The sequence below is a fragment of the Streptomyces sp. NPDC047079 genome (assembly GCF_040643755.1).
Lineage (GTDB): Bacteria > Actinomycetota > Actinomycetes > Streptomycetales > Streptomycetaceae > Streptomyces.
In genome coordinates this window covers 1-115,343 of the sequence record NZ_JBEYUZ010000010.1, presented here as the reverse complement: position 1 = coordinate 115,343, position 115,343 = coordinate 1, and the positions used below count along the sequence as shown (strand labels likewise).

81 protein-coding genes, 4 pseudogenes and 1 riboswitch (1 of these 86 running past the window's edge) are annotated in these 115,343 nt (G+C 69.1%); of the genes and pseudogenes, 50 read left to right on the top strand and 35 right to left on the bottom strand.

Annotated elements, in window-relative coordinates; genetic code table 11:
* On the bottom strand, positions 1 to 867 hold the 5' portion of the coding sequence (locus ABZ823_RS16015) for a hypothetical protein (RefSeq protein ID WP_361659569.1). It extends 726 nt beyond the left edge of the window; the window shows 867 of its 1,593 coding nt (coding positions 1-867); the start codon lies at positions 865 to 867; its stop codon lies off the left edge, out of view.
* Between the two features lie 124 nt (positions 868 to 991).
* On the bottom strand, positions 992 to 1,243 hold the full coding sequence (locus tag ABZ823_RS16010; protein WP_361659566.1) for a helix-turn-helix transcriptional regulator: 252 nt from the start codon (positions 1,241 to 1,243) through the stop codon (positions 992 to 994).
* A gap of 485 nt (positions 1,244 to 1,728) precedes the next feature.
* On the opposite strand from ABZ823_RS16010, the gene ABZ823_RS16005 reads away from it, so the two are divergent.
* Positions 1,729 to 4,431, top strand: coding sequence for an ATP-dependent Clp protease ATP-binding subunit (locus ABZ823_RS16005; protein ID WP_361659850.1), 2,703 nt, complete (start codon positions 1,729 to 1,731; stop codon positions 4,429 to 4,431).
* Between the two features lie 11 nt (positions 4,432 to 4,442).
* Here the strand turns inward: ABZ823_RS16005 and ggt are convergent, their stop codons facing one another.
* Positions 4,443 to 6,239: a gamma-glutamyltransferase gene (gene ggt / locus ABZ823_RS16000; RefSeq protein WP_361659563.1), complete on the bottom strand. Its 1,797-nt coding sequence runs from the start codon at positions 6,237 to 6,239 to the stop codon at positions 4,443 to 4,445.
* A 104-nt stretch (positions 6,240 to 6,343) separates the two neighbouring features.
* Between ggt and ABZ823_RS15995 the strand changes: the two genes are divergently transcribed.
* Both ABZ823_RS15995 and ABZ823_RS15990 read left to right on the top strand, forming a co-directional pair.
* Positions 6,344 to 7,099 (top strand): hypothetical protein, encoded by a 756-nt coding sequence (locus ABZ823_RS15995; protein ID WP_361659561.1) that lies wholly within the window; start codon positions 6,344 to 6,346, stop codon positions 7,097 to 7,099.
* Positions 7,100 to 7,213: 114 nt separating this feature from the next.
* Positions 7,214 to 8,782, top strand: coding sequence for an alpha/beta fold hydrolase (locus ABZ823_RS15990; protein WP_361659558.1), 1,569 nt, complete (start codon positions 7,214 to 7,216; stop codon positions 8,780 to 8,782).
* Between the two features lie 233 nt (positions 8,783 to 9,015).
* On the opposite strand, the gene ABZ823_RS15985 is transcribed toward ABZ823_RS15990, so the two are convergent.
* The 10 genes from ABZ823_RS15985 to ABZ823_RS15940 all read right to left on the bottom strand — a co-directional run bounded on the left by ABZ823_RS15985 (position 9,016) and on the right by ABZ823_RS15940 (position 22,224).
* A complete protein-coding gene (locus ABZ823_RS15985; RefSeq protein ID WP_361659555.1) occupies positions 9,016 to 9,456 on the bottom strand; it encodes a DUF6278 family protein in 441 nt (146 codons plus the stop codon).
* A 79-nt stretch (positions 9,457 to 9,535) separates the two neighbouring features.
* Positions 9,536 to 10,315: an exodeoxyribonuclease III gene (locus tag ABZ823_RS15980; RefSeq protein ID WP_361659553.1), complete on the bottom strand. Its 780-nt coding sequence runs from the start codon at positions 10,313 to 10,315 to the stop codon at positions 9,536 to 9,538.
* A gap of 115 nt (positions 10,316 to 10,430) precedes the next feature.
* Positions 10,431 to 11,066 carry an MBL fold metallo-hydrolase gene (locus ABZ823_RS15975; protein WP_361659550.1) on the bottom strand — a complete coding sequence of 212 codons (636 nt, stop codon included), beginning with the start codon at positions 11,064 to 11,066 and terminating at the stop codon, positions 10,431 to 10,433.
* 72 nt (positions 11,067 to 11,138) lie between these two features.
* Positions 11,139 to 12,437 (bottom strand): 4-carboxymuconolactone decarboxylase, encoded by a 1,299-nt coding sequence (pcaC, locus tag ABZ823_RS15970; RefSeq protein WP_361659547.1) that lies wholly within the window; start codon positions 12,435 to 12,437, stop codon positions 11,139 to 11,141.
* A gap of 32 nt (positions 12,438 to 12,469) precedes the next feature.
* Complete coding sequence (locus ABZ823_RS15965; RefSeq protein WP_361659544.1) at positions 12,470 to 13,567, bottom strand: IS110 family transposase; 1,098 nt, start codon at positions 13,565 to 13,567, stop codon at positions 12,470 to 12,472.
* Between the two features lie 475 nt (positions 13,568 to 14,042).
* Positions 14,043 to 16,484 (bottom strand): SpoIIE family protein phosphatase, encoded by a 2,442-nt coding sequence (locus ABZ823_RS15960; protein WP_361659541.1) that lies wholly within the window; start codon positions 16,482 to 16,484, stop codon positions 14,043 to 14,045.
* Between the two features lie 86 nt (positions 16,485 to 16,570).
* Positions 16,571 to 19,033 carry a SpoIIE family protein phosphatase gene (locus tag ABZ823_RS15955; RefSeq protein ID WP_361659538.1) on the bottom strand — a complete coding sequence of 821 codons (2,463 nt, stop codon included), beginning with the start codon at positions 19,031 to 19,033 and terminating at the stop codon, positions 16,571 to 16,573.
* Positions 19,034 to 19,456: 423 nt separating this feature from the next.
* Complete coding sequence (locus ABZ823_RS15950; protein ID WP_361659535.1) at positions 19,457 to 20,641, bottom strand: cytochrome P450; 1,185 nt, start codon at positions 20,639 to 20,641, stop codon at positions 19,457 to 19,459.
* A 28-nt stretch (positions 20,642 to 20,669) separates the two neighbouring features.
* Positions 20,670 to 22,025, bottom strand: coding sequence for an FAD-dependent oxidoreductase (locus ABZ823_RS15945; protein WP_361659532.1), 1,356 nt, complete (start codon positions 22,023 to 22,025; stop codon positions 20,670 to 20,672).
* Complete coding sequence (locus ABZ823_RS15940; RefSeq protein ID WP_361659848.1) at positions 22,015 to 22,224, bottom strand: ferredoxin; 210 nt, start codon at positions 22,222 to 22,224, stop codon at positions 22,015 to 22,017. The genes ABZ823_RS15945 and ABZ823_RS15940 overlap by 11 nt, the downstream gene beginning before the upstream one ends.
* Before the next feature lie 371 nt (positions 22,225 to 22,595).
* On the opposite strand from ABZ823_RS15940, the gene ABZ823_RS15935 reads away from it, so the two are divergent.
* The 5 genes from ABZ823_RS15935 (at position 22,596) to ABZ823_RS15915 (ending at position 27,767) form a co-directional block, all read left to right on the top strand.
* Entirely contained in the window at positions 22,596 to 23,063 is a 468-nt protein-coding gene (locus ABZ823_RS15935) for a hypothetical protein (protein ID WP_361659529.1), read from the top strand.
* Positions 23,064 to 23,406: 343 nt separating this feature from the next.
* Complete coding sequence (locus ABZ823_RS15930) at positions 23,407 to 23,826, top strand: SsgA family sporulation/cell division regulator (RefSeq protein WP_361659526.1); 420 nt, start codon at positions 23,407 to 23,409, stop codon at positions 23,824 to 23,826.
* 40 nt (positions 23,827 to 23,866) lie between these two features.
* Complete coding sequence (locus tag ABZ823_RS15925; RefSeq protein WP_361659523.1) at positions 23,867 to 24,196, top strand: NIPSNAP family protein; 330 nt, start codon at positions 23,867 to 23,869, stop codon at positions 24,194 to 24,196.
* A 572-nt stretch (positions 24,197 to 24,768) separates the two neighbouring features.
* A complete protein-coding gene (locus ABZ823_RS15920) occupies positions 24,769 to 25,158 on the top strand; it encodes an SsgA family sporulation/cell division regulator (protein ID WP_361659520.1) in 390 nt (129 codons plus the stop codon).
* A 452-nt stretch (positions 25,159 to 25,610) separates the two neighbouring features.
* Positions 25,611 to 27,767: a SpoIIE family protein phosphatase gene (locus tag ABZ823_RS15915; protein WP_361659517.1), complete on the top strand. Its 2,157-nt coding sequence runs from the start codon at positions 25,611 to 25,613 to the stop codon at positions 27,765 to 27,767.
* Between the two features lie 101 nt (positions 27,768 to 27,868).
* On the opposite strand, the gene ABZ823_RS15910 is transcribed toward ABZ823_RS15915, so the two are convergent.
* Complete coding sequence (locus ABZ823_RS15910; RefSeq protein ID WP_361659514.1) at positions 27,869 to 29,377, bottom strand: MFS transporter; 1,509 nt, start codon at positions 29,375 to 29,377, stop codon at positions 27,869 to 27,871.
* A 377-nt stretch (positions 29,378 to 29,754) separates the two neighbouring features.
* On the bottom strand, positions 29,755 to 30,408 hold the full coding sequence (locus tag ABZ823_RS15905) for a TetR/AcrR family transcriptional regulator (protein WP_361659511.1): 654 nt from the start codon (positions 30,406 to 30,408) through the stop codon (positions 29,755 to 29,757).
* A 239-nt stretch (positions 30,409 to 30,647) separates the two neighbouring features.
* On the opposite strand from ABZ823_RS15905, the gene ABZ823_RS15900 reads away from it, so the two are divergent.
* The 4 genes from ABZ823_RS15900 (at position 30,648) to ABZ823_RS15885 (ending at position 37,304) form a co-directional block, all read left to right on the top strand.
* Positions 30,648 to 33,869 carry a cytochrome P450 gene (locus tag ABZ823_RS15900; protein ID WP_361659508.1) on the top strand — a complete coding sequence of 1,074 codons (3,222 nt, stop codon included), beginning with the start codon at positions 30,648 to 30,650 and terminating at the stop codon, positions 33,867 to 33,869.
* Positions 33,870 to 34,031: 162 nt separating this feature from the next.
* The gene (locus ABZ823_RS15895) at positions 34,032 to 35,078 is read left to right on the top strand and encodes a zinc-binding dehydrogenase (RefSeq protein WP_361659844.1); all 1,047 of its coding nucleotides are present in this window, start codon (positions 34,032 to 34,034) and stop codon (positions 35,076 to 35,078) included.
* A gap of 108 nt (positions 35,079 to 35,186) precedes the next feature.
* Positions 35,187 to 35,816, top strand: a complete 630-nt coding sequence (locus ABZ823_RS15890) for a TetR/AcrR family transcriptional regulator (RefSeq protein WP_361659505.1) — start codon at positions 35,187 to 35,189, stop codon at positions 35,814 to 35,816.
* A 414-nt stretch (positions 35,817 to 36,230) separates the two neighbouring features.
* On the top strand, positions 36,231 to 37,304 hold the full coding sequence (locus tag ABZ823_RS15885; RefSeq protein WP_361659502.1) for a PP2C family protein-serine/threonine phosphatase: 1,074 nt from the start codon (positions 36,231 to 36,233) through the stop codon (positions 37,302 to 37,304).
* A 430-nt stretch (positions 37,305 to 37,734) separates the two neighbouring features.
* Here ABZ823_RS15885 and ABZ823_RS15880 read toward each other — a convergent pair whose 3' ends face one another.
* Positions 37,735 to 38,370 (bottom strand): TetR/AcrR family transcriptional regulator, encoded by a 636-nt coding sequence (locus ABZ823_RS15880; RefSeq protein WP_361659499.1) that lies wholly within the window; start codon positions 38,368 to 38,370, stop codon positions 37,735 to 37,737.
* Positions 38,371 to 38,508: 138 nt separating this feature from the next.
* Between ABZ823_RS15880 and ABZ823_RS15875 the strand changes: the two genes are divergently transcribed.
* From ABZ823_RS15875 to ABZ823_RS15850, 6 genes are all read left to right on the top strand, one after another.
* Positions 38,509 to 39,654 (top strand): VOC family protein, encoded by a 1,146-nt coding sequence (locus tag ABZ823_RS15875; RefSeq protein WP_361659496.1) that lies wholly within the window; start codon positions 38,509 to 38,511, stop codon positions 39,652 to 39,654.
* The gene (locus tag ABZ823_RS15870; protein ID WP_361659493.1) at positions 39,651 to 40,589 is read left to right on the top strand and encodes a fumarylacetoacetate hydrolase family protein; all 939 of its coding nucleotides are present in this window, start codon (positions 39,651 to 39,653) and stop codon (positions 40,587 to 40,589) included. The genes ABZ823_RS15875 and ABZ823_RS15870 overlap by 4 nt, the downstream gene beginning before the upstream one ends.
* A complete protein-coding gene (locus ABZ823_RS15865; RefSeq protein WP_361659491.1) occupies positions 40,586 to 42,202 on the top strand; it encodes a bifunctional 3-(3-hydroxy-phenyl)propionate/3-hydroxycinnamic acid hydroxylase in 1,617 nt (538 codons plus the stop codon). The genes ABZ823_RS15870 and ABZ823_RS15865 overlap by 4 nt, the downstream gene beginning before the upstream one ends.
* A 16-nt stretch (positions 42,203 to 42,218) precedes the next feature.
* Entirely contained in the window at positions 42,219 to 44,252 is a 2,034-nt protein-coding gene (locus tag ABZ823_RS15860; RefSeq protein ID WP_361659489.1) for an acetoacetate--CoA ligase, read from the top strand.
* Positions 44,249 to 44,596 (top strand): DoxX family protein, encoded by a 348-nt coding sequence (locus tag ABZ823_RS15855; RefSeq protein ID WP_361659486.1) that lies wholly within the window; start codon positions 44,249 to 44,251, stop codon positions 44,594 to 44,596. The genes ABZ823_RS15860 and ABZ823_RS15855 overlap by 4 nt, the downstream gene beginning before the upstream one ends.
* 72 nt (positions 44,597 to 44,668) lie before the next feature.
* A complete protein-coding gene (locus tag ABZ823_RS15850) occupies positions 44,669 to 45,373 on the top strand; it encodes a hypothetical protein (RefSeq protein WP_361659483.1) in 705 nt (234 codons plus the stop codon).
* A 94-nt stretch (positions 45,374 to 45,467) separates the two neighbouring features.
* Here ABZ823_RS15850 and ABZ823_RS15845 read toward each other — a convergent pair.
* Positions 45,468 to 45,734, bottom strand: a pseudogene (locus tag ABZ823_RS15845) (4-hydroxy-2-oxovalerate aldolase); the annotation flags it as partial.
* Between the two features lie 499 nt (positions 45,735 to 46,233).
* Positions 46,234 to 46,746: a transposase gene (locus tag ABZ823_RS15840; protein WP_361659480.1), complete on the bottom strand. Its 513-nt coding sequence runs from the start codon at positions 46,744 to 46,746 to the stop codon at positions 46,234 to 46,236.
* Between the two features lie 38 nt (positions 46,747 to 46,784).
* Here ABZ823_RS15840 and ABZ823_RS15835 point away from each other — a divergent pair, with 38 nt between their 5' ends.
* On the top strand, positions 46,785 to 47,819 hold the full coding sequence (locus ABZ823_RS15835) for a KUP/HAK/KT family potassium transporter (RefSeq protein WP_361659841.1): 1,035 nt from the start codon (positions 46,785 to 46,787) through the stop codon (positions 47,817 to 47,819).
* A gap of 829 nt (positions 47,820 to 48,648) precedes the next feature.
* Positions 48,649 to 49,215, top strand: a complete 567-nt coding sequence (locus tag ABZ823_RS15830) for a universal stress protein (protein WP_361659477.1) — start codon at positions 48,649 to 48,651, stop codon at positions 49,213 to 49,215.
* Positions 49,216 to 49,219: 4 nt separating this feature from the next.
* Here ABZ823_RS15830 and ABZ823_RS15825 read toward each other — a convergent pair.
* Positions 49,220 to 49,663 (bottom strand): annotated as a pseudogene (locus tag ABZ823_RS15825) (ATP-binding protein); the annotation flags it as partial.
* A 356-nt stretch (positions 49,664 to 50,019) separates the two neighbouring features.
* Between ABZ823_RS15825 and ABZ823_RS15820 the strand changes: the two are divergent.
* The 3 genes and pseudogenes from ABZ823_RS15820 to ABZ823_RS15810 all read left to right on the top strand — a co-directional run.
* The gene (locus ABZ823_RS15820; RefSeq protein WP_361659474.1) at positions 50,020 to 51,684 is read left to right on the top strand and encodes an alkaline phosphatase family protein; all 1,665 of its coding nucleotides are present in this window, start codon (positions 50,020 to 50,022) and stop codon (positions 51,682 to 51,684) included.
* Between the two features lie 894 nt (positions 51,685 to 52,578).
* Positions 52,579 to 53,131, top strand: a pseudogene (locus ABZ823_RS15815) (transposase); the annotation flags it as partial.
* A gap of 107 nt (positions 53,132 to 53,238) precedes the next feature.
* Positions 53,239 to 53,535 (top strand): annotated as a pseudogene (locus tag ABZ823_RS15810) (transposase); the annotation flags it as partial.
* Positions 53,536 to 53,610: 75 nt separating this feature from the next.
* Here the strand turns inward: ABZ823_RS15810 and ABZ823_RS15805 are convergent.
* Positions 53,611 to 54,633 (bottom strand): LacI family DNA-binding transcriptional regulator, encoded by a 1,023-nt coding sequence (locus ABZ823_RS15805; protein WP_361659471.1) that lies wholly within the window; start codon positions 54,631 to 54,633, stop codon positions 53,611 to 53,613.
* A gap of 191 nt (positions 54,634 to 54,824) precedes the next feature.
* Here ABZ823_RS15805 and ABZ823_RS15800 point away from each other — a divergent pair, with 191 nt between their 5' ends.
* The 12 genes from ABZ823_RS15800 (at position 54,825) to ABZ823_RS15745 (ending at position 66,441) form a co-directional block, all read left to right on the top strand.
* Positions 54,825 to 55,487, top strand: a complete 663-nt coding sequence (locus ABZ823_RS15800; RefSeq protein ID WP_361659468.1) for a PfkB family carbohydrate kinase — start codon at positions 54,825 to 54,827, stop codon at positions 55,485 to 55,487.
* Positions 55,488 to 55,688: 201 nt separating this feature from the next.
* Positions 55,689 to 57,155: a nicotinate phosphoribosyltransferase gene (locus tag ABZ823_RS15795; RefSeq protein ID WP_361659465.1), complete on the top strand. Its 1,467-nt coding sequence runs from the start codon at positions 55,689 to 55,691 to the stop codon at positions 57,153 to 57,155.
* A gap of 136 nt (positions 57,156 to 57,291) precedes the next feature.
* The gene (locus tag ABZ823_RS15790) at positions 57,292 to 58,386 is read left to right on the top strand and encodes an LLM class flavin-dependent oxidoreductase (RefSeq protein WP_361659462.1); all 1,095 of its coding nucleotides are present in this window, start codon (positions 57,292 to 57,294) and stop codon (positions 58,384 to 58,386) included.
* Between the two features lie 109 nt (positions 58,387 to 58,495).
* Entirely contained in the window at positions 58,496 to 58,837 is a 342-nt protein-coding gene (locus tag ABZ823_RS15785) for an NIPSNAP family protein (protein WP_361659459.1), read from the top strand.
* A gap of 157 nt (positions 58,838 to 58,994) precedes the next feature.
* The gene (locus tag ABZ823_RS15780) at positions 58,995 to 60,500 is read left to right on the top strand and encodes an aldehyde dehydrogenase (protein WP_361659456.1); all 1,506 of its coding nucleotides are present in this window, start codon (positions 58,995 to 58,997) and stop codon (positions 60,498 to 60,500) included.
* Entirely contained in the window at positions 60,497 to 61,186 is a 690-nt protein-coding gene (locus ABZ823_RS15775) for an HAD-IB family phosphatase (RefSeq protein ID WP_361659453.1), read from the top strand. The genes ABZ823_RS15780 and ABZ823_RS15775 overlap by 4 nt, the downstream gene beginning before the upstream one ends.
* Complete coding sequence (locus tag ABZ823_RS15770; RefSeq protein WP_361659450.1) at positions 61,186 to 61,950, top strand: glutamine amidotransferase; 765 nt, start codon at positions 61,186 to 61,188, stop codon at positions 61,948 to 61,950. Before ABZ823_RS15775 ends, ABZ823_RS15770 begins: the two co-directional genes overlap by 1 nt.
* On the top strand, positions 61,914 to 62,207 hold the full coding sequence (locus tag ABZ823_RS15765; RefSeq protein WP_361659446.1) for a PfkB family carbohydrate kinase: 294 nt from the start codon (positions 61,914 to 61,916) through the stop codon (positions 62,205 to 62,207). The genes ABZ823_RS15770 and ABZ823_RS15765 overlap by 37 nt, the downstream gene beginning before the upstream one ends.
* A 263-nt stretch (positions 62,208 to 62,470) precedes the next feature.
* A complete protein-coding gene (locus ABZ823_RS15760) occupies positions 62,471 to 63,463 on the top strand; it encodes a ribose-phosphate pyrophosphokinase (protein WP_361659443.1) in 993 nt (330 codons plus the stop codon).
* Positions 63,464 to 63,506: 43 nt separating this feature from the next.
* Positions 63,507 to 64,811: an amidohydrolase family protein gene (locus ABZ823_RS15755; RefSeq protein WP_361659440.1), complete on the top strand. Its 1,305-nt coding sequence runs from the start codon at positions 63,507 to 63,509 to the stop codon at positions 64,809 to 64,811.
* 84 nt (positions 64,812 to 64,895) lie between these two features.
* Positions 64,896 to 65,084: a tautomerase family protein gene (locus ABZ823_RS15750; RefSeq protein WP_361659437.1), complete on the top strand. Its 189-nt coding sequence runs from the start codon at positions 64,896 to 64,898 to the stop codon at positions 65,082 to 65,084.
* Positions 65,085 to 65,490: 406 nt separating this feature from the next.
* Complete coding sequence (locus ABZ823_RS15745) at positions 65,491 to 66,441, top strand: flavin reductase (protein WP_361659434.1); 951 nt, start codon at positions 65,491 to 65,493, stop codon at positions 66,439 to 66,441.
* 174 nt (positions 66,442 to 66,615) lie between these two features.
* Here ABZ823_RS15745 and ABZ823_RS15740 read toward each other — a convergent pair whose 3' ends face one another.
* The 8 genes from ABZ823_RS15740 to ABZ823_RS15705 form a co-directional block, all read right to left on the bottom strand.
* On the bottom strand, positions 66,616 to 68,112 hold the full coding sequence (locus ABZ823_RS15740) for a carboxylesterase family protein (protein WP_361659432.1): 1,497 nt from the start codon (positions 68,110 to 68,112) through the stop codon (positions 66,616 to 66,618).
* A 190-nt stretch (positions 68,113 to 68,302) separates the two neighbouring features.
* Positions 68,303 to 68,833, bottom strand: a complete 531-nt coding sequence (locus ABZ823_RS15735; protein ID WP_361659430.1) for a hypothetical protein — start codon at positions 68,831 to 68,833, stop codon at positions 68,303 to 68,305.
* A 214-nt stretch (positions 68,834 to 69,047) separates the two neighbouring features.
* Entirely contained in the window at positions 69,048 to 69,719 is a 672-nt protein-coding gene (locus ABZ823_RS15730; protein WP_361659427.1) for a pyridoxamine 5'-phosphate oxidase family protein, read from the bottom strand.
* Between the two features lie 2 nt (positions 69,720 to 69,721).
* Positions 69,722 to 70,867, bottom strand: a complete 1,146-nt coding sequence (locus tag ABZ823_RS15725; protein ID WP_361659424.1) for a globin domain-containing protein — start codon at positions 70,865 to 70,867, stop codon at positions 69,722 to 69,724.
* Positions 70,868 to 71,870: 1,003 nt separating this feature from the next.
* Entirely contained in the window at positions 71,871 to 72,956 is a 1,086-nt protein-coding gene (locus ABZ823_RS15720; protein WP_361659421.1) for a DNA helicase, read from the bottom strand.
* Positions 72,953 to 74,824 (bottom strand): DUF1998 domain-containing protein, encoded by a 1,872-nt coding sequence (locus ABZ823_RS15715; RefSeq protein WP_361659418.1) that lies wholly within the window; start codon positions 74,822 to 74,824, stop codon positions 72,953 to 72,955. The genes ABZ823_RS15720 and ABZ823_RS15715 overlap by 4 nt, the downstream gene beginning before the upstream one ends.
* On the bottom strand, positions 74,821 to 77,955 hold the full coding sequence (locus ABZ823_RS15710; protein ID WP_361659415.1) for a helicase-related protein: 3,135 nt from the start codon (positions 77,953 to 77,955) through the stop codon (positions 74,821 to 74,823). The genes ABZ823_RS15715 and ABZ823_RS15710 overlap by 4 nt, the downstream gene beginning before the upstream one ends.
* Before the next feature lie 56 nt (positions 77,956 to 78,011).
* Positions 78,012 to 81,686, bottom strand: coding sequence for a sigma-70 family RNA polymerase sigma factor (locus tag ABZ823_RS15705; RefSeq protein WP_361659412.1), 3,675 nt, complete (start codon positions 81,684 to 81,686; stop codon positions 78,012 to 78,014).
* Between the two features lie 205 nt (positions 81,687 to 81,891).
* Between ABZ823_RS15705 and ABZ823_RS15700 the strand changes: the two genes are divergently transcribed.
* Genes ABZ823_RS15700 through ABZ823_RS15685 form a run of 4 tightly spaced genes read left to right on the top strand, consistent with a single transcriptional unit; the run spans position 81,892 to position 96,463 of the window.
* On the top strand, positions 81,892 to 88,185 hold the full coding sequence (locus tag ABZ823_RS15700) for a protein kinase (RefSeq protein ID WP_361659409.1): 6,294 nt from the start codon (positions 81,892 to 81,894) through the stop codon (positions 88,183 to 88,185).
* A gap of 32 nt (positions 88,186 to 88,217) precedes the next feature.
* Positions 88,218 to 91,184 (top strand): helicase-related protein, encoded by a 2,967-nt coding sequence (locus tag ABZ823_RS15695; RefSeq protein WP_361659406.1) that lies wholly within the window; start codon positions 88,218 to 88,220, stop codon positions 91,182 to 91,184.
* Positions 91,184 to 95,296, top strand: coding sequence for a DNA methyltransferase (locus ABZ823_RS15690; protein ID WP_361659403.1), 4,113 nt, complete (start codon positions 91,184 to 91,186; stop codon positions 95,294 to 95,296). The genes ABZ823_RS15695 and ABZ823_RS15690 overlap by 1 nt, the downstream gene beginning before the upstream one ends.
* Positions 95,297 to 95,329: 33 nt before the next feature.
* A complete protein-coding gene (locus ABZ823_RS15685; protein ID WP_361659400.1) occupies positions 95,330 to 96,463 on the top strand; it encodes an EcsC family protein in 1,134 nt (377 codons plus the stop codon).
* 51 nt (positions 96,464 to 96,514) lie between these two features.
* On the opposite strand, the gene ABZ823_RS15680 is transcribed toward ABZ823_RS15685, so the two are convergent.
* The 4 genes from ABZ823_RS15680 to ABZ823_RS15665 all read right to left on the bottom strand — a co-directional run bounded on the left by ABZ823_RS15680 (position 96,515) and on the right by ABZ823_RS15665 (position 98,464).
* Positions 96,515 to 96,700 carry a DUF397 domain-containing protein gene (locus ABZ823_RS15680; RefSeq protein WP_361659397.1) on the bottom strand — a complete coding sequence of 62 codons (186 nt, stop codon included), beginning with the start codon at positions 96,698 to 96,700 and terminating at the stop codon, positions 96,515 to 96,517.
* Entirely contained in the window at positions 96,697 to 97,554 is an 858-nt protein-coding gene (locus ABZ823_RS15675; RefSeq protein WP_361659394.1) for a helix-turn-helix transcriptional regulator, read from the bottom strand. Before ABZ823_RS15675 ends, ABZ823_RS15680 begins: the two co-directional genes overlap by 4 nt.
* A 125-nt stretch (positions 97,555 to 97,679) precedes the next feature.
* Entirely contained in the window at positions 97,680 to 97,889 is a 210-nt protein-coding gene (locus ABZ823_RS15670; protein WP_361659391.1) for a hypothetical protein, read from the bottom strand.
* 20 nt (positions 97,890 to 97,909) lie between these two features.
* A complete protein-coding gene (locus ABZ823_RS15665) occupies positions 97,910 to 98,464 on the bottom strand; it encodes a DUF3293 domain-containing protein (RefSeq protein WP_361659388.1) in 555 nt (184 codons plus the stop codon).
* Positions 98,465 to 98,717: 253 nt separating this feature from the next.
* Positions 98,718 to 98,827, top strand: a riboswitch (SAM riboswitch).
* Positions 98,828 to 98,882: 55 nt separating this feature from the next.
* On the opposite strand from ABZ823_RS15665, the gene ABZ823_RS15660 reads away from it, so the two are divergent.
* The 3 genes from ABZ823_RS15660 to ABZ823_RS15650 all read left to right on the top strand — a co-directional run bounded on the left by ABZ823_RS15660 (position 98,883) and on the right by ABZ823_RS15650 (position 101,892).
* A complete protein-coding gene (locus ABZ823_RS15660) occupies positions 98,883 to 99,914 on the top strand; it encodes a hypothetical protein (RefSeq protein WP_361659385.1) in 1,032 nt (343 codons plus the stop codon).
* Positions 99,915 to 100,049: 135 nt separating this feature from the next.
* Positions 100,050 to 100,523: an ATP-binding protein gene (locus tag ABZ823_RS15655; RefSeq protein WP_361659382.1), complete on the top strand. Its 474-nt coding sequence runs from the start codon at positions 100,050 to 100,052 to the stop codon at positions 100,521 to 100,523.
* A gap of 454 nt (positions 100,524 to 100,977) precedes the next feature.
* Positions 100,978 to 101,892: a YceI family protein gene (locus ABZ823_RS15650; RefSeq protein ID WP_361659380.1), complete on the top strand. Its 915-nt coding sequence runs from the start codon at positions 100,978 to 100,980 to the stop codon at positions 101,890 to 101,892.
* 60 nt (positions 101,893 to 101,952) lie between these two features.
* On the opposite strand, the gene ABZ823_RS15645 is transcribed toward ABZ823_RS15650, so the two are convergent.
* Positions 101,953 to 102,507 (bottom strand): hypothetical protein, encoded by a 555-nt coding sequence (locus ABZ823_RS15645; RefSeq protein ID WP_361659377.1) that lies wholly within the window; start codon positions 102,505 to 102,507, stop codon positions 101,953 to 101,955.
* Between the two features lie 25 nt (positions 102,508 to 102,532).
* Positions 102,533 to 104,200 carry a DUF262 domain-containing protein gene (locus ABZ823_RS15640; protein WP_361659374.1) on the bottom strand — a complete coding sequence of 556 codons (1,668 nt, stop codon included), beginning with the start codon at positions 104,198 to 104,200 and terminating at the stop codon, positions 102,533 to 102,535.
* On the opposite strand from ABZ823_RS15640, the gene ABZ823_RS15635 reads away from it, so the two are divergent.
* From ABZ823_RS15635 to ABZ823_RS15620, 4 genes are all read left to right on the top strand, one after another.
* Positions 104,199 to 104,456, top strand: coding sequence for a hypothetical protein (locus ABZ823_RS15635; protein WP_361659371.1), 258 nt, complete (start codon positions 104,199 to 104,201; stop codon positions 104,454 to 104,456). The genes ABZ823_RS15640 and ABZ823_RS15635 overlap by 2 nt on opposite strands.
* A 70-nt stretch (positions 104,457 to 104,526) precedes the next feature.
* Complete coding sequence (locus tag ABZ823_RS15630) at positions 104,527 to 106,341, top strand: DUF4357 domain-containing protein (RefSeq protein ID WP_361659369.1); 1,815 nt, start codon at positions 104,527 to 104,529, stop codon at positions 106,339 to 106,341.
* Complete coding sequence (locus tag ABZ823_RS15625; RefSeq protein ID WP_361659366.1) at positions 106,338 to 107,549, top strand: restriction endonuclease; 1,212 nt, start codon at positions 106,338 to 106,340, stop codon at positions 107,547 to 107,549. Before ABZ823_RS15630 ends, ABZ823_RS15625 begins: the two co-directional genes overlap by 4 nt.
* Before the next feature lie 40 nt (positions 107,550 to 107,589).
* A complete protein-coding gene (locus ABZ823_RS15620) occupies positions 107,590 to 109,725 on the top strand; it encodes a UvrD-helicase domain-containing protein (RefSeq protein WP_361659363.1) in 2,136 nt (711 codons plus the stop codon).
* 28 nt (positions 109,726 to 109,753) lie between these two features.
* Here ABZ823_RS15620 and ABZ823_RS15615 read toward each other — a convergent pair whose 3' ends face one another.
* Positions 109,754 to 111,412 (bottom strand): N-6 DNA methylase, encoded by a 1,659-nt coding sequence (locus tag ABZ823_RS15615; RefSeq protein WP_361659360.1) that lies wholly within the window; start codon positions 111,410 to 111,412, stop codon positions 109,754 to 109,756.
* A 1,092-nt stretch (positions 111,413 to 112,504) separates the two neighbouring features.
* Here ABZ823_RS15615 and ABZ823_RS15610 point away from each other — a divergent pair.
* From ABZ823_RS15610 to ABZ823_RS15595, 4 genes are all read left to right on the top strand, one after another.
* Positions 112,505 to 112,645: a hypothetical protein gene (locus ABZ823_RS15610; protein WP_361659357.1), complete on the top strand. Its 141-nt coding sequence runs from the start codon at positions 112,505 to 112,507 to the stop codon at positions 112,643 to 112,645.
* A gap of 85 nt (positions 112,646 to 112,730) precedes the next feature.
* A complete protein-coding gene (locus tag ABZ823_RS15605; RefSeq protein WP_361659838.1) occupies positions 112,731 to 113,225 on the top strand; it encodes a serine hydrolase in 495 nt (164 codons plus the stop codon).
* Positions 113,222 to 113,998 carry a MerR family transcriptional regulator gene (locus ABZ823_RS15600; protein WP_361659354.1) on the top strand — a complete coding sequence of 259 codons (777 nt, stop codon included), beginning with the start codon at positions 113,222 to 113,224 and terminating at the stop codon, positions 113,996 to 113,998. Before ABZ823_RS15605 ends, ABZ823_RS15600 begins: the two co-directional genes overlap by 4 nt.
* A 192-nt stretch (positions 113,999 to 114,190) precedes the next feature.
* A complete protein-coding gene (locus ABZ823_RS15595; protein WP_361659352.1) occupies positions 114,191 to 114,964 on the top strand; it encodes a maleylpyruvate isomerase N-terminal domain-containing protein in 774 nt (257 codons plus the stop codon).
* Positions 114,965 to 115,343 lie beyond the last annotated feature (379 nt).

The following is a 115,343-nucleotide window of genomic DNA, read 5'->3' as shown; positions in this document are numbered from 1 at the left end:
CTCGGCGGAGCGCGTGGGGGCGGGGTCCTGCGGGGCGGTCCGGGGCTGGGGGGCGGCCAGGGGATTCGGTGCGGCTGTGGCCTGCGGCGCGGCTGGGTCGTGCAGCGCGTCAGGGGTGTGCCGGTCGAGTGAGGCGTGGGGCTGGTCTGGGCCGTGCAGCGCGTCGGGGGCGTGCGGCGCGTCGGGGGCGTGCCGGTCGAGTGAGGCGTGGGGCGTGGCGGGCCCGGCGGAGGTACGGGCTCCCGGCGGTGCCACCCTGCCCGGGTCGGCCGTGCCGCCGGGACGATCCTCACGTCCCGGGCGACGTGCAGCCGCAGGGGTGGCGAAAGCCCGCGCACCCCGCATGGGAGGTCGCCGTGCACGGTGGTCGAGGGCCGCCATGCGGCGGCGGAGCTCCGCGCAGCGGGCGGTGGCGCGTGCATGGTCGTCCTGGGCCCAGTCCAGGTCGAGACGGAGCGACTCGGCCTCCTCCCGGGTCGCGGCCGACTCCAGCCGGCGGCCCAGCTCGACCTGGCGGTCGGCCGCGTAGCGCTGTTCGCGGAGCATCACATCGAGCCGGTCGCCGAGGGCGTCCCGGCCGCCCGGCCGGGCGTCGTACGCGGCGACCGAGGCACCGTGCAGAGCCCGCGCCCGCTCGGCCTCCCGTGCGGCGCTCGTGGGCCCGTGGGCCGCGGCGAGGTCCTGGAGCAGCGCCTCCACGACATCCCAGGGAGGCACCTCCCGGCCGTCGAGGCAGGCCAGCATGCCGTCGGGATCGCGCTGCCAGAACACCCCGCACCAGCCGCCGTCCCGCTCGAGCCGCGCCAGCAGCCCGTTCAGGTAGCCCGCGAACTCCCTGACCTGCTCCGGGAGTTGATCAACAGCCATCGCCCAGCTCCCGCCCGACGGAAGTACTCCGGCCGGTAGAAAACACCAGGCGTGTTACGGGGCGGCTACGGTGAGTTTTCAGACCGGACGCAGGTCGCTCTCCTGGCCCGGGAGGACGTCCGGCTCATACCGAGACCGGCGCGCACCGTCCCAGTAGTTCGTCCAGGGACAGTCCGAGCGCCCGCGCCAGCGCCGCGACCGTGAAGAACGCAGGAGTCGGCGCACGTCCGGTCTCGATCTTGCGGAGGGTCTCGGCGGAGATTCCGGCGCCCGCGGCCACGTCCGCCATACTGCGATCGCCGCGGGCCTCACGCAGCAACCGCCCGAGCCGTTCGCCTCGTTCGCGCTCTTCGGGCGTCAGCGGGGTGCGCACCATGGCCCCGACTCTAATACCGGAACGCCCGCGCACCACCGGTATGGCAATGGCTCGACCACCGGTATAGTAATTGGGCCGCCGACGACTCCCGCGCCGCCCCCGCGGAACACACGGTGGCGATCACCGACTCGGGCCCCCGGGTACTGACAGCGCTCTGCGCGGCCCCCAGACCGGGGCGCGGACCAGGGCGCGTGCGCCGGAGCGCGCGGCTGAGGCGCGTACGCCGGAAGGAGCGAGGACCCCAGGCGCGTACGCCGACACGGCCGCATTACCGAGGCGCGGACGGGGTGAGGTGCGCGGAGCTGCGGCGCGGACGAGGTGAGCGCACGTTTCTGGACATGCCTCCGGAGGGCGTTCGTGCCATCGTGGGTCTACGAGCGCCACGCGCTCCACAGGTGTAACCGGGCCCCGCCCGGGCACCCGGCACCGGCACGTCGATCAACGAGCGTGTCCCGGGCCCCGCCGGGACGCCGGAACGGATGGCCATGACCAGCGGCTTCGATGGTCCGCAGGGCTACGGCTCGGACCCCTTCCAAGAGTTCTTCCGACGCATCTTCGGCGGCGGGCAGCGCCCCGGTCCGCGCCAGATCGACCTGGGCCGGCTGCTGAGCGAGCCCGCCCGGCAACTGGTCGCCGGCGCCGCGCGGTACGCCGTCGAGCACGGTGCCCGCGACCTCGACACCCAGCATCTGCTGCGCGCCGCGCTCGCCGCGGAACCGACCAGAAGTCTGCTCAGCCGGGCCGGCGCGGACCCGGACTCGCTCGCGACGGAGATCGACCAGCGCTCAGGACCGGTCCAGCACGCCGGCGAGGACGCCCCGCCGCCCACCTCGCTCTCGCTGACCCCCGCCGTCAAGCGAGCCCTGCTGGATGCTCACGAACTGGCGCGGGCGAGCGGCGCCGGCTACATCGGGCCCGAGCACGTGCTCACCGCCCTGGCGGCGAACCCCGACTCCGCCGCCGGGCACATCCTGCACTCGGCGCACTTCGCACCGCCCTCCGTGCCTCCCGAGACGGCCGACGCCGCTCCCCCGCGACCGGAACGACCGCGCCCCCCCTCGACCCCGACCCTGGACAAGTACGGCCGCGATCTGACCGACCTCGCGCGGCAGGGCCGTATCGACCCGGTGATCGGTCGGGAGGAGGAGATCGAGCAGACCATCGAGGTGCTCTCCCGCCGCGGCAAGAACAACCCGGTGCTCATCGGCGACGCGGGCGTCGGCAAGACCGCCATCGTCGAGGGCCTCGCCCAGCGCATCACCGACGGGGACGTGCCCGACGTCCTGCTCGGCCGCCGGGTCTTCGCCCTGGACCTGGCCGGCGTCGTCGCAGGCACCCGCTACCGCGGCGACTTCGAGGAGCGGCTCACCACCATCGTGGGGGAGATCCGCGCGCACTCCGGGGAACTGATCGTCTTCATCGACGAGCTGCACACCGTCGTCGGAGCGGGCGGCGGCGGCACGGAGGGCGGGTCCATGGACGCGGGCAACATCCTCAAGCCCGCCCTGGCCCGCGGCGAGCTGCACATCGTGGGCGCCACCACGCTGGAGGAGTACCGCCGGATCGAGAAGGACGCGGCGCTGGCCCGCCGCTTCCAGCCGATCCTGGTGCCCGAGCCGAGCGTCCCGGACGCGATCGAGATACTGCGCGGGCTGCGCGACCGCTACGAGGCCCACCACCAGGTCCGCTACACGGACGAGGCGCTGGTGGCCGCCGTGGAGCTGTCCGACCGCTATCTCACCGACCGTCATCTCCCCGACAAGGCGATCGACCTGATCGACCAGGCCGGCGCCCGGGTGCGGCTGCGTGCCCGGACCAAGGGCACGGACGTACGGGCCCTGGAGCGCGAGGTGGAGCAGCTCACCCGGGACAAGGACCAGGCGGTGTCCGACGAGCAGTACGAGCAGGCCACCCGGTTGCGCGACCGCATCACCGAGCTGAAGGAACGGATCGGCGAGACCTCCGGGGAGACCCAGGCGGACGAGGGGCAGCTGGAGGTCACCGCCGAGGCCATCGCGGAGGTCGTCTCCCGGCAGACCGGCATCCCCGTCAGCCGGCTCACCGAGGAGGAGAAGCAACGGCTGCTCGCCCTGGAGGAGCATCTGCACAAGCGGGTCATCGGGCAGGACGAGGCGGTCACCGCCGTCGCCGACGCGGTGCTGCGCTCACGCGCCGGGCTGTCCAGTCCCGACCGGCCGATCGGCAGCTTCCTCTTCCTCGGACCGACCGGCGTCGGCAAGACCGAGCTGGCCCGCGCGCTCGCGAAGTCCCTGTTCGGCAGCGAGGAGCGCATGGTCCGCCTCGACATGAGCGAGTACCAGGAGCGCCATACCGTCAGCCGCCTGGTGGGCGCCCCGCCCGGATACGTGGGCCACGAGGAAGCCGGCCAGCTCACCGAGGTCGTACGGCGGCATCCGTACTCGCTGCTGCTGCTCGACGAGGTGGAGAAGGCGCACCCGGACGTCTTCAACATCCTGCTCCAGGTCCTCGACGACGGCCGGCTCACCGACGCCCAGGGCCGGACCGTGGACTTCACCAACACGGTCATCGTGATGACGAGCAACCTCGGCTCCGAGGCGATCACCCGGCGCGGCGCCGGCATCGGGTTCGGGCCGGGAGGCGCCGAGGCTGACGAGGAGGCGCGCAGGGAGCAGATCCTGCGCCCGCTGCGGGAACACTTCCGGCCGGAGTTCCTCAACCGCATCGACGAGATCGTCGTGTTCCGGCAGCTGACGTCGGATCAACTGCGGCGCATCACCGACCTGATGCTCGACAAGACACGGCGCCGGCTCCACGCACAGGACATCGACGTCACATTCACCGACGCGGCCGTCGACTGGCTGGCGCAGCGCGGCTTCCAGCCGGAGTACGGTGCCCGCCCGCTGCGCCGTACCATCCAGCGGGAGGTCGACAACCAGCTGTCCCGGCTGCTGCTGGACGGCCGGATCGAGCGGGGCGCCCGGGTCGTGGTGGAGGTCGAGGACGGGCAGTTGGCCTTCCGGGCCGAGCCGCCCGCCGCGAGGCGGGCGGAGGCGGGCGCCGCTCCCCCGGAGGGGGGCGGGGACGCCCCCGCCACGTCGCCCTCAGGGGCCGCTCCCCCCGTCTCGCGCGAGGACGCCGCAGGCCCCACCGTGCAGGGTGGGGAGACGGCCCGCCCGGAAGGGAACGGGACCGCCCGCCCCGAGTGACCGTGTGGGCGTTACGGCTCCGGGTTCACCACCATCGCGGATCCGCCGCCGCGCCGCACCTTCTCCGCTGCGGCCAGCCACCTGCCGTCGGGCAGCCGCTGCACGCCCGTGGCCGCGCCGATCTCCGGGTTCTGCTTGAAGGAGTGCCCGATCGCCTCCAGCCGGGCCTTCAGGGCGCTGTCGTAGAGGGCTGGTTCGAGTTCGGTCTGGGCCGCGTTGCGCTGGCTGGCGCGCGGTGCGGCGATCGCGTCCACGAGCGGCCGGTGGCGGTCGAGGAACTCGGTCAGGGTCTGGAGCACGGTGGTGATGATGGTCGCGCCGCCGGGTGAACCGAGGGCGACGACCGGTCGGCCCTGCCGGTCGAGCACGATCGTCGGCGAGATGGAGGAGCGCGGCCGCTTGCCCGGGCCGGGCAGGTTCGGGTCGTGGACGGCCGGGTTGGCGGGGGCGAAGGAGAAGTCCGTCAGCTCGTTGTTGAGGAGGAAGCCGCGGCCCGGGACGGTGATGCCGCTGCCGCCGGTCTGCTCGATGGTGAGCGTGTAGGAGACGACGTTGCCCCACTTGTCGGCGACGGTGAGATGCGTGGTGTTCTCGCCCTCGTACGTCGTCGGGGCCGCGGTTCCCCCGGTGGCGCAGGCCGCCGGGTGGCGCGGGTCGCCCGGGGCGAGTGGACTGGTCAGCACCGCGTCGTCCTTGATCAGGCAGGCGCGGGAGTCGGCGTACCCCTGGGAGAGCAGGTCCTTCGTCGGCACGTTCTCGAAGGCGGGGTCGCCGACCCAGCGTCCGCGGTCGGCGAAGGCGATACGGCTCGCCTCGATGAAGTGGTGCAGATACTGGACTTCGCTCGCCTTGGAGAGGTCGCTCCTCTCCAGGATGTTGAGCGCCTCGCCGACCGTGGTGCCGCCGGAGGAGGACGGCGCGATCGAGTAGACGTCGAGCCCGCGGTAGGAGGTCTTGGTGGGCGCCTGGAGTTTGGCCCGGTAGGCCGCGAGGTCCTTGTCGGACAGCTTGCCGGGGCGGGCGTTCCAGCCCGAGGCCGGGTCCACCGGGGGCTTCTCGGCGGTGGCGACGATGTCGTCGCCCAGGTCACCGCGGTAGATCGCGCCGATGCCCTTCCTGCCCAGTTCGGCGTAAGTGCGGGCGAGGTCTGGGTTCTTGAACGTGGAGCCGACGACGGGGAGCGCGCCGCCCGGCAGGAACAGCTTGGCGGTGTCCGGGAAGTAACGAAAACGGGTCTCGTTGGACGCGGTCTGCGAGCGGAACGTGTCGTCGACGGTGAAGCCGTCGCGCGCTATTCGTTCGGCCGGCTTCAGGACGGTGCCGAGCCGCCTGGTGCCCCACTCGTCCAGCGCCTTCTGCCAGGTGGCGGGGGTGCCCGGGGTGCCCACGCTCAGGCCGCTGCTGACCGCGTCGGCGAAGGGCAGCGTCTTGCCGTTCTCCATGAAGAGGCCCTCGTCCGCGGCGAGCGGGGCGGTCTCGCGGCCGTCGATGGTGTGCACCGTGCGGGACTTGGCGTTGTAGTAGACGAAGTAGCCGCCTCCGCCGATGCCCGCGGAATAGGGCTCGGTGACGCCCAGCGCGGCGGCCGTGGCGACGGCCGCGTCCACCGCGTTGCCGCCCTTTCTCAGGACCTCGATCCCGGCGGCGGAGGCGTCCGCGTCGACGCTCGCCACGGCCCCGCCGTATCCCACGGCCACGGGGACCTTCCCGGGTGCCGGGGTGGACGACGGCGGTGCCGCCGCTCCCACCGACACCACGGCCGCCGAGACCGCCAGCACCGCCAGTTTCCGTCGGACAGGACGTTGCATCCGTACCTCCAGTCGACTTCCTTCCACGCAGCGTAACCGCATTGCCATGATCCCGTCAGTCCCATCGAACACCGGTCCGCAGCGGCCCGCTACCATGCCCGGCCATGAACGACGACGTGCGCAACATCGTCCTCGGGGTGATCGCGGCGGGTGTCAGCGCCGCGCTTGGCTGGCTCGCCCGGACGTATCTGTGGAAGCGCAAACTGCGCCGCAAGCAGGCCTTCTTCGGGCTGCCCGACAACTCCGAGTCGCTGCTGGTGGTCAATCGGGAGGCGGGCGGCGCCGAGTTGACGGTGACGCGCCATGATGTGTTCGCGTTGCTGGAGCTGTCCGCGCTCGTCAAGGACTGCGGCGCGCACGCCCAGGTCGTCGCGCACGACGCCGCCCGGCAGGGTTTCGGCGAGCGCACGGAGTTCTGCGTCGGCGGCCCGGCGTCCAATCGCCGGATGGCCGCCCATCTCCAGTCGCTCCTGCCGGGCATCCAGGTGAACACGGACGCGGAACCCGGCCCGGAGCGCGGCGCGTTCGACATCGGGGGCGAGCGCTACCTGCTGGAGTCCGGCCGGTCCGAGTATGTGATCCTCGCCCGCCTCACGGCGGACCTGGGGCGCGGCGCACGGCCCGTGTTTCTCTTCTGCGGTCAGCGTGCGATCACCAACCAGGCGGCGACCCGCTATCTCGCGCGCCACCACGAGCGCCTGGCCCGCAAGTACGGCACCGGCTCGTTCGTCCTGCTGCTGAAGGTCGTCAACTCTCAGGCGTACGGGCCGGACGTGGTGGAGCTGGTGCGAGACGTCAGCCGGGCGGTGCAGGCTCCCGCGCCGGAGGGGTCCTCGCGCAACTCCGCGCGTGTTCCATAGGTTTACTTAAGCGTCAACAATCGTTACTGGCACGTAACTTACCGACGGGTTACCTCTGGTATGGACGCGAGGTTACCGTCTGGTCACTTTGCACTGACACGTGAGGAGTGACCCGTGGGAAACCACCGCAAGGCTCTGCGTACGACCGCCGTGGGTGCCGTCTCGGCGACGCTGATCGCCGGCAGCGCCTTCGGACTCGCCCCGAACGCCCAGGCGGCATCGAACGGCATCCGCTTCGTCGACATCACGGGGGACGGCGGGACGGTGCTCAAGGGAAACGTCGTCACACCCGCGAACGCCGACGGCTCGCGCCGCTATCCGCTCGTGGTGCTCCCGACGAGCTGGGGCCTGCCGCAGGTCGAGTACCTCGCCCAGGCCCAACGGCTCGCCGACTCCGGCTATGTCGTGGTCACTTACAACGTACGGGGTTTCTGGCAGTCCGGCGGCGAGATAGAAGTGGCGGGGCCGCCCGACATAGCCGACGCCTCCAAGGTCATCGACTGGGCTCTCGCCAACACCCCGTCCGACGCCCGGCACATCGGCATGGCGGGCGTCTCCTACGGTGCCGGCATCAGCCTGCTCGCGGCGGCGCACGACAAGCGCATCAAGGCGGTGGCCTCACTGAGCGGCTGGGCGGATCTGATCGACTCGATCTACTCGGGACGCACCCAGCACGTCCAGGCGGCCGCCCTGCTGGACGGCGCGGCGACGCTCACCGGCCGCGAAGCCCCCGAGACCCGGCAGGTGTTCGACGACTTCTACGCCGGCAACCTGGCCAAGGAGCAGGACCTCATCGCCTGGGGGAGGAAGCGGTCCGCCGAGACCTACCTCGACCAGCTCAACAGGAACGGCGCGGCGATCATGATGGCCAACGCCTGGGGCGACACGGTCTTCCCGGCCAACTCCTACGCCGACTTCTACGAAAGTCTCACGGGCCCGAAGAGACTGGAGCTGCGCCCGGGCGACCACGCCACGCCCGAGATCACCGGGCTGTTCGGGCTGCCGAACGACGTGTGGACCGACACCGTGCGATGGTTGGACCACTACCTCAAGGGCGAGGACAACGGGATCGACCGGGAGCAGCCGGTGCAGCTCAAGTCCCGTTCGGGGGGCGGCTACGAGGGCTATCCGGACTGGAAGTCGATGGCCGCGACCAGCAGGAAGATCAGCCTCGCCGGGACCACCACGATCCACGCGAACGTCGATTCGGGGGCGGACGGCGGGATCGTCCTTCTCTCCAGCGTCCTCGACCAGTTGGTGCGGGTGCCGCCGCTCGCCTCCATCCCGCTGCTGCCGCGCCGATGGGCCGCCGTGTGGCAGTCGGAGAAGTACGGGGCCGCCCAGCACATCCGCGGCACGGTCAAGCTGCACACCACCGTCACCGGCACCAAGGAGAGCGGCACCCTCGTCGCGTATCTCTACGACGTGGGCCCGCTCGGCCTCGGCAGACTGGTCAGCAACGCGCCGTACACCTGGTACGGGCTGACGCCCGGCAGACCGTTCGGCGTCGACCTGGAGCTGTTCTCCACGGCCTACGACGTCCCGGCCGGGCACCGGCTCGCGCTGGTCGTCGACACGGTCGACCCGCTCTACGTGGAGCACAACCCGTCCGGCGCGCAGCTGACCTTCTCCTCCCCCGCGGAGGACCCGTCCTACGTGTCCATTCCGCTGCGCGAGCAGTGATCTTCGACTGCCACCGGCCGGGCACACCCCGGTGAGCTGGTGCTTCCCTCCCCCTACGGTCCCCGGGGCCGTGGGGGGTGCCCCACGGCCCCGGGGACCGCGGGGACGAACGGCCCATCGTAGTCGAGGTTCCGGGCGCCCGGACCTCCGGGCGCCCAAGGGGTTTCGTTCGGATCAGCCCGGGTCCGCGGCGACGCCCGGCGCCTGATCCCAACTGATCCGAACAAATCCCCCTAGACCTCCGCCGCCTCGGCGTAGACCTGCGTCAGCTCGGGGGCGCCCGTGGACGCCCAGGTGTGGCCTGCGTCGACCACGTCGATCTCGCGCCCGGAGGCCAGCCGTACCACGGGGTGGCCGCTCGGCCAGACCGCCCAGCTCGCGCCCGGAACCGTGCGCACTATCACCGTGCCCAGGTACAGGCCCGCGTCGTTGCCGAGCCAGGGCAGGATCTCGTCGTCGTCCCGCCAGCGCGGCACGACCTGGTCGAGCGCCTCCAACGACGCCGCCGAGTCGTCCAGTTCGACGCCCGCCTGCTCGGCCTGGGAACGCAGCAGCTCGCACTCGGAAAGGAGTTCGGCGACGCTGCTCGGGTCGGCGTCACCGTCGGAGAACACCGCGACACCGCGGGCGGGGCCACGTTTCTTGCGCCAGTTGCCCAGGAAAGGGATGTTCATACGCCCAGCGTGTCACCAGCGCCACGGCGCGCACTACAGGGCACGCGGACTCCGGCCGCCCTGCCCCCGCGTGGGCCCGCTACAGCGCCAGGTCGACCACGACCGGCGCGTGGTCCGACGCACCCTTGCCCTTGCGCTCCTCCCGATCGACGTACGCGTCCTTGACCGCCTTCGTGAACGGCTCGTTTCCGTACACCAGGTCGATGCGCATGCCGCGGTTCTTGGGGAAGCAGAGCTGGCGGTAGTCCCAGTACGTGAAGGGGTGGTCGTACTTCAGCGGGCGCGGGACCACGTCCGTGAGACCGGTCTCGCGCAGGGAGGCCAGGGCGGCGCGCTCGGCGGGGGTGACATGGGTCGCGCCCTCGAAGGCGGCGATGTCGAAGACGTCGTCGTCCGTCGGCGCCACGTTGTAGTCGCCCAGCACCGCGAACGGGCGGCTGCCCCCTGCGTCGCCCGCCACGGCCGCCTTCAGGGCCTCGAACCACTGGAGCTTGTACGCGTAGTGCGGGTGGTCCGGTTCACGGCCGTTCGGCACGTACACCGACCAGACGCGGACCGGGCCGCAGGTCGCGGCGATGGCGCGGGGCTCCTGGAGGCCGTCGTAGCCCGGATCGCCCGGCATGCCCTTGACCACGTCGTCGAGGCCGACGCGGGAGAGCACCGCCACGCCGTTCCACCGGCCGGTGGCGTGGACCGCCGCCTCGTAGCCCAGGTCGCGCAGCTGGTCGTACGGGAACTGCTCCTCGGCGACCTTGGCCTCCTGGAGGCACAGCACGTCCGTGCCGCTGCTCTCCAGCCAGGCCAGAAGCCTCGGGAGACGGGCGGTGATCGAGTTCACGTTCCAGGTCGCGATGCGCATGCCTCACAACGTACCGCGCGGCTCCGACAACCGGGTGAGCGGTGGCGGGCCGCTCGCGGGGAGGCGATCGGCGGCGGTGGCGCGGCCGCCGCCTCGCCTCCCGGGCCCGCGGCCGTCAGACGTCCGCCGAAGCGCCCGGTGTCAGCCGCAGGTGCTCGGCACCGCCCAGCGCACCGATCTGGTTGTCGTAGATCGGACGTGCGAGGTCCGTCAGCAGGGCGTCGTGGATGTCGTACGCGCGCCGCGGCTTGACCTCGCGGACGTAGTCGATCACCTCGGAGATCTTGTTCCAGGGCGCCATCACCGGAAGCATCAGCGTCTCCACCGGGTGGTCGGGCACCGTGAGCGCGTCGCCCGGGTGGAAGACCTTGCCGCCGTCGATCAGATAGCCGACGTTCGTGATGCGCGGGATGTCCGGGTGGATCACCGCGTGCAGTTCGCCGTGCACCTGCACGTCGAAGCCCGCGGCGGTGAAGGTGTCGCCGTGGCCGACGGTGTGCACGCGGCTCGGAAACGCCGCCGAGATCTTCTCCGCCACGGAGGCGAGGGTCCAGATCTCGGCGCCCGGGTTGGCCTCCATACCGGCCCGCAGCCGGTCCTCGTTGAAGTGGTCGAGGTGCTCGTGCGTGACCAGGATGGCGTCGGCGCCGACCGCGGCGTCCTCCTCACTGAAGGTGCCGGGGTCGATGACGAGCGTCCGACCGCCCTTCTCGAGCCGGATGCAGGCGTGCGACTTCTTCGTGAGCTTCATGAGCTCCATCCTGCCCCCCGCCCTGGCGTCCGCGGCGCCCTCGGCGTGGTGCTCCCACCACCTGGCTGACGATCACTCCTGCGGGGTCGTCTCCTCCCGGATGACCTGCTGCGCCACCTTGAACGCGCTGTTCGCGGCCGGTACACCGCAGTAGACGGCCGCCTGGAGCAGCACTTCCTTGATCTCGTCCGGGGTCAGTCCGTTGCGCAGCGCCGCCCGGGTGTGGAAGGCGACTTCCTCCAGATGGCCGCCCGCTACCAGCGCGGTGAGCGTGATACAGCTGCGGATGCGCCGGTCCAGGCCCGGCCGGCCCCAGATCTCGCCCCACGCGTACCGGGTGATGAACTCCTGGAAGTCCCCGGAGAAGTCGTCCGCAGAGGCCAGTGCCCGGTCGACGTGCGCGTCACCGAGGACCTCACGGCGGACCTTGAGCCCCGCGTCGTACGGGTCGGGCCTGCCCGTGGCCTCGGGCGCCACGACGGGCGGGGCGATCTCGGCCACGGGCACCACCGGCGCGGGCGCGGAGAGCACCGGCTTGACGGGGGGCGCCGCGATCGCCGCCATCTGTCCGGTCGTCGCGTCGAACGCGGGCTGCCAGGCGGTCGAGAAGTGGTGGACTAGCAGATCGGTGACCGCCGCCGGCTGCTCGACGGGCACCAGGTGGGAGGCGCCGGGGACGACCGCGAGCCGGGCGTCCGGGATCCCGGCGACCAGGGTGCGGGCCTCGGCGGGCCCGGTGACCTGGTCCTCCGAGCCGACGAGGACCAGCGTCGGCACACCGATGCGCCCCAGTTCGGCCCGGACGTCGAAGGCGGCGAGCGCCTCGCAGGCCGCGATGTAGCAGCCGGGGTCGGTGGTGCGCACCATCTGCACGGCCCATTCGGTGATCGCGGGCTGGGCGGCCGCGAACCCCCCGGTGAACCAGCGCTCGGGGGAGGTCCGGGCGATGGGGTCGAGCCCGTTCGTCCGGACGATCACTCCGCGCTGGCGGAACTCGTCGGCCGTGCCGAAGCGGGGCGAGGCCGCGATCAGGGCGAGCGAGGAGAGGCGCTCGGGGTGACGCAGGGCCAGTTCGATCCCCACGGCGCCGCCCAGCGCACAGCCCGTGTAGCCGAAGCGCTGCACACCGAGTCCGTCGAGCGTGGCCAGCAGCCGTGCGGTGAGGTCGGCGACGGAGGCCGCCGGGTGCGCGGGGGCGCCACCGTGGCCCGGAAGGTCGTAGCGGAAGACCCGCCATTGCCGGGTGAGCTCGGGAACCTGCCGGTCCCACATGTGCCATGTGGTACCCAGTGAGGGACCCAAGATCAGGACCGGAGCGTCTTCTGGCCCGTCAAAGCGGTATTGCAGGGTGTTCGGGGGTGTCTCACTCACGCCCCAGACCCTCTCACGTCTCACGGACGCCCCTATAACAGGGGGACGCTGGATACCGTCCTGACCAGGTTGAAGACCTCTCGGGCGGCATATCGCTTGAGGCATCGGATGATCTCGCGTCGGGTCTTGCCCTCCTGGGTGCGGCGTTCGTAGTACGCCTGGGTGCGCGGGTCGTGGCGCAGGCGGGTGAACACGATGCGGTGCAAGGCCGCGTTGGCCTGCCGGTCGCCGCCGTAGTTGAGCCGGCGCGTGCTCCGACGGCCCGACGAATACTCGACGGGGCTGACTCCGCAAAGGGCAGCAAAGGATGCCTCAGTGTTCAGCCGCTCAGGGTTGTCTCCCATGGTGATCAGTAGCGTGACGGCGCTGTCCGGACCGATGCCCACCGGTTCGAGCAGCTGTGGGGAGTGACGTTCGACGAGCTGGGTCAGGCGTTGGTTCAGCTCATTGATCTGCCTGGTGAGCTGTTCGATGCGCTCCGCGAGCATTCTCAGGGTCATGTGGGTGGCCTGGGCCACCGCGTTCTCGCCGTCCTCACCGTCGCCTGGCCCGAGGCGTGCGCAGGTGCGGAACAGCTCGCGGTTGCCCAGTCTGGACAGTCGTTCCCGCAGTGCGGGATCGGCGATGACCAGGACGGCTTTGAGCTGGTTGATCGCCTGGGTGCGGGCCTTGACCGCGGAGTCCTTGGCGAGCTTGAAGATCCGGGCGCTGTGCACCGGGCCGTCGCCGGACTTGGCCCGGGCCCGGGCACGACTGCTGAGCACGGCTCGGGCGGCGGCCTGAGCGTCGAGCGGGTCCGACTTCCCGAGCAGCCGGCGGGCCGTACGGTCGGGCCGGTTCACTTCGAAGACCTGAATCTGCTGGGCCAGCAGGTAGCGGGACAGGCCCGCGCCGAAGGTGCCGGTGCCCTCCACACCGGCCCGGCGCACCGCACCCCGCTTGCGAGCCCACACGAGCAACTGTCGGTAGCCGGCCGCCGTGGCTGGAAAGGACTCCGTTCCCAGGATCTTCCCGAGCGTGGAGATCACAGCGGCGACATGCACCTCGCCGTGCGTGTCCACGCCCAGGACGACCTCGCGCCGAACGGGCGGATCCGTGCTCGAGGAGGTGCTGCGCTGTCGGGTCGTCATGATGGTTCGCCTCCCACGTGGTGACGTGCTGGCTGGGGTGGATGGCACCGGCCTGCTCGGGCGGTCTGAACCGTGATGGCGCCTGAAGATCGGCAAGGCCCCTATTGGGACACGCCCTGTGGCTCGGTACCTGCAGGCGCCATCCCGCAACGGCAGTCGACAAGCCAGTGACTGGACACTCCGGTCATAGATCTCATGAGTCAGACCCCCGTCCGGGACGGCACTGCGCAACCGTCCCATCGATCCCGGCACAACGGCGTGGCTCGATCACTGCCTGATGGCTTCGCCCGAACCGGTGCTCAACCTGGCCGGGACAGGCTGAGAATAAGTCGACTCTTCGTCCACTCATGACCGGCAGTGACGGACAGCCGTGTGGCCCCGAAAGCCCTTTCCTCCTGATGGGGTGCAACCCAGCCACACGGACTCGCTGGCAGGCTGCAGCCGGCTCACTCAAGACGCCAAGCTCGGGGCGTGATCAATGAGCGCACGATATGGGCTGTTCGGACCAGATCGTCTTGTTGTTCTGGCCATGGCGGCAGCCCCAGCGCTCGGCGAGTCGGGCGACGAGGAACAGGCCGCGTCCGCCCTCGTCGGTGATGCGGGCGCGGCGCAAGCGCGGCTGGGTGCTGCTGGAGTCGGTGACCTCGCAGATCAGGACGTCGTGGCGGATCAGTCGCAGCTCCGCCGGTGGGCGACCGTGGCGGATCGCGTTGGTGACCAGCTCGCTGACGATGAGTTCGGTGGTGAAGAGCAGGTCGTCCAGTCCCCACAGGGAGAGTTGCCGGGTCGTCCATTCCCGGGCCCGGGAGACGGCTGCCGGATCGGCCGGGATCTGCCAGTGAGTGGTGTGCTCCGCGGGCACGGCGCGGGTGCGAGCCAGTAGCAGGGTCGCGTCGTCGCGCGCTTCTTCGTCCACCAGGTCGGCGACGATCGCCTGACCGGTCTCGTCCAGAGTGCGGTTCGAGCGGTGGGAGGTGGTGAGTGCACGGGTCAGCCGTCGGAGCCCGCCATCGGTGTCGTCGTCCGCCCCTCGATCGACCAGGCCATCGGTGTAGAGGGCGAGAACGCTGCCTGGCTCGAGGCCGATCGTGGTGGTCTCGTACGGCATGCCGCTGACGGCGAGTGGTGGTCCGGGGACGATGTCGACTGTTTCGGCGGTCCCGTCGGGCCGGACCAGGACGGGTGGCGGGTGTCCGGCACTGGCCATGGCGCAGCGTCGGGTGACCGGGTCGTAGACCGTGTACAGGCAGGTGGCGCCGACGGCGTCGTGTTCGTCGGCCGGTGCTTCGGCCGCAAGGCGCTGGACCAGGTCCGCGATACGGGTGAGCACCTCGTCCGGTTCCAGTTCGAGGTCTGCGAGGGTCTGGATGGCGGCGCGCAGGCGGCCCATGGTGGCGCTTGCGCGTATGCCGTGGCCGACCACGTCTCCGGCGACGAGGGCCAGCCGGAGGGAGGGCAGGGCGATGGCGTCGTACCAGTCGCCGCTGGTGCCCCCTCCCCCGCTTGCGGGCCGGTAGATGCCGGCGGTCTCGGCTGCCGGTGTGTCGGTCGTGGCCGGGGGAAGCAGGCTCTGCTGCAGGGCGATGGCCGCCCGGTGCTCGCGCGTGTAGCGGCGGGCGTTGTCGATGGCGAGTGCTCCCCGTGAGGCGATCTGCCGCATCAGATCCGTCTCGTCCTCGGTGAAGGGTTCGGACAGGCCGGTGCGCCAGACCACGATCGCGCCGAGGGTGAGGCCGCGGGCGTACAGGGGGGCCGCCATCACCGCATGGGCGTCGTGCGGGATGAGGTGTTCGGCCAGGTGCGGGCCGCCGATCAGGTCGGCGAGGTCGTCCCGACCGTAGACGACTGTCTCGCCGTGCTGGAAGCTGCGCAGGAGGGGGTGGTCGGACAGCGGGGGGACGGGGTTGCCGCGCTCGATACCGGCCGGCCACGCCGCGGTGGCAGGCGCCAGGGCCGCGTTGCGCAGATGCAGATCTCCGCCGCCCAGCCGCTCGGCGGGCTCGTCACCGTCGAAGACGGACTGCGCGAGGTCGACTGCGGCGAGTTCACCGAAAGCGGGTACGAGTACGTCTGCAAGATCCTGCGCGGTGCGCACGACGTCCAGGGAGCCCCCCACCCGCTCGGCGACCTCGCGGGCGAGATCCAGCTGTCGGCGGGCGCGCAGCTCAGTGTCGTCGATGTACAGGGCTGCGACCCCGGTGGGACGTCCGCGCGCGTCCTCCAGGCGGAAGGCGGACAGTGACAGCGCGTGCCGCCGCGCCGGACGGTGCCGCAGGCTCACTTGCCGGCTCCTGTGGACCACCGGAACCCCCGTCTCGAGTACCTGGCGCAGTACCGCCTCGAGGTTCGAGGCGTCCTCGGCGCACAGCACGTCGCACAGCCGGGTGCCGGGCTGTACCGGACGGCCGTCGAGGGTGTCCGGCCTTGCGTTCGTCTGCACGGTGGTGAGGTCCGTGTCGTGCAGAGCGATGGTGATCCGGTGCTGTGCGGACAGGGCCCGCAGGAGCGCCGCGCCGTGCTGATGGTCGGCGACGTGATGGGTGGCCGCCGCCAGCACGAGGCACTCCGCCGAGGTGCCCAGCCTTGTAGTTCGGAAAGTGACGTCGACAGTGTGGCCGCACCGGTGCCACAGCCGTACCTGGCCGAACGCCGGCACGTGCGTGGCCCCGCTCAGGTCGTCCGGGAGGTCGGCCACCAGTTCCCGCACGGGGCGGCCGTGGACATCGTCGGCGGGAAACCCCGTCAGATCCTCTGCTGTCCCGGTCCACCCCACCACCACGCCTCGATCGTCGAGCACCGCGGCTGCCAGACCGTCCAAGGCGGACACCCTGCCGCCGGGACGGGCACCGGAGGCGCTCATCGCTGCTGGGGAGGCGCCGGCCGAGGCGGCGTTTTCACCGTTCACTGCGTGGTCCATGTCTCTGGCTTCCTGGTGAGAGCCTGCTGCTACGGGATACCGGCATGCGCGGACGTTCGCCGTCGGCCGCCCGGCTCGCCGACGGGTCACCGGGCACCGGCCGTGGAGGGCAGGTCCTGCTCGGCCCAGACGACCTTGCCGTCCGTTGCGGAGCGGGAGCCCCACCGGCGCGAGAGCTGCGCGACCAGTTGGAGGCCGCGGCCGTGCTCGTCGAGCGTGTGGGGATGGCGGGGGCGTGGCTGGCCGGTGTTGCTGTCGGAGACTTCGCATGTCAGCACCCGGTGCTGGATGAGCCGTAGGCGGCTCGGGCCGTCGCCGTGGCGGATGGCATTGGTGACCAGCTCGCTGACGATCGACTCCACGGGCGTCACGAGTGGCTCCAGACCCCATTCCCTGAGCTGACGGGAGGCCAGGCGCCGGGCTGTCGTGACGGTGACCGGTTCGTTCGGCAGGTCCCAGGAGGCGACCTGAGCGGGCTCGATCGCGCGGGTCCGGGCAAGGAGCAAGGTGACATCGTCGGCCGGTGTGTCACTGCGCAAGGTCTCCATCACTCGCGAGCACATGTCCTCCAGGGACGCGCCCGGCTGTGCCAGGGCGGCGTCCAGGCGGTCCAGGCCGACGTCGATGTCCTCGTCCCGGGACTCCACCAGCCCGTCGGAGTAGAGAGCGATCACACTTCCCTCGGGCAGTTCCAGTTCAGCGGACTGGAAGGGAACCAGGCCGAGACCAAGGCCGAGCGGGGCTCCGGCGGGCAGGTCGGGGACGGTGACCTGGCCCTGTTCGCCGACGATCAGGGGCGGCGGATGTCCAGCCCGCGCCATCGTGCACCGCCGGGTGACCGGGTCGTAGACGGCGTACAGACAGGTGGCGCCCACCACCGCGGGGGCCTGGCCGGAGTCATCGGAGTCCTCGTCGTTCAACCGTCGGACCGTGTCGTCGAGGTGTGCCAGCAGGTCGTCGGGAGGCAGGTCCAGGTCGGCCAAGGTGCGCACGGCGGTGCGCAGCCTGCCCATGGTCGCCGCGGCGTTGATGCCGTGGCCGACCACGTCGCCGACGACGAGGGCCACCCGGGCGCCGGACAGCTCGATCACGTCGAACCAGTCACCCCCCACGCCGTGGTCCATGTCGGCCGGCACATAGCGCGATGCGACCTCGACGGCCGCACCGCCCTGCACCCGATGGGGCAGCAGGTCGCGTTGCAGCGTGAGGGCGGCGGTGCGTTCACGGGCGTACTGGAGCGCGTTGTCCAGGCAGAGCGCCGCGCGGGTGACCAGCTCCTCGGCGAGGAGCAGGTCGTCCTCCTGGAAGGGCGTCTGCTCCACGGAACGGCCGAACAGCGCCAGTCCCAGCACGCAGCGCCGCGCACGGATGGGTACCACCATCAAGGAGTGGACGCCGCTGTCACGCACCTTCTGAGCTCGCACCGGATCGTGGTCGACCCAGGGACCTGAACAGGTGTCCAGCACCGGCTCCAGGTAGGACCGGCCCGTGCGCACGGCGGCGGCGAACGGCGAGTCCGGGTGGGTGTGGACCACCTCTTCACGCACCCATGGCAGCTCCAGGACACCCAGGTCGACGGAGGCCACACCGGCACGGCGCATCGACTGCGGACGGCCACTCGCTGTGCCGATCCGAGCCGACGGCTCGACGCCGAACGGAACAGACTCCACCAGATCGACGATGGCGTGGTCGGCCAGCAGCGGTACGGCCAGCTCGGCCAGTTCCTGACCGGTCCGCATCACGTCGAGGGTGCTCCCGATGTGCGTGCTGGCCTCACTGAGGATGGCGAGGCGCTCACGCGCACGCCTGTTCCCGGTCACGTCCACGGTCATGGAACACACGCCCAGGGGCGCGCCGTCCGCGCCCTGGAGGCAGAAGAACGAGGCCGAGAACGCATGCTCACGGCGCCGATCCGCGGGCGGCCACGCCCGGTACTCGTGCACCGTCGTGGTCCCGCTCTGCAGCACCTGCCGCATCACGACCTCGAGGGCTTCGGCCTCGATGGCGGGCAGCGAGTCCTTCAGGCCGCGCCCGAAGCGTCGGTGACGAGGCACGCCGTCGTGACGCTCCATGGCGTCGTTCACCCAGACACAGCGCAGCCGCGTGTCATAGACGACGATGCCGATCGGTGCTCGGGCAAGGAGTGATTCCCGCACCGGCCCTTCGGTCGCCCCCGAGGACAGGGACCCTATCTCGGTCACGGACACCAGCCACCGGTTGCCCGCATCCTGCCCCCACAACAACGAGATGTGCAGCGTCACCGTGAGCGTGCGGCCGCCGCGGTGGCGGATCGCTGCCGTCCCCGACCAGCCACCCCACGCACGGCACTGTTCGACGAACGCCGAGGCCCTGTGGGCCTCCTCGGGGGGCGGCAGCACGTGTACGGCGGACCGGCCCACCACCTCCCCGGCCGCATACCCCACAAGCTGCTGCGCTGCCTGCGTCCACCCCACCACCGTGCCCTCGGCGTCGACGACCGCTATCGCGGCGTCGGGTATCTCACGGGGCCACGCCGGCTCGGCGAGGGCGGTCTGGTCGGTGTACGTCATCGCGGTTCATCCCATCGGTGCGGAGGTGAAGAGAGCGTCGGCACGAGGCGCGGCGGCTCTGTGTGCAGCGGTGGTGAACGGCGTTGTCCGGTTGAGCGGCACACGGGGGGCATGTGTCTGTATGCGACATTCTGCCCACTTATGATGAAATGGTCAGATGTAATGCTTTCATCGTCAAGCCCATCGTCGACATTGATTGAACGATCAGGAATGTGGGACGAACGTCTGCAAGCCCGGATGATCGGGCTCAGCTCCTCGCCGCCGCGCCTTCTACTCAGCGCCTGGCTGCAGCGCAGGCAAGTCTGGGACGGCACGGACGGGAAGCTCCCGCACATGCTCGGCATCTCCGCGGGCGAAGCCCGCGGCAGCGTACGGCGCCCCCTTCCCGCCGTGGCCTGGCGAGGACGCCATGCCCTCTCGGCTTCACAGGTGGATGGGCAGGTGGCGGGGTCCGCGGAGCATCGCGTTCTGCCGGTACGGGGGCGGGTCTTCGACCAGGCGGGCGCTGCCGAGATGGGGAAGCAGGGCGCCGAGCGCGGCGTACGCCTCGACGCGGGCCAGGGGTCCGCCATAGCAGGCGTGGATGCCGCTGCCGAAGCCGAGGTGCTGGTTGTCCGGGCGGGCGGGGTCGAATCGGTCGGGATCGCGGAACCGCATCGGGTCGCGGTTGCCCGAGGCCAGCACCAGAATGACGGACGCGCCTGCGGGGACGAGGGTGCCGGCGATGTCGATGTCGGCGTGCGGGATGCGCTCGCGCATGTGGACTGGGGGCTCGTAGCGCAGCAGCTCCTCCACCGCTCGCGGGAGCAACTCCGGTTCCCGGCGCAGCCGGTCCAGTTGCTCGGGTTGGCGCAGGAGGGTGAGGGCGCCGTTGGTGATGAGGTTGACCGTGGTCTCGTGTCCGGCGATGAGGAGCAGTACGGCGGTTTCCGCGAGTTCCTCGTCGGTGAGGCGCAGGGACGGGTCCGGCTCGTTGGCGAAGGCGGAGAGCATGTCGTCGCCCGGCTTGCCGCGGCGCTGTTCCGCCAGGTTCAACAGGTAGCCGCCCATCTCCATCCGTGCCTGGTCGCCGGCCTTGTCCGGCTCGGCGGTGTCCTCGCCGGGCCTGACGTCGGCGGCTGCGACGATCGCGTCGGACCAGGCCCGGAAGAGGGGTTCGTCCTCGTGCGGCACGCCGAGCAGGCGGCAGATCACGGTGACGGGCAGCGGGTAGGCGAAGTCGTCGACGATGTCGATCTGCCGGCCTGCCTCGAACGGCTCCAGCAGGTCTCTGGTGATCCGGTCGATCTCGCCGCGCATGCCGTCGACCCGGCCAGGGCTGTGCGGGGGCCCGAAGGGCCGCATGGCGAGGGTGCGCAGCCTGTGGTGTTCGGGGTCGTCGAGCCGCAGGAACGGCGGCTTGTGGGTTGCCTCGCCGCGGGTGCGGGGGTCGGCACTCATCCGGGGGTCGTGCAACAGAGCGGCGATCCGGTGGTAGGTGCCGATCAGGTAGCTGCCGTCGGCCTGCGGCACCACGGGACCGGCCTCGCGGAGTTCCGCGTACAGCGGGTAGGGGTTGGGACGGCTGGCGTAGTCGGTGATCCGTGCCAGCAGGGTCGCGGAGTCCATGGCGGCTCCTCGTGGGGCGGGATGGGGGCTACACCACCGTCAGTCGACGGTCGGGAAGGTGACCGGTGAGTGCGACGGTCGGGCCGTGGGACAGCACGGAGGGGTCCGGTACGTCGGAGGGGATCGTGATGTCGGCCGCGATCGCGCGGTCCTGCGCGCCGGGCGGGGGCGGGAAGGGAGCGGCGGTCTCGATCAGGTGCCGGTAGTAGTCGAGCGCCTTGGCCATGTCGACGGTGACCGCTGCGGTGACCCGGCCCTGGTAGCCGTAGACCATGGCCAGACGGCGTGCCTCCAAAGAGCCCTGGGCGATGACGATGTGGTCGGAGTAGGTGGGCACGCCGACCGACTTGATGTTGAGGCCGAACTGGGTCGACCAGAAGACCGGGATGGCCAGGTGGGGGCGCTGCAGCGGTCCGGGGTTGACCATGTTGTGGGCCGCGACCTCGGCCTGCTCGACCGCGTTGCCCCAGTGCTCCAGCGACAGCATCTGGTAGCCGAACAGCGGGTGGGGGAAGCGGGAGACGTCACCGGCCACGAAGACGTCGTCGGTGACGATCCCGTACATGTTGAAGGCCCGGCAGCCGGCGTCGCAGGCGATGCCGCGCGGGCCCGCCGCCAGCCCGGACTCCGCCAGCCACTCCACGTTGCGGATCGCGCCCAGGGCCACGACGCACACGTCCGCCTCGACGCGGCTGCCGTCGGACAGCTCCGCGCCGGTGAAGGCGCCGTTGGCGTTCAGGGCGGTGACCGTGACCCCGGTGCGCAGGTCCACGCCGTGGTTGCGCTGCATGACGGCGGCGAGCTTGGACAGGGTGCCGCCGAGCGCACCTACCAGGGGGGCGGGGCCGCGTTCGGCGACGGTCACCTCAAGACCCAGTTCCCGGCAGGCCGAGGCGATCTCCGAGCCGGTGAAGCCGCCGCCGATCACCAGCACCCGCTCCGGCCTCGCGGCCAGCCGCTCGGCCAGTCCCGCGCCGTCCTCGCGCGTGCGCAGGGTGAACACCCCGTCCAGGGCGCCTTCCTCCGGGTTGGGCCAGGGCCGCGCGCGGGTCCCGGTGGCGATCAGCAGCCGGTCGTACGGCAGGGACTCACCGTCTTCGAGCAACACCCGTTTCGCCAGCAGGTCCACACCGGTGGCGCGCACGCCGAGGCGCCACTCGGCGTCCGGGTCCCGCCGCATCGGCAGCTCGAGGGTGTCCGCCGTCGCCCGTCCCAGCAGCACCTGCTTGGACAGCGGCGGCCGGTCGTAGGGCGCATGGGACTCGTCCCCCACCACCGTCAGTGAACCTGTGAATCCTTCCTCGCGCAGCGCCTCGGCTGCTCTCAGCCCGGCCAGCGACGCGCCGACGATGACGATGCGGCCGTCTTTCAGGTCACCGGGCACCGGTTCTCACCTCTTCCCCCAGGAGGATCGCCTGCACTGGGCAGGCAGCCGCGGCCTGGCGCACACGCTCCACCTGGTCTTCGGGCACGGCCGTGGCGTACAGCAGCCCCTCCTCGCCGTGCAGCTCGAACACCTCCGGCGCGAGGAACACGCACTGCGCATAGCCCTGGCAGCGTGTGAGGTCGACAACGGTCCGCATCTCCACCACTTCTTCCTCCGTTGTCACACCCCCCTCCTCTCCAGCATGGGGCCAGATCTGAGTGCCTGCATGCCTTGTGATCGAGAGCTGGTATTCGGGCCGGCAGGGTGAGGGGGAGGAGATGAACTCTCGGCAGGGACAACCCAGTTGCTGAGAAGCGTTCAGGTGCGTCTCCTTCGACCAGGTGGTCCGGGTGACCCGAGTCACTGTCACCGCCTCCCCATTTCCATACGTCGTATGGTTATCCTGGCAGGGCGATTCCATACACCGTATGGAACTGCTTGACGGACAACGCCACACAACGCCAGGCGCCTCACATCGCCTGCAAAAGCAGCCGTTGGTGCAGATCGCACCGACCGGAAGGAAAGATCATGAAGAAGCTCACGAAGCGGATTGCTGTCGCCGTTTCCTCCGTGGCGGTCGCGGGTGTCGCCGTTGTCGGTGCCGGGGGCACCGCTTCGGCCGCGACTCCCGCCTCTGTGCACGTCCAGCGGTCGGCCGAGGTCAACCTCACCGACTACCGCTGGGACCACGGCGTGGGTTACCTGATCGAGCAGGGCTACTGCTGGGACGGAAAGCGTGGCTGGCACCACGACGACCATGTCGCCGGCTCCCTCTGGCACAGCCGCGACGGTCGCTGCTACCGCTGGGACGATGAGCGGCGCGAGTGGAAGTCCGACAGGTCCTACCGGCTCGACTGGAACCGCTACGAGAGCGACGGCCGGGGCTGGGACCACCATGACTGGAACCGCGGTGACCGGGACTACTTCGGCTGGGACCACGGTGGCTGGGACTACTACGGATGGGACCACTACGACCGGAACCACGGTGACCGGTAGGACGGGTCCTGCCTGTGCCCCTGAGCGGAGGCTGTACCCCTCGCCTTGATGCCTGTCGGCGGCAGGGATGCGACCGCTGGTCACGGATCAGTGGTCCCCTGCCCGCCGCCCGGGCGGGTGATCGAGCGAGGGCCTGCTCCCTACTCCACCTCTGAACCTGCCTGCGGCACCACCTCGTGCCACAGGCGCGCGTCGCCCAACTGCCGCGACGCCACGACCCGCGCGGTCCGCCGATGCTGTCCGGCACCCGGGCCCTGCTGAACACCTCCTGATTCGATGCGTGCTTGGCGCCACGAGCGCCGGGCCACAGCCGAGGCAAGGGGGTGCCTTGGAGTGAATGCCCATGGAGTCTTCGAGGACCGTGGTTCGGGCGGTGACCGCGCAGCTCGTCGTCTCGCGCACCTACTCACAGCCCTTGTGCATGCGGCTGCGGTACGAGCCTGCAGATCCCTACGTCGTCCGTGCCGCCTTTTTCGTCCACGGCGACGAGCCGGTCGAATGGGTCCTGGGGCGGGATCTTCTGGCTGACGGTCTGGAGGGTTCCGCAGGTTACGCGGACGTCCGGATCTGGTCGGCCGCAGGGCGGGGTGACGAGTCGATCTACATCGCCCTCGGTTCTTCCGGAGGCACCGCCTTGCTCGAGGTCCCCGTGCAGGACATCTCGTCCTTCCTTCAGGACACCCAGGCTCTGGTGCCACGGGGTACCGAGTCCGGACTCATCGACTGGGATGCCGAACTGGCACACCTCCTCCCCCGAGGCTGACCGCCGACCATCCATGCTCAGAAGTAAAGGAACCAGTGTCATGCCCCAGTACCAGCTTCGCGTCTACACCCTGCACAGCTCCGACGCGCTCACCGCCTACGAGAAGATCTGGGCCCAGCACATTCCCAGTATGGCCAAGCACCGGATCACCACCCACGGCGTCTGGACAGCGCCCGCGGCACCCGGAAGCGACACCCCCCGGCTGTACGCCCTCGTGTCCTACCGGGACGCCGACGACGTGCGGGAACGACTGGAGGCGTACCTGTCGAGTCCTGAATTCCGCGCGGACATGGAGGGTTTCGACATCGGCGCGATCGTCGGCCTCGAGGAGATCCTGCTGACGCCCACCGTGGACTCTCCCTTGCGCTGACGGTCGGCCTGCGACGAGTGACGCCGCCGGAAGGGCCGGTATCCGGCGGCCCTGCAATGGTGGCTCTGGTGTCGTCGATGGCGACCCACCAGTGGTGGCCCTTGCTGGCATCGATTCCGAGCAGGGCACCTGTGTGGTCATGTGCGTCTCCTCGGACTCGGACAGCGTGCCGTTCCGGTCCAAGGACGGCTCTGTCCTGCGTGACCGGGCCCCGGCAACCGCGGCCGGCGTCGAGGTAGGGACCGTGAAGAGTCGGTTCACTACCACCACGACCGGTGCAGCGTCGATCGCTGAGGCCAAGGGCGCCCTCTGTCCGGCAACCACCGTTGGCCACATCTCCGAGATCGCCCCGGCCGGCAGTGGTGACCTCGGCTGCTCCCGTCGCCCGGGCACCCTGGCGACGGCACGAAGAACTGCTCCTGCGGGTGTCCTCGTGCCGATCGCCACCGGTCCTCGCAGTAACCCCGTCTGTGCAGCCCCTTTGAATCCGACGACAGCACTTCCCGGATGACTCGAAGCACCAGGAGTAAGACCCAATGAAGTCATTGAGAACTGTGATCCAGGGGCTGCCTGTGAAGCTTGTCGGCGTGCATGCGACGTCCTTGCCCGTGATCATGAATCTGCGGTACGAGCGGAGTGATCCCTATGTGGTCCATGCCGCTTTCACCACCGATGTCGACAGCGACGAGCCGGTGGAATGGATCATCGGGCGCGATGTGCTGATCGAGGGCCTGGAGGGCCCCGCCAGCGAGGGGGACGTTCGCATATGGCCCGCCGGCGAGGAGGGCTGCCGCGACTTGTACATCCTTCTCAACCCGCCGGCCGGTACGGCCCTGCTCAAGGCCCCAGCGCAGGAATTCAAGGCGTTCCTGCAGGAAACGGAGGCAGTGGTGCCCCGGGGGGCCGAGCTCGGCCACAGCGACTTCGACCGCTTGCTGGCGCACTTCCTCGCCGAAGGGTGAGTCCTGGCATGGTGCGACCTGAGGCAGGCACACGGACGTCTGCGCCTCGGTGTTCACCGCCATGGTGAGTGGATGTCCGCAGTCGTGGCGTCGAGGGCGGCCAGGCCGAAGCCGGCCTCGGTCAGGATGTTCGCCGCGACTCCGCGGCCGACCCGCCCCGGTGAGACCAGCCGCCACGCGGCAACCCGCTACCTGCGTCGCATCGCCCACCTTCCCGCGCTCCGTAGCTCGCCGCTCATCGGCAGGCTCTGCCGCAGGGACGGAGCGGTCAGCCGTAGTGCTGGCCGAGCCTGCTGAACTGCTCGACTCATGGACTCCTACTGGGACGAGCAGCTGTTCCGATGAAGAGATCTCGCTTGAGTGAGCGGCATCAACGCCGACCGTGCGCACACTGGGCCCCGCTCCCCGAACGCTGACGGGCTGTACAGGCCGGTGCAGCGTAACGTCGTCTTGTGGACTTCCCTGCGGACAATCTCGTGTCCCGTGCCGCGCGTGAGGTCAGCCTGCGGGCAGACCAGTTGATCCATGACGTCGAGCGGTGCCTGCAACGTGGAGTCCCCGAGGTCTGGGAAGACCCCGACGTAGCCCGCATGACGGCAGAGAACGTCACCGAACATGTTCTCGCGGCGTTGGCCGGCCTGGTACACGGCATCGAGCCGGACCAGATCGAAACGCCGGCCGCAGACCCGGACCGCGCGCGCCGACTTGCTCGGCACGGGACACCCGTCAGCGTGATACTGCGGTCCTTCCGGCTGGGGCAAGGTGTCATGCTCGACCGGCTACTCGAAGAGATGCCCCGGCTGACCGACGACGCCGAATTGATCAGTGCAGCGACGCGAAAGCTGATCGCGACGATGGCCGGGTACGTCGATCGCATGTCGGAGCAGGGCGTGGCGGTCTACCAGCGGGAACGGGACCGGCGGCTGCAGTGGCGGCTGTCGATGGTGAACGAGGCGAGCATGCGCATCGGCACCACGCTGGACATCGCCCGCACCGCCCAAGAGCTGGCCGACCTCGCCACCGAGAATTTCGCCGACCTCGTCACCGTCGACCTGCTCGACTCCGTGCTGCGCGAAAATGACAGCCCTGTGAGCCGCCTTCCGACGCTCCGGCGGGTCACTCAACGATCAGTGATGGAGGGCGACCCGGAATCGACGATCCGACCTGAGCAGCTTCACGTCAGCCCGCGCGGTTCACCGTCGGCTCGCGCCCTGGACACCGGTCAGCCCTCCCGGCACACCGGCCCGCCAACGCCCCGTGACGCCGGCGACGCCGACGACCACCGGACCCACTCGACGCTGGTGGTGCCGCTGCGGGCCCGAGACTCCACCCTGGGCGTCGCGCACTTCATCCGGTACCGCAACCCCGACCCCTTCGACGACGAGGACCTGCTCCTCGCGCAGGAGATCGCCGCCAGGGCGGCGGTGGCTGTCGACAATGCCCGCCGCTACACACACGCGCGCGCGACTGCCCTCACCCTGCAGCGCAGCCTGCTCCCGCAGCACACCGCACAGCAGTCGGCCGTGGAGATCGCTTATCGCTACCTGCCCGCAGGGGCCCAGGCCGGCGTCGGCGGCGACTGGTACGACGTCATCCCCCTGTCCGGAGCCCGCGTCGCCCTGGTGGTGGGCGATGTGGTCGGACACGGCATCCACGCCGCCGCCACCATGGGGCGGCTGCGGACAGCGGTCCGCACCCTGGCCGACATCGACCTGCCGCCCGACGAACTCCTCACTCACCTGGACGACGTCGTCATCCGCCTGTCCGCCGAATCCTCCAATGACCCGACCATCGAAGAGGCCGGGGACATCGGCGCCACCTGCCTGTACGCCGTCTACGACCCCGTCTCCGGCCAGTGCGTCCTTGCCCGCGCGGGGCATGTGCTGCCCGCCGTGGTGGGCCTTGACGGAACCGCCGACCTCCTCGAACTGCCACCCGGACCACCGCTGGGCCTGGGCGGCCTTCCGTTCGAAGCGGCGGAGTACGACCTCCCCGAAGGCAGCGTCCTTGCCCTCTACACCGATGGCCTGATCGAAGGCCGCGACCACGACGTCGAAGCGGGTATCGCCCTGCTCCGCCAAGCCCTCGCACAGCCCGCTTCCTCCCTGCAAGCAACCTGCGACACCGTGCTCGAAGCCCTGCTGCCGACTGATCGACCACACGACGATGTCGCGCTGCTCCTGGCACGCACCCATGTCCTGGGCGCTCGCCAAGTCGCCAGCTGGGACTTGGCCGCTGACCCCGTCTGCGTGTCCCGGGCCCGGTCGAACGTCGCTCAACAGCTGAGCAGCTGGGGCCTGGAGGGGGTCGAGTTCTCCACCGGGCTCATCGTCAGCGAACTGGTCACCAACGCCATCCGCTACGGTCGTCCTCCCATACGGCTGCGCCTGATCCATGACCGTGCCCTCGTGTGCGAGGTCTCCGACACGAGTAGCACCACCCCTCACCTGCGCCGGGCCCGCACCTACGACGAGGGGGGACGGGGTCTGCTCCTGGTCGCTCAGTTCACCGAGCGCTGGGGAACGCGGCACGCCCGACACGGCAAGACGGTCTGGGCCGAGCTGAGCGAGAAGGAGTCCGCTGGATTCCCGGCATGGGATTCCCTGTAGGCGCGACGACGGACGGAGCTATGCGGTGAGCGGATGCGTCGACCACGAGCTCGGGGGCTACGCCCCTCGAAGGTGGGCCCTCAGGGGCACTGCCTGTTCCGCTACATGTGCACGACAGGTGCAGCGTTCTCATCCTGCTGGGGTACACCCCGGCGGTAGAGCAGGGCGGTGACGACCAGGCCGGTGACGAAGACAGCCGCCGACCACCAGTAGGCCGTGGAATAGCCCTCCAGGCCGGCCTGAGCTAGCACGCCGGGGTTCTTGGGATTGCGGCCGGCGAGGTAGCCGGTGGCTGCGTCGGAGGCCATCGTGCTGAGCAAGGCGATGCCAATGGAACCGCCTACCTGCTGAAGCGTGTTGACAGCAGCCGCCGCGACGCCGGCATCGGTGGCCTCCACGCCGGAGGTGGCCAGGCTCATGGCGGGTGCGATGACCGTGCCCAGCCCGATGCCGACGAGCACCAGCTGGGGCAGTACCTGCGTCACGTATCCGCTGCCCAGGTCCAGCGTGGTCATCCAGACCAGGCCGGCGGCCGCGATGGCCATGCCCAGCGGGACCACCGGCTTCGGTCCTATGCGCGCCACCAGGACGTTGTTGGCCACCGCGGAGGCGGACGACGAGGCCACGATCAGGGGCAGGAAGGCGAAGCCGGTGTTCAGGGCGCTGTAGCCGAGGCTCTGCTGCAGGTAGTAGGTCAGGAACAGGAACACGCCGAACATGCCCGCGCCGGTGACGAAGAGGGCGGCGAAGGAGGCGCCGCGGTTGCGGTCCAGCAGGACTCGCAGGGGCAGCAGCGGATTCTCCGCCCTGGTCTGCCACCACACGAAGACGGCCACGAGCACGGCTCCGGCCGCCAGCATGCCCCAGGTCGCCAGCGAGCCCCAGCGGTGCGTCTCGGCGTTCGAGAACCCGTAGACCAGGCAGAACAGGCCGATGGAAACCAGCAGAGTGCCGAGGACATCGAGTTTGGAGGACGTGTCGCGCGGCGTGCGGTGCAGCAAGGCCGCGCCACCGACGAACGCCACGCCCGCGAAGACCACGTTGACGTACATGGTCCAGCGCCAGTCCAGGTACTGGGTCAGCACCCCGCCGAGGATCAGGCCGACGGCTCCGCCGGCACCGGCGATCGAGCCCGCGACGGTGAAGGCTTTCGCCCGCTCGCGCGGATCGGTGAAGGTGGTCATCAAAAGCGACAGCGCGGACGGGGCCAGCAGGGCGGCGAACAGGCCCTGGACGGCGCGCGCGATGACGAGCATGACGAAGCCGTTCGCCGCGCCTGCCACCATGGAAGCGGCCGCGAAGCCGGCCAGCCCCACCAGGAAGGTCACCTTCTGACCGACCAGGTCCGCGACCCTGCCGCCGAGCAGCAGCAGGCTGCCGAAGGCCAGCGCGTAGGCGGTGACCACCCACTGCCGGTCGGCGTCCGAGAAGCCGAGGACGTGCTGGGCGGACGGCAGGGCGATGTTCACGATGGTGCCGTCGAGGACACCCATCAGCATCGACAGGGAAATGACCAACAGAATCCACCAGCGACGCCGGTGCGACAGATCGGGCACCTTCTCAGCTGTGGTCTCGGCGCCGCAAGCAGCGACGGTGGCGTTCTGGGACATGGGGGCAGCCCTCCGGACAGCGAATGGGGGATGGAGGAAGAGAGAAAAGAACGAATCGAGAGATCGGGGAGGTCTCATCCGGTACGGGGCGCCACTTCGCGCTCACGGGCGGGAGCACTCGGCGGCGTAGCCGCCTCGGTGAACGGATGACGCGGGTGATTCAGCTCGACGAGGCCGACGGTCTCCCCCCTCAGAGGGAGACCAGGAACAAGCCAAGGACCATGGTCATTTCACGGTTCAGCGTCGGCATACGGCTGCCGTGTAGGGGCTGGATGTGGAACCACCCCGCCGGGCGGTCTCACCTGATGTGACGGGGTGACTCCGGCGTGTCGCAGCCTGATAGCGCCCGACTGCCAGCGCGCCTCAGGCGGACTGGCTCAATGGCCAGCATGCCGGCCGTCACGACCGGCAGTGAGGCGGCCTTCCAGGCCCGTGATCAGCGTGTCCATCACGAGACGGAACATGTGGTCCTGGTCAGGGCCTTCAGGGCCCGCACTCGTAGAGCCAGGGTCCGCGTCCGCGGCCCCGTCTTCGTCGGCTTCAGGGCCGTGGGACTTGAGGGTCGACCACTGGTGGAGTGCGCCGTTGAGTTCTGCGGTGAGGACACCGATGACGACGGCGGCCATCAGCGCGGCGATCTCCGAGACCTCTGACTGCGGCACGCCGGCAGCGGCCACGATGGCGGTGAGGGCGGTCCAGAACGGGTCGTCGGGCTGGATGAAGTCGGGCTGGTGGCTGAACGAGTAGGCCATCAGTTCGGGGTGACGGTGCGCCAGGGTGCGGAAGTCCGTGGCGAGCAGGCGGATCCGCTCCTGCCAGGGCGCGTCCTCCAGCGTCACGGTGCGGAACTGGGCGCCGACCATTCTCGTGACGCCGCGCAGCACCGCTTCCTTGTTCGGCACGTGGTGGTACAGCGACATCGGGTTCGCGTCGAGCGCGGTGGCGAGTTTGCGCATGGTGAGCGCCTCGACCCCGTCCTCGTCGATGAGCCGCAGGGCGGCGGCGTAGATCCCGGCCTCCGTCAGAGGCACGTCTCTCTTCCTTGTGCCCCGCGGGGGACGCCTCGATTTTTCCATACCACGTACGGTACCAGTTCCATACGTCGTACGGAAATGAGCTTCCTCACACCGGCCACCTGCCCGTTCGGGTTGCACTCCGCTTTCCGTACTGCGTACGGTTTCAATTCCATACGACGTATGGTTCTCGTCGTGCATCACGGCATCGACCGGCGCCCTTGCCCTTCCCCCTTCTCCACACAAAGGAGCAAGACATGACTACGCACTCCGCGAACGATCTTCGCCCCATCCGGTCCCCGCGCGGGATCCCCCTCCTCGGCAATACGCCGCAGATCCCCGACACCAATCCGGTGGAGTACTTCGGTGAGCTGTCCAAGCAGTTCCCCGAGGGCATCTACGGCATGGACATCGCCGGCATCGAGCAGGTCTTCGTCTACGACCCGGACCTGGTGGCCGAGGTCTGCGACGAGACGCGGTTCTTCAAGCAGATCGACAAGACGCCGCTGCATCACGTCCGGGACTTCGCGGGGGCGGGCCTGTTCACGGCCCACCAGCACGAAGAGGAATGGGGCATGGCACACCGTGTCCTGCTGCCGGCGTTCAGCCAGCGGGCCATGAAGGCGTACTTCGGGCAGATGCTGGAGATCGCCCAGAACCTGGCGGGCAAGTGGGAGTGCAGGGAGGGTCAGCCGGTCAACATCACCGACGACTACACCCGCCTGACGCTGGACACCATCGCCCTGTCGGGGTTCGGCTACCGGTTCAAGTCCTTCGACAAGGAGGAACTGCACCCCTTCCTCAACGCGCTGCTGGAGGCACTGATCGAGTCGCTGCGGCGCTCCCAGGAGCTGCCGATGATGACCAAGCTGCGCAAGGCGGACGACCGGAAATACCGCGACAACATCCGGCTGATGCAGGACCTGGTCGAGAGCGTGATCAAGGAGCGCCGCGAGGGCAAGGGCACCGGTGAGGAGGACCTGCTGGGCCTGATGCTGGAGGCCACGGACCCGGACACCGGCAAGCTGCTGGCCGACGACAACGTCCGCGACCAGGTGCTGACGTTCCTGATCGCCGGTCACGAGACCACCAGTGGTCTGCTGTCGTTCGCCACGTACTCGCTGATGCGCAACCCGCACGTCCTGGCCCAGGCGTATGCCGAGGTGGACCGCTTGATGCCCGGCGACACCGTCCCGGACTACGACACGATCATGCAGCTGGACGTCATCCCGCGGATCCTGGACGAGACCCTGCGCCTGTGGGCTCCCATCCCGGCGTTCGGCAAGGCCCCGCTCGAGGACACCGTCATCGGCGGCCGCTACCTTCTCAAGAAGGGCACGCGGGTCAACATCCTCGAAGGTCCCCTGCACACCCACCCCAAGGCATGGGACCGTCCCGACGAGTTCGACATCGACCGGTGGCTGCCGGAGAACCGCGCCCAGCAGCACCCGCACGCCTACAAGCCGTTCGGCAACGGCGTTCGTGCCTGCATCGGGCGTCAGTTCGCACTCACCGAGGCCCGCCTGGCCCTGGCGCTGGTACTGCAGAAGTTCAAGCTCTCGGACACCAGCGACTACAAGATGGACGTGCGGGAGGCGCTGACGCGCAAGCCCGGCAACTTCGAGCTGATCGTCCGTCGCCGTCAGGAGCACGAGCGGACCGTCTTCGGCGCCGCGGACCAGCAGACCGGCGACACGCAGGCGCAGGCAGCGGTCAGCGGTGTCGGTGTGAACCTGACCGTCGCCTACGGCTCCAGCCTGGGTTCGTGCGAGGACCTGGCGCGCACCATCGCCGACCGGGGTGAGCGCTCCGGGTTCGGCACCACGCTGGTGAGCCTGGACGAGCTGGGCGACAATCTGCCCACCGAGGGCCTGCTCGCCGTGGTGGCGGCCAGCTACAACGGCAAGGCTCCCGACAACGCTCAGCACTTCGACGACCTGCTCGCCGCCGGGCTGCCCGAGGGCTCGCTGTCGAACGTGCGGTACGCGCTGCTGGGCGCCGGCAACACCCAATGGGTGGCCACCTACCAGGCATTCCCCAAGCGGATCGAGGAAGGGCTGCTGGCCGCCGGCGCCACCCCCATCGTCGAGCGCGGCATCGCGGACGCCGCCGGTGACTTCGACGGCATGGCCACGCGGTGGATGAACACCCTGTGGGCCACTCTGGCCGAGGAATACGCCGCCGACACCTCCCAGGCGAGCGGCCCCCGTTACCAGGTCCAGCTGCTCACCGAGTCCGACGTGCGTCCCGCCATCGTCTCCGAGCAGGCGTACCCGCTCACCGTGGTGACCAACGACGAACTCGTGGCCGACGCGACCGGCCTGTGGGACTTCAGCATCGAGCCGCCGCGCCCGTCGGCGAAGTCCATCACTTTCGAGCTGCCCGAGGGCGTCACCTACGACACCGGCAACCACCTGGCCGTCTTCGCCAAGAACGAACTCGCCCTGGTGGAGCGCGCACTGAGGCGACTCGGCGTCGACTACGACCAGGTGCTCCGGCTCGACCAGCCGGCCGGTGGCCGCACCCACCTGCCGGTCGGCACCCCGGTCACCGCCGGCATCCTGCTCACCGAGTTCCTGGAGTTGCAGGACGTGGCCACCCGCTCCCAGATCCAGACGCTCGCCGAGTACACCGAGTGCCCGTGGACCCGGCCGCAGCTCCAGGCGTACACCGCCGACACCCAGGAGGCCGAGGAGCGCTACCAGAAGGAGATCCTCGGCAAGCGCATCTCGGTGCTGGGCCTGCTGGAGCGCTTCCCGGCCGTCGAGCTGCCGCTGGCGGTCTTCCTGGAGATGATGGGCCCCATCCGCCCGCGCTTCTACTCCATCTCCTCCGCCCCGTCGGCCAACCCGCGCCATGTGCGCCTGACCGTCGGCCTGCTGGAAGGCCCGGCCCTGTCCGGCGACGGCCAGTACCGCGGCACCTGCTCCGCCTACATCGCGGGCCTCGAGCCCGGGGACGTCGTCTACGGCTACGTCCGCGTGCCCTCCCCGACGTTCGCCCCGCCCGCCGACCCCGCCACGCCGCTGATCCTCATCGGCCCCGGCACCGGCATCGCGCCGCTGCGCGGCTTCCTGGAGGAGCGGGCGACACAGCACGCAAACGGCACCCAGGTGGGCCTGTCCCAGGTCTTCGTCGGCTGCCGCCACCCGGAACACGACTACTTCTACAAGCAGGAGATGCAGGACTGGGAGCAGACCGGGATCGCCCAGGTGCACACCGCCTACTCGGCGGTCACCGGCCACCCGGCCCGGTTCGTGCAGAACGCCATCGCCGAGGCCGCCGACACGGTGTGGCAGGCCATCGAGGACGGCGCGTACATCTACGTCTGCGGTGACGGCCGCCGCATGGCCCCCGCCGTCCGCGAGGCACTCGCCGCCATCCACCGCCAGAAGACCGGCAGCGACGACGAGACCGCCCAGCAGTGGCTCGCCCAGCTCGAAGCGGACGAGCGCTACCAGCAGGACGTCTTCGCCTGACCGGCGCACGCCGTCAAGGCGCGCTGACCCCCAGCCGCCGGGAGGCGTGCGGCCTCGTCCTGCCACTCCGCACGCCTCCCGGCCCCACCAGCCACTCAGACACCCCATGGCACCCATGGCCCGAACCACCGGGCCGTGCCCGCTCACAGAAAGCAGATCACCATGGACACCATGCTCGCCGGCCGCTTCCACCTGGACAGCAAGAAGTTCGCCGTGGAAGAGGTCCCGATCCCCGTGCCGGGCCCGGGCGAGGTCCTCATCGAGGTCAAGGCCGCCGGCGTCTGCCTCTCCGACGTCCACCTGCTCGACGGCTCCCTCGTCCCGCTGTTCGCCACCTCCGACACCATCACCGTCGGCCACGAGGTCTCCGGTGTCATCCACACGCTCGGCCCCGACCTCAAGCGCGGCCTGCCCGTCGGCACCCGCGTCACCCTGGAGGCCGGCAAGACCTGCGGCACGTGCGCCGGGTGCGTGCGCCGCCGCCCCTGCAGCCAGATGCTCACCGCCGGCATCGACTACGACGGAGGCTGGGCCGAGTACGTCATCGCCCGCGAGGACACCCTCATCCCCATCCCCGACAGCCTCCCCTTCGACCAGGCCGCGATCATCCCCGACGCCGTCTCCACCCCCTACGCCGCCGTCGTCGCCACCGCGGGCGTCCGTGCCGCCCAGTCCGTCGGCGTCTGGGGAGTCGGCGGAGTCGGCGCCCACAACGTCCGCCTCGCCCGCCTGGTCGGCGCCGCCCCGATCATCGCCGTCGACCCGCTGCCCAGCGCCCGCGAGCGCGCCCTGGCCTTCGGCGCGGACCTCGCGCTCGACCCGGCAGCCCCCGACTTCGCCGACCAGGTCCGCGCCGCCACCGGCGGACGCGGCCTCGACTTCGCCTTCGACTGCGCCGGCGTCCCCGCCGTCCGCGACCAGGCCGCCTCCGTCCTCGGCCTGGGCGGCTCCCTGATCCTGGTGGGTATCACGCCTCGGCCACTGACCATCACCGAGGGCCTGACCTTCAACTACCTGCAGAAGCAGGTCCGCGGCCACTACGGCGGCTTCCCCGAGTCCGTCTCCGAGCTGGTGCAGCTGACCGCGGCCGGCCGCCTCGACCTGGCCCCCTCCATCACCGACCACATCCCGCTCATCGAGGCCGCCGACGCCGTCCACCGACTGGAGAACAAGATCGGCGACCCGATCCGCCTCATCCTCGTCCCCTGACGCCCGTCAGCAGGACACCAAGCCACCCTGGGCAGGGGTGAGTGGGCGCCGGTGCGTGAGGGAGCACCGGCGCCCACGGCTTTCCGGCAACCGTGGAGAGATAGAACCATGCAGACGACCGACGCCCCGGGCCGCGCGCCGCAGCGCAGCGACGCTCGTGCGAACCGTCAGCGCATCCTCGCCACCGCTCGGCGGAAACTGCGGGATGACCCGGACGCGAGTCTCGACAGCATCGCCGTGGCGGCCGGCCTCGCGCGGCGCACCTTCTACGGACACTTCTCCAACCGACATGCGCTCATCACCGAGTTGACGCAGGAAGCAGCCCAGGCGCTTCAACAAGCGTTCGCCCTGACCCGCATCCCGGGTGCTGATCCGCTGGAGGCGATGGCGCGGATGGCCCTGGCGGCATGGGCGGTGGGCGACCAGTACCGCATGCTCATCTCCCTCGGTCGCCGCCACCTCGGAGAGGAGGCCATCCGCGCCACCCTGGCACCTGCCCGCGAAGAGGCCATCGCGGCCATACGACGTGGCCAGCACGAAGGCGTGTTCGCTAACCACGTCCCCGCACCTGTCCTCGCACAAGCGCTGGAAGCACTGATGCTGGCCCTCGCCGAGGAGAACACCGCGTCCACCTGGGCGGACCCCACGGGTGAGGCCGCCGCGACCGCGTTCCTCGTCGCCGCCGGCGTAGCACCCCAGGTCGCTGCGCTCCGGATCCGAGATATTTTGCGTGTGTAGCCATCTTCAATGCGGGTCTGTCGTGTTCAGTCCCGTGCGTGATGGCCCGCAAGACAGTCCACCGACAAACCCGCGCCCCTGGCCGCGTTCTGCCGATGAGGCACTGCCGCGGCCTTCTGCCGCGCTTCTGGGACCGTCCGCATCGACGCCATCCCATACCCCCACGACATCTCGGGTGGCAAGGAGCCAAGACTTCCGCGACAAGGGCGGTCTTATGTCTGGCCAGCGAAAGACGCCTGTGGGGTTCGGAAGAGAGCGGCCTATGAGCGCTTCACTTGGCGGAGTCTGGTCCCGTGGGAGGCCGCCAGAGCGTCGCGATGCAGGCTGGTGGTGTCGCTCTTCCGTTCACCCTGCCGACCGGGAGCGGGCGGTCAAAGCAGGGCCCTGCTCGCGCTGGCACAGTGCGTGCCGTTTGTGATCGCGCTGGCCGTGCTGATCATCGAGCTCACCCCAGCTCACTTCCTCTATACCGGCCCCTTTCTCGCCGCGGTACCGGCGCTGGCGGCCGTAACGCTGGGCCCCAGGCGAACGGCCCTGGCGGTGGCTCTCGCACTGGCGGTCAGCATCACCACGGCCACCTACAACCAGGCATGGGGCACTCTGCTGGTCTATACCAACTTCCTGGCACTGGCTCTGGTCTCCGTGGCCGGTTTCATCACCAGCAGCGTCACGGGGAGGAGCGAGCTCGACGAGGTCCGCCGGATCGCCGTTGCCGCACAGGAGGTCATTCTGCGGCCGGTGCCCGAGCGCCTTGGCCCGGTGCGGGCGGCCAGCCTGTGCCTGGCGGCAGGGACCGGGGCGCAGGTCGGCGGTGATCTGTACGAGGCCGTGCAGACGCCGTACGGCGTCCGGATGATCGTGGGCGACGTCCGCGGCAAGGGGCTGAGCGGCATGCATGCGGTCGCGGTGGCGCTGGGCGCGTTCCGGGTGGTCGCGCACTACGAGGACGACCTGGTGGGGGTGATGAACCACTGCGCGGCCGCGCTGCGCCGGGAGGCCGCCGTGCCGGGCGCCTTTCCCGAGGAGGCCCTGACGGAGCGGTTCACCACCGCACTCATCGCCCAGGTGCCGAACGACGACCCCGTGGTGCACCTGGTCAACCGCGGCCACCCGCCTCCGCTGGTACTCCACAAGGGCCGAACCCAGGCTTTGATGCCCACTTTGCCGCACCCGCCCCTGGGCCTGGAGGACCTGATCCCCAGCCCTCCCGAGAAGCCAGAGACCTATCCGTTCGTACCCGGGGACCGTCTGCTCCTCTACACCGACGGCGTGATCGAAGCCCGCAACCCCGGCAACGGCTTCTTCCCTCTGCCGGAGGCCATGGAGTCGATCAACTCCGGCACCACGCCTCAGGAGTTTCTCGCGCAACTGCATCAGGCTTTGACCGGCCACACCCGAAGGCCGCTTGGCGGACGACGTGGCGATGATCCTCGTCGACCGGCTCGACGAAGGAATCGGTATGCCGGCCATCTGAGAACAGCTTTCTGAACGGCTGGCCACTTGCGCCGCCTGGATCGACCACACCGGCGAACTCCTCATCATCGCGGGCAGCTGATCCGCATCCAGGCCGACCGCCTGCCCGGCGGTGAGACCCGCCGCCACTCTGGCTGTGGTCCTCAACGCACCGGCCTGACCGGCGAGGAAGTCGACGTGCACCGGCAGGCCGTTTCGAGGAGATTCAACCTGAGCACGCCTTCCGGCTGATGAAACAGACATGGGCTGGACTCGACCAGGCTCCGCACCCTCGAGGCGGGAGGCCGCCGGACGCGGCTCCTACCTGCTGCCCACACCCAGCTCCGACCCCGCGGCGGATCTGCACCGTCCTTGGAAGAGGCCCGACCGGGCCCGCACGGCTCACCCCGGCCCGTGTCCGCCGGGGCTTTCGGAACATCCGCCCCGGGCCTTGCCTGTCTGGCGGTCAGGCGAGATCGGGCAGCGGGCGCCGGGTGACCTCGTACGCATCCTCCGGCGGGAGACCGAGCATGCGCAGGACCATCTCCGCCAGGTCGGAGGCGGCCTCATCGCCGTCGAGGTCCGGGCGGGCCAGCCTCAACGCCACCAGGGACAGCAGGGTGCCGCCCAGAGCGGACAGGGCTGTGGTCGCGTTGTCGCAGGTGAAGCGGCCCGAGGCGATGCCGCGTTCCAGATCACGACGTGCTCGTGGCGACAGGCCGCGGTCGGAGTGGATATGAGCCAGGCCGCGGTCGCGCAGGATCCGCATGAGCTCGGGGTGGGAGTCCGCCATCCGGGCGGAGAGCCGGAAACCCGCCGCAACCAGCTCGGCGGGGTCCTCGATCCCTTCCACGCGCTCGTCGATGACCTGGCCGAACTCCTCCAGCGCGTCCGTCACCGCGGCGTCGAACAGCTCCGTCTTGGACTCGAAGTGGTTGTAGAAGGAGCCGAAACCGACATCCGCGCGCTCGGCGATGGCCTGGATGCTGGCGCTGGTGTCCCCGGTCTCCGCGAGGATCTGCCGAGCCGCACGAATGAGGGCCTGACGGGTTTCGGCGCGGCGCCGTTCGAAGCGGTTGCGGGGCGGGGCTGACGTCGGCATACGACCGAGTGTAGCGCTCGCTCCGATGACACCCGCATGACTGATGATTCCATCAAATATTTGGTTCTGCTCTATTGACGGTGGGCAACGGCAAAGTTGATGATTTCCTCATTACGGCAGTGTTGCTTGGAGGGCACCATGTCCCACACCCCCGTTAACAGGGCCGATCTCCAAACGCCCCATCAAGATCTCCACAGTGAGCTTGGCGCCCTGCGCGGTGAGCATCCCGGCCGGTCCCGGAACCCCATCATCAAGGTGGCGGACCTGGCCTGGCTGGAGTTCGAGAAGCCGGACCTGGACCGGGCCGAGGTGTTCGCCCAGGACTTCGGCTTCCAGATCGCCGCCCGCACCGAGCGGGAGCTGTGGCTGCGCGGCACCTTCGCCGACTCACCGTGCATGGTCATCCGGCGCGGGCAGGCTTCCCGCTTCGTCGGGCCTGCGTTCCGCGCGGCCGAACGGGCCGATCTGGACCGGCTTGCCCGCGCGACCGGCAGTGACGTCCGCGACATCGACGTACCCGGCGGCGGACAGGCGGTCGCCCTGCTCGACCCTTCCGGCTTCCCGGTGCGGGTCGTGCACTGCGCCGAGCGGCTGCCCGCTCTGCCCGAGCAGCGGCCCCTGATCCTCAACACCGGCGCCGAGAACCGTCGTGCGAACGCCACGCAACGGCCGCCCCGCGAGCCGTCGCGTATCCAGCGGCTCGGGCACGTCGTGCTGGAGACGCGGGTGTTCATGCGGGCCCTGGACTGGTACCTGGACACCCTCGGGATGATCGTGTCCGACTTCCTGTTCCTGGACGGGCAGCGCCAGCGCGGGCCAACCATGGCGTTCATCCGCTGCGACCAAGGCAGCCTGCCCGTGGACCACCACACCCTCGCCCTGCACCTTGGGCCCGGCACCGGGTACGTCCACTCCGCCTACCAGGTCACCGACCTCGACGCGATAGCCGCAGGCGGCGAGTACCTCGCCGAGCGCGGATACCGGCGCAGCTGGGGCATCGGCCGGCACATCCAGGGCAGCCAGCTCTTCGACTACTGGCGCGACCCCGACCGCTTCATGCTGGAGCACTTCGCCGACGGCGACCTGTTCTCCTGCGACCTCGAACCCGGCTGGGCACCGATGTCGGCGAGCGGTCTCGCGCAGTGGGGGCCGCCCGTCACCCGCGACTTCCTCGGCGCCAGTCCGTCACCCGCCAAGCTGCGCGAGGTCATGCATGCCCTGCGCGGCGACAACGAACTCGACCCCGCACGCCTGCTGGGCCTGATGAAAGCGATGAGCTCATGAGTACCAACGTTCTGCGCACCCCCGACGGCTGGTGGGCCGTCCGCGACGAGCGCGCCGTCCGCGTCGAGACCAAGGCCGTCACCACCGCCGAGTTGCTCGCCGACCGGGACGCCGTCCGTGAGGCCGCCGCCTCCGGCGAAAGCGGCACGCCGGTCGCCGACCTGGTGGCCCTGCCCCCTGTGACCACCCCGTCCCGGGTGGTGGCCCAGATGGTCAACTACCGCAGCCACGCCAAGGATTCCGGCTTCACCGGCGACGTCCCGCCCACCTTCTTCCGCAAGGCGTCCGGCTCCGTGACCGGCCCGCACGACACGATCATCCGCCCGGCGCACGTCAACTTCCTCGACTACGAGGTGGAACTCGGCCTCGTCATGGGCGCGCCCCTGCCCGTAGGCACCGTCGTGGAGGAGCAGGACCTGCCGCGCTTCGTCGCCGGGCTGGTCCTCACCAACGACGTCAGCGCACGCGACGTCCAGCTGACCAAGACCCAGTTCTACGAGAGCAAGTCCTATCCGACCTTCACGCCGACAGGTCCCTACCTGGCCCTGCTGGAGCCAGAGGACTTCGCCCACCTGCTGAACCTGCGGCTGCGGCTGTCCGTCAACGGCGTACCGCGCCAGGACCGCACCCTCGCCGACATGATCGTACGGCCCGCCCAGGCGCTCACCCTGCTCGCCCGCTTCCAGGCCCTCGACCCGGGCGATCTGCTGCTGACCGGCACCCCCGGCGGCACCGCCCTGAAGGCTCCGCCCGCACCGGTCGCGAAGATCAGTGCGCTGCTCCCTCCTGCGGTCAGGTGGAAGGCGTTCTTCAAGGGGCAGGCCAAGAACCCTCTGTACCTGCACTCCGGTGACGTCGTGACCGCAACGATCGCCACCCCGGACGGGCGGATCGACCTCGGCGAGCAACGGAACCCTGTGGCGGACGCAAGGTGAGCGCCGCAGCCGCCCGCAGCCCGGTAGTGATCATCGGCGCGGGGCCCGTGGGGGTCACCGCCGCGCTCCTGCTCGCCCAGCGCGGAGTGCCCAGCGTGCTCCTGGAACGCCACAGCGACATCTACCCCCTGCCGCGCGCAGTCGTCGTGGACGACGAGGTCCGCCGGATCCTGCAGAGCGTCGGCGTTCACGAGGAGTTCGCCGCCGTCGCGCGCCCGGCACCGGGCCTGCGGCTGCTGGACCCCCGGCGCCGCGTGATCGCCGAGTTCACGCGCTCCCTGCACGGCCACCACGGCTTCCCGCAGACCAGCATGTTCGACCAGCCCGAGCTGGAACGCCTGCTACGCGCCGCCCTCAAGCGCCGCCCCGAGTGCGAGCTGTGGGGCGGGCTGGAGGTCGTGTCGGTCACCCAGGACACCGACGGATCACACGCTCCGACGGGTCCGGTCCGGGTCACTTTCCGCCGCGACGGCAGCGACGAGGAGGAGCACCTGTGGGCCGATGCCGTCCTCGGCTGCGACGGAGCGGGCAGCATCACCCGTGACGCCATCGGCGCCGTCTGGGAGGACCTGCACTTCGAAGAGAGCTGGAGGGTCATCGACGTCCGCACCAGCCTTCCGGTGCGCACCTGGGAGGGCGCCGAGCAGATCTGCTGCCCCACCCGTCCGGCCACCTACATGCGGGTCGGCGAGGACCGCTACCGCTGGGAGTTCCGGCTGGACGAGGGCGAGCCCCTGGACGGCCCGCAGGGGCTGCAACGCCTGCGCGATCTGGTCGCCCCCTGGGTGGACCTGCCGTCCGACGGGTCGAAGGACGATGACTTCGAGGTGATCCGGCAGGCCCAGTACACCTTCCGCGCCCGCCTCGCCGACCGGTGGCGCCGGGGACGCGTCTTCCTGCTCGGCGACGCCGCGCACCTCACCCCGCCCTTCATCGGGCAGGGACTGTGCGCCGGCCTGCGCGACGCCCGCAACCTCACCTGGAAACTCGCCCACGTCCTCCAGAAGGGCGCAGACGAACGGCTGCTGGACACCTACGAGCAGGAACGCAAGCCGCACGCCCGCCACATGATCCGCCTCGCGGTCGCCGTCGGCTGGGCCATGACCGGCGGCCAGGACCGCGGCGCGGCCATCCGCCGGACCGTCGTGGGCGCGGCCTGCCGCCTCCCCGGTGTGACCGCGACCGTCAGCCGCGACCTCAGCCCCGCCCTGACCGCCGGTCCACTCGTACGGCGCCGCCCCCGCCTGACCGGACGCTCCCTGGCCGGCACCTTCTGCCCCCAACCCTGGGTTCTGCAGGGCGGCAGGCGAGAGCGCCTGGACGACATCCTCGGGGACTCCTTCGCCGTGCTGACCGCCGTACCGCCGACCGCGCAGATGACAGGCGTGGCCACGGCACTGGGCGCACCCACGGTCCACGTCGGCGACCTGGACGACGACGGCACCTTGGCCGCCTGGCTGGCCCGCGGCCGCACCGATGCCGTCCTGCTGCGCCCCGACCGCGTCGTACTGGACACCGTCCCCACCGGCACCGGCGACTTCACCGACGCCGCCGCCTGGGCTTCCCTGCTGCACACGGCCCGCCGCCCCGCCGAAGCCCGGCCCGCACCCTGACGAGGAACACCACACCATGACCATCCCGCACTCCACGCCGTGTCCGGAGCCCTTCCTGCCGCCCGACCCCCAAGCGGCCGCCGGCAGCCGCATCGCGGACTTCGCCCGCTGGGCCGCCCGACACCAGGGCGCCGAAGGGATTCCGGACCCGACCGACTACCAGGCCCTGCACCACTGGTCCGTCACGGACCTGGAAGGATTCTGGGCCGCGGTGTGGGAGTACTTCGACGTCGACGCGACCACTCCGCACGAGCGGGTGCTGGCCGAGGAAGCCATGCCCGGCGCACGCTGGTTCCCGGGCGCCACCCTCAACTACGCCCACCACGCACTGCGCAACCTGCACCCGGACGCCCCCGCGGTCACCGCGCTGGACGAGACCGGCTCCGGCTACGAGATCACGGGCCGACAGCTGCGCGCCCAGGTCGCCTCCGTCGCGGCCACCCTGCGCGACCTGGGCGTCGGACAGGGCGACCGGGTGGTCGGCTACCTGCCCAACACTCCCCACGCCGTCATCGCCTTCCTCGCCACAGCCAGCCTGGGCGCGGTGTGGTCCGTGTGCGGTCAGGACTACGCCCCCAAGGCCGCAGCCGACCGCTTCGCCCAGCTCGAACCCACGGTGCTCATCACCGCGGACGGCTACCTCTTCAACGGCACCCGTCACGACCGCCGCTCAGCCTCCCTCGACCTCGCCGCCGCCCTTCCCACGCTCAAGGCCACGGTCCTGGTGGATCACCTGGGCCTTGCGTGGCCCGCGACCCGGGCCGCGAGGCTGACGGTTCCCTGGGAGGACGCGGCCGGCCGCGCCGAGTACCTCGCCATCGCCCCGGTTCCGTTCGACCACCCGCTGTGGATCGTCTTCTCCTCCGGCACCACCGGACTGCCCAAAGGCATCGTCCACGGTCACGGAGGCGTCCTGCTGGAACACCTCAAGATCCTCGGCCTGCACTGCGACCTGGGCGTCGGTGACCGCCTGCTGTGGTACACCACCCCCCACTGGATGATGTGGAACCTGGTCGTCTCCACCCTGCTGACCGGTGCCACCACGTGCACCTACGACGGCAGCCCCGCGCCGGTGGCGCGCCCGGACGTCCTGTGGGAGCTGGCGGCCCGCCACAAGGTCACCGTCTTCGGCACCAGTCCCCAGTACCTGCTGGCCATGGCCAAGCTCGGCGTCGAACCCGCCGTGCACGACCTGTCGGCGATCCGCGTCATCGGCTGCACCGGCTCCGCCCTGCCCGCCTCCGCCTACCCCTGGGTCCGCGACCACGTCGGCGCAGGCGTCCAGCTCGCCTCCACCAGCGGCGGCACCGACGTCGTCTCCGGCTTCGCCGGCAGCGCCCCCACCACCCCGGTGTGGGCGGGTGAACTGTCGGCCCCCAACCTCGGCGTGGCGCTCGCGGCGTACGACGGCGCGGGACGACCGGTCGTCGACCAGGTCGGCGAACTGGTCGTCACCCGCCCCATGCCGTCGATGCCGCTGAACTTCTGGAACGACCCCGACGGCAGCCGCTACCGCGACGCCTACTTCAGCGCCTACCCGGGCGTGTGGCGGCACGGGGACTGGATCACTCTCACCTCCCACGGCTCGGTGATCGTGCACGGCCGCTCCGACGCCACGCTCAACCGCAACGGCGTACGTCTGGGCAGCGCCGACATCCACGACATCGTCGAACACCTCCCCGAGATCACCGAAGCCCTCGTCATCGGCGCGGAGGAACCCGACGGCGGCTACTGGATGCCGCTCTTCGTGGTCCTCGCCGACGGGGTCGGTCTGGACGAGTCCCTGCGCGAGAAGATCCGCGACGCGATCCGCACCGGCGCCTCACCCCGCCACGTCCCCGACGAGATCGTCGCCGTACCGGCCATCCCGCACACCAGAACCGGCAAGAAACTCGAGGTCCCGGTCAAGCGCCTCCTCCAGGGCGCCCCCGCCGAGCAGGTCCTCAACCCCTCCACGGTCGACAACCCCGACCTGATCGCCCACTTCGCCGGCCTGGGAGCCGCACGCCGCCAGGCCCGCCGCCCGCACACCCCCGAAGGCGCCTCGTGATCCTCTCCGCCTCGCTGACCTGTCTCATCGCGTTGATCTTCACCCTGCTGGGCGCGACCAAGATCCTGGCCCTGGGTCCGATGCCCGATCTCGCCGCCCACGCCGGCTTCACCACCGCGGCCTACCGGGTCATCGGCGGGCTGGAGCTGGCGGGCGCCATCGGCGTGGCCCTCGGCCCGGTCGTACCGCTGTGCGGCGGCCTGGCCGGCATCGGACTGCTGATGCTGCTCGCCGGTGCCGTGACCACGCACGTACGCAAGGGCGACGGGCTGACCAAACTCCTCCCCGCGGTGACATGCGCGGCCCTGGTCGCCTGGTATCTCGTACTCCTCGCCGGCCTCTGACCCGTTCCGGGAGACTGTCGGCGGCCACTCGTCCTGTTAGCGAGCCCACGGCGGGGCTGGCAGACTGACTCTGTGGTTCCGCTGACGGTCGCGGCGGATCAGATCGCGTCCTCATCGCTTACCGGCGCCAGTGTGGTATCAGTCTGCGCACTGCTCTTCACCGTCGCGTCGTTCTGGTGGCTCAACGCCCGACAGGGACGCCTGCAGGCATGGGAACCTCATTCCTTCGCGGCGATCGTCCACGGTTCCACGGCACGCCTACGACTGCCTCTCGTCCTGCACAACACCGGTCCCAAACCGATCGTCGTGCAGGACCTCATCCTGACCTTCCCCGATGAGCCCGCCTCTCATCTCCCCCTCCTGTGGGTGTCCTCGCCGTCCCGGCTCCAACCGGGGCCGGACGAGGAGACGAAACTGCCCGCCGGATTCGTCGTGCCCGGCAGAGAAGCGCAACAACTCTTCCTCGAGTTCGAGGCACCGTTTTCCGGATTCCTCCCGGAGGCCCGTGACTACAAGGCCCAGCTACAAGTTCGGGTCGGCCACCGCAAGGGTTGGCGCCCCCTGCTGACGTTCAGCTTGAGGGCCGCCAACATCATCGATCCAGATCACTACACCGTTTACAACAACGCACCGGTCGAGCTGACGAAGGAAGATCAGAGGAGAGCGGACGCCGCGCTTCTCGAGCTGCTGGAAGAGCACGGGGACGGCTCCCCTCCGGGCGCCAGGAGACAGGAAGATCCTCCGAATGACGAAGGTGACGCCGACACGAGCCGCTGACATCGCCGTCCGTCCTCTGACGTGGACAGCGGTGGCACCGGCCCCGCCGGTGCCACCACAGCCACAGCCACAGCCACCGCACCGATCACTCGCGTCAGTCGGCGCAACCGGCCGCCGCGAGGTCGAGCGCAATGTCCGTGATCATGTCCGCCTGGCCGCCGGCCATCCTGCGCCGGCCGGCTTCGACAAGGAGCGCCGGGTGTCCGGGCCATGACAGCGCGCCGCGGCAACGGCGTGCCGGAGGAAACCGGAGTACACACCCGCGTACCCGAGGGCGAGCGTCTCGCGGCCCACCCGCACCTCGCGGGCCTGCAGGGGGCGGATGTCGGCCGGCAGCGTCCATCAGGCGGAACAGGTCACAGCTTCCAGACCATGAACAGCATGCGGACGAGAAGCCCGTGCGCCCCTCGGCGGGGGCAGGCATCGCCTCAGACGCCGCCCGGAGCGTTCGACTTTGCAGGGGCGAAGGCTATGGCTGTTGGTCGCCAAGGACCCCGGCCGGATTCGCCGAGCACTCGACGCGAGGGCGCAGGGAGGAGAACCCGGGGGCAGCGGTGCCGACGCCGGAGCGGCAGCACACCCGCCCGGAAGCCCCACCGGCCGCGCCTGTAGGGGCTTACCTTTCGAACGCACCTCTCACCGGCGCTCTCACATGTCTGTCACCAACTACGTCGACTCCCCCGGACCGCGATGCCTGACCTGCTGTTACGCGGCCGCCCTGGACTGACGTGGACGCCCGAAGACGGTCTCTACAACCTGTGCCATGTGGTACCCAGTGAGGGACCCAGGATCAGGACCGGAGCGTCTTCTGGCCCGTCAAAGCGGTATTGCAGGGTGTTCGGGGGTGTCTCACTCACGCCTCAGACCCTCTCACGTATCACGACTGCCCCTCTGACGGGGGCATGGCTGTGTGGGCTTGACCAGGTGGAAGACCTCCCGGGCAGCGTAGCGTTTGAGGCATCGGACGATGTCGCGTCGGGTCTTGCCCTCCTTGATGCGGCGTTCGTAGTACTCCTGGGTGCGCGGTCGAAGCGCAGGCGAGTCTGCACGATCCGGTGCAGGGCGGCGTTGGCCTGCCGGTCGCCGCCATGGCTGAGCCGACGCGAGATCCGACGGTCGGAGGAGTACTCGACGGGGCTGGCTCCACACAGAGCGGCGAAGGACGCCTCGGTGTTCAGCCGCTCGGGGTTGTCCCCCATGGTGATCAGCAGGGTGACGGCGCTGTCCGGGCCGATGCCTACCGGTGCGAGGAGCTGTGGAGCGTGGTGTTCGAGGAGCTGGGTCAGGCGTTGGTTCAGCTCATTGATCTGCCCGGTGAGCTGTTCGATGCGCTCGGCGAGCATTCTCAGGGTCATGTGGGTGGCCTGGGCCACCGCGCCCTCGCCGTCCTCGCCGTCGCCCCGCGTGCGTCCTGAGCTACCTCGGTCAGGGCGCCGAGATCCTCACCGATCCGCACAACATCAGCAGCCCGTTCTTTCTGCTCACGCCCGCCTGGGGGCGCCTGCCGATGGTCCTGCTGGCCACGGCGGCCACGGTGATCGCCTCCCAGGCCGTGATCACCGGCGCGTACTCGGTCACCTCACAGGCCGCCCAGCTCGGCTACCTGCCGAGGCTGCGCATCGCGCACACCTCCGAATCCACCATCGGCCAGATCCACGTCCCCTGGATCAACTGGCTGCTGATGGTCTCGGTCCTCACCCTTGTCTTCGCCTTCCGCAGCTCCACCGCGCTGGCCTTCGCGTTCGGCATGGCCGTCACCGGCACCATCACCATCACCATCACCACCCTGCTGTTCTTCTACGTCGCCCGCGCGAAATGGGGCACGCCCGTGTGGCTGGTGGGCATCGGTGCAGCCGTACTCCTCTTCGTGGACCTGCTGTTCGTGGCGGCCAACATGACCAAACTCGTCCACGGCGCGTGGCCGCCGCTGCTGATCGGCGTCACCGCGTTCACCGTCATGACGACCTGGCAACGCGGCCGCGAGCTGGTCACCGCCGAACGGGCACGGCTCGAAGGTCCGTTGCCCGAGTTCGTCGACGACCTCCGCTCCGGGAGGGTGCCGACGCTCCGGATCCCCGGCACGGCGGTCTTCCTCAACCGGGGCAAGCTGACCGCACCCTTGGCCATGAGGGCCAACGTCGAGCACAACCACGTCCGGCACGACCAGGTCGTGATCCTCTCCCTTGAGACCCAACCCGTGCCGCGCGTCCCGGCCGACCAGCGGGTCGTCATCGACGACCTCGGCTACAGCGACGACGGGATCATCCACGTGACCGCCCGGTTCGGCTACATGGAGACCCCGGACGTGCCCGGCACTCTCGCGTTGCTCGACCCGTCCCGGACCGAGGGACCGCTGCACCTCGACCAGGCGTCCTACTTCCTGTCGAAGATCGACCTTCGGCGCGGCAGGTCACCGACGATGGCGCCCTGGCAAAACGGCTGTTGATCGCCACCTCCTACATCACGGCCGACGCCGCCGAGTACTTCGGCCTCCCCCGCGACCGCACGGTCATCATGGGCGCACATCGAGGTATAGGGCGCGCCGGTCAGACACGTAGCCGTTGTGACGCGTGTCGGGCTCGGGCACTGGAGGGCGGGACCAGCGTCGTAGCCCGGTCATCTGCTTCTGCGAATGGCCCCGGTCAGTGTGGGTGAGGGAAGCAGGTCGGTGCCCAGGTCACGCGGTGACTCGGCGTTGCACTGGTACACGATCCGCTCGACCGGGAAGCCGCTGACGGCAAGTCCGAGTTCGCAGGCAGAGCGGGGGTCGGGTCCGAATCCTCCGCGCCCATCCAGTGGGCCATGGCCCGGCACTGGAACGCCTTGGCTGCGCGCAGAGTTCAGGGATCTCGTGCATGACCGGCGTCGGCGGTGCACGGGGCCACCGGGGCATTGAGGAGGCCGAGCGGGGCTGTCAGCGTGGGCAGGACAGGTTCGGCGAGGCGGATCCACGCCTGCTCGGGCCCGACAAGTGGCGGTCAACTGGCGCGCTGAGACGGAACCGGCGGCCGTAGGTTCGCCGAGGGGTGCGGGAGAGGTGGGGCCGCACAGCCAGAGCCTGGACATGACCTGACGGGATGCTGACGGAGATCGGTCAACCTTGACGGGATGCCGATGTGCCTGGTGAGAGGCGCTGAAGCGGGCGTCACAAGGGTGCCAAGAACTGGCGTACGGCCTGTTCGAAAGCCTCATGGCGCGGTGAGATGTAAGCGGTTCCGAGGAGGATCGCCCGACCGGAAGCCTTCGGTCGGTGTGTGTGCAGAACGGTGAAAAGGATGTCCGAGTACCGCGCGCCTTCAGCTGCTCGTGTCGTGGTGGGAGTGAGCGGTTCGCCGGGCAGTCGCACCGCTCTGGGCCGCGCCGCCGACGAGGCCAGGCGCCGGGGGGCCGAGCTCTGGCCGGTGCTGGCCTGGGAGCCGCCCGGCGGGGACCAGGTCGCCCGTAGGTCCCCGGCAGCGGCCGTCATGGTCGAGGAGTGGGAGCGACAGGCGCGGGAGAGGCTCGTCGGGGCGCTGCGCGAGGTGTTCGGCGGCATGGGCACCGGCCTTCCGGGGCAGGCACTCGTCGCACGGCGCGCGCCCGGATGGGTGCTCGTACGGATAGCCTGCCGGGAGGACGACATCCTCGTGGTCGGTGCCGGACGGCGGGGTCGGCTGCACCGTGCGCTCTCGCCATCGGTCGCCCGCTACTGCCTGGCCCACGCCACCTGCCCCGTCCTCGCGGTGCCACCCTCCCCGCTGCAGGCCGCACTGGCGGCCGTGCACCGCCGCAACACATGGCGGCTGCGGCTGGACACCAGGGATCTGCAGAAGGAGTTCGAGACCGTGCCGCCCGACGCCTGAGGTGTCAGTGCGCGGCCGATGTCGGCAGATCCCGCTGCTCCGGACGCCGCTGCGGTGCCGTCGGCACGGTGAGGACCATGGTGAGGCCACCGCCAGGGGTGTCCTCGGCGTTGAGCGTGCCGCCGATGGCTTCCGCGAAGCCTCGGGCCACTGCGAGGCCCAGACCGACGCCGGCGCCGCGAGGAGAGTCGCCGTAGCGCTGGAACGGTTCGAAGATGCGGGACTTGGCCTCGTCCGGGACACCGGGCCCGCGGTCGACGACGCGGATCTCCACCCGGTCGGATATGGCGCTCGCCGAGACGAGGACGGGGGCGCCGACGGGGCTGTACTTCACAGCGTTCTCCACCACGTTGGCTACGGACCGTTCCAGCAGGCCCATGTCGACGTCGACCATGGGCAGGGTCTCCGGAATGTCCAGCTCGACGCTGTCCTCGGGCACACCTCCCAGTAGTAGCCCACGGGGTGCGGGGGGAGACCCCGTGCACCCCGGCATGCGGCCGCTCTTCGCCGGCCGTGCGCGCCGACGGCACCGTCGCGCCTGCGCTGACAGGGTCGCCGCCCGCCCTGTTCAATGTTTTCTCAACGTCTTCTCAACGTCTTGGGTCGAGACGTCGTGCAGGCTGGTCGAGGCCAGTGCCTGCTTCACTTCCGTCGCTTCTGCGCCACCGGTCCACGGTCTTACGTGAAGGGGCAGATACGGCGGGTTTGTCAAATGTTCAGATTCCGGCTGTTGTCGCGACAGAACCGGCGGCTAGTCATGTCCCGCATCGCCGTCCGCGTCATCAGTAGCAACTGGAGTTAGTTGTGAACCGCCGATCCATACGCCTGGCCGCCTCCCTCGGTGTCGCCATGACCGTCGCCGGAGGCTCGCTCGCCGCCGCGTCGGAGCTCACCGGCTCCTCGGCCGCGCCGCAGAAGCCCGTGGCCGCCAAGCACGTCCTCCTGCTGTCGGTTGACGGTCTGCACCAGTCGGATCTGGCCTGGTACATCGCCCGCCACCCCGGCTCCGCGCTGGCCCGACTGGTGAACGGCGGCGTGCACTACACCAACGCGCACACCACCACCCCCTCGGACTCTTTCCCAGGCATGACCGCCCAGGTCACCGGCGGCGGCCCGGGTACCACCGGCGTCTATTACGACGACGTGTACAACCACGCCTTGCTCCCGGCCGGCACCACCCACTGCAAGGGCGTCAAGCCCGGCGTCGAGGTGGACATGACCGAGGACATGGACAAGAACAAGGCTTCCCTCGATGCCGGTCAGGGCCTGAAGAACCTGCCCGGCAGCATCCTGCAGATGACTGGACGGCCGCAGAGCCTGCTCGACCCGAGCAAGCTGCCCGTCGACCCCACGACCTGCAAGCCGGTCTACCCGCACTCGTACCTGCAGGTGAACACCGTCTTCAACGTGGCCCGCAACGCCGGCCTGCGCACCGCCTGGTCGGACAAGCACATCGCCTACGACATCCTCAACGGCCCTTCGGGTACAGGCATCCAGGACCAGTTCTCCCCGGAGATCAACAGCGACGCCAACGGCTACCCGGCCGGGAACGACTGGACCACCGACAACAAGGCGACCGAGCAGTACGACAGCTACAAGGTCAAGGCCGTCCTCAACGAGATCGACGGCTACGACCACAGCGGCCGTCACAAGGTCGGCACCCCGGCGATCTTCGGCATGAACTTCCAGTCGGTCTCCACCGCGCAGAAGCTGCCCTCCTCCGAGGGCCTCAAGGGCGGCTACGCCTCCAAGGGCGTCCCCGGCCCGCTGCTGCAGAAGAACCTCGACTACGTCAACACCGAGGTCGGCGCGATGGTCAAGGAGATCCGGGCCAAGGGCCTGGCCTCCAGCACGGACATCGTTCTGTCCGCCAAGCACGGCCAGTCGCCCACCGATCCCACGGCCCTGACCCGCGTGGACGACGGTCCGCTGCTCGACGGACTCAACGCCGCCTGGAAGAAGAAGCATCCGGGCGCCGGCGAGCTCGTCGCGCACTCCGTGGACGACGACGGCATGCTGCTGTGGCTGAACGACCGCTCCGCCGAGGCCACCTCGTTCGCCAAGCAGTACCTCCTGTCGCAGAGCGGCAAGGGCACCGACATCAGCGGCGAGCCCACCAAGTCCTTCAGCAACAGCGGGCTCAGCAGGGTCTACGCAGGCAAGGAGGCGGCCGAGTACTTCGGCGTCAAGCCCGGTGACGCCCGGGTCCCGGACCTGTTCGGCATCGCCAAGTACGGTGTGGTCTACACGGGCGGCACCAAGAAGATCGCCGAACACGGCGGCGCCCACGCTGACGACCTGAACGTCCCGCTCGTCATCTCCGGCGCGGGCACCCCCGCGGGCATGACCAAGTCTGCTCAGGTCGAGACCACCCAGATCGCCCCGACGATCCTGTCCCTCCTGGGCCTGAACCCCCACAACCTCCAGGCCGTCCAGAAGGACCACACCCAGGTCCTGCCGGTCCGCTGACCCTCGGCAACCCGTGACCCCGGCACGGGTGGGCCGCACGCAGAACAGCGTGCGGCCCCACCCGTGCTCATGCATGGTGTCAAGTGCTGGATGTGCTACTGCCTGACGGCAGGTCACGTCCGCAGAGGGGCCCGTATTACGGGAGGGTCGGTAGACACCGTCCTGGCCAGGTTAAAGACCTCGCGGGCGGCATATCGCTTAAGGAGCACCCTCGTCTCGGGATACCGGTGCCTTCCTGGAACCCGCGAGACGAGACCATGCGCGCATGCCGGTGGCTCGTCTGCCCGTCCCCCTTCCGGTCCGATGGCGCGTCCCGTTGCCGGTACCGGGCCGCATCGGCGGTCAGAATGGCGAGGAGGCCACAACTGATCGGCAGGCCCCTATCGGGACACGCCCCGCCGGCCCGGCACCGACAACGCACCATCCCCGGCCAACGGCCGACACCGTGAGACCAGGACACTTCGGTCAGGCGTGTCATGAGTCAGCCCCCGGACCTGGGACAGCACCCACCCACCCTCCCGCCCGTCACAGCATCCCCACCCAGAAATGCTGAGCATTACAGGCACCGGCATGTGGATCTCACACGGCCCACCACGACGGGCTGTACTCTCCACTGCTTCCGGAGCTTCTACGCCTCACCGTTCGAAGCCGCCGCGGTCCCGGTCAGGAGCAGAGTCACCAACCGCGTGAGCCGGGGGCGAACTCGGAGGCCACCTGGCCACATGGGGCTGCCCACCATGAGCACCCCGTCCGTCCGACCGGACCGGGACGGCCGGATACAGTGCGCGCGACGGCAGCCTGGTTGCTCAAGGAGGGGAAGCGTGCGACACCAGCGAGATCCGATCCGCCGACAGTGCAGCGCACGCGACTCAGCAGAGCCGACTGCACCGCCTGATGCGCTACCTCCCCCTGATCGCCCCCGTCCTGCTGTGGACCGTGCCCTGCTGGCTGCTGCTGCACACCGGCCAGCGCTGGCCGCTCCCTGTCACGCTCGCCGGCACCGCCCTGTTCGCCCTCGGCCTGATCGGCATGCCGCTCGCGATGGTGCGCGGCCACGGCCGACGCCAGCAGGACCGGGCGGCGATCGTGCGGACTTCAGCAGCTGACGAAACGGCTGCTGAAGTCCGCTCTGGAGGGCGAGATCACCGATCACCTCGGCTATGACAAGCACGATCCGGCGGGCAAGGACGGTGGCAACTCCCGCAACGGCAAACGCTCCAAGACCGTGCTGACCGAGGTCGGGCCGGTGGAGGCAGCCGTGCCCCGTGACCGGGACGGCTCGTTCGAGCCGAAGATCGTCAAGAAGCGGCAGAAGCGCCTGACCGGCGTCGACGAGATGGTGATCTCGCTGGCCGCGAAGGGCCTGACCACCGGTGAGGTCCAGGCCCACCTTGCCGAGGTCTATGGCGCCGAGGTCTCCCGGCAGACCATCTCCACCATCACCGACAGTCATAGTGATACGCGGGTCCCCGGTGGCCGTGACCCGATCACTGACTGACGTCCTGCTGGGCTGTCCTTGCATTGATCTGTCCAGCCACCAGGGGCCCCATTCCCACCCAGCTGCGTCTGGCCCGCCCGCTGGCGGCAGACCTCCGGCGGCCGTGGGAGAAGCCGACCCCGCCCGACAGGCTCTCCCCCGCACGCGTCCGCCGCGATTTCCGGCACCTCCGCCCGAAGGCCTCCCGCCCAGCCGGAGCACCGAAATCCTCCCGCCCTGGACCTGGACGGCCACCCGGGAGCAAGAACGCCCGGCCCACTCCACGCCACGACGTGTACACGGTCGGCAAACCAGGCCCGGCAAAGGGGCGAACGAAGAAGTCAACGACCCCACGTCCACGCCGCACAGGTTAGAGATCAAGCTGAGGGGCTGGTGCCCGGCCGCACGGTCGGATGCCGACCTCCCAGGCCTTGATGCCCGGACGCTACTCAGCCGGCGGGGAGCGGTCCTGTCGACTCTCGGATCTTCAGCGAGACCGACGAAGGCGGCGGAGAGGCCGGCTCGGCGCCGTCCAGCATGCCGAGCAGCAGCTTGGCGGCCTTCACGCCCATCTCCCGCGCGGGCTGCCGGACGGTGGTGAGAGCCGGAGTGAGGAGGGAAGCGAACGGCAGGTCGTCGAACCCGACCACTGAGACGTCCTCCGGCACCCGCAGGCCGGCGCGGCGACAGTAGGAGAGAGCACCGATCGCCATCAGGTCGTTCGCGCAGATCAGCGCTGTCGGCCGCTCGCCCGCGGGGCGGCTCAGGATCTCCGCGGCCAGTTGCTCGCCCGATGACATCCGGTAGTCGCCGACGAGCAGAGGTACGGTGTCGGGATCCAGCCCGGCGGCGGCGATGGCTTCGCGGTAGCCCGAGAGGCGCTGTTCGGCCGTCCAGAGCTCGAGCGGGCCGCTGAGGATGGCCAGTTGCTCGTGCCCGAGAGAGGTAACGTGGGCCGCGATCTCCCGCGCGCCCCGACGGTTCTGCGAGACCACGCACGGCAGGCCGAAGCCGGGGAGCTTCTCGTCAACGAGGACGACGGGACCGACCCGGGTCAGCTCCACCAGAGGCTCCATCCGCGTCTCGGCTCCGGACAGGTAGATGAGCCCGTCGAGCCGCTGGCTGCGCAGCAACCGGCTGTTCCAGGACTCGCCGTCACCGGTTGCCTCCGGCGTACAGAAGACCACCAGGACATCCTTCTCGGACGCGGCCTGCTCCACTCCCTCGGCGATCATCGCAAAGTACTGGTTCACCAGGTCGGGGACTACAAGACCGATGGTGGCCACACTGCGACGCTTGAGGTTGCGGGCCGACTCGTTCGGCAAATAGCCCAGCGCGCGGACGGCCTCCAGCACCCTCACGCGCCGGTCGGCGGCGACGGGTCCGCTGTCGTTGAGCACATAGCTCACCGTGCTGACCGCGACTCCCGCCCGCTCAGCGACATCCTTCATCGTGGGCCTGCGCGTCGGCATGGCTCCCCGAACCCCATCCCTCTATGTCGGTATGTCGCGCTCCACTCACGATCGCGTGAGACAACCATACTCGATTCTACCCAGCGACCGGCCCGCCTGATCGGCCGCTGGGAGGCGACCGTCGTCCCGCCCCGCGACAGAGCGTCTTGGGATAACGCTGTGGCTCCAGCTGGAATACGCCGGAGGAAGCGGTGCGGCCCGTTGCCTCCCGCGTTGCGGTGGACCGGATCGGGTGTAGAGCGTCCAAGCCGGTCACTGCGGTCGACACGACCGGTGCCGGCGACACGTTCAGTGGCGTACTCGCGAAGTGCCTGGCCAGTGGCGACGACACCGGGGCCGCTGTCCGGGCCGCGGCCACGGCCGTATCGCTGACTGTCACCGTCGCCCGCGCCCGGTCCGGGGTGCCTCAAGCGGCACGGATCAAGTGGGCCGACGCCGGGCGCACGCGACGACTGCAGCGGCGGCCTACGGAAACAGCCGGGCCGCTGTCGACGCCTTCGCTTCGGCCTGGGCCGTCGGGACGGGGACGCACTGACGGCCCTGATGGCGCCGAGTGCGAGTTCCAGCTCTCGGTGGGTCCCGAGTCCGGCGTCCGGTTCGTCGGTCGTGGCGAGGTCGAGCGAGATCTCCGGACGCACCTCGCTCCTGCGACGGGCCGGCGGCCGGAGGCTGTCGGCACGGGGAAGCACTCCAGCGTCCACTTCGCGGTCACCCGGCGGACATCCGCGCGATCGGCGGGGACGGGCAGACGTCCGAAGCCCACGACTGCGACGTCTTCGAGCCGGACGGCGACCTCATCCGGGTCGAGGACACCTGCCCCAGGGCCAGGAACACGGATCTCCCAAGCCACCTGACAACCGATGGAAACGCACCGTTTACAGGTGGATCTCTCTGTGGGACAGTGGCGACTAGAAAGGTTTCTACAAGACGATCGATGAGCGGATAGCGTGCAATGGGCGGTTCAGGTCCACTACTCCGCCTTGTTGCTAGAACCGTTAATAGTCCGCTGCGGTTGACTCGGCCGTCAGAGGGCCACCTAGTGGGAGGGTGCAACGATGTCCTTGGGCGAGCAGTTCGACAACATCATCATCAACACCGACAACTACAAGCACAGCCACTATCCGCTGTACCCGCCGGGCACTGAGTACATCTCGTCGTACATCGAGTCCCGCGGCGGTACGTTCCCCGTGACCATGTTCGTCGGCCTCCAGGCCTTCATACGCGACTACCTCATGCGCCCTGTGACGCTGGAGGACGTCGACGCGGCGGAGTACCTCATGCGTGAGCAGGGGATGCACTTCAACCGCCAGAACTGGTTGGGCGTCATCAACGACCACGGCGGCTACCTGCCGGTGGAGATCGAGGCAGTCCCCGAGGGCACGGTCCTCCCCACCCGCAACGTCCTCGTGCAGCTCATCAACACCGACCCGAAGTACTACTGGGCGACCAGCTTCTTCGAGACGGCACTGCTGCGTGCAGTGTGGTACCCGACGACGGTCGGCACCCTCAGCTGGCTCTCGAAGCAGGTGATCCGGACGGCCCTTGAGCGCACCTCCGACAACGAGCACCTCGTGCGCTTCATGCTCCACGACTACGGTGCACGCGGTGTCAGCTCGCAGCAGTCTGCTGCACTCGGGGGCATGGCGCACCTGGTGAACTTCAACCAGAGCGACACAACGCCAGGCATCCTCGCCGCGAAGCGTTGGTACAACGCCGTCGCCCCGTCCAACTCCGGCCCGAACTCCGAGCACGCGGGATTCACAGCCTGGGGCCGCGACCATGAGGTCGAGGCGATCCGGAACATGCTGGAGACGTACCACGACCACGGTTTCGCGCTGGTCCTCACCGACACCTACGACCACGAGAACTGCGTCAAGAACATTCTCGGCGGTGAGTTGAAGGAGATGGTCCAGAAGTTCCCCGGCCTCGTCGGAGCGCGCCCCGACTCAGGAGACGTCGTGCAGGTGACGGCCGACACGACCGAGTGGCTGATGGACGCCTTCGGCTACGAGACCAACAGCAAGGGCTTCAAGGTGCTGCCTCCGTTCATCCGGGTCGTCCAGGGAGACGGCGTCACAGCGACGAGCCTCCGAGACGTGTTCATCGAGCTCGAACGCCGTGGTCTGGCCGCAGACAACGCAGTCTTCGGCATGGGCGGCGGTCTGCTTCAGCACGTCAACCGCGACACGATGAACTTCGGCCAGAAGGCCAACGCCGTCTGCGTCAACGGCGAGTGGCGCAACATTTCCAAATCCCCGACCGGTGCCGACTTCAAGGTGTCGAAGGCCGGCCGACTGGCTCTCATCAAGGAGAACGGCGAGTACAAGACGGTCCCGCGGGACTCGGTCGCCCCCGAGCAGAACCTCCTCCAGCCCGTCTTCCGCAACGGGAAGCTCCTGAAGAAATGGGACTTCTCGGAGCTGATTGCCGCCAGCGAGGAACCGGTGCCGCAGAAGTGGTACGAGAGCTGGATCGCTCCGATGCTGGAGACCACTCCGGCCGTGGAGCCGGTCGCCATCTGAACCCACAGGTGCACGGGGCGCGATGATGCCGTCCCGGGCATCGTGGTTGCGACGTTGCCGTGGATGACTGGAGCCGAGCGCGTCGGCAACCGTTTCCGGCTCCTGGTCAAGAGCGAACACAGTTGAGGAGTGCACGATGGCAATGAAATTCTGGGTAACGGCTCCGTTCTTCTACCCGGACATGACTCGGCCCTGGTCAGAGGTCTTGGACAGCATGATCAGGATCGTCGATGCCGCCGAGGAGCTCGGCTTCGAGGGGATCACGATCAACGAGAACCAGTTCCAGAACTACGTGAGCAATCCCTCGGCGATGATGTTCGCGGCGGTTGCAGCAGCGCGGACCGAGCGGCTCAGGATCGTCCCGGGCGTGGTCGTCCTGCCGGCCTACAATCCGCTCCTCGTCGCCTCTGAGATGAGCCTCCTGGATCATCTCGCGCCGGGGCGAATCGGCATCGGTGTGGCACGCGGCGGCAGCCGGTTCCAGCTCGACCGGCTCGGGGTGAAGCCGGAGAACCAGCGTGCGCTGTACGAAGAGGCGCTGGAGATCGTCCGTCGCCTCTTCACCGAGGACGACGTGTCCTATGACGGTCAGTTCTTCTCGTTCCCGCCGACGACCCTGGTTCCGAAGCCGGCGACGAAGCCGCACCCCGAAATCTGGGTCGCATCGCAGAGCACCAACGGCGTCCGCAGGGTCGCCCAACAGGGCCTGAACCTGATCACGGCGCCGAACTACGGCAACTTCGAGCCATACGGCGACCTGGAGGAACTGATCGAGAGTTACAACGACGAGATCGCCAAGACCGGCAATCCGCGCGGAGAGGTCATGGTGCTCCGCCACACCTGGGTCGGTCGCACCGAGGAGGAGGCGTTGGAGTACTTCGATGACGTGGTGAACGAGTACAACTACTATATGGCGCTGGTCAAGGGCCCCGGCACCGTCGATACGCGCGAAGGCCGCCTCGCCACTCGCGACGTGGGCGAGAGCCGTGACTTCGTGCACCGCGGGAAGATGCGGCCTGAACAGCACTCCTTCTCCAAGGACAACCTGCTCGAGAAGTACGCCGACCCGGTGCTCACCACGCCTGATCGCATGATCGAGCGGTTCAAGGCCTACGAGAGGATGGGAGTGGACCACCTGGCATGCCTCATCGCGGTCGGCATGCCCACCGACGCGATCATCAAGAACATGGAGATGATGGCTGCCGAGGTCCTTCCTGCGTTCGCTGACTAGCGTCGCTCGTTCCGCCGGTGAATCTGAGGCCATGAGCGGGACAAGAGGGCGGCACCACCGTCCTCCGCCGTGACGGGTCAGAACTCGAAGACAGCAGAGGATCAGCAAGGTGATCTACGAGGTGCGCGAGTACGTCCCGGTGCCGGGTCGGCTGGGAGATGTCGTCGACCTGTTCAGGTCAGTCGTGATCCCACTCTCCCGCAAGCACAGGATGGAGATTACCCAGGCGGGTTGCACCACCATCGGTGACAACTCCTTCAACGAACTCGTCTACACGATGAGGTTCTCCGACTTGGCTGAGTTGGAGCGTAAGTGGGGGGCATTCCTCGCAGATCCTGACTGGGCGTCAGCGCTGGCCACTCGCGAGGAGAACGGCCCGCTCTACCAAGCCATCCGCCGGCGGGTAGTCGATTCCGCACTCTTCGACGAGATGCTGAAAGACTCCGTCTGACCCGCAGTCACACACCCCCAGGCCGCCCGCTGGCGGTACCCGACCGCGGAGACGGTGCTCCACCGCCGAACGGGTGCGATGCGATGAAGGTCCGGTCGGCAATTGCTGACAACCACGAGTACTGCCGCAGCCGAACATTTGGAGGTCAACGATTCCCATGACGACCAAGACAACAGGATTGCCCATCGCGAACTCAGAGAAGTTCTACATCGATGGGGAGTGGGTCGACCCGTCGACGAACCACACGATCGACGTGGTCGAAGCCTCGACGGAGGAGCTGTACTTCACTGTCGCTGAGGCCGAAGCGGCGGATGTCGCACGAGCAGTGGGAGCGGCTCGCCGAGCCTTTGACGAAGGTCCGTGGCCACGGATGTCGCCGACCCGGCGGGCGGAATACCTCCGCGCCATTGCCCAGGCTGTTGCTGAGCGCGTCGATGACGTGGTCCAGTTGTGGCCACGTGAGTCAGGCGTCATCGCCCGCGTGGTGCCGGCTGTCATGCAGGAGGTCCCGGCGGCGTTCACCTACTACGCCGATCTCGCCGATCGGTACCCGTTCGAGCAGGAGGCACCCACCAGCTCGGGTGAAGGCTTCGGGATGATAGTCGGCGAGCCCGTGGGCGTCGTCGGAGCGATCATCCCGTGGAACACGCCGATGCATCTGATCGCGTACAAGCTCGCCCCCGCGCTGCTCGCCGGGTGCACGGTGATCGTCAAGGCGTCCCCCGAGGCTCCAGGGGCCGCGTACGTGATCGCGGAGATCGCCGAACAGGTCGGGCTCCCCCCGGGTGTTGTGAACGTGCTCACCGCCGACAGGGAGGCGTCCGAGGCGCTGGTGAGCGATCACCGCGTCGACAAGATCACCTTTACCGGTTCCACGGAGGTCGGTAAGAGGATCGCCGGGATCATGGCCGAGCGCATCGGGCGATACACACTTGAGCTCGGAGGCAAGTCGGCGGCCGTCATCCTCGAGGACATGGACATTGCCGAGGCGGCGGACAGCCTGACCGGTGGTACATGCTTTCTCTCCGGTCAGATCTGTGCATCGCTGACCCGGATCATTGTGCCTCGCCATCGGCATGACGAGATGGTCGAGGCCCTCGCTGACCGCTTCTCTCGGATCAAGGTCGGGAACCCGTTCGACCCCAGCGTCGAGATGGGGCCGCTGACCTCACAGCGGCAGCGTGAGCGGGTCGAAGGCTACGTCCAGATCGGCAAGGACGAAGGAGCGACTCTCGCGTTCGGTGGCAGCCGACCCAAGGATCTCGACCGGGGCTGGTTCATTGAGCCGACGGTCTTCGGGAATGTCGACAACTCCTCGCGGATCGCCCAGGAGGAGATCTTCGGACCAGTGATTTCAGTTATCGCCGCGGCGGACGAGGAAGACGCGATCCGTGTCGCGAACGACTCGGTGTTCGGCCTCAATGCTGCTGTGTTCACCCGTGACGCGGCACATGGCCGAGAGGTGGCCAGGCGTTTGCGCGCTGGGACTGTCGGACAGAACGGCAACCGGGCGGACTTCGGGATCGGCTTCGGGGGCTTCAAGCAGTCGGGGATCGGGCGTGAAGGCGGCGTCGCGGGTCTGCTCCCGTACCTGGAGAACAAGACCATAGTGCTCGACCAGAACCCGCGTCTCTCCTCATCCGAAGAGCAGCTGGGAAAGTGAGCAACTCCGCTGGGACCGCTGCCGTCGGCTGCCTCCACGTCTTCGACATGGACGGCACCCTCCTGAGGAGCACCGCCACCATCGAGCTGGCCCGTCAGATGGGCCAGCTCAAGGCTGGGCTGGAAATCGAGAAGAAGTGGGTCGAGGAAAAGATCTCGGACACCGACTTCTGGTTGCGACTCCTCGACATCTGCAAAGGCGCAACCGCTGCCGACCTCGACGAGGCGTTCCAGAACGCGCCCTGGATGAAAGGAATCGCCAGAACCTTCGCAGATATCCGATCTCGCGGTGAGGAGGTGATCGTGATCTCCCAGTCGCCGGCGTTCTTCGTCCGCGGGCTCGAGCTCTGGGGAGCCGACGAGACCTACGGATCGGCCGTGGAGTTGGGAAGCCCGCTGGGGGACTCAGCCACGCTGATGCCAGAAGAGAAGGTGGCGATCACCGAGTCGGCCCTCGCTGCTCGCAGCCTGCGCGCGGATGACTGTGTGGTTTACGGGGACGGCTCCAGCGACGTGGGGCTCTTTACGGCGTTCTCGCACACGGTCGCGGTGAACCCGACGCCCACTTTGGCGCCACTGGCCGCGACGAGCTACGTGGGGACCGACATTCGCGAGGCGTACGCGATGGGTCGCCGGCTCCTCGCTGCATCAACCAGAAAGCACTCCGAGCAAGGAAGTCTAAGCTGATGAGCGTTACCGGGTCGCCGATCAAGGTCCTGTTCGTGGGAGAGTCGTGGGTGAAGCACACGATCCACATGAAGGGCTTCGACCAGTTCCACTCGACCGAGTACGAAGAGGGCGCGGGGTATTTCCTTGACTGCCTCAATGACGCAGGCTTCGACGTCAGCTACGTCCGGGGCCACGAGATCACATTGCAGTTCCCCCGCTCGGTGGAGGAGCTCGACGAGTTCGACGTAGTCGTCATCTCCGACATCGGATCCAACTCCTTCCTGCTGCCCGACGAGACCTTCCTGAGGTCGGAGAAGTCGCCAAACCGGCTCGGCCTGGTGGCGGATTTCGTCCAGCGAGGCGGTGGCCTCGTCATGGTCGGGGGGTATCTTTCCTTCACCGGGATCGACGGTAAGGGCCGATACGGCATGAGCCCGCTTGCCGAGCCGCTGCCGGTGACGATGCTGCCGTATGACGACCGTGTCGAGAGGTCGGAGGGCGTCGAGGTGGAGGTCTGCGAGCCCGATCACCCGGTCCTCGGCGGCACGCCGTCCGACTGGCCGCACCTGCTCGGCTACAACAAGCTCATGGCGAAGCCGGACGCCACCGTCGTGGCGCGGGTGGGCGAGGATCCGATGCTGGTCGTCGGTGAGTACGGCCAGGGCCGCACGGCTGCGTTCGCCTCCGATCTCGCTCCGCACTGGGCACCCCCGGAGTTCCTGGACTGGCCGCACTATGCCGGGATGTGGACGGCCATGCTTTCGTGGACCGCACAGGCGTAGGCAGCGCGGACGCTTGCGGAACAGGTGCCGAGAGTGGCGAGCACGGAGACCCGCCGGTGGAGATGATGGCGGCCGCGGTGGCGTCCCACACCAGGGCGCCGGTGGTCGTCACGTTGGGTGCCAACGGTGTGCTCTCGTGTGGTGCTGACGGAGTCAGCACCACACGAATCCCGGCTGGTTCGGCACGTCGGGTGGTCGACACCACCGGCGCCGGCGACACCTTCAACGGCGTGTTCGCCGCCAGCCTGGAAGGGTGAGGACGTCACCAGTGCGGCTCGTCGCGGCGTGGTGGTTGCGGCGTTGTCGGTCGAGTCGGCGGGAGCGCGCACGAGCATGCCGAGTGCGCCAACGATCGACGTGGTGCCGGCGACCGCCGACAGTACGAACAGTGATTCAGGTGGGCTATCAGTGATTTTTGTTGTCCCGAGTAGAAAGGTTTCTACTTCATGAACTGGAGCACGCACAGTACAGGAGAGTCGGACAGTCGTGCGAGCGTTGGCACCGAAGGACCAGTGATTTCATGAACGCGTGGTTGCAGGCGGAGTCCGGCAGGCGGCTCATGGTGTTCTCGGGCCGCTCCAACGCGCCGCTGGCGGGTGCCATTGCCGAGCTCCTCAAGATCGAGCTCGGCAAAGTGACCCTCAAGACGTTCTCCAGCGGAGAGGTTTACAGCAGGTTCGAGGAATCGATTCGGGGGGCGGATGTCTTCATCGTCCAGCCGATGTGCGCGAACCCCGAGACCGGTGTCAACGCCAACGACTCGCTCCTGGAGCTCCTGGTGATGGTGGACGCTGCCGTCGGTTCGAGCGCACACCGCGTGATCGCAGTGACTCCGTGGTACGGGTACTCGCGGCAGGACAAGAAGTCGGCCCCGCGCGAGCCGATCTCGGCGCGCATGGTGGCGCGCGCTCTCGAGGCGACGGGTGTCGACCGCGTGCTGACGATGGACCTGCACGCCGGCCAACTGCAGGGTTTCTTCGGCATCCCGGTGGACCACATGACCGCCTTGGGTATCCTCGGTGACTACTTCGCCGGCCTCGGCGACGACTTGGTGATCGTCGCTCCGGATGCGGGCCGGGTGAAGCTCAACAAGCAGTTCGCCACCCAGACTGGGGCCGGCCTGGCGATCCTGGACAAGGAGCGGCCGCAGCAGCAGGTCGCCGAGATCAACACCGTCATCGGTGATGTCCGCGGGAAGACCGCGATCGTGATCGACGACATCATCGACACGGCGGGCACGCTGTGCGCAGCAGGAGAGGCGCTCATGCGCGCGGGGGCTCGTCGAGTGCTCGCCGCGGCGACCCACGGCGTCTTCAGCGGGCCTGCGTTCGAGCGACTTGCGGCGTCACCGTTCGAGCGGGTCGTCGTCACGGACACAATCCCGCTCCGCGCAGGTGCTCCTGCCAAGATCGAGGTGCTTTCCTGTGCCCCGTTGCTCGCGGACACGATCAGCAGGATCTTCACCGACGGCTCCGTGAGCGCGGTCTTCGGTGGAAGAAACCACACGTTCTGAGGGGAACAGACATGTCGGATCCAGAGACCTTCCTGGACTTGCGGTGACACCCGGCGACATCGCCATCGAGGGCGGCGTGGTCTGGTCGGGGCCGGGTGAGCACTACGAAGACGGGCTCGTCCACATCCGAGCGGGCACGGTGGTCTACGCAGGGCCAAGGGTAGACGGCAAGGTGCCGCAGGGGACGCCGTGTCTCGACGCAGCGGGTTGCACAGTCCTGCCCGGCCTGATCGACGCACACGTCCACCTGACGACCAACTCCGATCACCACCACGTGATTGCGAGTGATGTCTTCCGCGGCCAGGTGAGCAAGCCGGGCAAGCTGCTGCACGGGTTGCGGAACGCCCACCGATCGCTCGCCGCCGGATTCACGACGCTGCGGGTCATGGGGCACCGCGGCGCCGGAGAGATCGAGCTTCGCGATTTCATCGATGAAGGGCTGGCCGTCGGACCTCGTTTGCTGGTCGCGCCGTGGTGGATCACGATGACGAACGGTCACGGCGATCTGTTCTACCCGCCGTACACACAGCGGGAGCAGTGGGACACGGCGGACGGCATCGACGAGTGCCGCAAGCTGGTGCGGCTCCACGCCAAGGCTGGTGCGGACTTCATCAAGGTGATGGCCAGCGGAGGGATGTCGAAGGGCGAACGGCCGAGCTGGCCAAATTACAGTGCTGCCGAGCTGACTACCATCGTCGAGACGGCCCACGAGTTGGACCTGCGGGTCGCGGCTCACGCACTCTCCGCGGAAGGCATCCGGCGCAGCCTCGCGGCAGGTGTCGACTCCATCGAGCACGGCTCGTACCTCGAGGAAGACATGGCGGCCGAGATGGCTGAGCGTGGAATCTTCCTCGTCCCCACGATGGCCTTCAACGACTGGTGCCAACGGGAGGGGACGCTCCGTGGTCTGACCGCACAGGGGGTGGCTGATCTCAGTGACGCACACGACCGGACCCTCGAGTCGTTCGCACTGGCGCGGGAGGCAGGGGTCAGGGTGGTGATGGGCACCGACTCCTCGGGGACCCTGTGCCCGTTCGGGGCGCACGCTCGAGAGCTCGAACTGTACGTGAAGCACGGCATGTCCACCGACGAGGCGCTCACCACCGCTACGGCGAACGCGGCGTCGCTGCTGGACCGACCGGAGCTCGGCTCACTGCGGCCCGGTGCCGTCGGAGATGTCGTCGTCGTGGAGGGGAACGTGCTTACCGACATCAGTCGCCTGGCCCAGCCCTCCAACATCAGGCACGTCGTGCGGGCTGGGCGTGACCTCAGCGGCTATTTGCGCGGTGTATCGGAGGTGCTCGACCTCCGACCAGCTGAATACCCGACCCGGTCCGACGAGTCCTGATCGACCAGCGACACGACCGAAGCCGACCCACCAGGCTCGACGGTCCTCCCACCCTGGAAACACGAGAGAAGGACAAAGAGAACAATGGCTCACATCGAAGCTTCGTTCTTCAGCAGGCGTTTCGACGACGAGAAGTTCAGCGAGCAGATGGTCGAGGCGCTTACGCATGCGGTCGCCTCGGTCCTGGGCGAGGACGCAGGGAACGACACGACCGTCATCCTGCACAGTGTCGACCCGTCGCGCTGGGGCTACCGCGGCAAGCTGCTGGGCTGAGCAGCGGGGCCCTGCAGACCGGACTCATGCCCGCGACCAGCGGCCTGGCAGACCGACGACTGTTGGCCGACGACAGGCTCGTCGGCCAAGATGTCTACGCCCGCGCGCGACCTGTCCGCACCGAGTACATCTCCAGCTGCATCGAGTCCCGCGGGGGCGAGCCCGAGCCCTGCTACGCGCCGGCATTCGCCCCCATGCCGGCCGCAGCCGGGGCGTCGAGGCGGGAGGCCCTCACCGGGCCCTCCTCCTGGGCCCCTGACGGCAGGTCGTCCGCCCTTCCCCCGCTGTCGGAGTGCAGGAGGTCGATGTCGTGCAAACACCAGCCACACGGGCAGCATTGGCGGGTCCAGTTCAGGAACCGTCACGTCGACCGCCTTTCCCAAGGCAGAACGAGGAGTGGAAGAAGATGTCGGACTTCAAAGACCTGGTGCGTTCGGCCTGGGATGCCGCCTGGAACCACGGGGACTCCGATGCCCTGGACAAGATTGTCCATCCCGACTACGCGTTGGAGAACGCCGGGCTGGGGCGTACCTCGGGACTGGCCGAGCTGAAGGGCCAGGTCCGCGACATGCGGGCCGCCATTCCCAACTTGCAGACGACAGTGGACATGATCGTCGTGGACGGCGACGACTTCGCGATCTTCTGGTCGGCTACGGGGACGTTCATAAACGCATTTGGCGACGTCCCCCCGACAGGCCGTACTCTCCAGGCTCGAGGCGCGATCCAGGGAGCGCTCCGCGAGGGCCGGATCATCCGCGAGCGCGTGACGTGGGACCCCAGCGTCGAGATGCTCTCCGACCTGGGAGTGCCTGGGCTGGAGTCGGCATGCGAGCCAGACGGGACACACGTCGGCGTCGGCGAGCCCGATGAGGGGCCCAGCATCGAGGAGCTCAAGGAGTTCAATCGCAAGTTCGTGACCGGTGTCACGGTGGTGACGGCCATCGACTCCGCTGGTCGACCCCGCGGGCTGGCCGTCAGCGCCTACATGCCCATATCGCTGGATCCGCCGCTGGTGGTCGTGTGTGTGCAGAAGACGTCGTCGACCTACCCTTCGCTCTTCGAGTCCGGGCACCTCGGCATCAACATCATCGCCAACACGCAGCGGGCGGTGGTGGACAGGTTCGCCTCCAAGGCCGAGGACAAGTTCGCCGGGCTCGACTGGCACACCGCACCGGCGGGGTCTCCGCTCATCCGCGGGGCATCCGCCTCGATCGAGGCGGAGATCAAGGAGCGCTTCCGGGCCAAGACCCATGTGGTAATCGTCGCCAGAGTCCGCTATCTGGAGGTCTCCAGCGCGGACCCGATGGTCTACAAGGCCGGGAAGTTCTACGACGGCGCGTCGCTCGAGGAGATCTGAACAGTCCTCGACGATCGCAGGGCTCACCTCCGCAGGCGGATGGGGCATGCGCCTCACGTTCCCCGGCAGCCATCGGGGGCGTAGACCTGCCGTCACGGAAAGGGGCGGATGCCCTGAGCGGCACACGCCGCCTGCCAGGCACCACACCGCTCCCCTGGCACAACGCCGCAGATCTCAGCGCAGGCCGTCCCACAGGGTCCGGAGGCTTCTGCGCGGGTCGTGGTCGGTGGCCGGCACGGCCGCGAAGCGGTGGACGGCCCGGTCGGGGACCCGGTACGCGGACCAGCCGGGATCGCCGGTCGTGGCGAAGGAGACCCAGGCGGCGTGCATCCTGTCCGCGATCGTCTGGGGCGGGGCGTCGCCGAGAAGGTGTGCGAAGGCCGGGTCGGCCAGGTTGTCAAAGACGAAAGGCACGTCGAGCGCGTGACATGCGCCCAGTGCACCGTCGTGGGCGGGCGAGGGCCAGGCGAACTCGTAGACGAAGGCGCGTGCGCCCTGGCGCTCCTGAGCTTCGGCCAGGCGCAGCGCCGGCAGGCGGTAGAACCAGTCGGTGGCGAGCTGCGCGAACAGCTCACCCGGATTCGCTGCGGGGAATGCGGCTCGGTAGGCGGCGGCGCCCCGGCCCGGCGGCAGGCCGTAGGCGGTGGCGGTGCGTTCCACGAGGTCGTCGGTCACCAGGCCACTCAGTCCGGACGGCACCGTGAACAGCCGGAACTCGTCGCTGGTCCAGCCCACCAGGATGTCCACGCCCGCCGCGCAGCCCCCGGTGATCGCTCCCATGGGCGTGCTCGGGAGGGTGTCGTGGTCGACCACGGGCTCGAAGGGCATGAGGTTGAGCGCGGCCTCACCCCACAGGGCCGGGTCGGGGCGGGCGGAGATCTCGCCGCGCATCTGGGACTGGGCGGCCAGCAGGCGTTCTGCCGGTACGGCGGCGAGGTCCGGCCGGGTGGGCGACACTCCGAGGATGGCGGCGAATCGGGCGGCGACCGAGGCGGCACTCGAGCGAGACAACGTGTGGTGGGCCGCGCCGCTCTGCAGGGCCGCGCGATGGAACAGGCCCTTGGCCGCCGGCATGGCCAGCAGGGCTCCGATGCTCATGGCCCCGGCCGACTGACCGGCGACGGTGACGCGATCGGGGTCACCGCCGAAGGAGGTGATGTTGTCGCGCACCCATTCGAGTGCGGCGATCTGGTCCAGCAGGCCGAGGTTGGCCCGTGCGGTGTCACCGGGCCCGAGGTGGAGGAAGCCCTCCGCGCCCAGCCGGTAGTTGAGGGTGACCAGGACGACCCCGTCGCGGGCGAATGCAGTGCCGTCGTAGCCGGTGAGGGAGCCGGTGCCGTTGGTGAAGGCTCCGCCGTGCAGCCAGACCAGTACCGGCAGGCGTCCGGCGGGGTCCGGGGTCCAGATGTTGAGGTTGAGGAAGTCCTCGCCGGGGACGAGGACTTCGGGGAGCAGGCGGTCCATGGGTGGGAGGTACGGCGCCTGGGGGGCGGTAGGACCGTACGCGTCGGCGTCGCGGACGCCGGCCCATACGGCCGGTGGCTGCGGGGGCATGAAACGCAGCGGCCCGGTCGGAGCGGCGGCGTACGGAAGGTTCTTGAAGCAGGCGATGCCGGACGGGCCGGTGACGCCGCGGACCAGGCCGTGGGAGGTCGCGAGGACCGGTCGCATGGTCACTCCTTCACAAAAGGGCTGGGGCCCGCCGCCCAGGCGGGCGGGGCGGCTCGTACACAGCGGGCTGGGAACTCGTGCAGGGCCGGGAAGGGGTCCGCACAAGGCGGGGCGAGCGTTCATGCGGAGCAGGGCGGGCCCCGGCACATGAATGATCCCTGTACAGGGCGGACCCGGACGGCCGGTGGGATCAGCGGACGGCGTTCGCGATGCGCGGCGCGAACTGGGCGTACTCGTCGGCGACCTGCTCGCGGGTCCGTTCGAGGGTGGGACCGAACCACTGTGCGACCTGCACGCCGAGGCCACCGATCGCGGTAACCGCCAGCAGCGGATCGTCCAGCTGGAACTCGCCGCTTCCGATGCCGCGTTCGAGCACGTCGGCGAGGAGGCGGCGGCATTCCTCACGCAACTGGAGCGAGGGTGCGGCCAGCTCGGGCGAGAGGGCGTGCAGTTCGCTGTTGGTGACCACCGCCAGCAGCGGATAGTCGGTATGGAGCAGGACATGGGCGCGGACCAGGGCGGCCAGTTGCCGGGCGGCGCTGTCGCCGCCGGTGCCGGCGGCGGCCTCGGTCAGCCGGGTCCGCATCTCCTCGTGGCCGATGCGTACCAGCTCGGCCAGAACGTGTCCCTTGGACGGGTAATGCGCGTACAAGGTGCGGTGCTGGGCGATCTGCGTGGATGCGGCAGCCCACGGAGCGTCCCGGCAGGGCGAGTTGGACACCCGATCGAGCGGGGTAACGTCCCTGGCCTGCGGACTCCGGTGTCTTGACCCCCTACACGACCTGGCGGGACGCGATCCCCACCGATGGTGCCCCGGGTTCGACCTGAGGGGCGCACGATGGCAATGGCAGATCATTTCGTGGACCCTGCGGCCGCAGGCTGGTCGGCCGAGGCGCCTGGGGTCAGGTGTCGCAGAAGCGGCGAGATGATCAGAATCAGTGGCGGAGCCGCAAGCGGTGTCGCCATGAGGTGCGGCCGGTGTCGGCATCTCCCGCGTCGGGGGCCCGGTGAGAAGGGGCGGACTCCGTGAAGTAGGCGCTGTCCTTGGGACGATTTCTGTCCGTGGCCGGGCGGGGGCGCGGGGCCGGCTCGAGGTGGGGGATGTACTTGGAGCAGTGGACGTAGGCTTCCTCGACGGTGAGGTGGACCCACAGGTGCGGTTGGCGACCGGGTGCGGTGTCGGTCGGCAGATGCGGGTACCAGGCGCGGAGGTCGCGGTCGGTGTACAGCCGCACTGTGCCATTGACGTGCAGCCCTATGTGATCATGAGTGAAGTCCATGAACAGCATGCCGAGGTGGGGGTTCTCGGTCATGTTCCCCGCACTGGCCAGGACACCGTTGCCCCGGTATTCGGGGTAGGTCAGAGTGCGGTCGTCGAGGGAGACGCAGAATCCCGGGGGCCCGGAGCGGAAGCTGCTGTCGCAGGCTCCTCGGGAGTCGGCGGTCGACAGGAACATCATGGTCTGCCGGGCTATGAACTCCCGCATGGCGGGCGTCAGGTAGGGGTGTACCTGGCGGTCGTAGAAGTCGGCCGCTCGGTCAGTGGTGCCGAGCTGCTGCTGCAGCAGTCGTTCACCGAGGGAGCCGGTCGTCTCGGGGCTGTTCACAGCTAATCGGTCTCCTCTTCAGGCGTGGGCGGCCCCAGAGGGGCGGTCAGGACGGGGACGTCCCAGGGGTCGTAGTGGATGTGGTGCGGCGGGACGCCATGACGCCGCAGGGCCTGCATGGCTTCACCGAGCATCTGCGGTGGGCCGCACAGGTACGCCTCGTGCCGGTACCAGGGACCGAATTCCGCAAGTACCTCGGGCAGCGTGCCCTCCAGTCCGGCGATGCGCTCGTGGGAGACCGCGGCCCGGACGCGGAGCCAGTGGTAGCGCTGGGACATGCGCAGCATGTCATCGAGCCCGTACAGTTCGTCCGCCGTTCTGGCGCCGATGAACAGACTGACCTCCCGCGCGTTTCCGATGCCGTTCTGGGCCGCCTGCTCGATCAGGGCGCGTATCGGAGCCAGGCCGGTGCCGCCGGCGACGAAGAGGAGGTCCCGTCCGGCGGTCGGACGCAGCACCATGTCGCCTTCTGGCGGCCCCAGCCGGACTGGGTCTCCCGGACGGGCGTGGTGGACCAGCGCGTTGCTGACCGTGCCTCCGGGCACCGCACGGACGTGGAACGTCAGCTGGGAGTTGGGCCGTGGGGCGTGTGCGGGTGAGTAATGCCGCCACAGCCTCGGCGCCCACGGCGTCTCGATGCTCACGTACTGGCCCGCCACGAAGGGGTACGGCAGCTGTGGCTGGATGGTGATCTCAGCGATTCCGTGTCCGCGGTGCACGTGCTTGACGATGTGCGCGTGCCACACGGCCGGCCGGTGACGCGCGTCCTCCTCGGCGGCGCGGGCCATCACGTCCGCGGCAGCGGTGTAGGCACGCTGCCAAGCCGCCGCCACCTCGGGACTCCAGGCCGGGCCCGCGTAGTGGGAGAGGGCTTGCAGCAGGCATTCGCCGACGGCCGGGTAATGGGCGCTTTGCGTGCCGAACTTGCGGTGGCCACGCCCGAGACGGGAGCAGAACGCGACGAGGTTACCGGGGTCGTCGACCAGTTCCACGATGCGCAGCAGACCTCGGACCAGACGTTCCCGCTGGACGTCGAGTTCGGCCGGGAACAAGTCCCTGACCTGTGGATGACGCGCAAAGAGGATGTCGTAGAAGTACACGGCCAGCTCGGCGACGTGAGGTGCGACAACCGCCAGGCTGCCCCGCACCAGCGCGACGTCCTCAGCACTGACAGGGGGATGGGCGGGCGCCGCGTGATGGGCCACCGTGGCGGGGGCCGGGCCCGGTGGGGCGGCTCTGTTCCATCCGTCCGCCGGCCCCGGCGGCGTGTCTGGGTCCCGGGTGTGCTGCATGGACCGGAATCTGCCCGTCACCGTTGATCCCAGGTGTGTTCCGTCGCCGATGCCGCACCGGCGTGAAGGCAGAGCCTCTCGTCCAGCTCCGTGGTACGCGCAAGGTGTGTCGGCTCAGTCCGCATCACTGCGGGACGGAATCGTCCGCCCACCCCGCTCGCTCGTTTCCGCGCGGAGAGGACGGCACCCAGCCTGGATGAGCCGAGGAACTCCCTCCGGACCATCCCCGGTGCCGGGCGGCGCCGAGCAGACCCGCTACGAACTGTGCACGTCTGCCGTGGGGGACGGCTTCTGGCACGGACTTCACCGAGGTGCGGCTTGGGTGCGACATGCGTGGTACCAGTGCGCTGGCGAGCGCTGTACATGGAACACGTACCTTTCTCTCACCGCGTCGGCGCACTCGGCAAGAGCAGGGCGACGGCGTCGTCGGGCGCTGGGCCCAGGCTGCCGGGAGCCCCCGCACGTGTGCGAACAGGTCCTGTGCCGACAGCCCGGCTGCCTGGGACGGGGAACCGCCAGGCGCCCGTCACCCTAGCGTTCGAGGGTACTCACATGTGTCCCGGGATCCCGTTGAACGAGGTTCACGGGGTTACCGGGCAGTAGGAGGGCGTCCGCGGTTCGCCTCCGGCCTGGGCGGGGCTACGACCCTGAGTGTGACCTCTGTTCGTGCCTGCGCGCCCGTTGCAGTACACGGTTAGCCGCCGCGGGCCCCCTCCCCCGGCTCCGGCCGGAGGATGACTCGTCGAGACAGGACATCGTTGCTGGTCGTTCGCCTCTCGACGATGCGGTCACGAGGTTGGAGAAAGCCGGGCAGGGAGAGGGATGACCACACCGGCACGCTGGGCGGGACGCGTCTCGGTCAGCCGCGCAGCAGTGCGCCCGTACCCACCTCGGCGAGCAGCGGTGGCTCGTTCTGCCCCTCGTAGGCGAGGTGAAGCTCGCGCCTGGCACGGGTGGCCAGCACGTAGTAGGTCATCCGCAGGGCCGCCGAGGTCGGATCGGTAGCAGCGTCGGTGTGCGTGTCGGGGATGACGACCGTGTCGAAACCCAGTCCCTTCGCGCTGGCGCGGTGGACGAGGACGATACCCGGGCGGGCGAGGTCCAGGGTGCGATAGCGGCCCTTCACTGCCTGGGATGTGTACAGCTGGGGCTTCAGCCATGGTGCTCTGTTCTCCAGGCTGCCAAGCAGCGAGAACTGCGTGTGCCGGGAGTTGACGATCACGCCGATGGTGTGGCCGGGATGTTGCTGTGCCAGCGTGATCAGCAAGTCTGCTGCGCCGCGTTCGGGCAGCCTGTGCACGCGCGGTGGCGGCCCGTCCCGGTCGGGGACGGCGGGCATGCCGGCGCCCGTGTGAAAGTGCGCGGCGAACGCGGCGATCTGGCGGGTGTTCCGGTGATTGCCGTCGAGTTCGACGCGCGTGCAGTTGCCGAGGCGGTGGGCGATGTCCTCCAGCGTGGAGTTCGTGTCGGTCAGCCGCTGGCACTCATCGGCAAATACCGTGATGCGGCCCCCGAGGAGCCTGCACAGCCGGTAGAACTCGGGCGGCAGGTCCTGGCCTTCGTCGATGACCAGGGTCAGACCGGGGTCCCGTTCGGCTTCGGCAGCACGCTCGAAGAAGGCCGGCCAGTCGTACCAGCCGTCTTCGGCACGTGGAGGTTTGGGGCCGTACCAGTTGTCCAGCCATGAGTGCGCTGTGGCCACGCGAACGCTGCGGTCTCTGGGTCCCAGCGCATGGGCGGTGGACGCCAAGGACTGGTGGAGCAGATGGGAGCGTGTGAGCAGGACGGCCGGGGTGCCGGTCAGTGCCAGCATCACGGCGCGCTGGGCTGCCAGAAGGCTCTTGCCACTGCCGGGCGGGCCGCTGATCAGATGGTTGCCGTCGAACGGCAGGTTGTCGAGCGCGGACCGCTGCTCCGGCATGAGGTCCAGGTAGGTGAGCGTCATGAGGGGATCTGCTCCAGGGCTGCGGCAGCCGCTGCGCGGGCGGCTGTGACGATCGGTTCGAAGTAGCCGGGCACCTGTTCACCGCCCACGACGAGGGCGCGGTCCAGCAGCGTGTTGCCGGACTCGCAACTGGTCTCGGGCAACAGGGCGCACGCGTGGCAGGCGGCCCGGTTGAGGTTGCCGAAGCCCTGCCCGGCGTGTTCCGCGCACAACGGGTCGGCGGAGCACCAGGCCGCCGCCTCGGTCATCCGCAGCAGTGTTTCCGCCAAGCGGGGCGGTTCGCCCTGGCGCACGAGTCCGCCCAGAGTGCCTTCGGCGTCTCCGGCGGCGGTGTAGACGAGGATGCCGTACTGGTCCTGCTCAGGGCGGGCGTAAATGCGTTCGCGCAGGCTCGCCGTCGTGTAGCCGGACTCGAAGGACAACTGGCGGATGAGAAGGTGCGCGAGCGTGTGCAGGAGAACTAACCTCGGCGAGAGCTCCGCTCCGGTGAGGGCCTCCAGCCGGTCCTTCTGGAAGGCTCGGTCAAGATCGGCACGCATACCGGCGACGCGGCGACGCACTCGGTCGTCCGCTTCCCACTCGGCCAGTGCCTCCTTGTCGAGGGTGAGGAAGATGCCTTCGCCGAATATCTCTACGGCGGGCAGCCACTTCAGGCGCCGTGCGGTGTCGGCGGGCACGACTGTCGCGTCGGGGGACACCCTGGTGAAACCGGACAGCGCGCGCACTTCTCTCAACCGGTCTGCGAGCAGGACGCGGCCGATGCGACGCCGCAGCCCCACCCAGGGTTCCATGGTCTCCTGCGCCAGGTCGAGCGTGGTCGCGCGCAGCGCGAAGTCACGGGTGGCGGGCGGTACGGGAGCCATGAACGCCGCCCACTCCTCGCGGCTGAGGTCGGGGCGCACGGGCGCGGCGGCCGGCCCGGACGCGGCGGCCGGCCCGGACGCGGCGGCCACAGGCTGTCCGGTCTCCTCGGCCAGGAGGACATCCAGCAGGGCGTCGTCCGCTCCGGTGTCATCCTTGATCATTTCGCGGAAGACCTCGGCGCGCGGGGTCGCGGCGACCTTGCACAGGGAGACCCACAGGTCGTGCTCACGCACCCTGCTCGCGAGTGTCTCGTCGGCGTACACCGCGGTTTCCGTCTCGGGTATGTCGAGGGCCGAGTGCACCACGGGGTAGTACAGATTGCCTGCGGTTCGCTGAACTATCTGGACCGGCTTGACGCATTCCACCGCCTCGTTGGCCCGCTGCCACGGGTTGCGCCCGGAGCAGCGCATGCCGTGCGTGCCGAGGATGTCGAGCAGGTCACGCACGGCTCCACAGCCCTTCGCCGCGCACACGACCGACAAGGCTTCGAGGCCGGAGGCCCGCTCGGAGACCAGGAAGCGCAGCTTCTCCCGTTCGGTGCATTCCCGGCGCTCGGTGGCCTCGCGCCGCGAATGGGACCAGAACCACCAGTCGATGTCTCCGAGATGGCCGGCGGAGCAGATCTGCACGAACCTCATGGGCGCCAAAGTGGGTCCGGGTGAGCAGGACTGGCAACGCGGCGGCTGTCCCGGCTTCTCGTCGGCGATGCGCCAGCGCTTCATACGCCGGCAGGCGCCGCAGAACAGCCAGGACGGGAAGCGGATGTAGGGAGCGCCGGGCGCGTCCGGTACGTCGTACCGCTCGTTGGGGGTGGGCGGGGCGGCGTAGAAGCCGGTGACGCCGAGGCGCGCGGCCAGCCTGGTCGACTCCACGCGCTGCTTGGCGCGCTGCGGCCAGTCCCCGATGCCGGTGGCCACGAACGATTCGCCCTGGATGTCGAAGACGGCTCCGACCCCGAACGGCAGGACGGTCTGCGACTGACGTACCCGAAGTGTCCGGCTCACAGGTCCGCTCCCTTCACCACTACCTGGCATTCCCGGTCGACGTTGCGCATGGAGTTGGGGGTCTCCCACAGGCCGTAGCGCTGTTCGAAACTCTTGATCAGGTTGGACTGGCCCTTGCCCTGGCTGCGGTAGTACAGCTCCCGGCCCTCCTTGCGCGCCTCGCGAGCGGCGTCCTCCCAGTCGGCCAGGAGTTCACCGAGTTCCTGGCGCACGGCCTCGGCGGCGAGGCCCTCACCTGCGGCGACCACCCGTGCCGTCAGCTCATCGGCCAGCGATTCGGCTTCCGTCATCCTGTCGAGAACTCCTCCGGCCTGGTTCTCCGCGGCCAGGCCGAGACGGTGTCGTACGAGGATGACGAGCGCGGCATGGAGTGCCCGTCGCCGCGAAGGCACCGACCACGGTGTGACGCTGGTCGGCTCGACGTGCCGGTAGAGCGAGCGGTGGTACACGTCGAACGTCTCGTAGTGCGAGCGGTCGCGGGGGCGGGTCGCGTTGAAGAACGTGACGACGAGACCTGGTACGGCGTGCCGGCCCACGCGGCTGGTGGCCTGGATGTATTCGGCCGTCGTCTTGGGCTGCCCCTGCATCAGCATGAGCGACAGCCGCTTCACATCGACGCCCACGGACAGCATGTTCGTGCAGGGCAGGAAGGACACCGACTGCTCGTCCTGCCAGCTCTTCTCGAGCCGGTCGAGCAGAACCGGCTGCTCCGCCCGCGGCAGGTTGCTCGTCAGTTCCTGCACCTGATGGTCCCGCAACTCGCGTACGCCTGCTCCGGCACCGGAGTCCAGGCCCTTCAACTGGGCCGGGATGTCGTCGGCCGCGGCCGTGACGGTGCGCCCGAGTTCTCGCAGGCTGTGGTGGTAGGCGACCAGGGTCCAGTAGTCGTCGCGGTTCTCCAGGGGAAGTTCCCAGGCGCCCTGAAGCATGGCCGCGGCGGTGGCAACGGAGGCACGGCCCGCGGTGTGGCCCTGGGCCATGACCCCGAGGTACAGCCGTCCTGGGCGCGACGTGTCGGGTTCGGCGAAGTACGAGTGCCTGGCGTCGAGTCCGGCGGGCGGGAAAAGCTGCACGTCACTGCCGTACAGTGCGCGAATCTGCTCACCGGAGCGGCGGATGGTCGCCGTCGAGGCCACCACCTTGGGACTGATTCCCTCGGTCGTGGTGCACAAGCCGAGGACCGCCGACTCATACAGGCCGACGGTGGTGCCGAGAGGGCCGGTGAGCAGATGCAGCTCGTCCTGGATGACGAGGGTCGGCGGCAGGTTCCCGGTGCCGGCGCCGAACAGCCGCCCGGCACGCGGCTCCCAGGCCAGCCGGGCGAACTTGTCCACGGTGCCGAGGACGAATGTGGGCGGACGGTCGTACAACTGCTCGTCCACGACACCGACGGGCAGCTCGTCGTGGAAGGCGCAATCGTCGCGGGGGCAGAAGAAGGCGAAGGAGTCGGCTGCCGCCCGCACACCGTAGTCCCCGATGTCCGGGGACTTGTGGGAGGGAACTATGCGCGTGCCGCACCAGGGGCACCGGTCCAGGATGAACACGTCGTCCGGCTTGGCAGCCCTGCGTACCTCCTCGAACTTGGTGCGGGCGGTGTCGTAGGAGTTCGGCGAGGTGGCCTCGCCCACCCAAAGGCCGATGGAGAACGGCTCGTGTCCGTAGGTCTCGGGATCGGCGCGGCGCAGGGTCTCCAGGGCACAGACGGTGGTGGCCGCCCGCTGGAACTGCTGGGTGGTCAGCAGGCTGAGGGTGTAGCGGCTGAGCACCGCGGTCCCGCCGCCGTCGGCGGCGGTGCGACGCAGAAGCATGACGAAGGCGGCCAGGAGCAGGTACGCCTCGGTCTTTCCACCACCGGTGGGGAACCAGATCAGGTCGGTGGTGCCGCGGTCGGGGTGCCGGGGATCGGCGATGCCGTCCACGGCCAGGAGGAAGAAGGCGAGCTGGAACGGCCGCCAGGTCGCGTCCGCGTGCGGCGCCGGGTCGAGCAGAACGGGGTCACGGCGGGCGCGCCGCTCGCCGGCCTGGTCGTGGGCCGAGTGCCGCATCTGCAGCGCCATGGCATGGTTCGCCACTCGGAAAGCACGCAGCAGTTCGGGGCGGCGCGGGTCACAGAGTGTGCGCACACCCGACTCGATGCGCGCGACCGCCGCACCGATGCGTTCGAGGATCCGATCAGCGGCGTCCCGCCCCCATTCGGGGATGTCCGCATTGAGTTGTCCCACGTACCAGGCGCGATAGTGGGCGGCGAACTCGCTCAGTTCTTCACGGAGCTGCTCCACTGAGACATCGGGGTCTGCCAGATGCAGGACGTTGAGGACGGGCGTGTCGGTGAGGCCCGCGGCCCGGGTGCCGCTGACCTCGGCCTGCGGCATGACGGCCGCCCGCACTCCGGTCACGAGCCCGGTGTCCTCGTCGCGCAGCTCCTCCACGGCGCACCCGTGCCCGACGGCATGCGTCTGTACGTGCCGGTACTGCAGTCGCAGTTCCTGTTCCTCGAGGTCGCGGCTGGCCAGCCGGATGCTCGGGTAAGGCAGCACGGTCCCGTCCACGGGCCGGGCGGTCAGGCCCACCTGGAAGAGCATGCGGTCCCACTGGGCGGCTTTGCCGAGAGCCTGCTCGTGGTGTGCGACGTTGACCAGGGCCACGGTGATCAGATGCCCGCTGCCGAACGTCCGGCGGCGAACCCGGATCTCAGCCCGGCCGTCCAGGACGAGCACGCGATCGCGGCCCGCTCCGAGTGTGTGCGTCTCGGGGTCGAGCGGAACCCTCTTCCAACGCCGGCCTCGTTCGCCCGTCGCCGCCTTGGTCTCGTAACGGGCACCGGAACAGCTCACGGTCACAGTGGTCGTGTCGGTGTAGAAGCTCAGTCCCAGGGATGACGGCAGCCAGGAGTTGGCCTCGGGAACGGGATCCGTGGACGGAGCCGTGTCGTCGGCCCGCGCTTCGGTGCCGAGGCCGTCCGGCTCCTCCGCCGCGAGGTCCAGTTGCCGCCGGAGGTCCGCCTCCTGCGGGTAGAGGGTGCCCATGAGGTACTGCCGGTCGGGCGGGGCATCGAGGGTCTCGTGCTCTCCGGCTACCGGGCCGACGAGTTGGCGGTGCAGGTAGTCGACGAGCTCTTGCCGGGCGTCCATGGTGCTCCTGGAAACTGTTCGAGAGGGAACGACGGTGGGTGGAGCGCAGGCTTGTCTCAGGACCGGCGCCAGCGGTCCCTGAGGGATGCCCGGTCAGCGGCCGGTGCCTGCAGTGCGGCGAGCTGCGTCTGCAAGTCGGTGATACGGGCCCAGGCATCGTGCTCGACCTGCGCAAGGCGTGCCGCGGTGAGCTGTTCGCCCTGCACCGCGCGAGCCTCCGCCTGGTCGGCGGCGGTGACCAGCGCTTGCGCCCGCTGCTCCGAAGCCTCGGCCCGTTGCTGCGCCTGCTCCACCTCCGCGGCGGCACGCTGCCCGGCCTCGTACATGGCTCTGTCCCGGGCGATGAGTCGCGTCTCGGTCTGCCGCAGGCGCGCCTCTGTCCGCCGGAGTCGGGACTCGAGGTCCGCGACGCGTGCCACAGCCTCCTCGCGGTACTGGTGCAGCTGCTTCTCCGCCTGCTCGGCGTGGGCCTGCAACTGCGATACCTGCTCGGACGCGACCGTCGACGTCGCCGTTTCGGCCTGTCGCAGCCGGATCTCGAGATCCACAATGCGTTCCTGTGCACGGCGCGTCGCGGCCATGTTCGCTTCGCGGTGCTCCTCCTTGAGCCGCGCGATGCGTTCCTCTGCTTGCCGCCGCAGGCGCTGCTCCTGGCGTGCCAGCGCCTTGTCGACGCGTTTCAGCAGAATCTCTTCCAGGTCGTCGAGCTGTTGTCCGGCCTCTGTCTGGAGGGCCGTGACACGAGCGTCGGCGGCCCGCCGTTCCTCCGCCAGCCGACGCTCGTACGTGTCGGCCAGCCGTGCGAGTTCCGCCTCGTGCCGTGCGCGGGCCTCGGTGAGCAGGTGCTCGACGTCTCCGGAAGGCTCTGGCGACGTACCGGCGTGCTCTTCCTGCTCGTCCTCGATCCCTGCCGCCTGCGCCGCAGTGAACTCGCGAAGGGCGTCGTGGATAGCGAGGCGCGACTCGTTGTCCACCAGGGGTTTCGCGGCCAGGTATGCGCGGGGTGTCGTCCCGCCCAGGACCTCGGAAGTCCACTCGAAGAAGTGCTCGGGCCGGAGTTCCAGACCCTTGACGGCATCGAGAACGCTTTCGAGCACCTCCAGAGCCCGGACTACGTGGCGGTTGAGCATGCCTCGTTCGCGACCGGCCCTTACGACGGCGTCCGCAGCGGACGAGCCCAGCATCACGGCCAGTTGTAGATGCCCCACGGCGAGCAGCGCATACTCGGCGAGCCATGCCACGTCCCCGCCGAACGGTGCCGGTGTCAGCTCCCGGGCCCTGTCCCAGTCGGCGGTGTACTGGGGCAGCGGCGCAGGGAGGTCAGTGGCTGCTGCATCGCTCGGCGCCGACTCATTCGTCCCGGACTCGGCCGCCGCCTCCACGTCGGAATCGTCGGTGATGTTCACGGGCTTCTCGGACGGCGGCGGGACAGGGACCGGCTCGGATTCGGCCGACGGTGTTTCGGCCGGCGCCGGTCCGGTCGGCTCATGACGGGACGGCTGCTGTTCTCTCGGCGCCGGACGGGCCGGTGCGTCCTCCGCGCACTCCGCTGCCGATGCCTCCGGGAGCGTCTTCGTGAACGCCAGGAACTCCCGGAGGGCGTCGCGCATCGCCAGCCGAGGCTCACTTCGCACCAGCGGCTTGCGGGCGAGGTAGGCCCGGGGCGTCACCCCGCACAGCGCCTCGGAGGGACGGTCGAAGAAGCCTTCCGGGCGCATTCCGGCCTGCGCGACGGCGTCGCACACACGACGCAGCACCTCGAGCGCTGCAAGCACCGTGTGATCGGCCGGCTCCCGCTCGCGAGCGATCCGCAGCACAGCGTCGGCCGCCGGTTGCCCGAGCATCTCGGTGAGCCCTGGGCCTCCCACGGCGGCGATCGCGTAGTCCGCGAGCCACGCCTGCCCGGACGGCGACTTGGCCAACCGCCGGGCCCGCTCCCAGTCCTGCACATCCGCATTCGCCACGGCCGCGGGTTGTACGGCGTCCTGCGGAGGCGCGGGAGTCACTGTTGCGTCAGGGCTGCCAGACGGCATGGCCGCCTTGACAACCGCCGTCTTCCTGCCCGGAACACGACGAGCGGCCCGGGCAATACGCGCGGCACGGCGACCAGTGGCAACGGTAGGAACGCTTCCCGCATTGTCCGGGTCCTCACCCGCCACCACAGCACGGACACCGAGCAGGCGCGCCGTCCGCAGCCGCGAGCGGAGTGCGGGCACCAGCTTGACCTCCAACTGCCGGATGCGCTCCCTCGTCACGCCGAACTCGCTGCCCAACTGGTCCAGTGTCGACGGTTCCGCGTCGTCGAGTCCCAGGCGCCGAACGAGAATCCGGTGGTCGCGGCCGGAGAAGGTGTTCACCACGGCCATGGCGTCATCCAGGAGCAGCGCGTTGTGCACCCGTTCCTCGAATGGCGGCACGGTATGGGTCTCGGCGAGGAAGTCACCGAGCGTCGCTCCGTCCCCTACAACACGATCGAGCGAGTCGGTGCGCCGGCTCAGCCGTCGGGCCTCCTCGACCTTGCTCAGGCTCAGGTCGCAGTGCACGGCCACGTCGGCCGCGGTCGCCGGACGCCCGCGTTCGGCCAAAGAGCGTTCGGCGTTCGCCACCTTACGGATTGTCTCGTGCACATGAACGGGTACGCGGATGACGGAGCCTTCGTCCGCGATGCCCCGTGTGATGGACTGGCGGATCCACCACGTCGCGTATGTCGAGAACTTGAAGCCCCTGGTCGGGTCGAACTTCCGCGCCGCCCGCATGAGCCCCAGCGCCCCGTGCTGGAACAGGTCCTCATAGTCCAGTCCCTGTTCCAGGTAGCGGGGAAGCAGGCTGTGCACGAGCCCCTGATTGTGTACGACCAGGCAGTCCCGCGCGCGGATTCTGATGTCGTCCGACGACATGGCGTTGAGCGTTTCTTGGTCGGGTTCCTCGTCGAGGCCACCCCGCACGAGCGTGGCGAGCCCGACTTCCTCCTGCGCGGTGAGCAAGTGCTTCTCCGGCCGACGCCGATAGCGGTCCTCGCGCAAGACGCGCTCGGCCGCGGCGACCGCTGCAGCCAGGTCCGCGTCCGTCGGTACGACTGTTTCGGATGGCCCGGACGGGAAGTCCTCCTCCGATACGGCCTCCAGTTCCTCCGTCCTGGAACCTTCACTGACCGGCGGTTCCTGCGATTCCTGCGGTTCCTGCGCGGAGGAGCCCCCGCCACCGGCTTTCGCGTCGCCGACCGGCGCCGGCTCCTCGTCCACGTCTCCGCGGTCCCCTTCGGGTGCGGCCTCGGCCGTCGACTCCGTCGGAGTCTTCTCGGGCCGCACATTGGCCGCGTCCCGCAGGGCCGCCGCCTCGCGCGCATTGAGCCCGCAGAGCTGTGCAACCCCGTCCAGGGCCCGGGACGTCACGCGTCCCTCGGTGTCCGCGTACCGCTCGAGCAGTCTCAGCACCCGATCGAGCTGGGGGAACACAGTTTCTACACGCTTCCGTGCAACCTTTCGCACATCTGGGATGTCGACGTGTGTATGCACCACGCTCTTCTGGACAGGCACGTGCAACCTGACCAGCTCGTCCCGCAACCGCTCCCGCTCGTGCTCACGCAAACCGAGCTTGCGCGTCTGAGCGAAGAACACCGCCTCGGGCACGACTCCGCCCACCGCGGCCCGACGGAGTTGCGCCATCAGTTCCGCCAGCGCGGCCTTCGTCACGGGCACACCCCGCGCCCCGGGATCCTGACGCCTCGCCATGCCACCCACCCCCACACCCGGTTACATGCCAGACCGTAAGGGTTGCCCGTTGACACTGTCAACGGATTGCACCTCTAGGAAAGTTGACACAGCTCGTGTACCGTGACGGCGTCCGCACTCTCCGCATGGGCACCATGTGGCGACGGTGTCGGGTACAGGGGCAAGTCCCAATGGGGCTGGGGAAGAAGAGGGCAGGGGAGCAGCCGTGGGCCACGAGCTGATCGATGGCAGGTTCCGCGTCGGACAGGTCATCGGCAAGGGCAGCATGGGGGAGGTCCACCGAGCTGAGGATCTCCAAGCTCCCGAGGGGAGCACCGGCCGCCTGGTCGCCGTCAAGACGATCCTTCGCCGTCGTACGGGGGGTCTGATCGACACGGGCGCGGACAACAAGGCCGTGGACCGCTTCGCCCGCGAGGTGCGCATCATGCGCCGCCTCGAGCACCGGAACCTGACACGGCTCGTCGCAGGAGGCGTCAGCGCGGACGGCGGACTGCCGTACCTGGCCATGGAGTTCCTGGACGGCGAGACGCTGCGCGACCTCATCGAGGAGGAGGGCCAGCTGCCCATCTCGTGGGTAGCCGCCATCGGCGCCCAGATCGCCGATGGCCTCTCCGCCGCCCACGCGGCCGACGTGGTACACCGCGACCTGAAGCCCGCGAACGTCATGCTGACCGGTGGCGGAACCGTCAAGGTCCTCGACTTCGGCATGGGCCGCATCGTCGACGACCCGGACGAGGCACGGCTGACCAGCACCGGCGTGAGCGTCGGCACCGCCCGCTACATGGCGCCCGAGCAGTTCGAGGGCCGCCAGGTCAGCCAGGCGGCCGACCTGTACGCGCTGGGTTGTGTCCTGTACGAAATGCTCGTCGGCGTACCGCCCTTCGTCAGCGAGTCGCCCTTCGACCTCGCCCGCAAGCACCTCGAGGCCGAGCCGACGCCCCTCGGCGTCATCCGCGGTGACATCCCCGCCGAGCTGATCCGCCTCGTCGGCCGGCTGCTCGCCAAAGACCCCGCCGACCGTCCGGCGAGCGCTGCCGACGTCCGCGACGCCCTGTCTCCCCTGGCCACGCGGGACGGGGACACGCCCCAACTCCCCCACTGGACCGCCCTCGATCCGACACGGCTTCTCGCCGCCCACACCGCCCGCACCGTCACCGCCACGTCCGCGCCCGCGCCTCGGCCGGCGCCGGTCACCGCCTCCGGCACGGCGATGGACGTCTTCGGCGTGCACCGCGCCCTCATCAAGGACTACCGCGACTTCACCGCGGGCGGCACCGTCATCCGCGACGACCGCATCGCGGCGTTCGTGGAGAAGGACCTCGACGACAAGTCGCAGTGGCCGGATCCCTGGCTGTCGCTCAATCCGTTCTTCCAGAGCGGCGGCACGGTCGCGGAACTGGTCGGGGAGAAGGTCCTCCACCCGGAGTGCGCCCGCATCTTCCAGGCCGGCAAGACGGAGGGCGGCACGGTCCCGGACGGCCGACCGCTCACCCTGCACCGCCACCAGCGTGAGGCCATCGACGCCGCCTCGCGTGGCGCCTCGTACGTGCTGACGACCGGCACCGGTTCCGGCAAGTCGCTGTCGTACATCGTTCCGATCGTGAACCGCGTCCTTCATGAGCGCGACTCCGAAGGTCCGAAGACGGTCAAGCAGGTGCGCGCAGTCATCGTCTACCCGATGAACGCGCTCGCGAACAGTCAGCTGAAGGAACTGGAGAAGTATCTTCGCGACGGCTACGGCCAAGGCCACGAGCCGGTGACCTTCGCCCGGTACACGGGCCAGGAGGACGACGAGAAGCGCAAGGAGATCCGGGACAACCCGCCGGACATCCTGCTCACCAACTACGTGATGCTGGAGCTGATGCTGACCCGGCCCGCCGACCGGGCCAGCCTCATCAAGATGGCCAAGGGCCTGGAATTCCTCGTCTTCGACGAACTGCACACCTACCGCGGCCGACAGGGTGCCGACGTGGCCCTGCTCATCCGCCGGGTCCGCGAAGCCTGCCAGGCACCCGAAGTGCAGTGCATCGGCACCTCGGCCACCATGTCGACCGAGGGCACGGTCGAGGACCAGAAGAAGGTGGTCGCCGACGTCGCGAGCAGGCTGTTCGGCACGCCCGTCAGCCCCGGGCACGTCATCGGCGAGACGCTCGTACGCGCCACCGCCGAGGCCCCCGACACCGTGCCCGTCGAGCGTCTCACCTCACCGGCCGCACCGCGCGCGTACGCCGATCTGGTACGCGACCCGCTGGCCCGCTGGATAGAGACCCGCTTCGGCCTCGCCACGGACGAGGCGACGGGCCGTCTGATCCGTCGCCGGCCCACGAAGATCGAGGTCGCGGCACGCGAACTGGCCGAGCGCTCAGGGGTGTCGAAGGACGACTGCGCGAAGGCCATCGAGGCGACCCTGGAAGCCGGCTCGCAGGCCCGGCACCCGGTGACCGACCGTCCCCTGTTCGCGTTCCGGCTGCACCAGTTCCTCTCCAAGGGCGACACCGTGTACGTCACCCTGGAGGACAAGCTCTCCCGCCACCTGACCCGCTCCTACCAGCTGGAACAGCCGGGCAGCGGCGGCAAGCTGCTGATGCCGCTGGCCTTCTGCCGGGAGTGCGGCCAGGAGTACCTGACCGTCTGGCGCACCGAGAAGGACGGCGAGGTCCGCTACGAAGCCCGCCGCGACACCTCCGCCACGGGCGGACGCAAGGGCGACGGCTACCTCTTCATCGACCAGGAGCGGCCCTGGCCCTCCAGCGTCCAGTACGCCGTGGACGACCGCCGGCTGCCCGAGTCCTGGCTGGAGCTGGACGACAGGGGCCAGGAGGTGGTCAGGAAGACGTACCGCGACCGGGTGCCGCGGGCGATCACCGTGGACCCACTCGGCTACGAGGGCCGGGGCGAGTTGCAGGCCGCGTTCATCCCGTCGCCGTTCCTGTTCTGCCTGCACTGCGGCGTGGCCTACGAGCAGACGCGCGGCCGGGATTTCGCGAAGCTGGCCACGCTGGACCAGGAGGGCCGCTCCTCGGCGACCTCACTCATCTCGGCGTCCGTGGTGCGGTCCCTGAAGTCGGTGCCGGAGGAAGCGCTGGACAAGGAGGCCCGCAAGCTCCTGACCTTCGTCGACAACCGTCAGGACGCCTCCCTCCAGGCCGGTCACTTCAACGACTTCGTGCAGATCACCCAGTTGCGCGGGGCGCTGTACCGGGCGGCCCTGGACGCGGGCGAGGACGGCCTCACCCATGAGGAGCTGGCCTCGGCGGTGACGAACGCCCTCGGGATTACTCCCGTCGACTACACCGGCGAGCACGATCTCCCCCCGACCCTGGCCAAGTCGGCGGCCAAGACCCTGCGCGACGTGGTCGCCTTCCGGCTCTACCTCGACCTGGAGCGCGGCTGGCGCATCACCATGCCCAACCTGGAGCAGACCGGTCTGCTGGAGATCGACTACGCGGACCTGCGCTGGGTCGCGGACAAGCAGGACCGCTGGGCGCACACCCACGCGGTCCTGCGGGACGCCGATCCGGACCTGCGGGCCGAGATCATGAAGGTGCTGCTCAACGAGATGCGCCGCTCGCTCGCCATCGACGTGTCGTACTTCCGGGACGACTTCGACGCGTTGCAGCGGGCGAGCGAGGAGCGGCTGGCGGACCCGTGGGTGCTGTCGGCCTCCGACCGCCCGCGCGTGGGCACCGCCTACCCGTACCCTTCGGGCCGGGGACTGGACCGCTCCGGCCTGTTCGTCTCGGCACGCGGCAAATTCGGCAAGTACCTCAAGCGCGCCGACGCCTCGTTCAAGAAGCTCTCCCCCGACGACCTGCAGCTCGTCATCGTGGAACTGCTGAAGGTGCTGGCCGCCAACGGCCTGGTGAAGGAGGTGGCGGAGGCCCCGCAGCGCGCGGGACGCTACCGCAGGCCGACGACTCCGGCCACGACCGGTTACCGGGTGGCGGCCCAGTCGCTGATCTGGCGTGCCGGCAAGGGCGAGACGGGCACGCACGACCCGCTGACCCGCACCTACCCCAGCGGCGACGGCCCGCGCGTGAACACCTTCTTCCGGGACCTGTACCAGGAGGCGGCGAGCGCGCTGTCCGGGCTGTTCGCCCGCGAGCACACCGCCCAGGTCGCCCCGGAGGAGCGGGAGCGGCGCGAGGAGGCGTTCCGCAAGGCGGAGCTGAAGCTGCTGTACTGCTCCCCCACGATGGAGCTGGGCGTCGACATCTCCTCCCTCAACGCGGTGATGATGCGCAACGTGCCGCCCACCCCCGCCAACTACGCGCAGCGTTCCGGCCGCGCGGGCCGCAGCGGCCAGCCCGCGCTGGTGACGACGTACTGCGCGACGGGCAACAGCCACGACCAGTACTACTTCCGCCGCTCGGAGCGGATGGTGGCGGGCGCGGTGGCCCCGCCGCGCCTGGACCTGGCCAACGAGGACCTGGTCCTCTCGCACCTGCAGGGCATATGGATAGCGGAGGCCGGTCTGAAGCTGGGCCGCGCGATACCCGAGGTCCTGGACGTATCTCACCCGGACACCGGTGACCGCCCGAACCCCGCCCTGAAGCTGCTTCCCGACATCCTCGCCGCCTCGCTGGACGAGACCGCGCAGCACCGCACGGTGGACGCGGCCCTGCGGGTGCTCGGTCCGCTTCTGCCCGACTTCGCGGACACCACCTGGTGGCACGACGACTGGATCCGGGACCGGGTGCGCACGGTGCCCGAGCGCTTCGACCGGGCCTTCGACCGCTGGCGGCAGCTTTTCCGAGCCGCGCTCGACGACCAGTACATCCAGAACAAGCGCCGCCTGGACTACAGCCTCACCGAGACCGACCGCAACCGGGCCAACGCCCGCCGCCGCGAGGCGGAGACGCAGCTCAACCTGCTGATGAACGAGAGCGCCGACAGCAAGTCGGTCCTCTCCGACTTCAACCCCTACCGCTACCTCGCCTCCGAGGGCTTCCTGCCCGGCTACAGCTTCCCGCGCCTGCCGCTCGCGGCCTACATCCCCACCATCGGCCGCCGCCGGGGTGACGGCGACTACCTCCAGCGCCCCCGCTTCCTCGCGATTCGCGAGTTCGGCCCCGGCGCGCTCATCTACCACGAGGGTGCCCGCTACCAGGTGACCCGCATCCAGCTCCCGCCGGATTCCTCCGGCGACCTGGCGACCAGCGAGGCCCGCCGCTGCGCCCACTGCGGTTACCACCACGACCCGGCCGAGCGCCAAGACCGCTGCCACATGTGCGACGAGCCGCTCGGTGCGGCAACCCACGGCCTGCTCCAGCTCCACACCGTCTACACCACGCGCCGGGAGCGGATCTCCTCCGACGAGGAGGAGCGCCGCCGGGCCGGCTTCCGGCTGGAGATGTCGTACCGCTTCCAGGACCACGGCGCCCGCAAGGGCCGCCTCAACGCCTCCGTCGCCGACGCCTCGGGCGCGGCTCTGGCCGACCTGGCGTACGGCGACTCCGCGACCGTCCGCATCACCAACCTCGGCCGGGTACGCGCCAAGAAGGACGAGCCGGCGGGCTACTGGCTCGACCTCGCCGACGGCCGCTGGATGAACGACAAGGACGCCGCCGAGGCCTCCGGCGACTCCAGCGAGCTGCCGGTGGTGGACGAGGACGGCAAGGAGCGACGCCGCAAGAAGCGGGTCATCCCCTACGTGGAGGACCGCCGCAACATCCTCGTCGTCACCCTCGGCGAGGCGCTGCCCGAACCCGAGGCGCTGTCCCTCATGTACGCGCTGGAACGAGGCATCGAGGCCGCGTTCGAGCTGGAGGACGCCGAGCTCTCCAGCGAGCTGCTGCCGCCGGAGGGCGGACCGTGGGGCCGGTTCCTGTTCATGGAGGCCGCCGAGGGCGGCGCGGGCGTACTGCGTCGCCTCCAGGCCGAGCCGGACGCCCTGGCCAAGGCCGCCCAGTACGCCCTGTCGATCTGCCACTTCGACAAGGACGGCACCGATCTGGGCGGCCCGCACCCGGACCGCCCGTGTGCCCTGGGCTGCTACGAGTGCCTGCTGACGTACGGCAACCAGCTCGACCACGCGCTGATCAACCGCCACGCGGCCCGGCACCTGCTGGTGCGGTTCGCCTCGGGGACCGCGGAACGCGAGTCGCGGGGTGAGTCGAGGTCGGAGCAGTACCGGCGGCTGCTCGACCAGGTTCCGGCGGTACCGACAGCGGTCGAGGCGTCGGCCGCCACCGACCTGGCCGCGCGCGGTGACTTCCTGGGCTGGGCGAAGGCGCGGGGACTGAACCTTCCGGACGAGGCAGGGCCGTTCCTCACCGAGGCGAACGCGCAGCCCGACTTCGTCTACCGGCTGCCCGGCGGGAACGTGGCCGTCTTCGTGGACACGCCCGACAAGGAACAGGACACCCTCCGGGACGAGGACGCCGAGGACCGCCTCTTCAACGCCAGTTGGGACGTCGTCCGCTTCCCGCACGACGGCGACTGGGATGCCATCGCCGCAGCCAACGCCCGCTACTTCGGCACTCCGGCCGCCAACTGACCACCCTTCTGCTTGAGGACTTGAAGACAGACATGGCACTCACCTACTCCACCGGTTCCCTGGTGAAGACCCGCGGCCGCGAATGGGTGGTACTCCCCGAGAGCAAGGCCGACCTGCTCGTCCTGCGCCCGCTGGGTGGCTCGGACGACGATATCGCCGCCGTGTTCCCGGCGTTCGAGACGGTCGAGGAGGCCCGGTTCGCCGCACCGGAGGCGAGCGACCTCGGCGACCAGCGGGCGGCCGGCCTGCTCCGCACGGCCCTGCGGATCGGCTTCCGCTCGGGTGCCGGTCCGTTCCGCTCGCTGGCGGGCATCGCGGTGGAGCCGCGCGCGTACCAGCTCGTCCCGCTGCTGATGGCGCTGCGCCAGAAGACGGTCCGCATGCTGATCTCCGACGACGTCGGCATCGGCAAGACCGTCGAGGCGGGCCTGATCGCGAGCGAACTGCTCGCGCAGGGCGAGGCGTCGGGCCTGGCGGTTCTCTGCTCCCCCGCGCTGGCGGAACAGTGGCAGCAAGAGCTGCGCAGCAAGTTCGGCATCGACGCGGAACTGGTGCTGTCATCGACGGTGACTCGCCTGGAGCGAGGCCTGGACCTGGGCCAGTCCCTCTTCGACCGCTACCCGAACGTCATCGTCTCCACGGACTTCATCAAGTCCACGCGGCACCGCGACGACTTCGTACGGCACTGTCCCGACCTGGTGATCGTCGACGAGGCCCACACGTGCGTGGCCGCCGACGACACCAAGACCGGCACGCAGAGCCAGCTGCGCTACGAGCTGCTGCGCCGGGTGGCCGAGGACGCGAACCGGCACCTGCTCCTGGTGACCGCGACCCCGCACAGCGGCAAGGAGTCCGCGTTCCGGAACCTGCTGGGCCTGGTCAAGCCCGAACTGGCGCACGTGAACCTGGAGTCGGACGCGGGCAGGAAGTTGCTGGCCCAGCACTTCGTGGCCCGCAAGCGTGCGGACGTACGCCAGTACCTCACCAAGGAGGACGGCCTGGCCGACGACTCGCTCGCCGAGCGGACGGCGTTCCCCTCGGACCGCTACTTCAAGGACGAGACGTACAAGCTGTCCCCGGAGTACCGGGCCCTGCTGGATGACGCGATCGCGTACGCGAGCGAGCGCGTGGAGGAGGCGGACAACCGGGGCCGGCGCGAGGCACGAATAGCCTGGTGGTCGGCGATCGCGCTGCTGCGCTCCCTGGTGTCCTCGCCGCGCGCCGCGGCACAGACGCTGCGGACACGGTCGGCGGCGGCGATCGCGTCGTCGGCGGAGGAGGCCGACAAGCTGGGCGCCCCGCTGAACAGCGACGCGGCTGACAGCGACTCGATGGAGGGCATGGACGTAGCGCCGGGTGCGGAGATCGGGGAGGACGACCCGCGCTCCCGCTTGGCGGAACTGGCAGATCGAGCATCGGAGTTGGAGGGTCCGACCCAGGACCTCAAGCTGAAGGCGCTGATCAAGCACCTCAAGTCGCTGCTCGCCGACGGCTACAATCCGATCGTCTTCTGCCGCTACATCCCCACCGCCAAGTACCTGGCCGAGCAGCTGTCGAACGACCCGGAGACGAAGAAGCGCGGTCCGCTGGGCGCGAAGACGGTCGTCAAGGCGGTGACGGGTGAGCTGTCGCCGCAGCAGCGCATCGACAACATCGAGGCGCTGGCGACGGAGGCCGGCGAGGACGCCGCCGCGCGCCGGGTGCTGATCGCCACGGACTGCCTGTCGGAGGGCGTGAACCTCCAGCACTACTTCGACGCGGTGGTCCACTACGACCTGGCGTGGAACCCCACCCGCCACGACCAGCGCGAGGGCCGCGTCGACCGCTACGGCCAGCGCCGCGACGAGGTCCGAGTCATCACCCTGTACGGCGACGACAACGGCATCGACGGCAAGGTCCTCGAAGTCCTCATCAAGAAGCACCGCCAGATCAAGAAGGACCTCGGCATCTCGGTGTCGGTCCCGGACGAGCTGTCCACTGGCGTGACGGACGCCATCGTGGAGTGGCTGCTGATGCGCGGCCGCGAGAACGAGGACGCCCTGTTCAGCGCGGACGCGTTCAAGGTGAGCACGGCGAAGCTGGACAGCGACTGGAACTCGGCGGCGGAGCGGGAGAAGGCGTCGCGTTCGCGGTTCGCGCAGCGCTCGATCCACCCGGAGGAGGTGGCCCGCGAGGTCGCGGCGATTCGGGAGGCACTGGGCGGCACGGGCGAGGTGGAGACGTTCGTACGGGAGTCCCTGGGCGCGCTGGGTGCTGTGTTGCGCGGCGCCGGTCAGAAGGAGGACTTCACGGCACAGGTGGGTGGCACACCGGCGGGCCTGCGGGACGCTCTCGCCACGGCAGTGGGCGCCGAGGTGATCGAGCAGGACCGCCCCATCCCGTTCCTGAGTGATCCGGCGGTGGCGCGGGGCGAGGCGGCGCTGGTCCGTACGGACCCGGTGGTGGGCGCTCTGGCGTCGCACGTCCTGAACGCGGCGCTGGACGCGCAGGCGGACGGCGCCCGCCCGGCGCGCCGCTGCGGTGTGGTGACGACGGACGCGGTGACGACCCGTACGACGCTGCTGCTGGTCCGCTACCGGTTCCATCTGACCCTGCCGTCGCGGAGCGGCGAGAAGCAGCTCGTCGCCGAGGACGCGCGGCTGCTGGCCTTCGAGGGCTCCCCGAAGAACGCGGTGTGGCTGCCGCAGGAGCGCGCGGCGGCGCTGCTGGACGCGACGGCCTCCGCGAACACGGACCCGCACTTCGGCGAGCGCATGATGACGCGCGTCCTGGACCAACTCCCCGAGGCGTACGGCCACCTGGAATCGTACGGCGAGGAACTGGCCGCCGCCCTGGACGCCTCCCACCGCCGAGTGCGCCAGGCCTCCGGCGAGATCGTCCGCGGCCTGTCGGTGACGGCCCAGAAGCCGGCCGACGTCCTGGGCGCGTACCTCTACCTGCCCGCGAACCCCGCTGCTTCCTCCCCTTCCCCTGCTGCTGTCTCTGGAGCGTCCGCCTGATGTCCGCCACGACTCGCAACCAGGTGTTCACCGCCGTCCACACGGTCGGAGGTCTGCTGCCGGCCGACATGCTGCTGCGCATCTCCGAGGGCAAGGACGTCCCTGGCTCGAAGCCCGCCGACTACGGCCTTCCGTCGTCCCGTTCGGTACGGGACGAGGCGGAGCGCAGCTGGGAGTACCTGAAGCCACTCTGGCGCGAGCTGCGCAAGCACCTCCCCGAAGACCGGGAGACGGGCCTGCCCGCGACCGACCCGACCGGCCGCGCCGGTGCCGACTGGCTGTCGCCGCTGTGGCGGGAGCTGGGCTTCGGCCGCCTGACACCGATCGGCACGGAAGGCGTCACGGCCGACTCGGACGCGGAGAAGCGGTTCGAGGTCTCGCACCGCTGGCAGCACGCGCTCATCCACCAGGTGGCATGGAACGCCAACCTGGACAAGCGACCGGGCGGCGCGGGCACGGTGCCGCCGCAGTCGATGCTCCAGGAGTGCCTGAACCGGACCGAGGCCCACCTGTGGGGCATCCTGACGAACGGCCGCCAGGTTCGTCTTCTGCGGGACTCCAGCGCGCTGGCCACGGCGTCGTACGTCGAGTTCGACCTGGAGGCGATCTTCGACGGCGAGCTGTTCAGCGAGTTCGTGCTGCTGTACCGACTGCTGCACGTGTCCCGCTTCGAGGTCGCGGAGGACGCGGCGCCGTCGACGTGCTGGCTGGAGAAGTGGCGCACGGAGGCGATCGCCCAGGGCACGCGTGCCCTGGACCAGCTCAGGAAGGGCGTCCAGCGGGCGATCACCACGCTGGGCACGGGCTTCCTGAAGCACCCGGACAACCGGGAGCTCAGGGAGGCCCTGGAGGTCAAGACCTTCCATTACGCGCTGTTGCGGCTGGTCTACCGGCTCCTCTTCCTGTTCGTCGCGGAAGACCGCGAGGTCCTGCTGTCCCCGTCGGCAGACGAGACGGCGAAGGAGCGGTACGCGGCGTACTTCTCCTCGGCCCGCCTGCGCCGGCACGCCCAGCGGCGTAGGGGCACGGCACACGGTGACCTGTACCAGGCGCTGCGCTTCGTGCTGTCGGGCCTGGGCAACGACGACGGCCTGCCGGAGCTGGGCCTGCCGGGCCTGGGCGGCATCTTCGACGACACGGAGGCGGACAAGGTCCTGCACGGCCTGTCCCTGTCGAACGAGCCGCTGCTGGAGGCGGTCCGGGCGCTGTCGATCGTCCGGGACACGAGCAGCAAGCGGAACCGGGTGGTGGACTACCGCCACCTGGACGCGGAGGAACTGGGCTCCATCTACGAGTCCCTGCTGGAGCTGGTCCCGAAGCACAACGCGACCGACCGCACCTTCGAACTGGTCCAGCTGGCGGGCAACGCGCGTAAGACGACGGGTTCGTACTACACCCCGTCCTCGCTGATCGAGTGCCTGCTCGACTCGGCGCTGGACCCGGTGATCGACGATGCGGTGAAGCGCGGCGAGATCCGGGCGACGCGCTCGGGCCAGCCGGACCCCCGTGAGGCCATCGAGCAGGAACTGCTGTCGCTGACGGTCTGCGACCCGGCGTGCGGCTCGGGCCACTTCCTTGTGGCTGCGGCTCGGCGGATCGCCAAGCGGGTCGCTGCGGTAAGGGAGCAGAACCCGGAACCGACAATCGACGCGGTACGCCACGCCCTGCACGAGGTGGTCGCGCGCTGCATCTACGGCGTGGACCTGAACCCGATGGCGGTCGAGCTGGCCAAGGTGTCGCTGTGGCTGGAGGCGCTGGAGCCGGGCAAGCCGCTGGGCTTCCTGGACGCCCACGTCAAGCACGGCAACGCGCTGATCGGGGCTACGCCGTCACTGCTGGCTAAGGGCATCCCTGACGACGCGTTCAAGCCGATCGAGGGCGACGACAAGAAGATCGCGGCAGCCATCAGGAGGCGGAACGCGGCCGAGCGGGGCGGCCAGTTGAGCTTCCACACCGAGGAGCGCATCTGGGTGTCGAACGCGGCGTTCGCGGCGAGCCTGCGGGACATCACTGCGGCTCGGGCCAACACCTTGCGCGATGTCCGGCTCCAGTCGAGCCGGTTCCGGGAACTGGAGCAGTCGGCGGACTACCTCCGCGCCCTGCACATCGGCGACGCCTGGTGCGCCGCCTTCGTCTGGCCCAAGACCCAGGGCGCGCCGACCCCGGTCACCGAGGGCGTCTTCCGCGACCTTCAGAGCGCGGGCGCGGGCATCCCGGTGAGCACGAACGAGGAGATCATCCGGCTCGCGCAGGAGTACAGGTTCTTCCACTGGCACCTGGAGTTCCCAGAGGTCTTCTCGGTGCCCGAATCGGGCGCGGGTGCGCAGCCTGGGACGGGCTGGGAGAAGGGCTTCGATGCGGTGGTGGGGAATCCGCCGTGGGAACGGGTCAAGCTCCAGGAGCAGGAGTTCTTCGCGGAGCGCAGTCCCGAGATCGCCAAGGCGACGAATGCGGCGGCGCGGAAGCGGGCGATCGCCCAGTTGAAGGATGACCCCGACAGACATCTGCTCTTCAAAGAGTTCGAGGCCGCCAAGAGCCGCGCGGAGGGCGAAAGCCACTTCCTGCGCATCAGCGGCCGGTACCCCCTCACGGGGCGCGGCGACATCAACACGTACGCCGTTTTCGCGGAGACGGACCGCGCGATGACCGGCCCCCGCGGGCGGACAGGCATCATCGTGCCGACGGGCATCGCTACGGACGCTACGACGCAGTACTTCTTCAAGGACCTGGTGACGACGGGCCAGATGGCCGCCTTGTACGACTTCGAGAACGAGGACAAGGTCTTCCCCGGCGTCCACCACGCGATGCGCTTCTGCCTGCTCACCCTACGCGGCACGGGGGACACGAACGAGCCGGCCCAGATGGTGTTCAAGGTGCGCCAGGCCGAGCAGATCGCCGAGCGTCGCTACCGGCTGACGGCGGAGGACATCCTCCGGATGAACCCCAACACCGGTACATGCCCGGTCTTCAGCAGCCGTCGGGACGCCGAAATCACTCTGGGCATCTATCGCCGGGTCCCAGTCCTCATCGACGAGTCACGCAAGGACGGCAATCCCTGGGGGGTGTCGTTCATGACCATGTTCCACATGGCCAACGACTCCCATCTGTTCCGTCCCGACGCACGGCGAGGTGAGACGTTCGAGGACCTCTTCAAGGACGGCTGGAACCTTCAGGGCAACGTACTGGTTCGGGGCGACGAACACCTGCTGCCCCTGTACGAGGCCAAGATGCTCCATCACTACGACAACCGCTTCTCTACGTACCAGGGTGCCACTGAGAAGCAGCTCAATCAGGGCACGTTGCCACGGCTCACGGCCGAGCAGCATCAAGACGCCTCGGCTGTCCCGATGCCACGGTACTGGGTCCCTGAACAGGACGTGCCTACAGACGAGGTCGACAAGAACGGCAAGGAGATCAAGCTGCCGGGGGTTCGGTCAAGGCTTGCTGCCAGGGGGTGGGAGCGGGGCTGGGTCCTCGGGTGGCGGGACATCTGCCGGGCGTCCGACGAGCGCACCATGATCTGCTCGGTCGCGCCTTCGTATGGCTTCGCGCACCCGTTCCCTCTCGTCGTTCCCTCCGATCCGGAGTATGCGCCCTTGTTGCTTACGGTTCTGTCGTCCATGGCATTCGACTACTCCGTACGCCAGAAGATCGGCGGCACCCACCTCACGTACGGCTACGTCACGCAGCTCCCCGTGCCCACACCGAAACATCTCGCGCCCCACAGTGACTTCTTGATGCCGCGCCTCGCAGAACTCACCTACACCTCCCATGACATGAGAGCCTTGGCCAGCGATCTCGGCGACACCGGCACCCCCTTCCGCTGGAGCTCCGACCGCCGCGCAACGATCCGCGCGGAGCTGGATGCCCTCTTCTTCCACCTGTACGGCGTCTCCCGTGACGACACCTCGTACGTGCTCGACACCTTCAACGTCACCCGAGACAACGACATGAAGGCGCACGTGACGTACCGCACCAAGGAGCTGATCCTCGCCGAGTACGACCGCATGGCCGCAGCCGGCGTCGGCCTCGAAAACCCCCTGGTGGACGGCGATAACTACATCTCCACCCTCACCCCGCCCCCGGGCCACGGCCCCCGCCACCCCGCCTGACAGCTCGCCCCAGAGACAGGAGCACAAGGGACCATGAGCAACCCGCAGCAGCCCGATCGGCTTCCCTCGGACTACGAGCTCGAGGCTTGGCGTGCCATCCAGCAGTTCAAGGGCCGTCCACTGTCACGAGCGATGAGTAACGCCGGGGAGCACGTGGCCAACGGCGTCGCGCAACTCGGCAAGCGCGCTGCAAAACAGCTGGAGAACCACCCGCGGGCCCGATCGGCGGTTTCGCGTGGACAGGAAATCGTCGCCAAGGGTGCTCAAAAGGTCGGCGCCGGGGCTCGCGGAGCCGCCGATGCCCTGCCGGACTGGAGCGGCACTGCTTTGCAGTCCATGCGGCGGACGGTGGGACGGGTGTCGCGAGCGGGCCTCTCCCCCAAACGCGTGGTGGCGCGTCACAAGAAACGGGGGCACGAGGTCGAGTCGCTCTCCGACCTGCGCCGCCTGGACCTCCAGCAGATCGACGCGGTCCGTGGACGTGGGGCGAGCTGGTACTACCCGGCCGTCGCGGCGCTCTCGGGAGCGACTGCGGGACTTGCGATCTCTGGAGGAGAGCTCGTCATCGCCGCCTCCGCCGGCGCTGCGGCAGCGCCTTCGGGAGGTGCGATCGCGGGCGCCTTTGCCGCCGATACCGCTGCTGTCCTCGGACTCGCTTCCCGCGCCGTCGGCCATGTCTCGCTGTTCTACGGCTACGACCCCGAAGAGCCTGCCGAAAAGCTCTTCGTGATGTCTGTCGTCAACGTCGGAACGGCAAGTTCTGCCACCGCCAAGAACGCCGCGATGGCCGACATCTCGCGGCTCACCCAGGCGCTCTTCCGCGGCAAGACGTGGGAAGTCCTCAGCGAGTCAGTCGTCACCAAGGTCTCCACGCAGTTCGCGAAGGCGTTCGGCTTTCGTCTCACCAAGAAGGGGCTCGGCAAGGCCGTACCCGCATTCGGGATCGTTGTTGGAGGCACCCTCAACTGGACCACTCTGGAGGGGATCGTCGACGCCGCCGACATGGCGTACCGGCGGCGGTTCCTCCTGGAGAAGTATCCGCATCTCGCTGACGAGGAGGCACCCGGACCATTTCTCGGCGACGACCCCGATGTGCCGGACGACGCCGACGAGGAGATCAGCGTGCTCGACGAGATCGTCGAGGCGGGCGGACCCGACCTTCACTGACCCGTTGTCCCGGCGGTGCACGTCATCACGCGACCGCCGGGACGACGCGGCTCAGGACCCCGCCGCGAACCCCACGAACCGCTGCCACTCCTCGCGCGCGACAGCGAAGTGCGGACGCGTCATGTCCTTGGAGTCCCGTACGTGTACGGCCTGTTCGGTGACAGCGACCTCCACGCAGCTGTCACCCTGGCTACCGCTGTAGCTGGACTTGAACCAGGCCAGTTCCGTCGTGCTCATAGCTCTCCTCGGAGTCGCCCCAGCAGCCCCCGCGAGTCCTGGGCGTTCAGGGCCTGCGAGCGAAGTGTGTCATAGCGCTGCTGGAGCAGGCTCACCTCTTTCGGGTCGGAGATCAGACGGCCGTTCTGCTGCCCCTCGGAGTAGGCAAGCCGCTGCCCCTTCGGGGTCTCCAACAGCTGGAGCGGGCCGTCGAGGCAAGCGTGTAACCCCGCTTCCAGCGGCACGATCTGAAGTGTCACGTTGCGCGGTGCGCTCAGCTCCAGCACGTGATCGAACAACTCCCGCATCTGGCCCGCGTCTCCGGACCGGCGCCGGAACACATGCTCCTCGACGATGAAGCTGAACGGGGTCGTCGGCCGTTCGTACAGCATCCGCTGGCGTTCCATCCGCCGCTCCATGAAGCTCTCAAGCTGGTCGTCCGGCGCCACCGGAACGGTCCCCTCGAACACCGCCCGCGCATACCCCTCCGACTGCAACAACCCCGGCACCAACCGGCACTCATACGTACACAGACTCACCGCCACACGCTCCAGCCGAGCCCACTGCCGGAACCAAGCCGCCAGCCCCGCCTCCCCCCGAGTCAGAAACCGCGCCGAGTTCCGCAGCGCCCCCGTGTTGCCCAGCGCCTCCTCCGCGCGCTCGACGAAAGACGCATCCGGCATCCGGCGCCCCAACTCCACTGACTCCACTGTGTGCTTGGAGAAGCGGACGATCTCGCCGAACTCCACCCGGCTCAGCCCCGCATGCTCGCGCAGCGCCTGCACGACCGCTCCGAACGTCCGCAGGCTGTCCGACGGGTCCGGTTCCCGTACGCACTCCGCTCCCGCCGCCGGTTCGACGTTGTCGGTCGTCATTCGAGGCCCACCTCCAGGTGCACACGTACCAAACCCCGCATCGACACCCCAGCGTGGCCAACTCGAATTCGTACTGTCCACCGAACGTGTCCGTACGCCGACTCACCGTACGGAGGCGGCCCGCGTCAGCCCGTGCCCTCCACATAGGGACAGGCCAAGTGGCGCAGCGGGGACGTCTTGTCCCACACGTGCCAACGCGCGCCGCACACCGGGTCGGTCTCGTAGGTCACCTCCGCCGGGAAGCCGTCGGCCTTGATCCGCTGGGCAGGCGGACCGGCCAGCTTCCTGCCGCAGCGGGGGCAGTGGTCCGGCGTGCGCATGGGATACATGCCCATGGGTTCATCTCCTGTGTATGTCAGCTCTCGCCGAGGTGCCGCTCCGACGATCCGTCCGAGCGGTCGCGCTCGGCGTCGCCGCTCGGGCGAAGCGATGCAAGCCGGCGGCTCTGGCACGCGGCCCATCCGCTCACAGCCGCAGCCTCGTTGTCGCATGCCAGCACGCGCCAGGCGTCGGGGGTCCAGGCGAAGATCGCGTCCTGGCCGAAACGCCGTCCGAGTTCCCGCGCGGCAGCGTCGCTGAGGCCGACGACGGCGACGCTCTCCTCGCGGTGCGTGCCGCACGCATCGCCTCCTTCGGCGGACCACCAGGTGAGAGCACGGCTGCGGATCTCGTTGACCAACAGGCCCTGAGCGCGGGCGTTGTCGTCGGCGGAAGCGGTACGCCCACGGGGATTCCAGGCCGTGATCACGTGGACGGTGCGGCTGCCGGCTGATTCCGGGAAAGAGCCTTCAGCTGTGCCCCAGGGACGCGGTTCGACTCGTACCGTCCGGCCCTGGAACCGGATGTGGGCGACCGCGGTCCGGTAGAGATCCCAGTTACGAGGCGTACCGGTTGCGTCGGTGGCGTGCACAAGGGCCTCCTGTGAAACGAAGGACCCCCTTACACGTCGTGCAGGGAGATCGGTGCTCGTCCCCACGGGTTCATGGGGGCGTGGTCCTGGCCGGTAGGCCACTCGCGCAGTGGGCGAGATGGTCGGCCGGCGGCTGTCCCGGCCATGCGCGACGCCCGGTTGGCCGAGCCGCAAGATGTCATGACTCCCGCCCCGGAGTAAAGGGTTGTGGGAGATGTTGCGGAAGATCGACGCGGGTGTTAGCTTCCCGCTCGGTCGTGTGTTCCAGCGCCAAGTCCCGGCTTGCTGGACGGCATCCCCGCCCTGGACGAGGTGCTCCGGGTGACGGCCGAGCCACGCGAAATGCGTGGGAAACCGCAGATCACCGGGGTGTGGCAACAGCGCTACCGGGGTCCTTCGACTCCGGGAGGCTACTGACATGCCCGTTCCCTCCGAGACATCGCCTGGCCGCGAAGGCCTTCCGCTCATCGACCTCGCTGCCGCGCGGGCACGGTTCCGCACGGCCGAGTCGAGCGGCCTCGGCCGGCCGGGGACCGACGAGCTCTTCGACGAATGGCTCGACAGCTTCTGCGATATCGCCTTCTACCGCAACGGGGACCAACCACTGCAGGCACGGGCAGTCGACATCCGCGACGAGGTGCCTGAGTGGCTGAGCAACAGCCGTATCGGAAAAGCACGGCTGGAGGCGGTCTGCCTCACCCCGGGCCGGCCCTCACCTTCTCCTTGCCAGGAACCTGTCCCGGTTTCCATGGCGGTTGAGGCTGCCGAGGACGCCACCCAGGCCGACGAGACAGCCACCGGCACGTGTTGCTGCGTGCCTGGTCTCTGCTGGTGCAGCGAGGCGGACAAGGAGCGCTACGCCAAGGTGGACAACCCTGAGGAGTGGGAGCACGGCGACGACGATTGCCTCCTGGAACTCGTGGACGCCTTCCCCGGAGGTATGGCGCAGGACCCGTCGTTCGACCTGAGCGGCGAGCTCCCACCGGACTTCGACAGACGCTCGCTCCGGGGACTCGCCCTTCTCGCCGAAGTCGCCCAGAGGACGCTGGACGCGGAAAGATGGGACACGGTCGGGCCCTGGCGTCTCTGGTGGTCCTCCTGCGTTTGTGATGCCGCAGCTTCCCCGAACGAAACCCCGGATGCGGATTCCTCCGGCAATGACGCGAATGGGGAATCAGGCGAGATCAGCTACTACGTGTCGGTCGAGAACGACGGTGACACCCACACCGTCGAGCTCGTCGGGACACGTTGGGGAGATGAGCATGTGATGTACCGCGGACCCGTGTCGGAGCCCAGCGGCATGTTCGAGGACGCCGGAAGTCTGGACGCGCTGCGGAGCGTACTGGAGCGGGTGACCGAGCAGGTGCGGGAGGCCGGTTACGAGATGGGTGGCGAGTGGACCGTCAACTGGTCCCGCTGCTACGTCCTTCTGGACCTGGAGCATTACTGACAGCCCCTTGGCGTTGCCGCATCGGCTCAGTGACGGCTGACCGTCGTACCGTCCAGGGGATGCGCCCGTACTCTCACGCAGCGTACGGGCCCTTCCCCTGGCGTGCGCCCCCGCGTGCCCCCCACGGTGGCCCTCATGAACGTGACCATTCCCCACGCATCCACCGCCGCCAGGACTTTCGCGCAACAGCTGTCCTCCACCCGTCGCGGCGCAAGGCTCGCCCGGTTGCTCACGGCTGCGGAGTTGCGGGCCTGGCAGGTATCACCGTCCGTGGTCGAGCGCGCGGAGCAGATCGTTGCGGAGCTGGCGGCCAACGCGGCGCTGCACGGCCGGGTTCAGGGCCGAGACTTCCGCCTGGCGCTCCGCCTCGACCGTACGGGCGGCCTGCTGCGGATCGCGGTCACCGATGCTCGGGGTGACCACATCCCGTCAGCCGTCACCGACTTCGGGACATGGCCCGACAGTGAGACAGGCCGTGGCCTTCTCCTAGTTACCGCCCTGGCCGACCGCTGGGACACGGAGCCGTACCCGCCGGGCGGCAAGACCGTCTGGGCGGAAATCGACATCTCTAGCGCCCAGGGTTCCCGGCAGATGGAGGGACTCGACTGACGCCGGAGCGGGCGTCGCGGACGCACGCGGCGTGCGGCCATGCGGCGCCTGCGGCTGGACCATGCCGGGCGCCCGAACCCGCCCACGCGTTCTGGCCCCGGCTCTGAGTCGTCCCAACGTGCGGGCAATGTGTGGGCCGCGTGATGGAGCGGCGAGCCCCGCGTACACCTCGGGGAATTTTGGGTGCCGTTCGCCACAGCAGCGGCGCAAAGCGCAAGGCCAAGGAGTCGCGATACGGCCCGCTGAATACGGCCATTGGGGTGGTCGGACGCGCTGGAGTGTGTTGCCGCACGTCGACATCAGCGAGGAACCGCTCCGCACCGCCTGTTCTATGATCGTTGAAAAGTTGATCTCATCGCGCCTGCAACCAGTTCAGGAAAGCTCTTGGCAACCGTGGACGTCGGCACGTCCGCGAGGTTCGCGGTGGTGACACGGCTCAAGAAAGGCGAAGAGCATGGCCCTCGGACTGCTCCGGCGTCGGCGTTCCCGCACCGCTTTCGGTGCCGCGCCGGGCCTCTCCGTACCCCTGCCGGCCGGCGCGGGCGCATACGCCTGCGAGGTCGTCGATCCCATGGGGCAGCCCCTGGGGGGTGCCGAGGTCACGGTGACGGCGCTGGACAGCCACCGCGTCGTCACGTGCGGCACCACCGACCCGTACGGCCTGTTCATGGTGACCCTGCCGCCGGGCTCCTACAGCGTGATGGCTGCGGCGGAGGGGCTCACACCCGCCCGCGAGCACGTCGACATGGTCGCCGGAGCCGTCCTCGCCCCCGCGCGCATCGCGCTGCTTCCCGCCCGCCAGCTGGAACTCCCACCGCCCGGCACCTGGTTGTTCGACCCGCCGCACACCGCGATCCGGTTCATCGCCAAGCACGTGGGCATGGCACACGTCCACGGCCGCTTCACCCGTTTCGACGGCGGCATCCGCATCGCACCGGACATGGCCGACTCCCAGGCCTCGGTACGTATCGACGCCTCCAGCATCACCACGGGCAACAAGACCCGTGACAACCACCTGCGTTCCGCGGACTTCCTCGACGTCGAGCGTCATCCGTACATCGACTTCACCAGCACCCGGTTCGTCTACCGCGGCGGCTCCAAGTGGACGCTGCACGGCACGCTCACCATGCATGGCATCAGCCGCTCCGTGGGCCTGGACACGACGTACCTCGGTACGGTGAACGGCGGCTACGAGCAGGAACTGCGCTGCGCGGCACTGGCTAAGGCGGAGTTGCACCGCGAGGACTTCACCCTCAACTGGCGTTCCATGCTGGCCCGGGGCATCGCGGTCGTCGGGCCGACCGTGCAGCTGGAGCTGGATGTCCAGGCGATGTACCGCACCCCCGAGACCCCCACGCCCCCGGAGTAGGCGAAACGCCGGCCCTCCGCGCTCCGCCGACCTGCGGAGGCCGGTGTCCGACGCTCCGGACTAACCCGACACAGGTTCCTTCCAGCGGTAGCCCTCGGCCGCCTCGTCGTAGGGGCGCAGCAACGGCTCCAACTCCGCACGCATCAGGCCGGCGTCAGCCACGGGCAGCGTCAGCGACGCGCGCCGCATGCGGACACTCCACGTGGCCGGGTCGGGGAACACCGACAGGCGCGGGACCAGGTCGCGCAGGACCAGCCCCTCACGGCAGCGGGCCAGGCCGGACACCTTTAGGCGGCAGACCTCCGGAAAGGTCCGCTCGCCGAAGACGACCGGCTCGTCCAGGGCCCGCACCGGACTGGCGATCGTGCCCCGGCCGACGACCCGCCCGAGGTCTCGCGTCGGATTCCGGAAGCAGCCGCGGGTGGTGTAGAGGAAGATCTCATCGCCTTCCTCCAGCGCCCGGGCCGCCTGCGCCCGCCCCGCGGGGAACGCCATCCGCTGCTCGGTCACCACCCAGCTCAGGGCGGCCCGGTCTCCGATGATCAGTAGGTGCGATGAAGCACCCTGGATTTCCGTCCTGAGGACCTTGCTGCGCCGATCCTTGTCGTCAGCCAAGTCAGCCTGCCTTCCTTCCCCGGCGCTACAGCCCCTCGTTCCCCGGATCGGGCTCGTCGTCCGGAACGGTCTGCCCGGACTCCGGTGTGACAAGGATCGGCTCCTGGACTGTGCGGCTGTTCACGTCCAGGAGGTCCACGAGGCGCTGTCGCATGCGCTCACGTCGTACGTCGTAGAACTCGACGAACCCTGTCACATCCTCGGGCAGGCCGGTCGCGTCGTACTCGCGCAACCAGCTTTGGCGCTCGGCCTCCGACCGGAAGTGTTTCTGCAACCAAGCGGCCGGCAGGGAGGCCTGTTTCGAATTGTTCTCGCCTCCTCTGAGCAGCTGCAGGTTGGCCGCCCTGTCAGCGCGGTCCTCGATGAGCGGAAGCGCGTCCTCGGGTACACCGGCCTTGCGCAGCTTGACCCGTGACCGCAGGACACTGCGCGGGAAGATGTGGTCTTCCTGGAAGTGGTCACGGGTGTCGACGCCCGGGTACAGCATCGCGAGCATGGGGAACAGCCGCTTGGACCCGTACCTGAGGTCAAGGAGGTCTTCGATTTCGGTCGGCTCGAAGCGGAGCGGCTTGCCCTGCCGCGCCATCTCCCGTTCTATGGCCTCGGTCGGCCAGCCCTGTCCGCCCTCCTTTTCGAGGGTCGCGCGGAGGCCGGTGAGCAGACGGTCAAGGCCACTGCCCCATACGCCGGACTTCATGAGCGAGCGCTGGAGCCATCGGCGGATCTCGGTGCGGTCATCCCTGAAGACGTCTGAGGTGCGGTAGTTGTCACTCAGGTTGCGGCGGTGGAGGTAGTAGGCCAGCGGAATCAGGACGCTGTTGGCCGTGAGAGTGACACCGGAGAACCCGAAGTCGGCCAGCAGTGCCACACCGAGGCGCAGAGCGCTTTCGATGTCGGACCAGTTTTTCTCCAGGCTGGTCATCGTCTCGCGGTCGAAGTTGTCGACCTTGAAACGGATGTCACCCTTGCCCAGCAGCACCAGCCCTGTCTTGAGGACGAGGTCCTTACTGAAGGCGAAGCCCTGGCCGACCCCATTGAGTTCGTCGACAAGGCGATGGATGGTCTCACGGGCGTCACGCTCGCCCCACTGCGCAGTGGCCACCGACAGCAGCAGGTCGGAATAGGAGAGGACCGCGCCACCCGCGTTGACCCGGATGAAGATGTTGAGGACCTTGTCCAGCTCCTGCGCTTCCTCAAGGAAGAAGTTGACCGTCGGAGTGACGTGTACGACTTCATGGAGCCGGGTCAGTACCTCGCCGGCAGTGACGTTGTCCGCCACACCGTGCTGCTGAAGAGCACGGATGACATCCCCGATGCCGCGCGCTTCCCGCATGTCCTGAACGCGATACCAGCGGGCGTCACCACTTTCGGTCCCGGCCGCAGCCTCCTCTGGGGTCAGGAACCGGAAGTCGTACTCGACTCCCAGGTCGTCGTCATGGCCGCTATGCAGGAGGTTCAGGTAGAGGGCCTTCTTCGGGTAGGCGAGCGGGTTGTTGGCCCACAGCCGCGGAAGCTTCGCGGTGAAAGATCCGCACAGGCCGATGTTCAGTGCCGTGAACCGCTGCTGGCCATCGAGGATCGCTGTGACGGCCCGGCTGCCGAGCGGACCCGTCGGCGCGCAGTGGGCGTTGTCACGCTCGTGGTAGCTCAGTCCAGGCCTGCGCGCACGTGCCGCAGCCGTACTGCTCCGCATGGCGCTCGACCAGGCCCTGGACACGTACTGGCTTCGTGTCACTCCGTCGATGACTCGGGTCGGCAAGCACCGGATGCTCTGCCTGGAGTGGTATGCGGGCCACGCCACAGCCCGCCGATGCCGCACCACCTGGTCGGCGCTCAGCGCGGCGTGCCACTACCGCACCTACGAACTGCCCCCGTCACCGGCGGAAATCCACACCCGGCTGCTGGAGGTCACCGATCTCCTGGCGGTCCTGTGCGCCCCGGGCAACTGAGTCCTCGACTTGTCGGCGCCTGCCATTACGCTGCAGGCAAGATCGGGTCGGCAGATGTGAGGGGGATCCCATGGCCGACGCTTACCCGGAATTTCAGCTCCGGCTGCCCAATGGTGACGGCATCGGCCGCGCTCGCGGAGTTCTCCTTGACGAGACGGGCACCAACGGCAGCCGGAAGTTCCTCGTACGAGCCGGCTCACCGGTGCGAGATCATGTGATGCCCTCGTTGGGCAAGCATTTCAAGGCACCGACCAAGCGCCGTGAGGAACTCAGGGCGCAGGGAGTGCTGGTGCCGTCGACGCGATGGCCGGGTTGGCTGGAACTGGTCGAGGATGTGGTGTTCGGGTCCCCGTCCTTCGCCGCCGTGGTGCTGGTCGGGGCCCCGCGCAACGGGTGGGAGGAGTGGCGTACCGAGGACGACCGACCGCTGTCCGACTACATGTCGGGGGTGTGGCCGGGCCCGAACCGGCCTTGGCTCGTCCGTGGTTCCAACGTCACCGGCCTCGACCTGGTCCAGCGGTTGTGGCTGCCAGAGGGACGCATCACCCTGGCGGCTGCCCGTCTGCGGCAGGGCGTGGAGCAGGGCATCAGCAAAGACAATCTGCGCAGTCTGGTCCAAGAGGATTACGAGTCGACCGCCACCTACAGCCAGAAGCAGCAACTCGTCGAGGAGCTGCACGCCTTCCTGTCCCGTATGAAGCCCGGTGACACGGTCTGCACCATCTCCGGCGGCCGGCTCTACGTCGGCGAGATCACCGGTGATGTGCAGCAGACGGAGTCCGAAGACCGGCGATCCAACCTGCGCCGACCTGTCGAGTGGCAGCCGAGCGGCTTCCCCTACGGCGATCTGCCCGAGGAACTGCAGCAGAAGCTGTCTGTCCAGCACGACATCGTCGACCTCACCTCTGTCCAGGCACACATCGAGGGTCTCGGCCTCACGGATCAGGAACTGGTCGAGGAGGCGGAGGCGACGGTACGGGACCCAAGCGTGGAGATACCCGCTCTCACTGCCCGCCGCGAGCTGGAGCTGCCCGAGCCGACCGAGGCACTGGCCGCCGACCTCCTCGTACACGACGTGTCATGGCTGCATGAGGTCCATGACCTGCTGTGGGACGAGCGACAGCTGGTCCTGTACGGCCCTCCCGGCACGGGCAAGACCTATCTCGCCCTGAAGCTCGCCGAGTTTCTCGGCGGAGGCCCCGAGCAGGTCAAGCTCGTGCAGTTCCACCCTTCCTACGCCTACGAGGACTTCTTCGAGGGCTTCCGGCCCCAGGAGGACCCGCAGACCAGGGAGGTCGCGTTCCGGCTCACCGCCGGGCCGCTGCGCGAGCTTGCCGACCTCGCCTCTCGCGAGGGCAACCGGCACATTCCACACTTCCTGATCATCGACGAGATCAACCGGGCCAACCTGGCCAAGGTGTTCGGCGAGCTGTACTTCCTGCTGGAGTACAGGAACAAGTCGGTTCGGCTCACCTACTCGGGCGACGACTTCGCCCTGCCGCCGAACCTGTTCGTGATCGGCACGATGAACACGGCGGACCGTTCCATCGCGCTCGTCGACGCGGCCATGCGGCGGCGGTTCGCGTTCGTGGAGTTGTCACCCCGCACCGAGCCGACGAGCGGGTTGCTGCGCCGATGGCTGACCAGGGAGGGCAAGGACGCCGAACCCGCCGATCTCCTCGACGCTCTCAACTCCCGTATCGACGATCCCGACTTCCGGATCGGACCGTCGTACCTGATGAAGAAGGGGGTCTATCGGGACGGCGGTCTCGAGCGTATCTGGCGGACCAAGATCCTGCCGCTCCTGGAGGAGCATCACTACGGCGAGGGCGTGGACGTCGAGAAGCGGTACGGGCTGGCCACACTGCGGGAGTCGCTCGGGTGACCTCGGTCGTCGAGATCGTCGAGCACGCGCCGGCGGTCAGCGTGGCCCTGCCGGACCCGGTCGGCCGCGCGCTGACCGTCGCGGGCGTCCTTGAGGCGGCGCCCGATCCGTACGCTCCGGGACGCTGGTCGTTGCGGGCCGGAAGCAAGGTGGGCTCGGTGGCCGTCGGCGTGCCAGGTGCGGACGAGACGTTCATCGTGCGCATCGTCCCCAAGACTCCCATCGCCCGGCTCTTCTTTCTCGTCGGCTACAGCCTCGACCCGAAGGGTCCTTGGCGAGACGGCGAAGTCGAGGTGGCCGAGCACCGCGATCTGCTGCCGGCGCTGGCCCACGCCGTGGAGCGGCAGGTGGACCAGGCTCTGCGCCGGGGTCTGTTGCAGGGGTACCGGGCCACGGAGGAGTCCGCTCTCGTCGTCCGGGGCCGGATCCGAGAGGCCGAGCAGATCCGGCGACGCTTCGGTGCCACACTGCCGGTGGAGGTGACGTACGACGAGTTCACCACCGACATCGCGGAAAACCGACTTCTGCGGGCGGCTGTCGATCGTCTGCTGCGGTTGCCCGGCGTACCGCGCGACGTGCGCCGCAGGCTGCTGCACCAGCGGGCGCGGCTGGCCGACGTGGCCGTCGTCGTGCGGGGACAGCCTCTCCCCGAGTGGTGGCCCACGCGTCTCAACGCCCGCTACCACACGGCCCTGAGTCTCGCGCGTGTCGTCCTGGATAACGCGTCCGCGGAACACGCCTCCGGCGGGCTCCGCATCGACGGGTTCCTCTTCGACATGAACAAGCTCTTCGAGGACTTCGTGACGGTCGCGCTGCGGGAAACCCTGAGCGGCTCGGGGCGCAGCGCGCGTCTGCAGGATGCGCACCACCTCGACGAGGCCGCCGCGGTCCGTATGCGTCCCGACTTCGTCCTGTATGGAGCGGACGGGGCTCCGGTCGCCGTGGTGGACGCCAAGTACAAGACCGAGAAGCGCGGCGGCTTCCCCGAGACCGACCTTTACCAGATGCTGGCCTATTGCACGGCGCTCGGGCTGCGGGAGGGCCACCTCGTCTACGCGAAGGGCAACGCCTCCCACGCCGCGCACCGCGTTCGGCACGCCGGCATCCTCATCCGCCAGCACGCACTCGACCTGGACCAGCAGCCCGCCGGGCTGCTCGCGGACATCGCCGCAGTGGCCCGGCAGATGGTTCCCGACCTGCGCGTATGATCGACGCGGAGGGGTCCTTTCTGGGGTGGGAGAGCGTCACGTGCCACAGCTCGCGTTCGCCAGCAGTTTCTGGGAGAGCTACGACGTCCTGGACAAGCACGTCAAAGCAGGCGTTCGCAAGGCCATGGAGAAGTTCCAGCGGCTGACCGTAGCCGATTTGTACGCGGACAAGGGGCTGCACCTGGAGTCCGTCGACAAGGCACGCGATCCGCGGATGCGCACCATCCGCATCAACGACTTCTGGCGCGGTGTCGTCCTGGCTCCCGACGACGGCAGCGATGTCTTCCTGCTGGTCAATGTCGTACCGCACGATGACGCCTACACCTGGGCGGCCAAGCGGCTGTACACCACCAACTCCGCCACCCGAGGCCTCGAGGTGCGCAACGTCGTCGCCATCGAGCAGCTGACGCCGGCCCTCGAGAAGGCGGCCGCGACGGCCGACTCACTGCTGTTCGCCAAGTACTCCGACACCGTGCTGCGCGAACTGGGCATCGACGACCAGGTGCTCCGTGCGGTGCGCACCATCGTCGACAAGCCGCAGCTGCAGGCCTTCGAGACGCTCCTGCCGGAAGACCAGTGCGAGGTTCTCCAGTACCTCGCCGAGGGATTCAAGCCCGAGGACGTGTACCGGGACGTGGTCGCCGTGCGGCGCCCCCTCGACGCGGGACCCGACCCCGAGGAGAGTCTGGCCGTCGCCATCGCCAACACGGCGAGCCGTATCACGCTGGTCACCGGCCCGGAGGAACTCGCGGACGTCCTGGAGAAGCCGTTCACGGCCTGGCGGGTCTTCCTGCACCCCTCGCAGCGCCGGGTCGCCTACCGCGTGTCGTACGGCGGCCCGGTCCAGGTCACCGGTGGGCCGGGCACGGGCAAGACGGTCGCGGCTCTGCACCGCGTCAAGCATCTCCTCACGCGCTCGGCCGACGCCCGGGTGCTGCTGACCACGTACACCAACGCTCTTGCCGCATCACTGCGCGAGAACCTGTCCGTGCTGCTGGACGGTGACCCCTCGCTGCTGGACCGAGTCGACGTGACGACGGTCAACGCCTACGCGCACGCCGTCGTCACGCGCCACGACGGGAAGGTTCTCTCCCCCGTCAACGATCGTGACGAACGGCAGCTGTGGCAGAAGGTGGCGAAGCAGCTCCGGCTACCCTGGACCGACCAGTTCCTGGCGCAGGAGTACCGACATGTGATCCTCGCCCAGGACCTGCGCACCCTGGACTCCTATCGCGCCGCCTCCCGGCGTGGCCGCGGCAGCGCGCTGTCGCCCGCCAGGCGAGAGGAACTGTGGTCGTCCGTCGAGCTGTTCGAGTCCCTGCTGCTTGAGCGGAAGGCCACTACACACCTCAGAGTCTGCGCGCGTGCCGCCGACCTCCTCGCAGCCTCGTCGCCGACACACGACCACGTCGTGGTCGACGAGGCACAGGACCTGCACCCCGCCCAGTGGAGAGTGCTGCGTCGCGCGGTGGCGCCCGGCAGCGACGATCTGTTCATCACGGGCGACCCGCACCAGCGGATCTACGACTCGAAGGTCTCGCTCGGTTCCCTGGGCATACCGGTGACCGGCCGGACGCACCGGCTGAGGGTCAACTACCGCAGCACAGAGGAAATCCTGGCCTGGTCGACGCGCATACTCACCCCCGTCTCCGTGGAGGATCTCGGCGGTGACGGGAGCGACACCCTGGCGGGCTACCGCTCGCTTCTGCACGGGCGCAGACCGCATGTGGACGGATACGGTTCGGAGCAGGCAGAGGTGGCGTCGATCGTCGCACGCGTCCAGGAGTGGATCGCCCAGGGCGTAGGGCCGGCCGAGATCGGTGTCTGCGCTCGTTTCAATGTGCTCCTGGACAAGACCCACGACAAGCTGGTCGCTGCCGGCGTCCCGGTGGCCAGAATCAAGGACCACCCGGGGCCGGACGTGGACGGGGTACGGCTGGCCACCATGCACGCCATGAAGGGGTTGGAATTCCGCTGCGTGGCTGTCCTCGGGGTGACCGCGAGTGCGGTGCCCTTCGCGCGCGAGGTCACGCCGACCACGGTGGACGCGCTTCAACACGAGTCGGACCTGCTGCGCGAACGCTGTCTGCTGTTCGTGGCGTGCACGCGTGCGCGGGAGGCACTGGCGGTGTCCTGGAGCGGGACGGTCAGTCCATTCGTGCCGCAGGAGAACTGATTCGATGATCGCAGCGGCACGACACCCCTCACTCGCCGGGGGCCAGTGCTCCGTTGCCCAGCCCGTCCCACGCCAGATGGGATGCCTGCTTGCTCAGCTCGGCAACGCGCCGGGCCAGTTCCTCGAACTCCTGCAGTGCGCGAAAAGCCGCTCCGTACCGTTGCTGTTCGGCGATGTCCATCTGCGGGATCCGGGCGCCCTTGCCGTCAAGCCGAAACGTTCCACTGTCACTCGTGGACCTGCGTGTATTCGCCGAACTACGCAGAAACCCCTGGAGAAAGTCGGTGTCGAGCTGGTCGCTGACCGAGACCGGTTCGGGATCGCCGTACTGGACCAGTCCGGCGCGTGCAAGGTCGGCGACGCTGACGGTCGGCCCGTCCACAACACTCGCGTTCGCTCCCGCGATCAGCGTGGGTAGCAGCTCGGCCAGGAGCCGCACCTGCGCGGTGAGCTCCTGTCTCAACGACTGGTACTCCGCCGCGTAGTCGCGGTGCGACTCGGCGACACGGCGCCCTGGGGTGAGGTCCACGGCATCGTCGAGCAACTCGATCAGCGAGACCTCCGCCACCTGCTCGGTCTGCGCGTCCAGCGAGCCGTCCGGATCGTTCGCTGTCAGATCGACCATACGGACGCTGGTGGCCGCGTCGCCGAGAGCGCGCGGGCGTCGCAGCTGCCAGAGGTGCACAGGGAGCGCGTGCGATGCGGCGACGCCCGGCGGAAGAGCGATGATCTGCGTCAGGATCCCGCGCCGTACGAGTTCGGCGCGGATGCGGCGGCCTGCCTTGCGGTAGGCGACTGAGGCGGGCATGACCATGATCACCCGGCCGCCGGGCGCTGTGTGCGCATAGGCGTGCTGCAGCCAGGCAAGCTCGCTTTCGGCGCGTGAGGGTGTCCCAAGCTCCCATCGCGAATCGAGAAGCAGATCCTCACGCCCCCAGTCGGTGACACCTACCGGCGGATCGCTGACGACGAGATCGGCCCTCAGTTCCGCCCACTGGTCGCACCGCAGGGAGTCTCCGGCGACGACGTGCACATCTGCGCGATGCGTGAGGTCGGCCCTCAATTGGGCGAAGCGCGCGCTGCGTTCGTCAGACTCCTGGCCGCATCGCCTCGGGCCCTGCCCCGGTCCGATGGAGAGAAGAAGAGTGCCGATGCCGCACGCCGGGTCGAAGATGGTGGCGTTCGGCGCCACCTCACCGGCGAAGTGCCGCACTGCCCGGACGATGCGCGGGGAGGTGACCTGATCCGATCCGGCCCGGCGCACGGAGTCGGTGAAGCGCTCTGCGAGGGCGTTCACCACCTCGCCCGCGGATTCACTTTCCGCCAGGGATCGCGCCAAGCGCATTGCATCCGCCGGCAACGTGTCGGGCGCGTCCCCGGTGGCGCTCGCGAGTAGCTGAGCTACATCGGCGAGACCGCCGAGCATGTCGTCACCATAGGCTCCGCGCAGCGCCTGCCACAGCTGGACCTCCAGCGAGACTTCCTGGCCCTTGCGCTGTTTGTCCAGCCAGGCCTGCACCTCAGCCAGGTCGTAGAGCGGGCTGTGCACCCCACCGCCGGCGGGCACAGGAAAATCGTCGTACCGCCGCCTCCAGTTGGAGACCGCGGCACGAGTGACGCCTGCTATCCGGGCGATCTCGGAACCGGTGACCAGAGAACCGACCGGTGCCGCGGGTTTGTCTGCCATGGCCGCCACCGTACACAGCAGCGTATCCGATCCTCAACGAAGCATGCCGTTGACGTCGTTAACAGCTAAACCGGGTTCTCACCGGGTTGGCGCTGCCATTCGGTCAATCGGGCGTCGCGGAGGATCTTCCAGACCCTCATGCGGGCGAGGGCGTGCGCAGCGCGGGCGGGGACTTGACAACGGACGGCGGATGGCCGAAATCCGCCAGGCGGCGAGGCCGCCACTTGCACGGCGGAGGCACCATGGGACTTGACGTTCTGGGACTTGCGGAGGAGACAGAGCGCGTCTTCGTGGCTCTGGTGGCGCGCCCACGGAGCACCGCGCCGGAGCTCGGGGCGGCCTGAGACCTGTCCTCCGCCCGAGTCGGGCGACTGCTGTCCAAGTTGGTGACCGACGGCCTGGCCATGAAGGCGACGGGACGTCCGCCGCGTTTCTCGGCAACCGCCCCCGATGTCGCGGTGACCGCTCTCATCCAAGAGCGGGAGAAGCAGTTGAACGACGCCCGTGTGATGGTGCGTCGCTTGATGGAGATGCACCAGGAGGCGACGCGGATCGACGACCCGTCGCTGGGAGTCGAACTGCTCACCGACCGCGACCAGATCGGCAGGGCGGCCCACAGGCTGACCTTTGGCGCTCGCCAGGAGGTGCGGGCGTTCGACCGGCCCCCGTACGTCGACCGACCGGGCACCAACCTCGACGCGCAGACCCAGCGGCTGCGAGCCGGCATCACCCATCGGGTCATCTACGACCGGGAGGCGGTCGCCTGGCCGGGCCGAATGCGCGACGACATCGTCCGCAGCCTCAGAGCGGGCGAAAAGGCCCGTATACGCCCCGAACTGCCATTCAAACTCCTGATCAGCGACAACAAGGCGGCCATCCTCCCTTCAGCCTGCCCACTCATGCCGCCTACCTCATCCATCGTTCGCCCATCCTCGCGGCCTTGGAGGCCCTGTTCGAGTCCGAATGGGAACGGGCGGTACCCCTGCGGGACCCCGACGCGTCCCCTCGGGGCGTGGCGAGCCCTCTCCCGGCCCCGATGCGGCAGAACCGGACGCGGACACCCGCTCCCTGCTCAACCTGCTCGCCTCGGGCTTGACCGACTCCGCCATCGCGCGCGCCCAGGGCTGGAGCGAACGGACCACCCAGCGGCGTATCCAGCGGCTGCTGGAACGCCTCGGAGCGACGACACGTTTCCAGGCGAGCCTCTTGGCCGCCCGCCGCGGCTGGCTGTGAACGCCCTGCGGCTTGGTCCAGATCAGCGCTGCGGGTGCGGATGATTCATCCGCCCAGGCCCCAGCCTTGATCGTCGGTCTACGGCATTGCAAACGCCGCTGCGTTCAGGCGTCAAGGTGCAGGTCAAGGCGGATCCACGCCGACCTGGCCGCCGCCCGTGCGCACGGCATCGGCAGCCGGGCAGGAGCGGACGGTCGATGTTACCCGTCACAACCCGTCCTGGGTCGGAGCCGGTGGTGACATGGTCTCGACCACTTGGGACCTGCACACGTACTTTTCCGCACTGATGGGCGGCAAGCTCCTGCCGGCCGAGCTGCTGGCCGAGATGCGCACGCCGGAAGCGACCGTCGGCTACGGCCTGGGGGTGTTCGCGCAGGAAACGGAGTGCGGCACCGTCTTCCACCACAACGGTGCCACTATGGGCTCGGCGGCGCTGATGTACGGCACACCCGACGGCAGCAGGACCCTGACCGCCGGACTGACCTGGGTGGACGACGCCGACCTGTCGATAGCACCAGCCTTCCAGACCGCCCAACAGCGTTTCGTCGACGAGGTGTTCTGCGGCAAGGTGGGCGGATGAGCAACGGAGTGACGATCGGGCGGGCGGCGGCGTTCGTCGGCGTCACGGTGAAGACGGTGCGGCACTACCACAAGCTCGGCCTGGTCGCGGAGCCGGAACGTGACAGCTCCGGCTACCGGCGGTACGGATCCGGCGAGCTGCTGCAGCTGGTCCAGGTGCGGGCGTTGGCCGCCGCGGGCGTGCCGCTGGCCGAGATCGGGCCCATGCTCGACGCCGACGCCGCGCGGTTCGGCGCCGCGCTCGCCGACGTCGAGCGGCAGCTCACGGAGCGCATCGATGAGCTGGTCGCCCGACGCGACACGCTGCACCGGCTCGCGGACGGCGACAGGGCTCTGCTGCCCGACCGTGCCTGTGCGGTCCTGGACCGGATGCCCGGCCTCGGCTTCGGCCCCGACTACGTGGCCGCGCAGCGCGAGGCCCTGGTGCTGGCCCGGGCGCTGGCGCCGGAGGGCTTCGACGGTTTCCTGAACCGGCTCGAACACGGCCTCGATGACCCCGAGTACGTTGACCTGGCCAAACGCGGCCGGGAGGCGGAGACCTGGGAACCGGACGACCCGAGGATCGAAGAACTCGCGACCGCCATGGCTGACCACTACCTCGCCAACCCCGCGCTGCAGGTAGATCACGCCGGCCTGCAGGCCTGGGCCAAGGCTTCGGCCCAGTACAAGCTGATCAACAACCACCGCGAGGACCAAGCGCCGGTCGCGGCCCGGCTGACCGCGCTCACCGAGGCCAGGCTCCGCGCTGCAGGCGTACCCATGCCGCACCGATGACAAAATCCTCGTGGCACCGAAAACTGCGTGTCACAGCCATGAAAAGCTCTCCGCCTCCTCCTGCGGGCCAACTCCGACGCCAAGCCGGGCCAACTGCAGTGCTCATGGGCAACGTTGAGGGTGGCGCCAACTCCGTCACCGTGGACAAAATTCGCTACCCGGCGGCCGGAGCGCCGTGATACAACAACCGCCGTGCGAAACATCTTGGAGTTCCCCGAGGTCCTGCGGCTGATCGAAGACCGCTCGGCCGCGTTCCGCGCTGCGATCGCGTCCGCCCCCGACCTTGACGTCCAGGTCCCGACCTGCCCGGACTGGACGCTGCGCGAACTGGCGCAGCACCTCGGTGACGGCCGCCGCCGCCAGGCCGCCATCGTCGCGGCGGGCCCGGGCGCTGAGCCCCCGGCGAGGACGGACCCGAAGGGCGCCCCGACCGCGCCCCGCGACCGCGAAGCCCTGGACGCCTGGCTCGCCGAGTCGACCGAGCTCATGCTCGACGCGATGCGCGAGGCCGGCCCGGACCGCGGCTGCTGGACCTGGTGGGGCCGCTCGCAGGCCCCGCAGACCAGCGGAGCCGTCGCCCGGCACCAGATCCAGGAGATCGCCGTCCACACCTACGACGCCCAGCTCACCCAGGGCGTCGCACAGCCGCTGCCGACGGACGTCGCGGTCGAAGGCGTCGACGAGTTCCTGACGACCGTCTCGGCGACGACCGTCCCCTGGCCGTTCAAGCCGGCGACCATCGACCTGCACACGACCGAGGGCCGCTCCTGGCGCCTGACCCTCAACGCCGACGGCGTCCGCTGCGACGACCTCGCCGCCGACGCGGAGCCGGGCGACATGGCGATGCGAGGCGCAGCGAGCGAACTGGTCCTCTACTTCTACGAGCGCCTCCCGCTCGACGGCCTGGAGACCACCGGCGACACCGAGCCGATGGAGCAGCTCGCAGACTGGGACCCCAACGCGTAAAACGCGCACTTGTGACGCATCTGTCGGTGGTGCGCGCGCTCCTGCGGGCGCCACTGGGCCCAGGGTTGCGGACATCGCGCGGCTGCGGGCAGGCTGCGGGCCTGCTGGAACTGATCCTGGTCAACGTCGACATGGACACCCGCAGGGCCACCCCCTGCCCAGCGACATCGCCGCCGGATTCGACCACCACATCACCCAGGACGCCAGCCTCCGCTGGCCAGCGCCGGTATGCGGCGCCAGGGCGTCAGGAACCAAGACCGCCCTACCTTCTTGGTCGGGTTGAGCCAGCCATTCGTAGGGCGGTGGGAGTCGGCGGCCCGGGATGCGGCAACCTCACCACCGCCACCACCGGCAGCAGCACCACCACCAACACCTACGA

Bases quoted from the DNA above. Each gene is read 5' to 3' on its own strand.
- ABZ823_RS15695 (WP_361659406.1), top strand. From the start codon at position 88,218: ATGGCACTCACCTACTCCACCGGTTCCCTGGTGAAGACCCGCGGCCGC.
- ABZ823_RS15680 (WP_361659397.1), bottom strand. From the start codon at position 96,700: ATGAGCACGACGGAACTGGCCTGGTTCAAGTCCAGCTACAGCGGTAGC.
- ABZ823_RS15995 (WP_361659561.1), top strand. From the start codon at position 6,344: ATGAACGACGACGTGCGCAACATCGTCCTCGGGGTGATCGCGGCGGGT.
- ABZ823_RS15960 (WP_361659541.1), bottom strand. From the start codon at position 16,484: ATGGACCACGCAGTGAACGGTGAAAACGCCGCCTCGGCCGGCGCCTCC.
- ABZ823_RS15600 (WP_361659354.1), top strand. From the start codon at position 113,222: ATGAGCAACGGAGTGACGATCGGGCGGGCGGCGGCGTTCGTCGGCGTC.
- ABZ823_RS15830 (WP_361659477.1), top strand. From the start codon at position 48,649: ATGTCCGAGTACCGCGCGCCTTCAGCTGCTCGTGTCGTGGTGGGAGTG.
- ABZ823_RS15895 (WP_361659844.1), top strand. From the start codon at position 34,032: ATGGACACCATGCTCGCCGGCCGCTTCCACCTGGACAGCAAGAAGTTC.
- ABZ823_RS15640 (WP_361659374.1), bottom strand. From the start codon at position 104,200: ATGCGGAGCAGTACGGCTGCGGCACGTGCGCGCAGGCCTGGACTGAGC.
- ABZ823_RS15805 (WP_361659471.1), bottom strand. From the start codon at position 54,633: ATGCCGACGCGCAGGCCCACGATGAAGGATGTCGCTGAGCGGGCGGGA.
- ABZ823_RS15670 (WP_361659391.1), bottom strand. From the start codon at position 97,889: ATGGGCATGTATCCCATGCGCACGCCGGACCACTGCCCCCGCTGCGGC.
- ABZ823_RS15980 (WP_361659553.1), bottom strand. From the start codon at position 10,315: ATGCGCATCGCGACCTGGAACGTGAACTCGATCACCGCCCGTCTCCCG.
- ABZ823_RS15740 (WP_361659432.1), bottom strand. From the start codon at position 68,112: ATGCGACCGGTCCTCGCGACCTCCCACGGCCTGGTCCGCGGCGTCACC.
- ABZ823_RS15650 (WP_361659380.1), top strand. From the start codon at position 100,978: ATGGCCCTCGGACTGCTCCGGCGTCGGCGTTCCCGCACCGCTTTCGGT.
- ABZ823_RS15900 (WP_361659508.1), top strand. From the start codon at position 30,648: ATGACTACGCACTCCGCGAACGATCTTCGCCCCATCCGGTCCCCGCGC.
- ABZ823_RS15955 (WP_361659538.1), bottom strand. From the start codon at position 19,033: ATGACGTACACCGACCAGACCGCCCTCGCCGAGCCGGCGTGGCCCCGT.
- ABZ823_RS15790 (WP_361659462.1), top strand. From the start codon at position 57,292: ATGGCAATGAAATTCTGGGTAACGGCTCCGTTCTTCTACCCGGACATG.
- ABZ823_RS15760 (WP_361659443.1), top strand. From the start codon at position 62,471: ATGAACGCGTGGTTGCAGGCGGAGTCCGGCAGGCGGCTCATGGTGTTC.
- ABZ823_RS15930 (WP_361659526.1), top strand. From the start codon at position 23,407: ATGGAGTCTTCGAGGACCGTGGTTCGGGCGGTGACCGCGCAGCTCGTC.
- ABZ823_RS15950 (WP_361659535.1), bottom strand. From the start codon at position 20,641: ATGGACTCCGCGACCCTGCTGGCACGGATCACCGACTACGCCAGCCGT.
- ABZ823_RS15750 (WP_361659437.1), top strand. From the start codon at position 64,896: ATGGCTCACATCGAAGCTTCGTTCTTCAGCAGGCGTTTCGACGACGAG.
- ABZ823_RS15925 (WP_361659523.1), top strand. From the start codon at position 23,867: ATGCCCCAGTACCAGCTTCGCGTCTACACCCTGCACAGCTCCGACGCG.
- ABZ823_RS15635 (WP_361659371.1), top strand. From the start codon at position 104,199: ATGGCGCTCGACCAGGCCCTGGACACGTACTGGCTTCGTGTCACTCCG.
- ABZ823_RS15685 (WP_361659400.1), top strand. From the start codon at position 95,330: ATGAGCAACCCGCAGCAGCCCGATCGGCTTCCCTCGGACTACGAGCTC.
- ABZ823_RS15910 (WP_361659514.1), bottom strand. From the start codon at position 29,377: ATGTCCCAGAACGCCACCGTCGCTGCTTGCGGCGCCGAGACCACAGCT.
- ABZ823_RS15985 (WP_361659555.1), bottom strand. From the start codon at position 9,456: ATGAACATCCCTTTCCTGGGCAACTGGCGCAAGAAACGTGGCCCCGCC.
- ABZ823_RS15870 (WP_361659493.1), top strand. From the start codon at position 39,651: ATGAGTACCAACGTTCTGCGCACCCCCGACGGCTGGTGGGCCGTCCGC.
- ABZ823_RS15875 (WP_361659496.1), top strand. From the start codon at position 38,509: ATGTCCCACACCCCCGTTAACAGGGCCGATCTCCAAACGCCCCATCAA.
- ABZ823_RS15745 (WP_361659434.1), top strand. From the start codon at position 65,491: ATGTCGGACTTCAAAGACCTGGTGCGTTCGGCCTGGGATGCCGCCTGG.
- ABZ823_RS15655 (WP_361659382.1), top strand. From the start codon at position 100,050: ATGAACGTGACCATTCCCCACGCATCCACCGCCGCCAGGACTTTCGCG.
- ABZ823_RS16010 (WP_361659566.1), bottom strand. From the start codon at position 1,243: ATGGTGCGCACCCCGCTGACGCCCGAAGAGCGCGAACGAGGCGAACGG.
- ABZ823_RS15630 (WP_361659369.1), top strand. From the start codon at position 104,527: ATGGCCGACGCTTACCCGGAATTTCAGCTCCGGCTGCCCAATGGTGAC.
- ABZ823_RS15880 (WP_361659499.1), bottom strand. From the start codon at position 38,370: ATGCCGACGTCAGCCCCGCCCCGCAACCGCTTCGAACGGCGCCGCGCC.
- ABZ823_RS15710 (WP_361659415.1), bottom strand. From the start codon at position 77,955: ATGGACGCCCGGCAAGAGCTCGTCGACTACCTGCACCGCCAACTCGTC.
- ABZ823_RS15795 (WP_361659465.1), top strand. From the start codon at position 55,689: ATGTCCTTGGGCGAGCAGTTCGACAACATCATCATCAACACCGACAAC.
- ABZ823_RS15965 (WP_361659544.1), bottom strand. From the start codon at position 13,567: ATGACGACCCGACAGCGCAGCACCTCCTCGAGCACGGATCCGCCCGTT.
- ABZ823_RS15660 (WP_361659385.1), top strand. From the start codon at position 98,883: ATGCCCGTTCCCTCCGAGACATCGCCTGGCCGCGAAGGCCTTCCGCTC.
- ABZ823_RS15705 (WP_361659412.1), bottom strand. From the start codon at position 81,686: ATGGCGAGGCGTCAGGATCCCGGGGCGCGGGGTGTGCCCGTGACGAAG.
- ABZ823_RS15770 (WP_361659450.1), top strand. From the start codon at position 61,186: ATGAGCGTTACCGGGTCGCCGATCAAGGTCCTGTTCGTGGGAGAGTCG.
- ABZ823_RS15720 (WP_361659421.1), bottom strand. From the start codon at position 72,956: ATGACGCTCACCTACCTGGACCTCATGCCGGAGCAGCGGTCCGCGCTC.
- ABZ823_RS15975 (WP_361659550.1), bottom strand. From the start codon at position 11,066: ATGAAGCTCACGAAGAAGTCGCACGCCTGCATCCGGCTCGAGAAGGGC.
- ABZ823_RS15615 (WP_361659360.1), bottom strand. From the start codon at position 111,412: ATGGCAGACAAACCCGCGGCACCGGTCGGTTCTCTGGTCACCGGTTCC.
- ABZ823_RS15860 (WP_361659489.1), top strand. From the start codon at position 42,219: ATGACCATCCCGCACTCCACGCCGTGTCCGGAGCCCTTCCTGCCGCCC.
- ABZ823_RS16005 (WP_361659850.1), top strand. From the start codon at position 1,729: ATGACCAGCGGCTTCGATGGTCCGCAGGGCTACGGCTCGGACCCCTTC.
- ABZ823_RS15690 (WP_361659403.1), top strand. From the start codon at position 91,184: ATGTCCGCCACGACTCGCAACCAGGTGTTCACCGCCGTCCACACGGTC.
- ABZ823_RS15675 (WP_361659394.1), bottom strand. From the start codon at position 97,554: ATGACGACCGACAACGTCGAACCGGCGGCGGGAGCGGAGTGCGTACGG.
- ggt (WP_361659563.1), bottom strand. From the start codon at position 6,239: ATGCAACGTCCTGTCCGACGGAAACTGGCGGTGCTGGCGGTCTCGGCG.
- ABZ823_RS15940 (WP_361659848.1), bottom strand. From the start codon at position 22,224: ATGCGGACCGTTGTCGACCTCACACGCTGCCAGGGCTATGCGCAGTGC.
- ABZ823_RS15890 (WP_361659505.1), top strand. From the start codon at position 35,187: ATGCAGACGACCGACGCCCCGGGCCGCGCGCCGCAGCGCAGCGACGCT.
- ABZ823_RS15780 (WP_361659456.1), top strand. From the start codon at position 58,995: ATGACGACCAAGACAACAGGATTGCCCATCGCGAACTCAGAGAAGTTC.
- ABZ823_RS15935 (WP_361659529.1), top strand. From the start codon at position 22,596: ATGAAGAAGCTCACGAAGCGGATTGCTGTCGCCGTTTCCTCCGTGGCG.